At 70.6% G+C, this 114,124-nt stretch carries 105 protein-coding genes and 1 tRNA gene (2 of these 106 cut by a window edge); 45 read left to right on the top strand and 61 right to left on the bottom strand.

Features of this window, described 5'->3' with window-relative positions:
- Positions 1–142, bottom strand: partial view of an acyltransferase domain-containing protein gene (locus tag ACIRP7_RS13440; protein WP_403657551.1) — the 5' portion only. It extends 758 nt beyond the left edge of the window; only the first 142 of its 900 coding nucleotides appear in the window; it begins with the start codon at positions 140–142; its stop codon lies off the left edge, out of view.
- A gap of 75 nt (positions 143–217) precedes the next feature.
- Here ACIRP7_RS13440 and ACIRP7_RS13435 point away from each other — a divergent pair, with 75 nt between their 5' ends.
- The gene (locus tag ACIRP7_RS13435; RefSeq protein WP_403658414.1) at positions 218–484 is read left to right on the top strand and encodes a DUF6343 family protein; all 267 of its coding nucleotides are present in this window, start codon (positions 218–220) and stop codon (positions 482–484) included.
- Between the two features lie 100 nt (positions 485–584).
- On the opposite strand, the gene ACIRP7_RS13430 is transcribed toward ACIRP7_RS13435, so the two are convergent.
- From ACIRP7_RS13430 to rpsA, 4 genes are all read right to left on the bottom strand, one after another.
- Positions 585–965: a tetratricopeptide repeat protein gene (locus ACIRP7_RS13430; RefSeq protein WP_403657548.1), complete on the bottom strand. Its 381-nt coding sequence runs from the start codon at positions 963–965 to the stop codon at positions 585–587.
- A gap of 50 nt (positions 966–1,015) precedes the next feature.
- Positions 1,016–1,633, bottom strand: coding sequence for a dephospho-CoA kinase (gene coaE, locus ACIRP7_RS13425; protein ID WP_403657545.1), 618 nt, complete (start codon positions 1,631–1,633; stop codon positions 1,016–1,018).
- A 28-nt stretch (positions 1,634–1,661) separates the two neighbouring features.
- Positions 1,662–2,600 carry a PAC2 family protein gene (locus ACIRP7_RS13420; RefSeq protein ID WP_352382700.1) on the bottom strand — a complete coding sequence of 313 codons (939 nt, stop codon included), beginning with the start codon at positions 2,598–2,600 and terminating at the stop codon, positions 1,662–1,664.
- 181 nt (positions 2,601–2,781) lie between these two features.
- A complete protein-coding gene (rpsA, locus tag ACIRP7_RS13415; RefSeq protein WP_403657541.1) occupies positions 2,782–4,290 on the bottom strand; it encodes a 30S ribosomal protein S1 in 1,509 nt (502 codons plus the stop codon).
- Between the two features lie 316 nt (positions 4,291–4,606).
- Here rpsA and ACIRP7_RS13410 point away from each other — a divergent pair, with 316 nt between their 5' ends.
- Positions 4,607–5,500 (top strand): class I SAM-dependent methyltransferase, encoded by an 894-nt coding sequence (locus tag ACIRP7_RS13410; protein ID WP_403657538.1) that lies wholly within the window; start codon positions 4,607–4,609, stop codon positions 5,498–5,500.
- A 31-nt stretch (positions 5,501–5,531) separates the two neighbouring features.
- A complete protein-coding gene (gene hrpB / locus ACIRP7_RS13405) occupies positions 5,532–8,006 on the top strand; it encodes an ATP-dependent helicase HrpB (RefSeq protein ID WP_403657535.1) in 2,475 nt (824 codons plus the stop codon).
- On the opposite strand, the gene ACIRP7_RS13400 is transcribed toward hrpB, so the two are convergent.
- The 3 genes from ACIRP7_RS13400 to ACIRP7_RS13390 form a co-directional block, all read right to left on the bottom strand.
- On the bottom strand, positions 7,996–8,982 hold the full coding sequence (locus ACIRP7_RS13400; protein ID WP_403657532.1) for a DUF3068 domain-containing protein: 987 nt from the start codon (positions 8,980–8,982) through the stop codon (positions 7,996–7,998). The two genes, hrpB and ACIRP7_RS13400, sit on opposite strands and share 11 nt — an antisense overlap.
- Before the next feature lie 20 nt (positions 8,983–9,002).
- Positions 9,003–9,137, bottom strand: a complete 135-nt coding sequence (locus tag ACIRP7_RS13395; RefSeq protein ID WP_352382709.1) for an SPW_0924 family protein — start codon at positions 9,135–9,137, stop codon at positions 9,003–9,005.
- 149 nt (positions 9,138–9,286) lie between these two features.
- The gene (locus ACIRP7_RS13390) at positions 9,287–11,035 is read right to left on the bottom strand and encodes a lytic transglycosylase domain-containing protein (protein WP_403657529.1); all 1,749 of its coding nucleotides are present in this window, start codon (positions 11,033–11,035) and stop codon (positions 9,287–9,289) included.
- Between the two features lie 308 nt (positions 11,036–11,343).
- On the opposite strand from ACIRP7_RS13390, the gene ACIRP7_RS13385 reads away from it, so the two are divergent.
- On the top strand, positions 11,344–12,189 hold the full coding sequence (locus tag ACIRP7_RS13385) for a DUF4184 family protein (protein WP_403657526.1): 846 nt from the start codon (positions 11,344–11,346) through the stop codon (positions 12,187–12,189).
- Here the strand turns inward: ACIRP7_RS13385 and ACIRP7_RS13380 are convergent.
- A complete protein-coding gene (locus tag ACIRP7_RS13380) occupies positions 12,122–12,544 on the bottom strand; it encodes a hypothetical protein (RefSeq protein WP_403657523.1) in 423 nt (140 codons plus the stop codon). The two genes, ACIRP7_RS13385 and ACIRP7_RS13380, sit on opposite strands and share 68 nt — an antisense overlap.
- Positions 12,545–13,207: 663 nt before the next feature.
- Entirely contained in the window at positions 13,208–15,937 is a 2,730-nt protein-coding gene (gene polA / locus ACIRP7_RS13375; RefSeq protein WP_403657520.1) for a DNA polymerase I, read from the bottom strand.
- Positions 15,938–16,105: 168 nt separating this feature from the next.
- Here polA and ACIRP7_RS13370 point away from each other — a divergent pair, with 168 nt between their 5' ends.
- The 8 genes from ACIRP7_RS13370 to ACIRP7_RS13335 all read left to right on the top strand — a co-directional run bounded on the left by ACIRP7_RS13370 (position 16,106) and on the right by ACIRP7_RS13335 (position 25,452).
- On the top strand, positions 16,106–18,385 hold the full coding sequence (locus ACIRP7_RS13370) for an FdhF/YdeP family oxidoreductase (protein ID WP_403657517.1): 2,280 nt from the start codon (positions 16,106–16,108) through the stop codon (positions 18,383–18,385).
- Positions 18,386–18,438: 53 nt separating this feature from the next.
- Positions 18,439–18,900: a hotdog fold thioesterase gene (locus ACIRP7_RS13365; RefSeq protein WP_352382721.1), complete on the top strand. Its 462-nt coding sequence runs from the start codon at positions 18,439–18,441 to the stop codon at positions 18,898–18,900.
- 67 nt (positions 18,901–18,967) lie between these two features.
- Positions 18,968–19,240, top strand: coding sequence for a hypothetical protein (locus ACIRP7_RS13360; RefSeq protein ID WP_403657514.1), 273 nt, complete (start codon positions 18,968–18,970; stop codon positions 19,238–19,240).
- Between the two features lie 604 nt (positions 19,241–19,844).
- The gene (locus ACIRP7_RS13355) at positions 19,845–21,071 is read left to right on the top strand and encodes a branched-chain amino acid ABC transporter substrate-binding protein (RefSeq protein WP_403658411.1); all 1,227 of its coding nucleotides are present in this window, start codon (positions 19,845–19,847) and stop codon (positions 21,069–21,071) included.
- A 133-nt stretch (positions 21,072–21,204) separates the two neighbouring features.
- Complete coding sequence (locus ACIRP7_RS13350; protein WP_403657511.1) at positions 21,205–22,134, top strand: branched-chain amino acid ABC transporter permease; 930 nt, start codon at positions 21,205–21,207, stop codon at positions 22,132–22,134.
- 5 nt (positions 22,135–22,139) lie between these two features.
- Complete coding sequence (locus ACIRP7_RS13345; protein WP_403657508.1) at positions 22,140–23,909, top strand: branched-chain amino acid ABC transporter permease; 1,770 nt, start codon at positions 22,140–22,142, stop codon at positions 23,907–23,909.
- A gap of 5 nt (positions 23,910–23,914) precedes the next feature.
- On the top strand, positions 23,915–24,739 hold the full coding sequence (locus ACIRP7_RS13340) for an ABC transporter ATP-binding protein (RefSeq protein ID WP_403657505.1): 825 nt from the start codon (positions 23,915–23,917) through the stop codon (positions 24,737–24,739).
- Positions 24,736–25,452 (top strand): ABC transporter ATP-binding protein, encoded by a 717-nt coding sequence (locus ACIRP7_RS13335; RefSeq protein ID WP_352382729.1) that lies wholly within the window; start codon positions 24,736–24,738, stop codon positions 25,450–25,452. Before ACIRP7_RS13340 ends, ACIRP7_RS13335 begins: the two co-directional genes overlap by 4 nt.
- Positions 25,453–25,520: 68 nt before the next feature.
- On the opposite strand, the gene ACIRP7_RS13330 is transcribed toward ACIRP7_RS13335, so the two are convergent.
- Positions 25,521–26,177 carry an ANTAR domain-containing response regulator gene (locus ACIRP7_RS13330; protein WP_031041938.1) on the bottom strand — a complete coding sequence of 219 codons (657 nt, stop codon included), beginning with the start codon at positions 26,175–26,177 and terminating at the stop codon, positions 25,521–25,523.
- A 101-nt stretch (positions 26,178–26,278) separates the two neighbouring features.
- Between ACIRP7_RS13330 and ACIRP7_RS13325 the strand changes: the two genes are divergently transcribed.
- Together ACIRP7_RS13325 and ACIRP7_RS13320 are read left to right on the top strand one after the other, a co-directional pair.
- Positions 26,279–26,351, top strand: a tRNA-Leu gene (locus ACIRP7_RS13325).
- A 106-nt stretch (positions 26,352–26,457) separates the two neighbouring features.
- The gene (locus ACIRP7_RS13320; protein WP_403657500.1) at positions 26,458–27,204 is read left to right on the top strand and encodes a helix-turn-helix domain-containing protein; all 747 of its coding nucleotides are present in this window, start codon (positions 26,458–26,460) and stop codon (positions 27,202–27,204) included.
- 6 nt (positions 27,205–27,210) lie between these two features.
- On the opposite strand, the gene pyk is transcribed toward ACIRP7_RS13320, so the two are convergent.
- Entirely contained in the window at positions 27,211–28,647 is a 1,437-nt protein-coding gene (pyk, locus tag ACIRP7_RS13315) for a pyruvate kinase (protein ID WP_403657497.1), read from the bottom strand.
- Between the two features lie 145 nt (positions 28,648–28,792).
- Positions 28,793–29,488: an SIMPL domain-containing protein gene (locus ACIRP7_RS13310; protein WP_403657494.1), complete on the bottom strand. Its 696-nt coding sequence runs from the start codon at positions 29,486–29,488 to the stop codon at positions 28,793–28,795.
- A 127-nt stretch (positions 29,489–29,615) separates the two neighbouring features.
- On the opposite strand from ACIRP7_RS13310, the gene ACIRP7_RS13305 reads away from it, so the two are divergent.
- Together ACIRP7_RS13305 and ACIRP7_RS13300 are read left to right on the top strand one after the other, a co-directional pair.
- Positions 29,616–31,415: a bifunctional metallophosphatase/5'-nucleotidase gene (locus ACIRP7_RS13305; RefSeq protein WP_403657491.1), complete on the top strand. Its 1,800-nt coding sequence runs from the start codon at positions 29,616–29,618 to the stop codon at positions 31,413–31,415.
- 376 nt (positions 31,416–31,791) lie between these two features.
- On the top strand, positions 31,792–32,220 hold the full coding sequence (locus tag ACIRP7_RS13300; protein WP_403657488.1) for a VOC family protein: 429 nt from the start codon (positions 31,792–31,794) through the stop codon (positions 32,218–32,220).
- A 117-nt stretch (positions 32,221–32,337) separates the two neighbouring features.
- Here the strand turns inward: ACIRP7_RS13300 and ACIRP7_RS13295 are convergent, their stop codons facing one another.
- Both ACIRP7_RS13295 and ACIRP7_RS13290 read right to left on the bottom strand, forming a co-directional pair.
- On the bottom strand, positions 32,338–33,117 hold the full coding sequence (locus ACIRP7_RS13295) for a hypothetical protein (RefSeq protein WP_403657485.1): 780 nt from the start codon (positions 33,115–33,117) through the stop codon (positions 32,338–32,340).
- Between the two features lie 1,092 nt (positions 33,118–34,209).
- Complete coding sequence (locus ACIRP7_RS13290; protein ID WP_403657482.1) at positions 34,210–34,749, bottom strand: hypothetical protein; 540 nt, start codon at positions 34,747–34,749, stop codon at positions 34,210–34,212.
- A 476-nt stretch (positions 34,750–35,225) separates the two neighbouring features.
- Here ACIRP7_RS13290 and ACIRP7_RS13285 point away from each other — a divergent pair, with 476 nt between their 5' ends.
- Together ACIRP7_RS13285 and ACIRP7_RS13280 are read left to right on the top strand one after the other, a co-directional pair.
- The gene (locus tag ACIRP7_RS13285; protein ID WP_403657479.1) at positions 35,226–35,564 is read left to right on the top strand and encodes a hypothetical protein; all 339 of its coding nucleotides are present in this window, start codon (positions 35,226–35,228) and stop codon (positions 35,562–35,564) included.
- Positions 35,565–35,837: 273 nt separating this feature from the next.
- Positions 35,838–36,122 (top strand): hypothetical protein, encoded by a 285-nt coding sequence (locus ACIRP7_RS13280; RefSeq protein WP_403657476.1) that lies wholly within the window; start codon positions 35,838–35,840, stop codon positions 36,120–36,122.
- Between the two features lie 160 nt (positions 36,123–36,282).
- Here ACIRP7_RS13280 and ACIRP7_RS13275 read toward each other — a convergent pair whose 3' ends face one another.
- The 7 genes from ACIRP7_RS13275 to ACIRP7_RS13245 all read right to left on the bottom strand — a co-directional run bounded on the left by ACIRP7_RS13275 (position 36,283) and on the right by ACIRP7_RS13245 (position 45,043).
- Complete coding sequence (locus ACIRP7_RS13275) at positions 36,283–37,431, bottom strand: GDSL-type esterase/lipase family protein (protein WP_403657473.1); 1,149 nt, start codon at positions 37,429–37,431, stop codon at positions 36,283–36,285.
- Positions 37,432–37,482: 51 nt separating this feature from the next.
- Positions 37,483–38,907: a lysine N(6)-hydroxylase/L-ornithine N(5)-oxygenase family protein gene (locus ACIRP7_RS13270; RefSeq protein ID WP_403657470.1), complete on the bottom strand. Its 1,425-nt coding sequence runs from the start codon at positions 38,905–38,907 to the stop codon at positions 37,483–37,485.
- Entirely contained in the window at positions 38,904–40,322 is a 1,419-nt protein-coding gene (locus ACIRP7_RS13265; protein WP_403657467.1) for a pyridoxal phosphate-dependent decarboxylase family protein, read from the bottom strand. The genes ACIRP7_RS13270 and ACIRP7_RS13265 overlap by 4 nt, the downstream gene beginning before the upstream one ends.
- 116 nt (positions 40,323–40,438) lie before the next feature.
- Positions 40,439–42,925: an aminopeptidase N gene (gene pepN, locus ACIRP7_RS13260; protein WP_403657464.1), complete on the bottom strand. Its 2,487-nt coding sequence runs from the start codon at positions 42,923–42,925 to the stop codon at positions 40,439–40,441.
- A 56-nt stretch (positions 42,926–42,981) separates the two neighbouring features.
- Entirely contained in the window at positions 42,982–43,536 is a 555-nt protein-coding gene (locus ACIRP7_RS13255; RefSeq protein ID WP_403657461.1) for a two-component system response regulator, read from the bottom strand.
- A 138-nt stretch (positions 43,537–43,674) separates the two neighbouring features.
- Entirely contained in the window at positions 43,675–44,025 is a 351-nt protein-coding gene (locus tag ACIRP7_RS13250) for a chorismate mutase (RefSeq protein ID WP_403657459.1), read from the bottom strand.
- Between the two features lie 145 nt (positions 44,026–44,170).
- A complete protein-coding gene (locus tag ACIRP7_RS13245) occupies positions 44,171–45,043 on the bottom strand; it encodes a helix-turn-helix domain-containing protein (RefSeq protein WP_403657456.1) in 873 nt (290 codons plus the stop codon).
- Positions 45,044–45,127: 84 nt separating this feature from the next.
- Here ACIRP7_RS13245 and ACIRP7_RS13240 point away from each other — a divergent pair, with 84 nt between their 5' ends.
- Together ACIRP7_RS13240 and ACIRP7_RS13235 are read left to right on the top strand one after the other, a co-directional pair.
- On the top strand, positions 45,128–46,897 hold the full coding sequence (locus ACIRP7_RS13240) for a beta-galactosidase family protein (protein ID WP_403657453.1): 1,770 nt from the start codon (positions 45,128–45,130) through the stop codon (positions 46,895–46,897).
- 37 nt (positions 46,898–46,934) lie between these two features.
- Entirely contained in the window at positions 46,935–47,816 is an 882-nt protein-coding gene (locus tag ACIRP7_RS13235; RefSeq protein ID WP_403657450.1) for a hypothetical protein, read from the top strand.
- Positions 47,817–47,823: 7 nt separating this feature from the next.
- Here the strand turns inward: ACIRP7_RS13235 and ACIRP7_RS13230 are convergent, their stop codons facing one another.
- Positions 47,824–48,729: an SDR family oxidoreductase gene (locus ACIRP7_RS13230; protein ID WP_403657447.1), complete on the bottom strand. Its 906-nt coding sequence runs from the start codon at positions 48,727–48,729 to the stop codon at positions 47,824–47,826.
- 1 nt (position 48,730) lies between these two features.
- Complete coding sequence (locus tag ACIRP7_RS13225; RefSeq protein ID WP_403657444.1) at positions 48,731–49,480, bottom strand: SDR family oxidoreductase; 750 nt, start codon at positions 49,478–49,480, stop codon at positions 48,731–48,733.
- A gap of 54 nt (positions 49,481–49,534) precedes the next feature.
- On the opposite strand from ACIRP7_RS13225, the gene ACIRP7_RS13220 reads away from it, so the two are divergent.
- Genes ACIRP7_RS13220 through ACIRP7_RS13205 form a run of 4 tightly spaced genes read left to right on the top strand, consistent with a single transcriptional unit; the run spans position 49,535 to position 52,842 of the window.
- A complete protein-coding gene (locus ACIRP7_RS13220; RefSeq protein WP_403657441.1) occupies positions 49,535–50,278 on the top strand; it encodes an enoyl-CoA hydratase family protein in 744 nt (247 codons plus the stop codon).
- The gene (locus tag ACIRP7_RS13215) at positions 50,275–51,096 is read left to right on the top strand and encodes a CoA transferase subunit A (RefSeq protein ID WP_403657438.1); all 822 of its coding nucleotides are present in this window, start codon (positions 50,275–50,277) and stop codon (positions 51,094–51,096) included. The genes ACIRP7_RS13220 and ACIRP7_RS13215 overlap by 4 nt, the downstream gene beginning before the upstream one ends.
- Entirely contained in the window at positions 51,077–51,793 is a 717-nt protein-coding gene (locus tag ACIRP7_RS13210; protein WP_403657435.1) for a CoA-transferase subunit beta, read from the top strand. Before ACIRP7_RS13215 ends, ACIRP7_RS13210 begins: the two co-directional genes overlap by 20 nt.
- Positions 51,793–52,842: an NAD(P)H-dependent flavin oxidoreductase gene (locus tag ACIRP7_RS13205; protein WP_403657432.1), complete on the top strand. Its 1,050-nt coding sequence runs from the start codon at positions 51,793–51,795 to the stop codon at positions 52,840–52,842. Before ACIRP7_RS13210 ends, ACIRP7_RS13205 begins: the two co-directional genes overlap by 1 nt.
- A gap of 248 nt (positions 52,843–53,090) precedes the next feature.
- On the opposite strand, the gene ACIRP7_RS13200 is transcribed toward ACIRP7_RS13205, so the two are convergent.
- From ACIRP7_RS13200 to ACIRP7_RS13190, 3 genes are read right to left on the bottom strand one after another with little or no spacing between them, the layout of a single operon-like run.
- On the bottom strand, positions 53,091–54,248 hold the full coding sequence (locus ACIRP7_RS13200) for an acetyl-CoA C-acetyltransferase (RefSeq protein ID WP_403657429.1): 1,158 nt from the start codon (positions 54,246–54,248) through the stop codon (positions 53,091–53,093).
- Positions 54,249–54,265: 17 nt separating this feature from the next.
- Positions 54,266–54,889 carry a TetR/AcrR family transcriptional regulator gene (locus ACIRP7_RS13195; RefSeq protein ID WP_365642972.1) on the bottom strand — a complete coding sequence of 208 codons (624 nt, stop codon included), beginning with the start codon at positions 54,887–54,889 and terminating at the stop codon, positions 54,266–54,268.
- A 15-nt stretch (positions 54,890–54,904) separates the two neighbouring features.
- The gene (locus ACIRP7_RS13190; protein WP_403657426.1) at positions 54,905–55,690 is read right to left on the bottom strand and encodes an SDR family oxidoreductase; all 786 of its coding nucleotides are present in this window, start codon (positions 55,688–55,690) and stop codon (positions 54,905–54,907) included.
- Positions 55,691–55,738: 48 nt separating this feature from the next.
- Here ACIRP7_RS13190 and ACIRP7_RS13185 point away from each other — a divergent pair, with 48 nt between their 5' ends.
- The 4 genes from ACIRP7_RS13185 (at position 55,739) to ACIRP7_RS13170 (ending at position 59,851) form a co-directional block, all read left to right on the top strand.
- On the top strand, positions 55,739–56,878 hold the full coding sequence (locus ACIRP7_RS13185; protein ID WP_403657423.1) for an acyl-CoA dehydrogenase family protein: 1,140 nt from the start codon (positions 55,739–55,741) through the stop codon (positions 56,876–56,878).
- Complete coding sequence (locus ACIRP7_RS13180) at positions 56,878–57,843, top strand: acyl-CoA dehydrogenase family protein (RefSeq protein WP_403657420.1); 966 nt, start codon at positions 56,878–56,880, stop codon at positions 57,841–57,843. The genes ACIRP7_RS13185 and ACIRP7_RS13180 overlap by 1 nt, the downstream gene beginning before the upstream one ends.
- A gap of 146 nt (positions 57,844–57,989) precedes the next feature.
- On the top strand, positions 57,990–58,907 hold the full coding sequence (locus ACIRP7_RS13175) for a rhomboid family intramembrane serine protease (protein WP_403657417.1): 918 nt from the start codon (positions 57,990–57,992) through the stop codon (positions 58,905–58,907).
- Positions 58,904–59,851, top strand: a complete 948-nt coding sequence (locus tag ACIRP7_RS13170; protein WP_403657414.1) for a chitosanase — start codon at positions 58,904–58,906, stop codon at positions 59,849–59,851. The genes ACIRP7_RS13175 and ACIRP7_RS13170 overlap by 4 nt, the downstream gene beginning before the upstream one ends.
- 104 nt (positions 59,852–59,955) lie before the next feature.
- Here the strand turns inward: ACIRP7_RS13170 and ACIRP7_RS13165 are convergent, their stop codons facing one another.
- From ACIRP7_RS13165 to ACIRP7_RS13155, 3 genes are all read right to left on the bottom strand, one after another.
- Positions 59,956–61,416, bottom strand: a complete 1,461-nt coding sequence (locus ACIRP7_RS13165; RefSeq protein ID WP_403657411.1) for a glutamate synthase subunit beta — start codon at positions 61,414–61,416, stop codon at positions 59,956–59,958.
- Complete coding sequence (gltB, locus tag ACIRP7_RS13160; protein ID WP_403657408.1) at positions 61,409–66,025, bottom strand: glutamate synthase large subunit; 4,617 nt, start codon at positions 66,023–66,025, stop codon at positions 61,409–61,411. Before gltB ends, ACIRP7_RS13165 begins: the two co-directional genes overlap by 8 nt.
- Positions 66,026–66,404: 379 nt before the next feature.
- Positions 66,405–67,136 carry a VIT1/CCC1 transporter family protein gene (locus tag ACIRP7_RS13155; protein WP_403657405.1) on the bottom strand — a complete coding sequence of 244 codons (732 nt, stop codon included), beginning with the start codon at positions 67,134–67,136 and terminating at the stop codon, positions 66,405–66,407.
- A gap of 284 nt (positions 67,137–67,420) precedes the next feature.
- Between ACIRP7_RS13155 and ACIRP7_RS13150 the strand changes: the two genes are divergently transcribed.
- Genes ACIRP7_RS13150 through ACIRP7_RS13125 form a run of 6 tightly spaced genes read left to right on the top strand, consistent with a single transcriptional unit; the run spans position 67,421 to position 74,335 of the window.
- Positions 67,421–68,518 carry an ADP-ribosylglycohydrolase family protein gene (locus tag ACIRP7_RS13150; protein ID WP_403657403.1) on the top strand — a complete coding sequence of 366 codons (1,098 nt, stop codon included), beginning with the start codon at positions 67,421–67,423 and terminating at the stop codon, positions 68,516–68,518.
- A 35-nt stretch (positions 68,519–68,553) separates the two neighbouring features.
- A complete protein-coding gene (locus tag ACIRP7_RS13145; RefSeq protein ID WP_403657400.1) occupies positions 68,554–69,789 on the top strand; it encodes an ADP-ribosylglycohydrolase family protein in 1,236 nt (411 codons plus the stop codon).
- A gap of 7 nt (positions 69,790–69,796) precedes the next feature.
- Positions 69,797–70,963: an ADP-ribosylglycohydrolase family protein gene (locus ACIRP7_RS13140; RefSeq protein ID WP_403657397.1), complete on the top strand. Its 1,167-nt coding sequence runs from the start codon at positions 69,797–69,799 to the stop codon at positions 70,961–70,963.
- Positions 70,951–72,309: an ADP-ribosylglycohydrolase family protein gene (locus ACIRP7_RS13135; RefSeq protein WP_403657394.1), complete on the top strand. Its 1,359-nt coding sequence runs from the start codon at positions 70,951–70,953 to the stop codon at positions 72,307–72,309. Before ACIRP7_RS13140 ends, ACIRP7_RS13135 begins: the two co-directional genes overlap by 13 nt.
- An 8-nt stretch (positions 72,310–72,317) precedes the next feature.
- Complete coding sequence (locus ACIRP7_RS13130; RefSeq protein ID WP_403657391.1) at positions 72,318–73,508, top strand: CaiB/BaiF CoA transferase family protein; 1,191 nt, start codon at positions 72,318–72,320, stop codon at positions 73,506–73,508.
- Positions 73,505–74,335, top strand: coding sequence for an HpcH/HpaI aldolase/citrate lyase family protein (locus ACIRP7_RS13125; protein WP_403657388.1), 831 nt, complete (start codon positions 73,505–73,507; stop codon positions 74,333–74,335). The genes ACIRP7_RS13130 and ACIRP7_RS13125 overlap by 4 nt, the downstream gene beginning before the upstream one ends.
- A gap of 57 nt (positions 74,336–74,392) precedes the next feature.
- On the opposite strand, the gene lgt is transcribed toward ACIRP7_RS13125, so the two are convergent.
- From lgt to hisI, 11 genes are all read right to left on the bottom strand, one after another.
- Positions 74,393–75,346, bottom strand: a complete 954-nt coding sequence (lgt, locus tag ACIRP7_RS13120) for a prolipoprotein diacylglyceryl transferase (RefSeq protein ID WP_403657385.1) — start codon at positions 75,344–75,346, stop codon at positions 74,393–74,395.
- Positions 75,347–75,428: 82 nt separating this feature from the next.
- Positions 75,429–76,205, bottom strand: a complete 777-nt coding sequence (locus tag ACIRP7_RS13115; protein WP_403657382.1) for a DsbA family protein — start codon at positions 76,203–76,205, stop codon at positions 75,429–75,431.
- Between the two features lie 104 nt (positions 76,206–76,309).
- Complete coding sequence (gene trpA, locus ACIRP7_RS13110) at positions 76,310–77,134, bottom strand: tryptophan synthase subunit alpha (RefSeq protein ID WP_403657379.1); 825 nt, start codon at positions 77,132–77,134, stop codon at positions 76,310–76,312.
- Entirely contained in the window at positions 77,131–78,417 is a 1,287-nt protein-coding gene (trpB, locus tag ACIRP7_RS13105; protein WP_403657376.1) for a tryptophan synthase subunit beta, read from the bottom strand. The genes trpA and trpB overlap by 4 nt, the downstream gene beginning before the upstream one ends.
- Positions 78,418–78,471: 54 nt before the next feature.
- Complete coding sequence (gene trpM / locus ACIRP7_RS13100; RefSeq protein WP_403658408.1) at positions 78,472–78,669, bottom strand: tryptophan biosynthesis modulator TrpM; 198 nt, start codon at positions 78,667–78,669, stop codon at positions 78,472–78,474.
- Between the two features lie 43 nt (positions 78,670–78,712).
- Positions 78,713–79,522, bottom strand: coding sequence for an indole-3-glycerol phosphate synthase TrpC (gene trpC / locus ACIRP7_RS13095; protein WP_403657373.1), 810 nt, complete (start codon positions 79,520–79,522; stop codon positions 78,713–78,715).
- 138 nt (positions 79,523–79,660) lie between these two features.
- Positions 79,661–80,089, bottom strand: a complete 429-nt coding sequence (locus tag ACIRP7_RS13090) for a DUF2752 domain-containing protein (RefSeq protein WP_403657370.1) — start codon at positions 80,087–80,089, stop codon at positions 79,661–79,663.
- Positions 80,090–80,172: 83 nt separating this feature from the next.
- Positions 80,173–80,430 carry an HGxxPAAW family protein gene (locus ACIRP7_RS13085; RefSeq protein ID WP_352382810.1) on the bottom strand — a complete coding sequence of 86 codons (258 nt, stop codon included), beginning with the start codon at positions 80,428–80,430 and terminating at the stop codon, positions 80,173–80,175.
- 106 nt (positions 80,431–80,536) lie between these two features.
- Positions 80,537–81,178, bottom strand: coding sequence for a TIGR02234 family membrane protein (locus tag ACIRP7_RS13080; RefSeq protein WP_352382811.1), 642 nt, complete (start codon positions 81,176–81,178; stop codon positions 80,537–80,539).
- A gap of 71 nt (positions 81,179–81,249) precedes the next feature.
- A complete protein-coding gene (locus tag ACIRP7_RS13075; RefSeq protein WP_403657366.1) occupies positions 81,250–82,728 on the bottom strand; it encodes an anthranilate synthase component I in 1,479 nt (492 codons plus the stop codon).
- Between the two features lie 11 nt (positions 82,729–82,739).
- Positions 82,740–83,135, bottom strand: a complete 396-nt coding sequence (gene hisI, locus ACIRP7_RS13070) for a phosphoribosyl-AMP cyclohydrolase (RefSeq protein ID WP_403657363.1) — start codon at positions 83,133–83,135, stop codon at positions 82,740–82,742.
- Between the two features lie 82 nt (positions 83,136–83,217).
- Here hisI and ACIRP7_RS13065 point away from each other — a divergent pair, with 82 nt between their 5' ends.
- On the top strand, positions 83,218–83,853 hold the full coding sequence (locus ACIRP7_RS13065) for a TIGR03085 family metal-binding protein (RefSeq protein WP_352382817.1): 636 nt from the start codon (positions 83,218–83,220) through the stop codon (positions 83,851–83,853).
- A gap of 376 nt (positions 83,854–84,229) precedes the next feature.
- Here the strand turns inward: ACIRP7_RS13065 and hisF are convergent, their stop codons facing one another.
- The 8 genes from hisF to hisD are packed head-to-tail and all read right to left on the bottom strand — an operon-like array spanning position 84,230 to position 89,949.
- Positions 84,230–84,985, bottom strand: coding sequence for an imidazole glycerol phosphate synthase subunit HisF (gene hisF / locus ACIRP7_RS13060; protein WP_403657361.1), 756 nt, complete (start codon positions 84,983–84,985; stop codon positions 84,230–84,232).
- On the bottom strand, positions 84,982–85,380 hold the full coding sequence (locus tag ACIRP7_RS13055; protein WP_007381379.1) for a RidA family protein: 399 nt from the start codon (positions 85,378–85,380) through the stop codon (positions 84,982–84,984). The genes hisF and ACIRP7_RS13055 overlap by 4 nt, the downstream gene beginning before the upstream one ends.
- Positions 85,377–86,105 carry a bifunctional 1-(5-phosphoribosyl)-5-((5-phosphoribosylamino)methylideneamino)imidazole-4-carboxamide isomerase/phosphoribosylanthranilate isomerase PriA gene (priA, locus tag ACIRP7_RS13050; RefSeq protein ID WP_403657358.1) on the bottom strand — a complete coding sequence of 243 codons (729 nt, stop codon included), beginning with the start codon at positions 86,103–86,105 and terminating at the stop codon, positions 85,377–85,379. The genes ACIRP7_RS13055 and priA overlap by 4 nt, the downstream gene beginning before the upstream one ends.
- Positions 86,105–86,752: an imidazole glycerol phosphate synthase subunit HisH gene (hisH, locus tag ACIRP7_RS13045; RefSeq protein ID WP_403657355.1), complete on the bottom strand. Its 648-nt coding sequence runs from the start codon at positions 86,750–86,752 to the stop codon at positions 86,105–86,107. The genes priA and hisH overlap by 1 nt, the downstream gene beginning before the upstream one ends.
- Positions 86,749–86,913 carry a hypothetical protein gene (locus ACIRP7_RS13040; protein ID WP_007381382.1) on the bottom strand — a complete coding sequence of 55 codons (165 nt, stop codon included), beginning with the start codon at positions 86,911–86,913 and terminating at the stop codon, positions 86,749–86,751. Before ACIRP7_RS13040 ends, hisH begins: the two co-directional genes overlap by 4 nt.
- Positions 86,910–87,512 carry an imidazoleglycerol-phosphate dehydratase HisB gene (gene hisB / locus ACIRP7_RS13035; protein WP_393599138.1) on the bottom strand — a complete coding sequence of 201 codons (603 nt, stop codon included), beginning with the start codon at positions 87,510–87,512 and terminating at the stop codon, positions 86,910–86,912. The genes ACIRP7_RS13040 and hisB overlap by 4 nt, the downstream gene beginning before the upstream one ends.
- Positions 87,509–88,627 (bottom strand): histidinol-phosphate transaminase, encoded by a 1,119-nt coding sequence (locus tag ACIRP7_RS13030; protein WP_403657352.1) that lies wholly within the window; start codon positions 88,625–88,627, stop codon positions 87,509–87,511. The genes hisB and ACIRP7_RS13030 overlap by 4 nt, the downstream gene beginning before the upstream one ends.
- Positions 88,624–89,949 (bottom strand): histidinol dehydrogenase, encoded by a 1,326-nt coding sequence (hisD, locus tag ACIRP7_RS13025; protein ID WP_403657349.1) that lies wholly within the window; start codon positions 89,947–89,949, stop codon positions 88,624–88,626. Before hisD ends, ACIRP7_RS13030 begins: the two co-directional genes overlap by 4 nt.
- Before the next feature lie 156 nt (positions 89,950–90,105).
- Between hisD and ACIRP7_RS13020 the strand changes: the two genes are divergently transcribed.
- From ACIRP7_RS13020 to ybaK, 4 genes are all read left to right on the top strand, one after another.
- Positions 90,106–91,683 carry an oxidoreductase gene (locus ACIRP7_RS13020; RefSeq protein ID WP_403657346.1) on the top strand — a complete coding sequence of 526 codons (1,578 nt, stop codon included), beginning with the start codon at positions 90,106–90,108 and terminating at the stop codon, positions 91,681–91,683.
- Between the two features lie 163 nt (positions 91,684–91,846).
- On the top strand, positions 91,847–92,857 hold the full coding sequence (locus tag ACIRP7_RS13015) for a hypothetical protein (RefSeq protein WP_403657343.1): 1,011 nt from the start codon (positions 91,847–91,849) through the stop codon (positions 92,855–92,857).
- 11 nt (positions 92,858–92,868) lie between these two features.
- Entirely contained in the window at positions 92,869–93,609 is a 741-nt protein-coding gene (locus ACIRP7_RS13010; protein ID WP_403657340.1) for an LON peptidase substrate-binding domain-containing protein, read from the top strand.
- A gap of 16 nt (positions 93,610–93,625) precedes the next feature.
- Positions 93,626–94,126, top strand: coding sequence for a Cys-tRNA(Pro) deacylase (gene ybaK, locus ACIRP7_RS13005; RefSeq protein ID WP_403657337.1), 501 nt, complete (start codon positions 93,626–93,628; stop codon positions 94,124–94,126).
- Between the two features lie 183 nt (positions 94,127–94,309).
- On the opposite strand, the gene ACIRP7_RS13000 is transcribed toward ybaK, so the two are convergent.
- From ACIRP7_RS13000 to ACIRP7_RS12985, 4 genes are all read right to left on the bottom strand, one after another.
- On the bottom strand, positions 94,310–94,987 hold the full coding sequence (locus tag ACIRP7_RS13000; protein ID WP_403657334.1) for an AAA family ATPase: 678 nt from the start codon (positions 94,985–94,987) through the stop codon (positions 94,310–94,312).
- A 34-nt stretch (positions 94,988–95,021) separates the two neighbouring features.
- Complete coding sequence (locus tag ACIRP7_RS12995; protein ID WP_403657331.1) at positions 95,022–95,846, bottom strand: ABC transporter permease; 825 nt, start codon at positions 95,844–95,846, stop codon at positions 95,022–95,024.
- Between the two features lie 73 nt (positions 95,847–95,919).
- Positions 95,920–96,894 (bottom strand): ABC transporter ATP-binding protein, encoded by a 975-nt coding sequence (locus ACIRP7_RS12990; RefSeq protein WP_403657328.1) that lies wholly within the window; start codon positions 96,892–96,894, stop codon positions 95,920–95,922.
- Positions 96,895–97,000: 106 nt separating this feature from the next.
- A complete protein-coding gene (locus tag ACIRP7_RS12985) occupies positions 97,001–98,212 on the bottom strand; it encodes an NYN domain-containing protein (RefSeq protein WP_403657325.1) in 1,212 nt (403 codons plus the stop codon).
- Positions 98,213–98,433: 221 nt separating this feature from the next.
- Here ACIRP7_RS12985 and ACIRP7_RS12980 point away from each other — a divergent pair, with 221 nt between their 5' ends.
- A complete protein-coding gene (locus ACIRP7_RS12980) occupies positions 98,434–98,598 on the top strand; it encodes a hypothetical protein (RefSeq protein WP_352382843.1) in 165 nt (54 codons plus the stop codon).
- A gap of 91 nt (positions 98,599–98,689) precedes the next feature.
- Here the strand turns inward: ACIRP7_RS12980 and dnaE are convergent, their stop codons facing one another.
- Complete coding sequence (gene dnaE / locus ACIRP7_RS12975; protein WP_403657321.1) at positions 98,690–102,229, bottom strand: DNA polymerase III subunit alpha; 3,540 nt, start codon at positions 102,227–102,229, stop codon at positions 98,690–98,692.
- Positions 102,230–102,432: 203 nt separating this feature from the next.
- On the opposite strand from dnaE, the gene ACIRP7_RS12970 reads away from it, so the two are divergent.
- The 4 genes from ACIRP7_RS12970 (at position 102,433) to ACIRP7_RS12955 (ending at position 107,202) form a co-directional block, all read left to right on the top strand.
- A complete protein-coding gene (locus ACIRP7_RS12970) occupies positions 102,433–103,773 on the top strand; it encodes a DUF2252 domain-containing protein (RefSeq protein WP_403657318.1) in 1,341 nt (446 codons plus the stop codon).
- A gap of 90 nt (positions 103,774–103,863) precedes the next feature.
- Positions 103,864–104,556, top strand: a complete 693-nt coding sequence (locus ACIRP7_RS12965; RefSeq protein WP_403657315.1) for a hypothetical protein — start codon at positions 103,864–103,866, stop codon at positions 104,554–104,556.
- 87 nt (positions 104,557–104,643) lie between these two features.
- Positions 104,644–105,459, top strand: a complete 816-nt coding sequence (locus ACIRP7_RS12960) for a thioredoxin domain-containing protein (RefSeq protein WP_403657312.1) — start codon at positions 104,644–104,646, stop codon at positions 105,457–105,459.
- 81 nt (positions 105,460–105,540) lie between these two features.
- Entirely contained in the window at positions 105,541–107,202 is a 1,662-nt protein-coding gene (locus tag ACIRP7_RS12955; protein ID WP_403657309.1) for an alkaline phosphatase D family protein, read from the top strand.
- A gap of 7 nt (positions 107,203–107,209) precedes the next feature.
- Here ACIRP7_RS12955 and ACIRP7_RS12950 read toward each other — a convergent pair whose 3' ends face one another.
- The gene (locus ACIRP7_RS12950) at positions 107,210–107,779 is read right to left on the bottom strand and encodes a dienelactone hydrolase family protein (protein ID WP_403657306.1); all 570 of its coding nucleotides are present in this window, start codon (positions 107,777–107,779) and stop codon (positions 107,210–107,212) included.
- Positions 107,780–107,896: 117 nt separating this feature from the next.
- Here ACIRP7_RS12950 and ACIRP7_RS12945 point away from each other — a divergent pair, with 117 nt between their 5' ends.
- A complete protein-coding gene (locus tag ACIRP7_RS12945) occupies positions 107,897–109,018 on the top strand; it encodes a mechanosensitive ion channel family protein (protein ID WP_403657303.1) in 1,122 nt (373 codons plus the stop codon).
- 40 nt (positions 109,019–109,058) lie between these two features.
- Here the strand turns inward: ACIRP7_RS12945 and ACIRP7_RS12940 are convergent, their stop codons facing one another.
- From ACIRP7_RS12940 to ACIRP7_RS12915, 6 genes are all read right to left on the bottom strand, one after another.
- Positions 109,059–109,799: an SDR family NAD(P)-dependent oxidoreductase gene (locus ACIRP7_RS12940; protein WP_403657301.1), complete on the bottom strand. Its 741-nt coding sequence runs from the start codon at positions 109,797–109,799 to the stop codon at positions 109,059–109,061.
- A 52-nt stretch (positions 109,800–109,851) separates the two neighbouring features.
- Positions 109,852–111,426, bottom strand: a complete 1,575-nt coding sequence (locus tag ACIRP7_RS12935; RefSeq protein WP_403657298.1) for a Na+/H+ antiporter — start codon at positions 111,424–111,426, stop codon at positions 109,852–109,854.
- Between the two features lie 91 nt (positions 111,427–111,517).
- Entirely contained in the window at positions 111,518–111,988 is a 471-nt protein-coding gene (locus tag ACIRP7_RS12930; RefSeq protein ID WP_403657295.1) for a GNAT family N-acetyltransferase, read from the bottom strand.
- Positions 111,985–112,929: an RluA family pseudouridine synthase gene (locus tag ACIRP7_RS12925; protein ID WP_403657292.1), complete on the bottom strand. Its 945-nt coding sequence runs from the start codon at positions 112,927–112,929 to the stop codon at positions 111,985–111,987. Before ACIRP7_RS12925 ends, ACIRP7_RS12930 begins: the two co-directional genes overlap by 4 nt.
- A gap of 43 nt (positions 112,930–112,972) precedes the next feature.
- Entirely contained in the window at positions 112,973–113,548 is a 576-nt protein-coding gene (gene lspA, locus ACIRP7_RS12920; protein WP_403657289.1) for a signal peptidase II, read from the bottom strand.
- Between the two features lie 61 nt (positions 113,549–113,609).
- Positions 113,610–114,124: the 3' end of a TraR/DksA C4-type zinc finger protein gene (locus ACIRP7_RS12915; protein WP_403657286.1), read on the bottom strand. It continues 1,540 nt past the right edge of the window; the window shows 515 of its 2,055 coding nt (coding positions 1,541–2,055); the start codon falls outside the window, past its right edge; it ends in the stop codon at positions 113,610–113,612.

Genomic DNA, 114,124 nt, shown 5'->3' with positions numbered 1-114,124 from the left:
CGTCGACGGAGTGTTCGAGAAATCGCCGTAGCTCCGGGTCGTCCATGACCCGTCGGCCCATCCGTACGAGTTCGTTGACGTCCTCATGCGGCACGGCGAGTTCCACCAGCACCTCGGCGAGTTCGTCGGCGTCCGGAAGCATGCGGTGACCCCTCTTCGGCCCTTTGGTCAACGTCCGTTCCGAAGAGTACGTTGCAAAGGAGGAGTGGTGATCTCGATGCGTACGGGCAGTGAGCCGACGACCGCGCGCAGTGCACTGCGGGCGCGGTTCTGGCTGAGCGTGTGGGGGCTGGTCTGGGCGGTCTTCGGCACCGTCGCGTTCGCGCTGGCGGGCCGCCCCGGGTGGGCCATCGCCTGCGGAGTGCTCTGGCTGGTGATCACCGTCGACACGACGATGATCCTCCGGCACATCCGTCAGGGCCCGCACTACCAACCGGGCCCCGACATCCCGCCGTACCGGCCTCCGGAGAACCGCCGCCGCTAGGGCCCTTCTGACGGATCTCCGCGCCGTCGCGACGCCCGGCACGCACGCTCACCGCACGGAACGCCGGACAGCGGCCGAGCCGGCACGTCACGGCAGCCGATCAGGAGTCGAAGCGTGCCGCCTTCAGGAACTCCGGATTCGGGTCCAGGGCGGCCGCCAGCCGGAAGTGCCGCCTGGCCTGGTCGGGCCGTCCCTGCCGCTCATAGGTGCGGGCGAGCGCGAAGTGGGCGAAGGCGTTGTCCGGCTCGCGCTCCAGGACGATGGCGAACTCCAGCTCGGCGGGTCGCAGTTGCGCGGCGGCGAAGAAGGCCCGCGCGCGCAGCAGCCGGGCCGCGGTGTTCTCCGGGTGGGCGGCGATGACGGAGTCGAGCAGCTTCACCGCGCCCCGCGGGTCCCGCGCGGAGAGCAACTGCTCGGCTGCGCGGTAGTCGATGACATGCGTCTCCGGAGTACGTCCGGTCGATCCGCTGGTCTCGGGCACGGCACAGTCCTTCCCTCACTGGAAGGGTTCAACGCCCGCGGCGGGGGACGCTATTCCTGAGACGTCCGGGAGGCGCGAGCCCGGCGCAGGAGATCGCCCCACACCTCCTGCACGCGTCGGCGCAGCTCTTCCAGGGGTACGTCGTTGTCGATCACGACGTCCGCGATCTCCAGGCGCTTCTCGCGGGTCGCCTGGGCGGCCATACGCGCGCGTGCGTCCTGTTCGGTCATGCCGCGCAGCCCGACGAGCCGGTGGAGCTGGGTCTCGGGGCTCGCGTCGACGACGACGACGAGGTCATACAGGGGCGCGAGGGCGTTCTCCGTGAGGAGCGGGACGTCGTGGACAACGACGGCGTCCTGGGCGGCGGCTGATTCGAGCTCGCGGGAGCGGGCGCCCACCAGGGGATGCACGATCGAGTTCAGCACGGCGAGCCGGTCCGGGTCGGCGAAGACGATGGAGCCCAGCCTGGGGCGGTCGAGGCTGCCGTCCTCGGCGAGTACGTCCTCGCCGAAGGCCTGCACGACCGCGGCGAGGCCGGGCGTGCCCGGCGCGACGACCTCGCGCGCGATGCGGTCCGCGTCGATCAGGACGGCGCCGTGCTCCACGAGGAGCTTCGACACCTCACTCTTGCCGGCGCCGATACCGCCGGTCAGGCCCACCTTCAGCATGACCGGAAGCCTAGACGTTCCCCGCGCGTCAGTTGTCGCCTTCGCGTTCCGCCAGGAAGCGCTCGAACTCGAGCCCGATCTCGTCCGCCGACGGAATGTCCACGGGCTCGGCGAGCATGTTGCCCCTGGTCTCCGCGCCGGCCGCCGCGTCGTACTGGTGCTCCAGGCCCTGGACGAGGGCCACGAGGTCCTCGTCGCCCTCCTGGATCTGGCGCTCGATCTCGGTCTGGGTGCGGTGGGCGTCGGTGCGCAGGGCGTGGGCGATGCCGGGCAGGACCATGCCGGTGGCGGCCGTGATGGCCTCCAGGACGGTCAGGGCCGCGTCCGGGTAGGTCGACCGCGCGATGTAGTGCGGGACGTGCGCCGCGACGCCCAGGACGTCGTGGCCGGCCTCCATGAGCCGGTACTCGACCAGGGCCTCGGCGCTGCCGGGCACCTGGGCCTCCTCGAAGGGGCTGCGGTGGCCGGGGACGAGGTCGTGACGGTTGCCGTGCGGGGTGAGGCCCACGGGGCGGGTGTGCGGGACGCCCATGGGGATGCCGTGGAAGTTCACCGACAGCCGGACGCCGAGCCGTTCCACGATCTGCTGGACGGCCGCGGCGAAGCGCTCCCACTCCACGTCCGGCTCCGGGCCCGACAGCAGCAGGAAGGGCGCTCCGGTGGCGTCCTGGACGAGCCGCACGTCGATCGTGGGCTCCTCGTAGTCCGTCCAGCGGTCGCGCTTGAAGGTGAGCAGCGGACGGCGGGCGCGGTAGTCGACGAGCCGATCGTGGTCGAACCGGGCCACGACCTGGTTCGGCAGCGTGTCGAGCAGCCGGTCCACGATCTGGTCGCCGGTCTCGCCCGCGTCGATGTATCCGTCGAAGTGGTAGAGCATGACCAAGCCGGCCGACTCCTGGGCGAGCGCCATGTCTACGACGGCGAGGCCCTTGGGCTCCCATGCGTACAAACCCTGCGGATCAAGCACTGTGACCGCTCCTCCTCGTGTTCATACGCTTCAACGCGCCCTGGAACAGCGGCATTCCCACCCGAGCGCTTGATCAGGCCATCTCTTACGCCCTTTTCATGACAGGCCGTCGGACAAACACTGAGGGACCGTACCCCGAAAGGTACGGCCCCTCAGTCAAGAGCTACTGCTCAGTGGGCGTTCAGCTCTGCCCACCCGCCAGCTTCTCGCGGAGCGCGGCGAGCGCCTCGTCCGAAGCCAGCGCGCCGGAGGTGTCCGCACCCTCGGAGGAGTACGAACCGCCACCGCCACCGCCACCGGCGGCCGGAACCGCACCCGCGGCGTCCCCGCCCTCGGCCGCAGCAGCGGCGTCGGCCTCGCGGGACTTGATGACCTGCTGCTGGTGCTGCTCGAAGCGGGTCTGCGCCTCGGCGTACTGGTGCTCCCACGCCTCGCGCTGGGTCTCGTAGCCCTCGAGCCAGTCGTTGGTCTCGGGGTCGAAGCCCTCGGGGTAGATGTAGTTGCCCTGGTCGTCGTACGACGCGGCCATGCCGTACAGGGTCGGGTCGAACTCGACCGACGCCGGGTCCGAACCAAAGGCCTCGTTGGCCTGCTTCAGCGAGAGGCTGATGCGACGGCGCTCGAGGTCGATGTCGATGACCTTGACGAAGATCTCGTCGTTGACCTGGACGACCTGCTCCGGGATCTCCACGTGGCGCTCGGCCAGCTCGGAGATGTGGACCAGACCCTCGATGCCCTCGTCCACGCGGACGAACGCACCGAACGGAACCAGCTTCGTGACCTTGCCGGGCACGACCTGGCCGATCTGGTGGGTGCGGGCGAACTGCTGCCACGGGTCTTCCTGGGTCGCCTTCAGCGACAGGGAGACACGCTCGCGGTCCATGTCGACGTCGAGAACCTCGACGGTGACTTCCTGGCCGACCTCGACAACCTCGGAGGGATGGTCGATGTGCTTCCAGGAGAGCTCGGAGACGTGAACCAGACCGTCGACGCCACCGAGGTCCACGAACGCACCGAAGTTGACGATCGAGGAGACGACGCCGGAGCGGACCTGGCCCTTCTGCAGGGTCGTGAGGAACGTCTGGCGAACCTCGGACTGGGTCTGCTCGAGCCAGGCACGGCGGGACAGGACCACGTTGTTGCGGTTCTTGTCCAGCTCGATGATCTTGGCCTCGAGCTCCTTGCCCACGTAAGGCTGGAGGTCGCGAACGCGGCGCATCTCGACGAGGGACGCCGGCAGGAAGCCACGGAGGCCGATGTCGAGGATGAGACCACCCTTGACGACCTCGATGACGGTACCGGTGACGATGCCGTCCTCTTCCTTGATCTTCTCGATGGTGCCCCAGGCGCGCTCGTACTGGGCGCGCTTCTTCGAGAGGATCAGGCGGCCTTCCTTGTCCTCCTTCTGGAGAACAAGGGCTTCGATCTCGTCACCGACGGCGACGACCTCATTGGGGTCGACGTCGTGCTTGATCGAGAGCTCACGGCTCGGGATGACACCTTCGGTCTTGTAACCGATGTCGAGGAGAACTTCGTCCCGGTCAACCTTGACGATGACGCCGTCGACGATGTCACCATCGTTGAAGTACTTGATCGTCTCGTCGATAGCGGCGAGGAATGCTTCCTCGTCACCGATGTCGTTGACCGCAACCTGCGGGGTGGTGGCGGTGGTCTCGGTGCTGCTCGTCATGTGGGAAAGGGCTCCGGTACGGACAGAGAGTCGTAGGTACTGCTACGCCGGGAGCCCGTGTCGCTCTGAAGAAGCCGGACAGCCAAGGAAGCGCCACTTTGGAAAATCCGGTGGCGCCTCGAAAACCGAGGGGACATACAACAGATGCGAGCGCAGCCTGCTACGTCTGAGGAGCGCAGGCCCGCAGCGCAACTTGTAGCATACGGGGGCAGCCAGGCAGGGTCAATGCGCGAAGGCGCACACCCGGGGCGGATCGCCGCATACCCGGCACAAAACCTGTCTCACGAGGCCACGCACGCGTGACGGCGCCCCATTTATGACGGCCGTCACGACGGGTCGGCCGGAAGAGCCGCAGACTAATACGAGGGAGCCGATCATCCAAGAGCCCGCATCACACCTGCAGGAGTCCGGCCCGGACGCCGAGTCGCAGGCCACCCGCCGCGACGCGGACATCACCGAGAGTGTCCGGGCCAACCGGGGCTGGTGGGACCGCAACGCCGACGACTATCAAGTCGAGCACGGCACGTTCCTCGGCGACGACCGTTTCGTGTGGGGCCCCGAGGGCCTCGACGAGGTGGAGGCCGAGCTGCTGGGCCCGCCCGAGGACCTCAAGGGCAGGGACGTCCTGGAGATCGGCGCCGGCGCCGCCCAGTGCGCGCGCTGGCTGGCCGAGCAGGGTGCTCGCCCGGTCGCCCTCGACATCTCCCACCGCCAGCTCCAGCACGCCCTGCGCATCGGTACGTCCTTCCCCCTGGTGTGCGCCGACGCCGGCGCGCTGCCCTTCGCGGACGGCTCCTTCGACCTGGCGTGCTCGGCGTACGGCGCGCTGCCGTTCGTCGCCGACCCGGTTCTGGTCCTGAAGGAGGTGCGCCGCGTCCTGCGCCCGGGCGGCCGCTTCGTCTTCTCGGTGACCCACCCCATCCGCTGGGCCTTCCCGGACGAGCCCGGCCCCGAGGGCCTGTCCGTCTCCGCCTCCTACTTCGACCGCACGCCCTACGTCGAACAGGACGAGGAGGGCCGCGCGGTCTACGTCGAGCACCACCGCACGATCGGCGACCGGGTCCGTGACGTGGTGGCCGGCGGCTTCCGCCTGGTCGACCTCGTGGAGCCGGAGTGGCCGGTCTGGAACACCTCGGAGTGGGGCGGCTGGTCCCCGTTGCGCGGGAACCTGATCCCCGGGACCGCGATCTTCGTGTGCGAGCGCGACTGAGGCACTCCGGCAGTCGTACGACACTGGGGACGTGATCCGTTACGACGCCCTGGACTCCCTTCCCGTACGCGGCGCCCTGCCGGCGCTGGGCGACGCCCTGGAAGGACACGGCACGGCCGTCCTCGTCGCCCCGCCCGGCACCGGCAAGACGACCCTCGTCCCGCTGGTCCTCGCGGGTCTGCTGGACTCCGGCGCGCCCGCGCGGAAGGTCGTCGTCGCCGAACCCCGCCGTATCGCCGCCCGCGCGGCCGCCCGGCGGATGGCGTGGCTGCTGGGCGAGAAGGTCGGCGAGAGCGTCGGCTACACCGTGCGCGGCGAGCGGGTGGTCGGGCCGCACGCGCGCGTGGAGGTCGTCACGACGGGTGTGCTGCTCCAGCGGCTCCAGCGCGACCAGGAGCTGACGGGTGTCGACGTGGTGGTGCTCGACGAGTGCCACGAGCGGCACCTGGACGCGGACACCACGGCGGCCTTCCTGTGGGACGTACGGCAGGCCCTGCGGCCGGAGCTGCGGCTGGTGGCCGCGTCCGCGACGACCGACGCGCAGGGGTGGGCGCGGTTGCTGGGCGACGCGCCCGTGGTCGAGGCGGCGGGTGTCGCGCATCCGGTGGAGGTCGTGTGGGCGCCGCCGGCACGTCCCGTACGCCCGCCGCACGGCATGCGGGTCGATCCGGCGCTGCTCACGCACGTGGCGTCGGTGGTACGGCGGGCGCTCTCGGAGCGGGCGGGGGATGTGCTGTGCTTCCTGCCGGGCGTGGGCGAGATCGCGCGCGTGGCCGGGCAGCTGGGCGGTCTCGGTGACGTGGAGGTGCTCCAGGTGCACGGGCGGGCGCCGGCGGCCGTACAGGACGCGGTGCTGGCGGGCGGGGAGCGGCGCCGGGTGGTGCTGGCGACCGCCGTGGCCGAGTCGTCCCTGACCGTGCCCGGGGTGCGGGTGGTCGTCGACTCGGGGCTCGCGCGGGAGCCGCGTGTCGACCACGCGCGCGGGTTGAGCGCGCTCGCGACCGTGCGGGCCTCACAGGCTGCCGGGCGGCAGCGGGCGGGGCGGGCCGGACGAGAGGCGCCGGGTGCGGTGTACCGGTGCTGGGCGGAGGCCGAGGACGCCCGGCTGCCGCGTTTCCCGTCGCCGGAGATCAAGGTCGCCGACCTGACGGCGTTCGCCCTGCAGGTGGCCTGCTGGGGCGATCCGGACGCGTCCGGGCTCGCCCTGCTGGATCCGCCGCCGGGCGGGGCGATGGCGGCCGCGCGGGACGTGCTGACGGCCGTGGGAGCCGTGGACGCGGACGGCCGGGCGACCGAGCGGGGGGCGCGGCTGACCCGCCTGGGCCTGCATCCCCGGCTGGGACGGGCGCTGCTGGACACCTCCGGCGCGGGCGCCGAGGCGGTCGCACTGCTGTCGGAGGAGCCGCCCAGGGAGTACGGCGACGACCTGGCGGTCGCCGTGCGGACCGCTCGGCGGGGCGGCGACGCCTACGCGGGACGGTGGCGGGCGGAGGTACGGCGGCTGCGGTCCGCCTCCACGCGGTTCACCGGGGCGGACACCGGCGGCGAGGGTCTCGTCGCCGCGCTCGCCTTCCCCGAGCGGGTCGCCAGGGCCGACTCGGGCTCCTACCTCATGGCCTCCGGCACCCGCGCCGAACTCGCCGACGGCTCCCCGCTCCGGGGCTCGCCCTGGATCGCGGTGGCCGTGGCGGACCGGCCCCTGGGAAAGGGGCACGCGCGTGTGCGGCTCGCCGCCGTGATCGACGAGGACACGGCCCGGACGGCCGCCGCGTCCCTGTACTCCGAGCGCCAGGAGGTGCACTGGGCGGACGGGGACGTCGTGGCACGCCGGGTGGAGCGGCTCGGCGCGATCGAGCTCGCGGTACGGCCACTGAGGGACGCGGACCCCGCCCTCGTACGCGGAGCCCTCCTCGACGGGCTCCGCCAGGAAGGGCTACGGCTGCTGCGGTGGACGCCAGACGCGGACGTCCTGCGGCAGCGGCTGGCGTTTTTGCGCCATCACCTCGGCGACCCGTGGCCCGACGTCTCCGCTGACGCGCTCCACGCGCGCGTGGACGAATGGCTGGAGCCCGAGCTGAGCCGCGCCCGCCGACGGGCCGACCTGGCGCGCATCGACGCCGGACAGGCGCTGCATAGGCTCCTGCCCTGGGCCTCCGGCGAGGCCACGCGCCTCGACGAGCTGGCGCCCGAACGGATCGCCGTACCGAGCGGGTCCAGAATCCGGATCGACTACGGCACGCCCGAACAACCCGTCCTGGCGGTGAAGTTGCAGGAGATGTTCGGGCTGCAGGAGTCGCCCCGGATCGCGGGGGTGCCGCTTCTGGTCCATCTCCTGTCCCCCGCCGGGCGCCCCGCCGCGGTCACCGCCGACCTCGCCTCCTTCTGGAAGGACGGCTACAAGGGCGTACGGGCGGAGCTGCGCGGCCGGTATCCGAAGCATCCGTGGCCGGAGGACCCGGCGGGCGCCGAGCCGACCCGGTACACCAGCGCGCGGCTCAGGCGGTGACCGGTTCGGGTTCGTCGACCTTGGCGGGGGCCGGGCGGCGGCCGCGGGCTTCGAGCAGCAGCGCGAACGCCAGCAGCAGGACGCCCAGGAGCAGGAAGCCCCACGGCAGGTACGAGGTCATGAGGAGGACGAGGGTGCGGTTCGACTTGACCAGGTCGACCGTGTGCCTGATGTAGTCCTCGCGCATCTTCACGTCGCCGGCGAAGACCGTCACCTTGTCGCGGCCGCCGAGCAGGGTGCCGCCGCGCAGTTCCTCCTTGTGGAGTTCCTCGCCGTAGACGGGAGCGCCGGTGAGGGGTTCCACCCAGAACTTGCGGACCGTGGTGTACCAGCGCGTGGTGCCGGTCTTGGCGAGGGACTGGGGGGTGATGCCCTGGACCGGCATGGTCTTGGGGAAGGGCACCTTGGTCCAGGGGATGGTCTGCTCGAAGTAGTAGACGTCGACGCCGCGGAAGTTCTGGGTGCCCTTGTAGTGGATGGGGGCCGTGGTGCGGGCCTGGGCGTCGAAGTACTGGTAGTCCCGTTTCTCGGTGAGGAAGGGCCACTTGAACTCGATGCCCTCGCGCTTGACGGGGTCGCCGTCGACCGACTCGCCGGTGGCGTGGACGGGGTCCTGGGTGTGGGCGTCGAAGATGTAGCGCTCGGGGACCTTGGAGACCATCTTGCCGTCGGGCCCGACGACGTAGGACAGGCCGTCCCAGACGACGACGTCCTTCCCGGCCGTCTTCTCGATCTTCTCCGAGGCCTCCACGTTGCCCTTGAGGGTCTGCACGATGGTGACCTTGGGGACCTTCTTCGCCTTCATTCCGTCGTTGTAGTCGATGAGGGTCGCGTCCTTGGCCTCCAGGACCATGTCCTGGTACTGGTTCGCGGGGACCTTGGCGAGGCGCGGGAAGGCGTACCAGCGCAGCAGCGGGGACAGCGCCGCGAAGAACACGGCGAGGGCGAGCAGGACCAGGCTGGTCTTGCGGCGCATCTCGGCCTCCCGGCGGATGGTTACGGGTGTGCGGGCACCGTGGTCAGCAGCGGCTTGGGGGATGTCCCGCCGGCAGGCGTGCCCAGCGCGGTGATCGTGAGGACCAGCGCGAACGCGAGGGCGAGGCCGGTCACGGCGGCGATCAGGGCGCGCATGTCTGCCTCCCGGCGGGCGGGAACTGATACATCGTCAGGTCCGGCACCGTAGCAACGCCCGGGCGAGATGAGAACAGCTCGTACACGCACGGAGGGCGCCTTGTCCGCCGTAGCGGAGAAGACGCCCTCCGGGGTGTGGGTCTCGCGCCCTACGAACTGGCGCCGGGGCTCGGCGAGGGGCTCGCGGAGGTCTCCGTGGCCGCCGCCACGGTCAGCGTCACGTCGAGCGTGGCGCCGCCCGCGGTGGTGATGCGGAGCACGAAGGTGCCGGTGGTGTCGTCGGCGTAGAGCTGCGGCAGCTTCAGCAGGCCGTTGGCGTCCGTGGTGAGGGCCGTCAGGGTGCGAACGGTCTTGCCGTCGGCGTCCTTGAAGTAGGGACCCTTGTCGTTCTCGGTCGCGTCGTCGGCCGACTTGATCAGGGTGGCGGTGGCGGCGACCTTGTCGGCGACGGCGTCCTTGTAGGTGGCCTTGACCTGGACCGCGTCGGCGAACTGGCCGCCGGGGACGCAGGTGAGGGCGGTGTCGGCGGTGCGCACGAGGGTGTCGGCGACGCGCTGGGTGACGGTGGCCGGGTAGTCCGGGCCGGTGACGGTACGGCCGATGAGGGCGGCGCGGACCGTGAAGGTGCCGGTGGTCTCGCCCGCCTGTAGCGCGGGCGCGGTGGCCACGCCGGAGCTGCTCGTCAGCGCGGTGGCGACCTTCTCGCCGCCGGTGAAGGTGGCGTCGGTGTCACCGACGATCGTGAAGCGGATCCGGACCTTGGCGACGCCGTTGCCGGCGGCGTTCTCCGCCTTGGTGCTGATCTGCTCGGCGAACGCGTCGCCCGCCATGGCGGTGAGCTTCGCGGTGCCCGAGTCCTCCAGGTGGTCCACGGACTGGGTGGGGGTGACCGGGGTCGTCGGGGGCGGAGTGGTGGGGTTCCCCGGCGGGGGCGGGGTCGTGGACGGCGGGGTGGTCGACGGCGGGGTCGGGCTCGGCGAGCCGGGCGTGCTCGGCTTCGACGGGTGCGGCGTCGAGGGCGACGACGGCGAGGAGTACGAACCCCCGCTGCCGCCGTTGCCGCTGCTGCGGCTGTCCGGGATCGTGCCGGTGCCGTCGGGGACCTCGTAGGTGCCCTTGCGGTAGTACTCCAGCCACGACCGGACGGTGTTCAGGTAGGCCTGCGACTTGTTGTAGCTGAGGATCGCCTTGTTGAGGTCACCGTCGGTCGACAGGTCCCAGCCGTTGCGGCACAGGTAGTGACCGGCGGCGAGAGCGGCGTCGTAGACGTTGTTCGGGTCCTTCACGCCGTCGCCGTTGCCGTCACGGCCGGCCCACGCCCAGGTGGACGGGATGAACTGCATGGGCCCGACAGCCGAGTCGTAGGCGCTGTCACCGTCGTAGGCACCGTTGTCGGTGTCCTTGATGAGCGCGAAGCCGTTGCCGTCGAGCTGCGGGCCGAGGATCTTGGAGGTCGTGGTGCCGTCGGCGTCGACGCGGCCGCCGCGGGCCTGGCCCGACTCGACCTGCCCGATGGCGGCGAGGAGTTGCCAGGGCAGGTTGCAGCCGGGCTTGGACTCCTGGAGTTCGGCCGCGGCCCTCTTGTAGGCGTCGAGGACGGTCGCGGGTATGCCCGCCTCGGACTCCACCGGAGAGAGGGTCGGGGCGGTGCCGTCGGTCGGCGCGGGGCTCGGGGTGTTCAGCGGCGGCAGGTCCGTGTAGTACGGCGAGTTGCCGGTGGCACCGCCGTCACCGGTGGCCGCGTCCGGAGAGGGCTGGGCGTCGGCGGCGGTCGATCTGCCGTTGTCGTCGACGGTGGCCCCCGGGGCCTGGGAGGCGGACAGTGCCGCGACCGCGGCCGCGGCCACGGCGGTGGTCACCGCTCCCTTGCGCAGCCTCCTGCCGAATTGCGCCGCCATAAAGTGAACCCCTCCTGTGGACGCCCGAGCGCCCTTGTCCGTCTGTCGCTCTCGTCCGGTTGAGACAGTCGAGCCACCCTGGAGGTTGCCCCTGTGACGCACGGCAATTCCTGATTCGCACGTTCGGCCGGGCTCCCCAGCACGGTGACCCGTGTGACCCTACGACAACTTCCTTTTCGCGGACACCGGTTCGTGCCCGGTATTCACCGGTTGGCCATGTTCGATCGGTGCGGGTCCGCGTCGCTCATACTGGACGGGACCGACCACCCGGGCGACCGCCCGCCCAACAGCCGCCGCGAGGAGCCCCGTTGCCGTTCACCCTGAGCCATGCGGCGGCGGTACTGCCCGCGGTGCGCACCGACGGAACGGGCCGGGGCCGACTGGTCCCGGCCGTGCTCGTGGCCGGATCCTTCTCGCCCGACATGACCTATTACGCGGCAAGTGTCGTGCCGGGAGCGATGGAGTTCGGCTCCGTCACACACTCCTTCCCGGGCGTCTTCACGATCGATGTGCTCGTCGCCTGGGCACTGGTGGGCCTGTGGCTGCTCCTGCGGGAGCCGCTGGTGGCTCTGCTGCCCCGAAGGCGACAGGGCAGCGTGGCGACACTGCTGCGCTGCGGGGTGCCACGCGCGCGCGTGAGTACGGGTCTGGTCGCACGGTGGTACGTCTCCGCCGCACTGGGGGCCCTGACCCATGTCGTGTGGGACGCGTTCACGCATCACGACCGCTGGGGGATGCGGCTGTTCCCGGTCCTCGGCCGGGAGCTGGCCGGGTCCCCTCTGTACTGGTATCTGCAGTACGGCGGTTCGGCGCTGGCCGCGGTGGGGATCGCCGCGTTCTGCGTGCACGCGCTGCGCCGGGCGCCCTGGGTGACCGAGACACCCGGTGTCCCCGTGCTGTCGGTGCGGGACAGGTGGTGGGCCGTGGCCGTGATCGGCGGATGCGTGACGGTGGGCGCGCTGCGGCGGGCCTCGCGGTGGTGGGCGTACTGGGGCTCCACCGCGAAGCCCTGGGAACTGATCCCGACCCTCTGCTTCGGCGCGGGCGCCGGCCTGGTGCTCGGAATAGTGCTCTACGCCGCGGGGGTCAGGCTGTGGCGCCCGGCCCGGGCGTCCGACGCCCGGGAAGAGGCCGGTCTCCCGCTCGCTCGCTGACGGCGTCCACGGCCGCGATGAACACCGTCATGGGGGGCATCGGACGGGACCGGGGCAGCAGGGTGAGGGCGAGAGCGAGATAACTGAGGGCCAGCTCGGCCCACAGCGCGGCGTCCCGCTCTCGGCGGTCGACGCGGTGCCGCAGTTCTGTGGCGGCGTGACGCAGGGTGGTGAGGCGGACCCTGCCTCGCGTCCGGCGCAGGAGCGTCACCAGGTCGAAGGGAATGCGGGCGGTGCTCGCGGCGGTCGCGTGGGCCGGAACCGGGGATCGTCGCCCGGACGGGGCCCTGTCGGCGTGCGCCTGTGCCTGCGTCCGTCCGGGACCCGCCCGGCGGTGAAGCATGCGTATACCCATGACGGCATCCTGGCCGGGGGTCGGGGCGGGGGCGCGGTTGCGGGGGCCACGCGAGTGACGAACGCTGCGCTGGGCTCGGGCGGGGCGCCTAGGGGGGTGCCGGGTCAGGTTGTCGGGCGAGTGCGGGTGCGTTGTGGCTGGTCGCGCAGTTCCCCGCGGTGCCGCTGCGCTGGGCTCGGGCGGGGCACCTAGGGGGCTGCCGGGTCAGGATGTCGGGCGAGTGCGGGTGCGTTGTGGCTGGTCGCGCAGTTCCCCGCGGTGCCGCTGCGCTGGGCTCGGGCGGGGCGCCTAGGGGGGTGCCGGGTCAGGTTGTCGGGCGAGTGCGGGTGCGGGTGCGTTGTGGCTGGTCGCGTCCCCGCGGTGCCGCTGCGCTGGGCCTGGGCGGGGCGCCTAGGGGGCTGCCGGGTCAGGATGTCGGGCGAGTGCGGGTGCGTTGTGGCTGGTCGCGCAGTTCCCCGCGCCCCTAGGGGGGTGCAGTCACCTGCGTCAGGACGGAACCGCTCGCCCCCCACCACCGAACTCCATGCGCTACCCAAACCCCCACCGGACCGGAACAGGCCGCCGCAGGCATTCAGGGGCGCGGGGAACTGCGCACAACGCCCGCCCCCACCGAACCCGCAGCCGAACCCGACCCCGACCCCGACCCCGTCCAACCGCCGGAGGCTAGTGCGCTGCGGACTCCCAGTCCGCACCGGAGCCCACCGAAACCCCCAGCGGCACGCTCAGACGTACCGCGTCGGACATCTCCCGTCGGACGATCTCCTCCGCGGCCTCCCGCTCCCCCGGCGCGATCTCCAGCACGATTTCGTCGTGGACCTGGAGCAGCATGCGGGACGCGAGACCGGCATCCCGCAGCGCGCCGTCCACCTTGAGCATCGCGATCTTGACGATGTCCGCCGCCGTCCCCTGGATCGGCGCGTTGAGAGCCATCCGCTCGGCCGCCTCGCGCCGCAGACGGTTGTCGCTGTTGAGGTCGGGCAGATACCGCCGGCGCCCGAAGAGCGTCGCCGTGTACCCCGTGGCCCGCGCCTCGTCGACCGCGCGCCGCAGATAGTCCCGCACCCCGCCGAACCGCTCGAAGTACGCGTCCATGAGGGCCCGCGCCTCCCCCGCCTCGATGTTCAGCTGCTGCGAGAGCCCGAACGCGGACAACCCGTACGCCAGCCCGTACGACATCGCCTTGATCTTCCGCCGCATCTCCGCGTCGACCGCACCGGGCTCCACGGCGAACACCTGCGACGCGGCGGTCGTGTGCAGGTCCTCCCCCGAGGTGAACGCCTCGATGAGCCCCTCGTCCTCGGAGAGGTGGGCCATCACCCGCAGTTCGATCTGGCTGTAGTCCGCGGTCATGAGGGACTCGAAGCCGTCCCCCACCACGAACCCGCGCCGGATCGCCCGCCCCTCGTCCGTACGGACCGGGATGTTCTGGAGGTTCGGGTCCGTCGACGACAGCCGGCCCGTCGCCGCCACCGTCTGGTTGAACGTCGTGTGGATACGGCCGTCCGCGGCGATCGTCTTGATCAGCCCCTCGACGGTCACCCGCAGCTTGGCCTGCTCACGGTGCCGGAGCATGATCACCGGCAGTTCGTTGTCCGTCTGCGTCGCCAGCCACGCCAGCGCGTCGGCGTCCGTGGTGTAGCCGGTCTTCGTCTTCTTCGTCTTCGGCAGGCCCAGCTCGCCGAAGAGGACTTCCTGGAGCTGCTTGGGCGAGCCGAGGTTGAACTCGTGCCCGGCCGCCGCGTGCGCCTCCTTCACGGCCTGCTGGACCGCCCCGGCGAACATCTGCTCCATGGCCTCCAGGTGTGCCCGGTCGGCCGCGATGCCGTGCCGCTCCATGCGGGCCAGCAGGGCGGAGGTGGGCAGCTCCATGTCCCGCAGCAGATCCGCGGACCCGACCTCCTCCAGGCGGCCCTCGAACGCCACGCCCAGATCGAGCACGGCCCGCGCCTGGATCATCAGCGCCTCCGCCTCGGCCCCGTCGTCCGCGCCGAAGGCGAGCTGCCCGTCGGCCGCGGCGGCGGGCGCCAGCTCCCGGCCCAGGTACTCGAGGGACAGCGCGTCCAGGTCGAAGGACCGGCGCCCCGGCTTGACGAGGTACGCGGCGAGCGCGGTGTCCATGGTGACGCCGGCGACGCTCCAGCCGTGCTCGGCGAAGACCCGCATGGCGCCCTTGGCGTTGTGGAGCACCTTGGGCCGGCCGGCGTCGGCGAGCCAGGCCACCCAGGCACTCTCGTCGGCCTCGTCCAGCTCGGACGGGTCGAACCAGGCGGCGGCCCCGCCGGACGCGGCGAGCGCGACCTCGGCGACCGAGCCGGTACCGAGTGCCCAGGTGTCGACGGTGGCCAGGCCCAGGGGCTGCTGTGCGCCGTGCTCGGCGAGCCAGCCGGCCAGCTCGCCGGTGCCGAGCACCGTCCCGTCCAGCTCCACGCCCGGCGCGACGACCGGAGTCCCCTCGGCCTCCTCGGCACCCGGGTCGACGGCCAGGAGCCGCTCCCGCAGGGAGGGGTTCCTGATCTCCAGGGTGTCGAGGATCATCGCGAGCGTCTTGCGGTCGTACGGCAGCCGCTCCAGGTCGGTGACCGACTTCGGCAGCTCCACCGTGCGCACCATCTCGGTGAGGCGGCGGTTGAGCTTGACGGCCTCCAGGTGGTCGCGGAGGTTCTGCCCGGCCTTGCCCTTGACCTCGTCGACGCGCTCGACCAGCTCCGCGAACGAACCGAACTGGTTGATCCACTTCGCGGCGGTCTTCTCGCCGACGCCGGGAATGCCGGGAAGGTTGTCGGACGGGTCGCCGCGCAGGGCCGCGAAGTCGGGGTACTGGGCGGGCGTCAGGCCGTACTTCTCGAAGACCTTCTCCGGGGTGAACCGGGTCAGCTCCGAGACGCCCTTCGTCGGGTACAGCACGGTGGTGCGCTCGCTGACCAGCTGGAAGGAGTCGCGGTCGCCGGTGACGATCAGCACGTCGAAGCCCTCGGCCTCGGCCTGCGTGGCGAGCGTGGCGATGACGTCGTCGGCCTCGAAGCCGTCGATCGCGAAGCGCGAGACGTGCATCGCGTCGAGGAGCTCGCCGATCAGCTCGACCTGGCCCTTGAACTCGTCCGGGGTCTTGGAGCGGTTGGCCTTGTACTCCGTGAACTCCTCGGAGCGCCACGTCTTGCGGGACACGTCGAAGGCCACCGCGAAGTGGGTGGGGGCCTCGTCGCGCAGGGTGTTGGCCAGCATCGACGCGAAGCCGTAGATCGCGTTCGTCGGCTGGCCGGTCGCGGTGGTGAAGTTCTCCGCGGGCAGCGCGAAGAACGCGCGATAGGCCAGCGAGTGCCCGTCCATGAGCATCAGACGCGGGCGGCTGCCGCCGGGGCTGTTGTCGGTCTTCTTCGCTGCTGTCTCTGCCACGCCCCCGATCCTGCCACGCCCCACTGACACTCAGCCCCGCTCGCCGCCGGCGGCACCGAAGGGGCAAGCTCTGCCGCCGCTTCCCGCGGGCCCGGCAAACCCCGTTGTCACCGGCGCGTGCGAGGATCGGAGACCTACCTCACAGGTGTGTGCGAAGGAGAGAGTCCGATGGCCACGAAGCCGCCCAAGGGTGATCCGGTTCAGGACGCTCCGCAGGTCACCGAACCGAAGCACGCGGCGGCCGGCCTCCCGGCCATCGGCCACACCCTGCGGATCGCCCAGCAGCAGATGGGCGTCAAGCGCACCGCGCTCACACTGCTGCGCGTCAACCAGAAGGACGGCTTCGACTGCCCCGGCTGCGCCTGGCCCGAGCCCGAGCACCGGCACGCGGCGGAGTTCTGCGAGAACGGCGCGAAGGCGGTCGCCGAGGAAGCCACCCTGCGCCGGATCACCCCCGAGTTCTTCGCCGCGCACCCCGTCGCCGACCTCGCGACCAGGAGCGGCTACTGGCTCGGCCAGCAGGGGCGGCTGACCCACCCCATGTACGTCCCCGAGGGCGGCACCCACTACGAACCGGTGACTTGGGAGCGCGCCTTCGACATCATCGCCGAGGAGATCGCGGCCCTCGGCTCCCCCGACGAGGCCGTCTTCTACACCTCGGGCCGCACCAGCAACGAGGCCGCGTTCCTCTACCAGCTCTTCGCCCGCGAGCTCGGCACGAACAACCTGCCGGACTGCTCCAACATGTGCCACGAGTCGTCCGGTTCGGCGCTCAGCGAGACCATCGGCATCGGCAAGGGCAGCGTCCTGCTCGACGACCTCTACCAGGCCGACCTGATCATCGTCGCCGGCCAGAACCCGGGCACCAACCACCCCCGCATGCTCTCCGCCCTGGAGAAGGCCAAGGCGAACGGCGCGCGGATCATCAGCGTCAACCCGCTGCCCGAGGCCGGCCTGGAGCGCTTCAAGAACCCGCAGACCCCCCAGGGCATGGTCAAGGGCGCCGCGCTCACCGACCTCTTCCTCCAGATCCGCATCGGCGGCGACCAGGCCCTGTTCCGCCTCCTCAACAAACTGATCCTGGAGACGCAAGGGGCCGTCGACGAAGCCTTCGTCCGCGAACACACCCACGGCTACGAGGAGTTCGCCGAGGCGGCCCGAGCCGCCGACTGGGACGAGACGCTCACCGCGACCGGCCTGTCCCGCGAGGAGATCGAGGAAGCCCTCTCCATGGTCCTCGCCTCCGAGCGGACCATCGTCTGCTGGGCCATGGGCCTCACCCAGCACAAGCACTCCGTGCCAACCATCCGCGAGGTCGTCAACTTCCTCCTGCTGCGCGGCAACATCGGCCGCCCCGGCGCCGGCGTCTGCCCGGTCCGCGGCCACTCCAACGTCCAGGGCGACCGCACCATGGGCATCTTCGAGCGCCCCGCACCCGCCTTCCTGGACGCCCTGGAGAAGGAGTTCGGCTTCGCCCCGCCGCGCGAGCACGGCTTCGACGTCGTGCGCGCCATCCGCGCCCTGCGCGACGGCGAGGCCAAGGTGTTCTTCGCCATGGGCGGCAACTTCGTCTCCGCCTCCCCCGACACCGACGTCACCGAGGCCGCCATGCGGCGCGCCCGGCTCACCGTGCACGTGTCGACCAAGCTCAACCGCTCGCACGCGGTCACGGGCGCGCGTGCCCTGATCCTGCCCACCCTGGGCCGCACCGAGCGGGACCTGCAGGGCAGTGGCGAGCAGTTCGTGACCGTGGAGGACTCCATGGGGATGGTGCACGCGTCCCGCGGCCGCCTGGAGCCCGCGAGCGGACAACTGCTGTCCGAGCCCGCCATCGTGTGCCGCCTGGCCCGCCGGGTGCTCGGCGAGAAGAGCCGGGTGCCGTGGGAGGAGTTCGAGAAGGACTACGCCACCATCCGCGACCGCATCGCCCGCGTGATCCCCGGCTTCGAGGACTTCAACGCGCGCGTGGCCCGCCCCGGCGGCTTCACCCTGCCGCACGCCCCGCGCGACGAGCGCCGCTTCCCCACCGCCACCGGCAAGGCCAACTTCACCGCCGCGCCCGTCGAGTACCCCGAACTGCCCGAGGGCCGGCTGCTGCTGCAGACACTGCGCTCGCACGACCAGTACAACACCACGATCTACGGCCTCGACGACCGCTACCGGGGCATCAGGAACGGCCGCCGGGTCGTCCTGGTCAACCCCGAGGACGCCGACCGGCTCCGGCTCGCCGACGGGTCCTACGTCGACCTCGTCAGCGAGTGGAGGGACGGCGTGGAGCGGCGGGCCCCGGGATTCCGGGTCGTGCACTACCCGACCGCCCGGGGATGCGCGGCCGCCTACTACCCCGAGACCAACGTCCTGGTGCCGCTGGACGCCACCGCCGACACCAGCAACACCCCGGCCAGCAAGTCCGTCGTCGTCCGTCTGGAACAATCGGCAACCGACTGAGCGTTTGCTCAGCGCAGGCAGTCGTAGCGACCAGGACGAACGGAGCCCGCCCCATGGGTGAGCAGCAGCACGCCACGTTTCCCCAAGAGGTCATCGACGAGTACGCGGCGCTCGGCGTCGACCTCGTCGCGATGTTCTCGGCCGGCCACCTGGGCACCCGCATGGGCGTGCAGATCGTCGAGGCCTCGGCGGACCGCGTGGTCGGGACCATGCCCGTCGAGGGCAACACCCAGCCGTACGGGCTGCTGCACGGAGGCGCCTCGGCCGTGCTCGCCGAGACCCTGGGCTCCGTCGGCTCCATGCTGCACGCCGGAAGCTCCAAGATCGCGGTCGGCGTGGACCTGAACTGCACACACCACCGCGGAGCGCGCTCGGGGCTGGTGACCGGAGTGGCCACACCGGTGCACCGCGGGCGGTCCACCGCGACGTACGAGATCGTGATCAGCGACGAGGAAGGCCGACGCGTCTGCACCGCCCGGCTCACCTGCCTGCTGCGGGACGCCCCCGGCCGCTAGGGCCCTGGGCCCGTCCCAGGGCGCACGCCGACTGGGCACGAGCCCCCGCCACCCCTACCGTTCTCTCATGACCGGCATCGGCCCCGCCGAACCCGTCAACTCACCCGAGACGGGGCAGAGTCACGACGTCATCGGCGCCGATCGGGCACGCCTGACGGACCGCTGGGCAGCGCGGTGGCAGAGGCTTTCGCCCCGCGCCCGCCGGACGGCTCTGGGCACGGCCGCGCTCACCCTGCTCGCGGCCGGAATCCTCCTGCCCCGCGTCCTGGCCGACGAGCACCGCGCCGAACTCCCCGACGCCCCCGTCCCCTGGCCCGCCAACGTCACCACCTGGCGCTAGGTGGGGCCCGCCGGACTCCCCCAACCCTCCGGCACCCACCCCACCAGCGCCCGCTTCCGCTTCACCGTCGACGTCCACAGCGGGCCCCCCGTCACCCTCCAGGTCACAGGCGCCGCCTTCACCGTGCACCCCGGCACGACCCGCCGCGTCACCGTGGAGATAGCGGTTTCCGACTGTTCGGGTCTGCCCCTGAATGCCGACCTACCCTTTCTTGACGTAACGCTCCGTAACACGCGCGCAATACAGCATCACAGTTTCATCTGCGGCCGGGCATACTCCCACGACCTTTTCCGGCTTCTCCGGGGCGTCTGCGCCACGACACCGGCGCCACAGCCCGGACGGCCAACCGGAAGTGCAGGTTCTCAAAATGCGGACCGAGGGGATAACGCGCCAAACCGGCTGAGAGTCCCCTCGGCGGAAGCCCGGCATCCATCACGTCATAACAAGAAAGTCACAAGCCCGCACACAGCGATGCCCCTGCCTGCAAACCGGGCTTAGAGTCACGGCCAGTCACCGCTCCATCGGGAGTTCGGTAAAGCGCGGGCACCAGCCGCACCCATCAGGGCGCGCGAGCCTGCGGAAAGGAATGATTGTGCGACGTTCCATGGTGATCCTGACCTCCGTCATGGCGACGGGGGCTCTCACACTCACCGCCTGCGGCTCCCGTGACAGCAAGGGCGGCGACAGCAACAACGGGGGTGGCACCACCCTCACCATCGGCGTGGACGCCCCGCTCTCCGGTGAGAACTCCACCACCGGTCTCGGCATCCAGTACGGCGCCCAGATCGCCGTCGACGACGCGAACAAGAACAAGCTCGTCCCCGGCGTCACCTTCAAACTGAAGGCCTACGACGACAAGGCGCAGCCGGCCACCGGCCAGTCGAACGCCACCACCATCACCGGCGACAAGACCGCCGTCGGCGCCGTCGGCCCGCTGAACTCCGGCGTCGCCCAGACGATGCAGCAGGTGTTCGCCTCGGCCAACATGGTCCAGATCTCCCCCTCGAACACCAACCCCGAGCTGACCCAGGGCAAGAACTGGCAGACGGACAAGAAGCGGCCGTACAAGACGTACTTCCGCACCGCCACCACCGACGAGCTCCAGGGCAGCTTCGCCGCCGACTACGCGTACAACGGCCTCAAGAAGAAGAAGGTCTTCGTCGTCGACGACAAGCAGACCTACGGCGCCGGCCTCGCGAAGATCTTCAACGAGCAGTTCAAGAAGCTCGGCGGCACCGTCGTCGGCACCGACCACATCAACACCGGCGACAAGGACTTCGGCTCCCTCGTCACCAAGGTCAAGAACGCCAAGGCCGACCTGCTCTACTACGGCGGCCAGTACGACGAGTCCTCGCTGATCACCAAGCAGCTCAAGGGCGCCGGCGTCAAGATCCCGCTGTTCGGCGGCGACGGCATGTTCGCCTCCACCTACATCGAGACCGCGGGCGCGGCCTCCGAGGGCGACCTCGCCACGGCCGTCGGTGTCCCCGCCGACACCCTGCCCGCCGCCAAGACGTTCATCGAGACGTACAAGTCCAAGGGCTACAAGGGTGACTACGGCGCCTACGGCGCGTACTCCTACGACGCCACCACCGCCATCATCAAGGCCGTGAAGGCCGCCATCGACGCCAACGGCGGCAAGGTCCCCAGCGACGTCAACGCCCTGCGCTCCTCCGTCGTCGACGGCGTCCAGAAGTCCGACTTCGAAGGCATCTCCGGCAAGGTCGCCTTCGACCAGTACGGCGACACCACCAACAAGCAGCTCACCGTCTACCAGGTCACCAAGGGCGCGTGGAAGGCTGTGAAGACCGGCACCGCCGACCTCGGCTAGTCCAGGCCCCAGCAGCACACAGCACCACCACACGGGCCGCGCGGGAGGGGACCCCGACCGCGCGGCCCTTGCCACACCCCACCCCAGCACGCCAAACGTGCACACGACCACCAGCGACAATGGAGGCCACGCGGTGAACACCCTGCCGCAGCAGCTGGCCAACGGGCTGCTTCTAGGCTCGATGTACGGGCTCATCGCCATCGGCTACACGATGGTGTACGGCATCGTCCAGCTCATCAACTTCGCGCACGGCGAGATCTTCATGACGGGCGCCTTCGGCGCCTTCACGGTCTACTTCTACATCCTGCCCGACGGCACCTCGATGGCCCTCGCAGTGCCCCTGATGCTGATCGGCGGCGGCATCGTCGCGATCCTCATCGCCGTCGGAGCGGAACGGTTCGCCTACCGGCCCCTGCGCGGAGCCCCACGGCTCGCACCGCTCATCACCGCGATCGGTCTCTCCCTGGCCCTCCAGGAAGTCGTCCGCAACTTCTACCCCCACGCCGACCGCGCCGTCGCCTTCCCCGGCCTCGACGCCACCCACGACATCGGCTCCGTCACCATCAAGGACTCCGACATCTTCCTCGTCGGGGCGGCCATCGTCTGCATGTCCGCGCTCGCCTTCTTCGTGCGCAAGTCCCGCACCGGCCGCGCCATGCAGGCCACCGCGCAGGACCCGGACACCGCGCAGCTCATGGGCATCGACACCAACCGCATCATCGTGATCGCCTTCGCCATCGGCGGCTTCTTCGCCGCCGTCGCCGCCGTCGCCTACGGCATGAAATACGGCAGCATCGACTACCGCATGGGCTTCCTGATGGGCCTCAAGGCCTTCACCGCCGCCGTCCTCGGCGGTATCGGCAACATCTACGGCGCGATGCTCGGCGGCCTCGTCCTCGGCGTCGCCGAGACCCTCGCCTCCGCCTACATCGACGACATCCCCGGCATGCACCTCTTCGGCGGCGGCTCCTGGAAGGACGTCTGGGCCTTCTGCCTGCTCATCCTCGTCCTCCTCGTCAGGCCACAAGGCCTGCTCGGCGAACGCGTAGCGGACAGGGCGTGATCACGATGACCGACACCACCACTCGCGGCCTCGTCCCCCTGCCCCTCGCCGCGGCCCGCGCACTCCTCCTCGCCGGAGGCATCGCCACCGCCGCCTCCGCCTTCCTCGCCTGGACCTGGACCAGCGAGTTCCCCGGCGACCTCACCATCAGCGGCTACCCCGGCGGCCTCCAGTGGCTGACCTTCATCGCCGGCCTCCTCATCACGGTGTTCGCGCTCGCGGCGTACGACATCCGCGGCCTCCGCGGGCTGATCCCCGCCCGCAACAACGCCCCCCTGGTGCTCACCGCCCTCGGCGGCTTCGGCGTCACCTGGTACACGATCGTCTCGATCGCCGTCGAACTCGGCGGACTCGCCAACCTCGAACCGGGCGGCTGGGTCGCGGCCATCGCCTCCCTCCTCCCCGTCATCGGCGCCCTCGCCCTGCCCGAACCCCGCACCGCGAGCGCCAAGGGCAACCTCAAGGCCTACATCGCCAAGCCCGACGCCATCCCCGCACCCGCACCCATCAGCCCCTGGGTCGAGCGCGCGATCATCACCCTCGTCACCATCGTCGGCCTGGCCGTCTTCACCTACGGCATCGACACCGAGTACGGCGAACTCTTCGTCGGCTTCCTCATCGTCGTCGTCTTCGCCGTCTGGGCCCTGCACACCGCCGGCCTCAACGACCGCTTCTCCCGCATCGTCGCCCGCAACCGCAGCTTCACGCTCGCCATGGGCTTCGCCGCCGCCATCGCATTCCCCTTCACCCAGACCAACGACCACTACGCCAACATCGGCGTCAACATCCTGATCTTCGGGACCGTCGCCCTGGGCCTCAACATCGTCGTCGGCCTCGCCGGCCTCCTCGACCTCGGATACGTCGCCTTCCTCGGCGTCGGCGCCTACACCGCCGCCCTCGTCTCCGGCTCCGAGTTCTCCCGCTTCTCCGGCGTCCACTTCCCCTTCTGGGCCGCCGCCCTCACCGGCGCCGCCGCATCGCTCGTCTTCGGCGTCCTCATCGGCGCCCCCACCCTGCGACTGCGCGGCGACTACCTCGCCATCGTCACCCTCGGCTTCGGAGAGATCTTCCGCATCTCCGTCAACAACATGGACGGCCAGTCCGGCCCCGACATCACCAACGGGCCCAACGGCATCCCCGCCATCCCCGACCTCAACCTCCTCGGGTTCAACCTCGGCCAAGCGCACGACATCGCCGGCTTCACCCTCGGCCGCTTCGCCAACTACTACCTCCTCATGGTGCTGATCATGGCCATCGTGGTCCTGGTCTACACCCGCGCCGCCGACTCCCGCATCGGCCGCTCCTGGATCGCCATCCGCGAGGACGAGACCGCCGCCACCGCCATGGGCATCAACGGCTTCCGCGTCAAACTCATCGCCTTCGCCCTCGGCGCCACCCTCGCCGGCCTCGCCGGCACCGTCAGCGCCCACGTCACCTACAGCGTCGTCCCGACGCCGTACCAGTTCGCGGGCTCGACACCCCCCAACTCCGCCTTCCTCCTCGCCGCGGTCGTCCTCGGCGGCATGGGCACGGTCGCGGGCCCCATCCTCGGCGCGGCACTCCTGTACCTCCTCCCGGAGAAGCTCGTCTTCCTCCAGGACAAGTCACTGCTCGCCTTCGGCATCGCCCTCATCCTGCTGATGCGCTTCCGCCCCGAAGGCATCATCGCCAACCGCCGCCGCCAGCTCGAATTCCACGAGACCGGCCAACTCGACGTACCAGAAACCACAACCCTGACCGGCGAACCCGCCGCCGTCACCAAGACGGGGGCCTGAGCACCATGACGACACCTGTACTCGAAGCCCGCAACGTCACCATGCGCTTCGGCGGCCTCACCGCCGTCCGCTCGGTCGACTTCACCGTCAACGCCGGCGAGATCGTCGGCCTCATCGGCCCCAACGGCGCCGGCAAGACCACCTTCTTCAACTGCCTCACCGGCCTCTACGTCCCCACCGAAGGCTCGGTCTCCTACAAGGGGACCGTCCTTCCCCCCAAGCCCCACCTGGTGACCAAGGCCGGCATCGCCCGCACCTTCCAGAACATCCGCCTCTTCGCCAACATGACGGTCCTCGAGAACGTCCTCGTAGGCGGCCACACGCGGACAAAGGAAGGCCTCTGGTCGGCACTGCTGCGCGGTCCCGGCTTCAAGAGGGCGGAGAAGGCCAGCGAGGAACGCGCCATGGAACTCCTGGAGTTCATCGGCCTCGCCGGCAAGCGCGACCACCTCGCCCGCAACCTCCCCTACGGCGAACAGCGCAAGCTGGAGATCGCGCGAGCCCTGGCCTCCGAGCCCGGCCTGCTCCTCCTCGACGAACCCACGGCCGGCATGAACCCCCAGGAGACGCGAGCCACCGAAGAGCTCGTCTTCGCCATCCGCGACATGGGCGTCGCCGTCCTCCTCATCGAGCACGACATGCGCTTCGTCTTCAACCTCTCCGACCGCGTCGCCGTCCTCGTCCAAGGCGAGAAACTCGTCGAAGGCACCTCCGAAGTCGTCCAGGCCGACGAACGCGTCATCGCCGCCTACCTCGGCGAACCCTTCGACGGCGACCCCGGCGCGGCCGAAGCGCAGAGCACCACCAGCACCAAGGGAGAAGGCCAGTGACCGCACTCCTCGAAGTCGAGGACCTCCGGGTCTCCTACGGCAAGATCGAAGCCGTCAAAGGCATCTCCTTCAGCGTCGAAGCCGGCCAGGTCGTCACCCTCATCGGCACCAACGGCGCCGGCAAGACGACCACCCTCAGGACACTCTCCGGTCTCCTGAAGCCCACCTCCGGCAAGGTCCTCTTCGACGGCAAACCCCTCAGCGGCGTCCCCGCCCACAAGATCGTCTCCTTCGGACTCGCCCACTCCCCCGAAGGCCGGCACATCTTCCCCCGCCTGACGATCTTCGAGAACCTCCAGCTCGGAGCCTTCCTCAGGAAGGACAAAGAGGGCATCGAAAAGGACATACAGCGCGCCTACGAGCTCTTCCCGATCCTCGGCGAACGCCGCAACCAGGCGGCAGGCACCCTGTCCGGCGGCGAACAGCAGATGCTCGCGATGGGCCGCGCACTCATGTCCCAGCCGAAGCTCCTCATGCTGGACGAGCCCTCGATGGGGCTGTCGCCGATCATGATGCAGAAGATCATGTCGACCATCGTCGAGCTGAAGTCCCAGGGCACGACGATCCTTCTGGTCGAGCAGAACGCGCAGGCCGCCCTGTCGCTGGCCGACCAGGGACACGTCATGGAGGTCGGCAACATCGTCCTGTCCGGCACCGGCCAGGACCTGCTGCACGACGAGTCCGTCCGCAAGGCGTACCTCGGCGAAGACTGATCTCCGGCTCTACGACAAGGCCCGCGCCCCCTGCTGGGGACGCGGGCCTTCGTCTGTGCCGAACGAGGTCAGCCCTTGTTGGCCTTCTTCTCGTCCGCGTCCTGAATGACAGCCTCGGCGACCTGCTGCATCGACATGCGCCGGTCCATCGACGTCTTCTGAATCCACCGGAACGCGGCGGGCTCAGTCAACCCGTACGACGTCTGCAGGATCGACTTCGCACGGTCGACCAGCTTGCGGGTCTCCAGGCGCAGGGTGAGGTCCGCGACCTCGTTCTCCAGCTCCCTCAGCTCCGTGAACCGCGAGACGGCCATCTCGATCGCCGGCACGACATCACTCTTGCTGAACGGCTTCACGAGGTACGCCATCGCACCGGCGTCCCTCGCCCGCTCGACGAGGTCCCGCTGCGAGAAGGCGGTGAGCATCAGCACCGGGGCGATCCGCTCCTCGGCGATCTTCTCGGCCGCGGAGATACCGTCCAGCTTGGGCATCTTCACGTCGAGGATGACCAGGTCCGGCTTGTGCTCACGGGCGAGTTCGACGGCCTGCTCACCGTCACCGGCCTCGCCTACGACGCTGTAGCCCTCTTCCTCCAGCATCTCTTTGAGGTCGAGCCGGATCAGGGCCTCGTCCTCGGCAATGACGACACGGGTCGTCAGCGGAGGCACGTGCGACTTGTCGTCGTCGGGCGCGTCTACGGGCTGGGGCGACTCGGGGGCGGTCACGGGGGCTCCTCGTTCAGGGCAGGGGTGCTGCTCCCAAGAGCGTACCTAGCTGCGGTATGGTGGGGGCAAGGCGGGTGACCGCCGACCTTCGTATCGAAGGGGCCCCGGTAGCCCAGCGGTAGAGGCCATGGATTCAAAACCCATCCAGCGTCGGTTCGAATCCGACTCGGGGCACTTTTCCTTAGATTCCAAGGTCGCCACTCAAAAGCGGATGTCCACGTTCTCGTGAACATCCGCTTTTTGCTGCGTGTCTTCGCGATCACTCGCACAGAGTGGCCGCATGTACGACGTCAGCACACGCAAGCGAGCCCTCGCGCTGATTGCACAGGGGCGCAGCCTCAACTCGGTCAGTCGGCAAACAGGCATCTCCCGCGCTGCAATCCGGTCCTGGCAGCAGCGCCTTGAGCCCTCACCCCGTATGGCAACCCCGGATCCTGGGCCGCCTGCTGATGACCATGCCTACGCCTACCTGCTGGGCCCCTACCTGGGCGACGGCTGTATCAGCGCGCACCCGCGCGGCAGCGGCTACTACCTCCGCATCGCGTGCGCCGACGCCTGGCCGGGCCTCATCCAGGAGTGCCGAGAAGCGATCACCAAAGTGTGCCCGGGTATCGGTGTCTACGCCGTGCAAAATGACGGCTACAGGATGGTGACCAGCTATTCCCCACACTGGCCAAGCCTGTTCCCCCAGCACGGCCCCGGCAAGAAACATGAGCGCACCATCGCACTCGCGTCCTGGCAGCAGGACATCGTCGACGCTCACCCTTGGGATTTCATCCGCGGCCTCATCCACTCCGACGGGTGCCGCATCACCAACTGGACGACGCGCCTCGTGGCCGGTGAACAGAAGCGCTACGAATACCCCCGGTACTTCTTCACCAACCTGTCGGGCGACATCATCCGGCTCTTCACCGACACCCTCGACAAGGTGGGCGTCGACTGGAAGCAGTCGAACAAGCACAACATCTCGATCGCCCGCAAAGCCTCAGTAGCCCTCATGGACACCCACGTAGGCCCCAAGCACTGACCACGACTACTTCGGACTGTCGTCCTCGCCGATGTGGTGCACCCGGACCAGGTTCGTCGACCCTGACACCCCGGGCGGCGAGCCGGCCGTGATCACGACCACGTCGCCCTTCTCGCAGCGGCCGTACCGCAGCAACAGCTCGTCCACCTGGTCCACCATCGCGTCCGTGGACTCGACATGCGGGCCGAGGAACGTCTCCACGCCCCACGTCAGGCTCAGCTGAGACCGAGTCGCCGGTTCCGGGGTGAAGGCGAGCAGTGGGATCGGGGACCGGTACCGCGACAACCGCCGAACCGTGTCGCCGCTCTGCGTGAACGCGACCAGGAACTTCGCGCCCAGGAAGTCGCCCATCTCCGCCGCCGCCCGGGCGACAGCGCCCCCTTGCGTCCGCGGCTTGTTCCGTTCCGTCAGCGGCGGCAGCCCCTTCGCGAGGATGTCCTCCTCCGCCGCAGCGACGATCTTCGCCATCGTCCGAACCGTCTCGACCGCGTACTTGCCGACGCTCGTCTCGCCCGACAGCATCACCGCGTCCGTGCCGTCGATGATCGCGTTCGCGACGTCCGATGCCTCAGCCCTCGTCGGACGGGAGTTCTCGATCATCGAGTCGAGCATCTGAGTGGCCACGATCACCGGCTTGGCGTTCCGCTTGGCCAGTTTGATCGCTCGCTTCTGGACGAGGGGGACCTGCTCCAGCGGCATCTCGACGCCCAGGTCGCCGCGGGCGACCATGATGCCGTCGAAGGCAGCCACGATGTCGTCGATGGCGTCGACCGCCTGCGGTTTCTCCACCTTGGCGATGACCGGGAGCCGGCGTCCCGACTCGTCCATGATCCGGTGGACGCCCACGATGTCACGGCCCGACCGGACGAAGGACAAAGCGATCACGTCGAAGCCCATGCGCAGGGCCCAGCGGAGGTCTTCCTGGTCCTTCTCCGACAGCGCCGGGACCGAGACCGCGACGCCGGGGAGGTTCAGGCCCTTGTGGTCGGAGACCATGCCGCCCTCGATCACCCTGGTGTGGACGCGGGGGCCTTCCACGGACGTGACTTCCAGGCAGACCTTGCCGTCGTCGACGAGGATGCGTTCACCCACAGTGACATCCGCGGCGAGCCCGCTGTACGTCGTCCCGCAGGACCGCTGGTCTCCCTGCGCGCCCTCTTCCACCGTGATGGTGAAGGTATCGCCGCGTTCGAGGAGTACGGGGCCTTCGGTGAAGTGGCCGAGCCGGATCTTCGGGCCTTGAAGGTCGGCGAGCAGGCCGACGCTGCGGCCGGTTTCGTCGGAGGCCTTGCGGACGTGGTGGTACCGCTCCTCGTGTTCGGCGTAGCTGCCGTGGCTGAGGTTGAAGCGGGCTACGTCCATTCCGGCGTCGACCAGGGCTTTGATCTGGTCGTACGAGTGGGTGGCGGGTCCCAGGGTGCAGACGATTTTTGCTCGGCGCATGTTTCGACCCTAGACCTTACCGGCGGGTAGGGAATTGGGGAGGAATGTCGGCTCAACATCCTTTGGGTGAAGGGCTGTTGACAAGTGTTGAAGTGTGCGCCACCCCGCTCTGATGAGCATTTCGTCTGCGCATGCCGGCGGTCGTTCACAGTCTCGGTGGTGCCATGGTGAAGCGTGCGGTGACCTGGGCGCGGACGTGCTGGCGCTGGGGTTCGAGGTCGAGCGGGGCGGCGGAGGTGTCCCCCGCGGCCTCGTAGGCCATGGAGCGGGCGCGGCTCGCCTTGCCCACGAAGCGTGGTTCGGGGTCCTCGGCGCCGGTGTCGGCCAGTTCGACCAGGGCGGCCAGTGTGGTGCCCAGGGCCTCCGCGTACTCCCTGGCCCGCTGGACCGCTTCCCGTACCGCCTGCTGGCGGGCCTCCCGGTGGGCCGGCGAGTCGCGCCGCAGGGCCCACCAGGGGCCGTCGACCGTCGTCAAGTCGAGGTCGGCCAGCCGGGTCGTCAGTTCGCCCAGTGCGGTGAAGTCGGTGAGTTCCGCGGTGATGTGGACGTGGCCGTGGTAGGCGTGGACGCGTTCGCTGCGGCCGTGTTCCTTGAGTTCCGGGGTGACCGAGAAGGAGCCGGTTTCCAGGTGTTCGACTGCGTCTCCGTAGCTCTTCAGCAGGTCGAGGACGTTCGCGTTGCGGCGGGTGAGGTCGTCGAGGGCGGTGCGGCGGTCCTTGCCGCGGGCGGCGACGGTGATGCCGAGGCGGGCGATCTCGGGGTCGACTTCGAGGTGGGCTTCGCCGCGGACGGCGATGCGGGGTGCGTCGGGGGTGCCGTAGGGGACGGAGTCGGTGGCCATAACGCCCCACTGTGTCAGTTTTCACGGGTGGGGTCATCAGATCGAAACCTGTGGGGTCTGTTGCCGTTCGGCATGGCCGGGTCAGAATCTACGCGCGTTGTTGACCGTTCCCCGAGGAGATCAAGAGATGGCCTTGAACCGCAGGAAGTTCCTGGAGAAGTCCGCCGTGACCGGTGCGGGGGTCGCCCTGGCCGGTGCCGTGGGCGCTCCGGCCGCCCAGGCCGCGGAGGCCGGGAAGGGGCGTGTGAAGCGGTACTCGCTGACGGTGATGGGCACCACCGATCTGCATGGTCATGTCTTCAACTGGGACTACTTCAAGGACGCGGAGTACAAGGACGCGGCGGGCAACGCGCAGGGTCTGTCGCGGATCTCGACGCTGGTGAACCAGGTCCGTGCGGAGAAGGGCCGCTGCAACACGCTGCTGCTGGACGCGGGCGACACGATCCAGGGAACGCCGCTGACGTATTACTACGCGAAGGTCGACCCGATCACCGCGAAGGGTGGTCCCGTCCATCCGATGGCCGCGGCCATGAACGCGATCGGGTACGACGCGGTGGCGCTGGGCAACCACGAGTTCAACTACGGCATCGAGACGCTGCGGAAGTTCGAGGAGCAGTGCGACTTTCCGCTCCTTGGCGCGAACGCGCTGGACGCGAAGACGCTGAAGCCGGCTTTCCCGCCGTACTTCATCAAGAAGTTCCACGTGAAGGGTGCGCCGCCGGTGAAGGTCGCGGTGCTCGGGCTGACGAACCCGGGTATCGCGATCTGGGACAAGGCTTACGTCCAGGGGAAGTTGACGTTCCCGGGGCTTGAGGAGCAGGCGGCGAAGTGGGTGCCGAAGCTGCGGTCGATGGGTGCGGACGTGGTGGTCGTGTCGGCGCACTCGGGTTCGTCGGGGACGTCGTCGTACGGTGATCAGCTGCCGTACGTGGAGAACTCGGCGGCGTTGGTGGCGCAGCAGGTGCCGGGGATCGACGCGATTCTGGTGGGGCATGCGCATGTGGAGATTCCGGAGCTGAAGGTCACCAACGCGAAGACCGGGAAGACGGTCGTACTGTCGGAGCCGTTGGCGTATGCGGAGCGGCTGTCGTTGTTCGACATCGAGCTGGTCTTCGAGAAGGGGCGCTGGGCCGTCGAGTCGGTCTCGTCGAAGGTGCTCAACTCGAACTCGGTCGCGGACGATCCGAAGATCACCAAGCTGTTGAAGGCCGACCATGACGTGGTCGTGAAGTACGTCAACCAGGTGGTCGGTACGGCGACGCAGACGCTGACGACGGTCGAGGCGCGCTACAAGGACGCTCCGATCATCGACCTGATCACGAAGGTGCAGGAGGACGTGGTCAGGGCGGCGTTGGCGGGTACGGAGTACGCCTCGCTGCCCGTGATCGCGCAGGCGTCGCCGTTCTCGCGGACCTCGGAGATCCCGGCGGGCAAGGTGACGATCCGGGATCTGTCGAGTCTGTACGTGTACGACAACACGCTGGTGGCGAAGCTGCTGACGGGTGCGCAGCTCAGGGCGTACCTGGAGTACTCGGCGGAGTACTTCGTGCAGACGGCGGCGGGTGCGGTCGTGGACGTGGAGAAGCTGACGAACGCGGGCAATCGGCCGGACTACAACTACGACTACGTGTCGGGCCTCCAGTACGAGATCGACATCGCGCAGGCGGCTGGTTCGCGGATCAAGAACCTGACGTACAACGGTGCGGCGCTGGACGACGCTCAGAAGTTCGTGTTCGCGGTGAACAACTACCGGGCGAACGGCGGCGGGGCGTTCCCGCATGTGGCCTCCGCCACCGAGGTGTGGTCGGAGTCGACGGAGATCCGGACGCGGATCGCGGAGTGGGTGACCGCGAAGGGTGTGCTGGATCCGAAGGACTTCGCGTCGGTGGACTGGAGGCTCACGCGCGACGGTACGCCGGTGTTCTAGGGCGCGTATTGAGTCGTGATCAGCAGCGTCCTGCCGACCCGCTGTGACGAGGGCGGATGCGTATGCCTTGGTCCCCTCGCCGCCGCTGTCCTCGCTGTCTGCCTCCAATCGTGACCGTGCCGCGCCGGATTCGATCGGCGGCCCGGATTGCGGCCGGAGCGTGGCCGATGAATGGTGTTGTCCCCGCCTGCGGTGATCGCTAAGGTCGGTCGGGTGACTGCCGGGTCGGCCATGGGCCACGCACGAGTGAGGTTCCCGGCCTCGGCGTGAGCCCGAGGCGGGCAAGAGGCCCGCCCCCTTCTTCGAGTCTTCGCTCCCGGCGCCCGCATCCGGCGCCCTCGTTCCAGCGGATCCCAAGACCGGAGATACACCACTGATGTCCCATGACCAGCAGTACCCGCATGAATCCGAGCTGCCGACGGCTGTCGTCCAGCTGAACCACACTGCCGTCTACGCAAGCGACCGGTACCTGTCTGCCGAGTTCCTCTCCGTGGTCCTGGGCTTGAAGGTCGGCGCCCCGTTCGGGCCGTTCCTGCCCGTCGACCTCGGCAACGGCGTGACGCTCGACTACTGCGAGAAGAGGAACGAGCTGATCCAGTCACAGCACTACGCCTTCCTCATCCCTGACGAGCAGTTCGACACTGTAATCGCCCGGCTGGAGGCGGTCGGGGTCACCTACTACGCCGACCCCGGCCACACCGAGCCTGGCCGGATCAACGATCTGTTCGGTGGTCGCGGCGCCTACTTCGACGCCCCGGACGGCCACAACATGGAGGTCATGACTCGGTCTTACGCCCGCCCATAGGTCGTGACAGGGCAGTGATCAATAGGCGCCCCGGATGAGCGTCACGCAAGAAGATCTACCGGACCAGACCCGCCGCGAGAGCGAATCCCGCAGATTGAACACGACTCGATACGCGCCCTAGTCGATCCGCGCGGTGGCCGTTCCGCGCCCACGGCGTCGTCGGCGTCCCCGGTTGCGGCGACGGGTCGTGCGCAACCGTCCTGCACGCAGCCGGGCTGCGGCCTCCGGGGCCTTCTCGGACAGTTCCACGAGAGCTGGATGCAGGGCGGGCGGGACGTAGGGTTCGGAGGCCGCGACGCGGCGGCTGTCCGCGCCGGGCCTGCCGCCGTAGCGCCCCAGGAAGCCGAACTGTGCCAGCGAGGCGAGGCCGGTGGCCGCGGTCGCGGCCCACTGCGCGGGCCCCTGGGGCAGGCGGTCGACCAGCGCCGCGCCCACAAATGCGAGCTCCCCGGTGAGAAGCAGCACCCCGATGGCCGCCAGACAACTCCGGGTGGTGCGTGCCCGGCGGGCGCGCACCACCCCGTGGAACTCGGCGTGGGCGGCGCGGAAGACGGGGTCGTGGAAGGCGATGATGCCGAGCGTCGTGGAGGCGGAACGTCGGCGCAGCGCAGCGAGCAGGGCGTCTGGCAGGGGGTGCCCGGCGGTACGCGCCACGTCCGCGCCGGACTCGGTCAGTGCCAGATTGCCGCGATGGTTGATGGTGACCAGGCCGTCCAGCAGGAGCTGGGCGGCGGCCGCCTGGATGTCGTCCTCCGTCAACCAGCGACCGGCGGCCGCACGGTAGGGGTCGACGGGTGCGGCAGGGAGCCGCGCACGCAGGTGGTCGCGCACGACGGGCGCCCCGTACAGCAGGACCGTGACGGAGACGACGGCACAGGCGAGCGCGAGGGGATCCACGCGCCGAGCCTAGGCCGTGTTCGCCCTGTCAGGACAGCCGCCCACCAGGCCCACCACGACTGATCGTGTTGGCATTGACGGTCAGCAGTGCCACCTAGAGGCCACCGGGCCCGCAGACACCGCCCTGAGCACCACTCTCCCACGCCGCCGACGCCGGTCAGCCGTATCACCGATCGGTGTCACCCCTCCACCCCGGGAGAGGCCGCTTCATCCGAGAGCAGACCGCGGACGTCGATAGCCCCCGGCCTTCGAAGGGGGAAGACCAGGGGCCACCCGCCATGCCAGGACGGCCATCGGAACATGACCACCGCGGTTCCCAACCCCACGCCAGCGAGAACTGGGACCGCGCGACCTTCCAATGCACGCGTGTCACCTGGCCCACCACGCAGAATCCAGCGCGGTCACGCGTCGTCAACCCACACTCAGCAAGGCGATTCAGGCCGTCTCCCAGCCCCCGAGGTTCAGTCAGATATCCGTCAAAGCGGATCAAGCCCACCGCCAACATCACCCCCCGCCCGACCGAGACGAGTGACTGTAGCCCGTCTGATCGACGGCCACCGGCAGCGCCTGACTCGATACCGCGCTCCTGGCCCGCGCCGCGTACGCGGTGCACGAATCCCTCGGACTGCAACGCGCCCGGGTACGCACCCTCGCGCTGCGCGCCGACGCCCCTGCAGCCCGCGGCCAACGCCACCCGGCAGCTCACCCTCGCCAACGCGGACGACAAGCCCCTTGCGATCGAAGCCGTCGCCGACCGCGCCCGCTTCGGTCACTGCGTGCTCTACCCGGCATCCCCCGCGACCACAGCACGCACACTGCCGAGCGTGGGCGAAGATCCGGGCATCCACGGGCCGCAGCAGACAGGAGGCGGCAGGTGACATACCGCGTCAGGGTTCAGTTCACGCATGACGGCCCGGCGGTGACTGGGGAGTGGAGCATCTCCGATCCCCCGACCAGTCACGCAAGAGCCAACGAACCAGTGGGCGGCATGGGTACCGTCAGCACCTGCGATGCCACCACGCCAATTCCGGTTCTGCCATCGGCTCGTGATGCGTTCGCCTGAGGAGCACCACGAGGACTCCGCACAAGCCGTTACGTCGGTCGCCTCTCGAGCAGCTCGTTGAGGACCGACATCTTGTCGGGCCGTGCCTCCAGCAGGATGAGGCCGAGCACGGCAACCGGGTCGAGCGCGGGATCGCTGCGGGTGACGTATGTGTGGACAGTGCGGTCGGGCCGGGACGTCTCCCTGACATCAAGGATGGTTCGTTCTTCGGATGTTACGGAGAAGTGCAGCTTTCTGCGGAATCGAGCACGGCGGATGCGGTACTCCGCTTCCCACAGCAGCACGGTGTTCCCATGACGCTCTCCCACCAGCTGTCCATGTGCCGACAGCAGAGGCTGCCCCTCATTGAAGTCGACGAGCAGACGCGGGTCGTCGCCGACTCGGTCCGTGCTGCCCAGCACATGCTGACGACCAGGGCCGGCCTGCGCCGCGAACGCTCCGACGGGTTCACCGTCCAGTTGGAAGAACGAACTGAACGTCCACATCATCGACTGGCCCGGTCGAAGCCCACCGCTCGTCGTCACCGGCGCCTCACCCAGTTCCCGAAAAAGCACATCGTCGTTTCGCACATGGTCGCTGAGCCCCCATCGGCTGCTGGGACATGACATTCACCAACGGAGACGTGAGCATTCCCGACGCGGTTCTTCATGTTGCTGCTGTGCCTCCCGCGGAGCAGGGCGGGGGTGCTGGCCGAGCAACTCGCGTCGTCTACTGCGGTGGCCCTAGACATCGTCAGTCGAGTGAACGCCAGCGTTCCTCTCAGAACAAACGGCGCGGGTCTGCGTCCATGACCTGTCCTCCGGCGCCCTCTGCGGTCACCTCAGTCAGCGTCTGCCCGACCATGCCGAGTGGAACTTGGCCGACGGCGCCAGGAAATGTCTACTCCCTTGACCTGGGTTGATCAACAACTCCTGGGTCCGAAGATTGGGCCGTGGCGCAGGAGACACGCCTGACCTCCTGCGCAAAAAGGATCACCCTGTGGCGCTCGTGTCCGTAGTTCGCGGCTCGAACGCCCGCCCTCCCTGCAGAGCCAGGAAAAAACAAGATGACATCCCGTAGTGCGATCAAGCAGGTCGGTATCGCCGCTGCGCTGGGCCTGGCTTCGGTGCTGACGTGCGTCTCGCCCGCGAGCGCCGCAACCGACATCATGAAGGCCGAGTCGTTCAACGCCAACAAGCTGATGTTGTCGATCTGCAATGGCCGCACAACTACCTCGTACTGGCGGCTCAACGTCCAGACCGGTGAGCTCGTGAAGCTCACGCCGACGCGGTGGAGCCTCCTGTTCAACGTCGGCTCCACCACGTTGAAGCAGCCCTGGGAGGCTTTCCAGGGCCACTGCTCCTACCCCCAGTCGTCCAGCTGGACCTGGAACGGCCGGCCCTGAGAAGCAGATCAGCGACACTCTGGTGAACTGCAGCTACAGAAGCACACACTGAGCCTTTTCAGCCTGACCCTACAGCCAGCGCGGGTAGGCATCGCCGCCGGTGGAGATCCGACGTTCCTGTGATCTCGGCGGCGACCGCAGGGGTGTCGGCCCGGCCGAAGTCCGGGCGCAGGTCGCAGGTGGCGTGCCGGTCGCCGGTCGGCACGACGGGGCGGGTGATGGCTGCGGTCCTCGTCTGCATCCTCTTGACGAACTCTGCTTTATGCTCGGGCGATGGCCGATGTCTCGAGGATGAAGACCTTTTTTGCCGGCTGCATGGACAACGCGGCGAAGGTCGGCTTCAGCCTTGTCGACGGTCGCGAGTTTCTCGGCTGGATCGCTGAGGTCGCGGACGATCGGGTATCGGTCGCTTGGGCACCCAGCCCGATCTTCATGCAAGCCACGGGCGGCGAGAAGTGGAATCCGGACGATGAGTGGATACCGTTCAGCGCGATACTGGCCGGGACACTCGTGTGGTACGACACGTCTGCCAGGCGGTGGGTGACGTACCCGCATTGAGCTTCTTCAGCGTTGCCGCCATGTCCCTGGCCGGATCCCGGGGTTTTCGTCTTCCTCAACCCCAGCACCAGCCGCGGGCCTCGATGATCTGGATCCAAGAGCTCATCCGGAACAGCCATTGATCACAATCCGATACGCGCCCTAGAGGTCCACCTGAGTTCTAGAGATCCAGCAGGGTGACGTCCACGGCGTCGGCGATGGCTTTCGCGCCGGCGTCGTTGACGTGCAGGCCGTCGCCGGCGTTGAACTCGGGGCGGATCCGGTCGGGTTGGCCGGGGTCCGCGACGGCGGCGGCCACGTCGACGATCGCGTCGAAGGGGTGGTCGCCGCCGAGGAGCCAGGCGTTGACCTCGGCGCGGACGGCCTGGCCGTGCTCGGTGTCGTAGCCGGCGTGGACGGTGCCCTGGTAGGGGCCGATGGTGGAGCCGATGACGGTGAGTCCGGCGGTGTGGAGGCGGTCGGCGAGGGTGGTGAGGCCGGCCTTGAACTCGGCTGCGGTGGGGCCTTCGGCGGGGTCGGGGTGGGCGAAGTGGCCGGGCAGACCGAGGTCGTTGAGGCCGATGTGGACGATGACGTGGCTGACGCCGGGGACGGCGAGGACGTCGTGGTCGATGCGGGCCAGGAGGTGTTCGCCGATCTCGTCGGTGAGGAGCCGGTTGCCGGAGATGCCCGCGTTGACGATCCAGCCGTGCTGGAGGCGGCGGCTGAGCTGTCCGGGGAAGCTGTTGTCGGTGCCGGGGGTGGTGGCGGCGCCTTCGATCCAGGAGTCGCCGAAGGCGACGGCGATGCGGGTGCCGGCCGGGGCGAGGACGTCGGCGCCGGCGAGGAGGTGGCCGGTGGCGAACTCCTCGGGGTCTTCGAGGACGGGGGCGGACAGGTGGTTGCCGGGGACGGCGTGTCCGGTGTCGTAGGGCATGGCGGTGAAGGTGGTGAGTCCGGTGTCGCCCGGCAGGTAGAGGCTCACCGAGAGTTCTTCTCCCGCGGTCACCGGTAGTGCGACGGGGTCGCTGATGATCTCCTCGCCGGCGGGGATGGTGACGGTGGGTGCGCCGGAGAAGTGGAGCGGGGTGTCGCTGCCGGGGTCGATGCCGCTGCCCTTGGTGCGCAGGGCGAGGTGGGCGCCGCCGATCTCCAGGGGCTGCCGGCCGTAACGGTTGGTGAGTCGTATGCGGACCGCTTCGCCGCCGCCTGCCAGGCGCAGGGACTGGCGGACGGTCTGGTCGGTGAAGCCGCGGGACTCGAAGAGGGCGAGGTTCTCGTGGGGGCTGATGGCGGCGGCGTGGTGGGCGGCGGTCCAGGTGGTCGTCATGTGGGAGCCAACCGGCCCGGTGCCCGGGTTTCTTCCGCCGCCGCAGGTTCTTTACCGTCCTTCGACGAGGGGGGTCAGGACGGGGGCGGTGCGGGCGGGTGGGATCTGTGGCAGCCGGTCTTCGAGGCCGAAGGTGGTGAAGGCGGTGCGGGTGGGGAGGGGGTAGGTGTTCTTGCCGGTGAGGGTGTTGAGGATGGTGGCGCTGCGCCAGGCGGCGAGGCCGAGGTCGGGGGTGCCGATGCCGTGGGTGTGGCGTTCGGCGTTCTGGACGTAGACGTGGCAGTCGCCGCCGGTGACGGAGGGGTCGAGGACGAGGCGGAAGTGTTCGTCGACGCGGGGGCGTTCGCGGCTGTCGCGGCGCATGTAGGGGTCGAGTCCGGCGAGGATGCGGTCGAGGGGGCGTTCGCGGTGGCCGGTGGCGAGGACGACGGCGTCGGTGGTGAGGCGGGAGCGGGTGCCCTGCTGGATGTGTTCGAGGTGGAGTTCGATCTTCGTGGTGGCGATTCTGCCGGCGGTGCGGACGCGGACGCCTGGGGTGAGGACGGTGTCGGGCCAGCCGCCGTGCTGGGTGCGGCGGTAGAGCTCGTCGTGGATGGCGGCGATGGTGTCGGCGTCGATGCCGCGGTGGAGCTGCCACTGGGTGGTGGTGAGGCGGTCGCGGACGCTTTCGGTCAGGGCGTGGAAGTAGCGGGTGTAGTCGGGGGTGAAGTGTTCGAGGCCGAGCTTGGAGTACTCCATGGGTGCGAAGGCTTCGGTGCGGCCGAGCCAGTGGAGTCCTTCGCGGCCGGTGGGGCGGTTGCGGAGGAGGTCGAGGAAGACCTCGGCGCCGGACTGTCCTGAGCCGACGACGGTGACGTGGTCGGCGGCGAGGAGGGTCTGGCGGTGGTCGAGGTAGTCGGTGGCGTGGATGACGGGCACGCCGGGGGCCTCGACGAGGGGCTTGAGGGGTTCGGGTACGTAGGGCTGGGTGCCGATGCCGAGGACGATGTTCTTGGTGTAGGTGCGGCCCAGTGCTTCGGCTTCGCCGTCGGTGTCGAGCTGGGTGAAGTCGACCTCGAAGACGTCGCGTTCGGGGTTGAAGCGGACGGCGTCGACCTGGTGGCTGAAGTGGAGTCCGGGGAGGTTCTCGGCGACCCAGCGGCAGTAGGCGTCGTATTCGGTGCGCTGGATGTGGAAGCGCTCGGAGAAGTAGAAGGGGAAGAGGCGCTCGCGGGCCTTGAGGTAGTTGAGGAAGGTCCAGTGGCTGGCGGGGTCGGCGAGGGTCACCAGGTCGGCGAGGAAGGGGACTTGGATGGTGGCGCCGTCGATGAGGAGCCCGGGGTGCCAGCCGAAGGCGGGGCGCTGTTCGTAGAAGACGGCGTCGAGTGAGGTGAGGGGCTGGGCGAGGGCGGCGAGGGAGAGGTTGAAGGGTCCGATGCCGATGCCGACGACGTCGCGGGGTGCGTCGGGCTCGAGGTGTGGGGGGTGGGGGGTCATCGGGGGGTGGTTCCTTCCACGAGGTGCAGGAGCCCGGCGAGGTGGGCCGGCCGGGTGGTGGGGTTGAGGAGGGTGGCCTTGAGCCAGAGCCGGTTCGCCGCGCGGGCTCGTCCGAGGACGGCGCGGCCGTCGGTGAGGAGTTTTCGGCGTACGGCGGCTACGGCGTCGTCGGTTGCGTTCGCCGGTCGGAACAGGACCGTGCTGATGGTGGGCGGTTCGTGGAGTTCGAACCCGGGGTGCTGGTCGATGAGTTCCGCGAACTGCCGTGCCTGATCGCAGACTTGGTCGACGAGAGCGCCGAGTCCTGTCCGTCCCAGGGTTTTCAGGGTGACGGCGATCTTGAGGATGTCGGGGCGGCGGGTGGTGCGCAGGGAGCGGCCGAGGAGGTCGGGGAGGCCGGCTTCGGTGTCGTCGTCGGCGTTGAGGTAGTCGGCGCGCTGGTTCAGGGCGGTGAGGTCGTTGCTGTCGCGGACGGCGAGGAGTCCTGCGGCGACGGGCTGCCAGCCGAGTTTGTGGAGGTCGAGGGTGACGGTGTCGGCGGCGGTGAGTCCGTCGAGCTTGCCTCGGTGCCGGTCGCTGAAGAGGAGTCCTCCGCCGTAGGCCGCGTCGATGTGCAGCCGTGCCCCGCGCTGCGCGCACAGGGCGGCGATCTCGGGGAGGGGGTCGATGTGGCCGGTGTCCGTGGTGCCCGCGGTCGCGGCGATGACCGACGGTCCGTGCAGGGCCTTGTCGAGGGCTGCGGGGTCGAGGGTGCCGTTGGGAGTGGGGACGATGAGCGGGGCCGGCAGGCCCAGGAGCCAGGCGGCGCGTGGGAGCGAGTGGTGGGCGTTTTCGCCGCAGACCAGTCGGACACCTGGGCCTTGGGTCTCGCGGGCCAGGAGGAGGGCGAGTTGATTTGATTCCGTGCCACCGGTAGTCACCAAAGCATCGGGCCGGTGGGGGCTTGTCGCGCCCCGCGGCGGAGCCGCATATCGATACAGCCCCGCGCCCCTGACTGTCTCGGAGTACGCCTCTCTCGCCAGTCGCCGTGTCACCAGTGCCTCAAGTTCCGAGGCTGCCGGGGCCTGGTCCCACGAGTCCATCGACGGGTTCAAAACGCTCACGGCAAGGTCGGCTGCTGCGGCCACCGCGAGGGGCGGGCAGTGGAGGTGGGCTGCGCACAGGGGGTCGGCCGGGTCCGCGGAGCCTTCCGCCAGGGCCTGCACCAGGTGTCGTAGGGCCTCCGGATCACCCTCGTCCGGGAGTACGTCGCCCAGTGCGGCCCGCGCTCGCGCCGCCACCTCGGCCGGGCCGCCCGCCGGAAGTGGTCCCCGGCGCGCCCGTGCCCCCTCCCCCAGCGCCTCCAGGACCGAGTCGAGCAGTGGGCGCAGCGAGGTGGGGCCTTCGGGGCCCGAGGCCAGGGGCGGCGTGTGCATCGTCGACCTCCGGGGGCGCTGGTGGCTTCCAGCTTGGACGCGGTTGCTTGGGCGCGCCCGGAGAGTTCAACGATTCTGACCCGAAAGGGGGTACTCCCGTACGGGGAAAATCCGCTCTACGCCTGCCTCACCCGCAACGCCCGTCCCAGGTCGTCGAGTTGGTCGACGAGTTTGCGGCGCAGGGCGGGGATGGGGTCGGCGTCGCGCAGGCAGGTCTCGCCGAGTCGCAGGGTGTCCTCGTCGATGGCGTAGCCGGGGAACGCCCAGCGGCCGGCGGCGTCGGCGATCGCGGGGCCCCGGCGGGCGGCGAGGGCGACGGCGTCCTGGTAGTAGCGGGGCACGTACTGCCGTACGAGGTCGGTCTGTTCAGGTTGCCAGAAGCCCTGTGCGGTGGCGGTGAACAGGTAGTTGGAGAGGTCGTCGCGGGTGAACATCGCTTCCCATGCCTGTGCTTTGGCCTCTTCGGTGGGGAGGGCGGCGCGGCAGCGGGCGGCGCCTTCCTGGCCGGCGGCGGAGGGGTCGCGTTCGAGTTCGCCGGCGATGGCGGTCTCGTCGGTGGCGCCGAGGACGGCGAGGCGGGCGAGGACGCGCCAGCGCAGTTCGGGGTCGAGTTCGGGGCCGCCGGGGACGGTGCCGTCGGCGAGCCAGGCGGCGATGGTGTCGGGGTGGGCCGCGACGTCGATGCAGTGGCGGACGGCGATCAGGCGCAGGCCGGGGTGGTCGCCGTCCTCGGTGCGGCGGATGAGGTCGCGGCACAGGGAGGAGAGGGTGGTGAGGGCGGCGGGGCGCTGTTCGGGGGTGACGTAGCGGTCGGCGACGTAGGCGGAGGCGAAGGCGAGGACGCCCTGGACGAGGGCGAGGTCGGTCTCGTGCGGGAGGTGGGCGCGGGCCGCGTCCAGGTAGGCGGTGGGCGCCAGTTCGCCGTCGCGGACGGCGTCGCGCAGGGCGTTCCAGACGACCGCGCGGGTCAGGGGTGAGGGCAGGCCCGAGAGGCTCTCGGTGACCGCTTCGAAGGAGTCGGGGTCGAAGCGGACCTTGGCGTAGGTGAGGTCGCCGTCGTTGAGGAGGAGGAGGGTGGGGCGCTTGCCGATGGGCTGCGGGGTGCTCTGCGGGACGTCGAGGTCGAGGCGGTCGCGCAGGACGAGGTGGCGGCCCTCGTCGGCGACGTCCTGGTCGTAGAGGCCGACGGCGATGCGGTGCGGGCGGCTGCCCTTGTGCTCGACCTGGAGGGTGTACGTGCCTTCCTCGCCGCGGGTGACCACGGGCCGCAGGGTGTCGACGCCGGTGGTGCGCAGCCAGGTGTCGGCCCAGGCGTGGACGTCGCGTTCGGTGGCGGAGGCGAGGGAGTCGATGAAGTCGGCGAGGGCGGCGTTGGCGAACTTGTGGCGGGCGAAGTGGGTGTTGATGCCGGCGAGGAAGTCCTTCTCGCCGAGCCAGGTCACCAGCTGTCGTAGGGCGGAGGCGCCCTTGGCGTAGGAGATGCCGTCGAAGTTCAGGAGGGCCGATGCCGTGTCGTCGACGGCTTCGGGGGCGACGGGGTGGGTGGAGGGGCGCTGGTCGGCGTCGTAGCCCCAGCCCTTGCGTACGACGCCGAAGTCGACCCAGGTGTCGGTGAAGCGGGTGGCTTCGGTGAGGGTCTGGTAGCCCATGTACTCGGCGAAGGACTCGTTCAGCCAGATGTCGTCCCACCAGCGCAGGGTGACGAGGTCGCCGAACCACATGTGGGCCATCTCGTGGGCGATGACCATGGCGCGGGTCTGGCGTTCGGTGTCGGTGACGGCGGAGCGGTAGACGAACTCGTCGCGGAAGGTGACGAGGCCGGGGTTCTCCATGGCGCCGGCGTTGAACTCGGGGACGAACGCCTGGTCGTAGGAGTCGAAGGGGTAGGGCTCCTCGAACTTCTCGTGGTAGCGGTCGTAGCACTGCTTGGTGATCTCGAAGAGTTCGTCGGCGTCCGTGTCGAGGTGGGGCGCGAGGGAACGGCGGCAGTGGATGCCGAAGGGCAGGCCGCGGTGTTCGGTGCGGACGGAGTGCCAGGGGCCGGCGGCGACGGCGACGAGGTAGGTGGAGATCAGGGGGGTGGGGGCGGCCTGCCAGAGGCCCTCGCCGAGGTCGGTGGTGATGCTGTTGGCGAGGACGGTCCAGTTCTCGGGGGCCTTGACGGAAAGGTCGAAGACGGCCTTGAGGTCGGGTTGGTCGAAGGCGGCGAAGACGCGTTGGACGTCGTCCATGAACAGCTGGGTGTAGGCGTAGGTCTCGCCGTCGGTGGGGTCGGTGAAGTGGTGCATGCCCTCGCCGGTGCGGGAGTACCGCATGACGGCGTCGATGCGCAGTTCGTGCTCGCCGGCGGTCAGGCCCGTAAGGGGCAGCCGGTTCTCCTCGAGGGTCTCCGGGTCGAGGGGGCGGCCGTCGAGGGTGGCCTCCCTCAGTTCGGCCGGCTTGAGTTCGACAAAGGTGTCCGCCTCGGTGCGCGCGGTGAACCGGATGACGGTCTGTGACGCGAAGGTCTCGTCGCCGGTGGTGAGGTCGAGCGCGATGGTGTAGCGGTGGACGTCGAGGAGCTTGGCACGGGTCTGCGCTTCGTCGCGCGTCAGTACGGACATGCAGGACATGCTGCCTGATGGCCGGGGCAACTCACAGAGGCGGATCGGTACACGCCTTATGTCCGGTCCTGTTCGAGCTCCCCGGTGTGCGCCCCGTTGGCGCGCTGCACCGGTACCCGGGCGTCCGGGTGGGACAGGGCCCCGTGGGGGGCGCTGTCCTTGCCGTTGTCGCCGTGGTCCTTGACGAGGGCGCGTAACTCCCGCACCTCGTGTTCGAGGGCGAGGTGGCGGCGGTGGGTCTCGAAGAGGTAGCGGACCTTGGTGCGCAGGGCCCAGGGGTCGATGGGTTTCATCACGAGGTCGGCGACGCCGAGGGCGAAGGCGGCGGAGGTGAGTTCGTGGTCGGGGCCGAAGCCGGTGAGCAGGATGACGGGGATGTGCTGGGTCTGTTCCAGGCGCCGCATGTAGCGGACCACGTCGAGGCCGCTGACGCCGGGCATCCGTACGTCGAGGAGCAGGAGGCCGACCTGGCCCCGGAGCACCTGCTTGAGGGCCTCGTCACCGCTGGTGGCGCGGCTGAGCCGGTAGCCCAGGGGGGCCAGGGCGCTCTCCAGGGCGTAGAGCGTGTCCTCGTGGTCGTCGACGATCAGGATCTTGGCATCCGAAGGCATGGCCCGACGTACCTCCCTCGCGGACAGCCAGCCTACGCCCGTGCGCTGACACGCAGTGCTCGTGGGCTGACAAGGAGTGCACAGCGCAGCATGCCGGGTGCGGGCGGCCGTGTCACCTCCCCGCGGGGTCGGCCGAGGTCAATCGGCCAGGGGGGCGGAGCCGTTGACGGTGTCCTCGGCGATGCGCTCGTGGTGCCTGATCACTTCGGCGATGATGAAGTTCAGGAACTTCTCAGCGAAGGCCGGGTCGAGTTTGGCGTTCTCGGCGAGGGTGCGCAGCCGCTCGATCTGGCGGGCCTCTCGGGCCGGGTCGGCGGGCGGCAGCTGGTGGCGGGCCTTGAGGTGGCCGACCTGCTGGGTGGCCTTGAACCGCTCGGCGAGCATGTGGACGACGGCCGCGTCGATGTTGTCGATACTGTCGCGCAGCCGGCTCAGCTCTTCGCGGACAGCGGGGTCGACGTCACCGGATCCGGTGTTGCTGGTGGTCATGGGCGACAACCCTAAGGGGAGCGCGGTCAGCGGGTCGTAGGCGGATCAGCCCGATCGGGAACTCGGGCGCTCGGACCCTCTGCGGATCGGCGGAAACACGGACACGCAGACCTTCCTGGATCAGGCCCACCGGAAACACGCCCCCTCAAACCCTCGGCGGATCCCCCGGATCAGGCACCCGGTTGCTCCAGCCGCCCGGTACCGTCCGGCTTTCCTGGGCTCGGAAGCGGATCGGGGGCATGCCCACTCGGCGGGTGAAGAGGCGGGAGAAGTAGGCGGGGTCGTCGTAGCCGACGCGGCGGGCGATGGAGGCGACGGGGAGTTCGGTGGTGGCGAGGAGTTCCTTGGCGCGGTCGAGGCGGATGCCGAGGAGGTAGTCCTTGGGGCTGCAGCCGGCGCCGCGGCGGACGGCGGTGCGCAGTTCGGCGAGGGTCATGCCGTGCCGGGTGGCGTGGTCGGCGACCGACAGCGGGGTGAAGGCGTCGCGGGCGAGGGCCTTGAGGACGGGGTCGCCGTCGGGGGCGAGGTCGGCACGGGCGCGGCGCAGGGCGACGAGGAGTTCGTGGACGGCGGCGCCGGTCTCCACTTCGAGGAGGGGGTTGTCGCGGCGGGCGGCCCGTGCGATGCGGGCGATCACCGCGCGTGCGCCGGTGGCGTCGGACAGGGGCACGACGGGGCGGTCGGGTTCGATGTAGCCGAGTTCGGTGTAGGTGGCGGTGGCGGGGCCGGTGAAGCCGGCGAACCCCTCGTCCCAGCCGTCCCCCGGGTCGGGCGCGTAGTGGTGGGGGATGCCGGGGGTGAGCCACAGCAGTGAGGGCGCGGTGACCGTCGTACGGCGGCCGTCGGGGGTCTCGTACCACCCGGTGCCGGTGCTGATGACGACGGCGACGTGGCTGTCGAGGGTGCGGGGACCGACGGTGGGCAGTTCGCCGTACTGGAGTCCGACGCCGAGGCAGACCAGGCCCAGGCGGTGATGGACGGGGCTGGGCGTGAGGAACCGCATCCAGGTGTGGTACATCGCGCTCCTTGCCTGCGCTTCGGTCCAAGCAGCGACGATCTTTGTCCATGGACCTGGCCGTCGCCAGTGGTGAGGGTGGAGCCTATGAGCGAGTTCACGGTGGGTGAAACCGATTTCCTGCTGGACGGCCGGCCGGTGCGGCTGCTGTCCGGCGCGCTGCACTACTTCCGGGTGCACGAGGCCCAGTGGGGACACCGGCTGGCGATGCTGCGGGCGATGGGTCTCAACTGCGTGGAGACGTACGTGCCGTGGAACCTGCACGAGCCGCACCCGGGTGAGTTCCGGGACGTGGAGGCGCTGGGCCGGTTCCTGGACGCGGCCCGGGAGGCGGGGCTGTGGGCGATCGTCCGCCCGGGCCCCTACATTTGCGCGGAGTGGGAGAACGGCGGTCTGCCGCACTGGCTGAAGGGTCACGCGCGCACGAGCGACGGCGTGTACCTGGGGCAGGTGGAGCGCTGGTTCCGGCGGCTGCTGCCGCAGGTCGTGGCGCGGCAGATCGACCGCGGCGGCCCGGTGATCATGGTGCAGGTAGAGAACGAGTACGGCAGCTACGGTTCGGACGCCGCGTATCTGCGGCGGTTGGCGGACCTGCTGCGAGCCGTGGGCGTCACTGTCCCGCTGTTCACCTCGGACGGCCCCGAGGACCACATGCTCACCGGCGGCTCGATCCCGGGCGTTCTCGCCACCGTCAACTTCGGTTCCGGCGCGCGGACGGCCTTCGAGACGCTGCGCCGCTACCGGCCGGACGGTCCGCTGATGTGCATGGAGTTCTGGTGCGGCTGGTTCGAGCACTGGGGCGGCGAGCATGTCGTACGGGACGCCGAAGACGCGGCCGCGGCGCTGCGGGAGATCCTTGAGTGCGGTGCCTCGGTGAACCTGTACATGGCGCACGGGGGCACGAACTTCGCGGGCTGGGCGGGTGCCAACCGGGGCGGGGGCGCCCTGCACGACGGTCCGCTGGAGCCGGACGTGACGTCGTACGACTACGACGCGCCGATCGACGAGTACGGCAGGCCGACCGAGAAGTTCTGGCGTTTCCGTGAGGTGCTGGCCGAGTACGGTCCGGTGGCCGACCTGCCGCCCGCGCCCGCGGCGCTGGAAGCGGACGGTGAGGTGGACCTGTCCGGGTGGGCCTCCCTGTCCGCCGCGCTGGAGGAGCGCGGCGGTCCGCTCCACGAGGGGCCCGTGCCGCCGGCTTTCGAGGAGGTGGACGTCGACCGGGGGCTCGTGCGGTACGAGGTGACCGTGCCGGGGCCGCGGCAGCCGTATCCGCTGATCGCGCGGGGCCTCAGGGATCTCGCGGTGGTGTACGTCGACGGGGAGCGGGCCGGGGTGCTCACCGAGGAGGACGTGCAGCTCAAGGAGCCGGTGGCGGGGTACGCGCGCGTGGAGCTGTGGGTGGAGTCGCTGGGGCGGGTCAACTACGGGCCCAGGAGCGGGGAGGCCAAGGGGATCACCGGGGGGCTGCTGCACGAGCGGCAGTTCCTGCACGGGGTGCGGGCGCGGGGGCTGCGCCTGGACGCGCTGGACTCGGTGACGGGGATCGGCTTCGGGGCGGTCCCCGGGGACGGCTCTCCGGGGCTGTACCGGGGTGAGGTGAGCGTGCGGGGCGCCGGGGACGCGGTGCTGGAGCTGCCGGGCTGGGTCCGGGGGTTCGTGTGGGTCAACGGCTTCAACCTCGGCCGGTACTGGTCGGCGGGCCCCCAGCGGTCGCTGTACGTGCCGGGTCCGGTGTTGCGGGAGGGCGGCAACGAGGTCTGGGTGCTGGAGCTGGAGGAGGCACCGGACCGGGCGACCGGGCTCAGGCTCCGTGCCCCGGATCCGGCCCACGAGAATCCGCCCGCGACCTCGTAGAGTGGAATCGGGTTCAGGGCGTCTTGGGGGTACGGGCGTGACGAACGACGGACCGGTCCAGCACGGCTACCCGCACCTGGAGACGGTGCGGGCCTCGATCAACGCGCTCTACAAGCGGCTCTCCTACGACACCGTGCAGGCGTTCGCGACGAGTGTGGCCCCGGTGGACGTGGCGTTCTGTGACACGGACGATCTCTATCTCGGCGCGCAGCGGGTGGCGCGGGAGCTGGTGCGGCACTACCGGCTGCCGGACGCCCGGTTCGTGGTGAGCTTCCGGGAGATGACCCACGCGGCGAACGTCGAACTCACCGCGGGCCCCGAGTACTTCGTCGAGCTGAACGACCGGTTCCGTACGCATCGGCGGGACATCGGCGCGGCGCTGGCCCACGAGGTCATGCACGTGTATCTGCACCGGCTGGATCTCTCCTTTCCCGGGGTGCGGGAGAACGAGATCCTCACGGACACGGCGGCGACGTATCTGGGGGCGGGGTGGCTGCTGCTGGACGCGTACCGGGAGGACGCGGCGTCGTCGCAGAAGCTGGGGTATCTCACGCCGGAGGAGTTCGGGTACGTGCTGGCGAAGCGGTCGCTGGTGTTCGGGGAGGATCCCTCGGTGTGGTTCACCAGCGCGCAGGCGTACACGGCGTATGTGAAGGGGATGACGCTGGCCCGGGAGGACTCCGAGCAGCCGCCCCTCACGGCGGCGGGCTGGGTGGGCCGGCGCCGCTACGCACGGGACCGCCGCCACGTCCCCGGCCCGCAGCCGGGAGTCCCTTACACCTTCACCCCGGACGGCCCCGGCCGGCTGCGGGTCTCCTTCCCGTGCCCCACCTGCCACCAGCGGATCCGGGTCCCTGTGCGGGGGCGGGTGCGGGCGCGGTGCGCGTTGTGCCGGACGGTGCTGGAGTGCGACACCTAGGATGCGCTCAGGTGCCGTACACCGGTCTGGGGGTCCCGGCCTCCTCCACCAGTTTGCGTGCTGTCTCTCCGGCCTCCGCCGGCGTCCACCTCGCGCCCCTGTCGGCCGTCGGGCCCGGCCGCCAGCCCTCCATCACGGTGATCCGGCCGCCTTCCGCCTCGAAGACCCGGCCCGTCACCCCCGTGCTCGCTTCGGAGCCCAGCCAGACCACCAGCGGTGACACGTTCTCCGGGGCCATGGCGTCGAAGCCGTCGGCCGGGGTGGCCATCGTGTCGGCGAACGTCTGCTCCGTCATCCTCGTCCGGGCCGCGGGGGCGATCGCGTTGACCTGAACGCCGTAGCGGGCGAGTTCGGCCGCCGCGACCAGGGTGAGGCCCACGATCCCCGCCTTCGCGGCGCTGTAGTTGCCCTGCCCGACCGAGCCCAGCAGTCCTGCTCCGCTGGAGGTGTTGACGATCCTGGCCACCGGCGTACGGCCCGCCTTCGTCTCCGCCCGCCAATGTGCCGCCGCGTGTTTCAGGGGCAGGAAGTGCCCCTTCAGGTGTACGCGCAGCACCGCGTCCCAGTCGTCCTCTTCGAGGTTGACCAGCATCCGGTCGCGCAGGAACCCGGCGTTGTTGACGAGGGTGTCGAGGCGGCCGTACGTCTCCAGGGCGGCCTGGACGAGGGAGGCGGCACCGTGGGGTGTCGCGATGTCGCCGCCGTGGGCGACCGCCTGGCCGCCGGCCGCGCGGATCTCCTCGGCGACGAGGAAGGCGGGGCTGTCGGGGCCCGGTGTGCCGTCGAGGCCGACGCCGAGGTCGTTGACGACGACCCGTGCTCCCTCGGCGGCGAAGGCGAGCGCGTGGGCGCGGCCCAGTCCGCGGCCCGCGCCGGTGACGACGACGACCCGGCCGTCGCAGATTCCGGTCAACTCACGTCTCCTTGTCGACAGTTCCGGCATTGGCGGCGTCGAGGAAGGCGGGCCGCTCCCCGCCGCCGTGCACCAGCAGCGAGGCCCCGCTGATGTAGGCGGCGGCGTCGGAGGCGAGGAACACGGCTGCCGCGCCCACGTCCGAGGGCTCGGCGAGGCGCCCGAGGGGGACCGTGCCGGAGACGGCGGCGATGCCCTGTTCGTCGCCGTAGTGCAGATGCGACTGCTCGGTGCGGACCATGCCGACGACCAGGGTGTTCACGCGGACGTCCGGCGCCCACTCCACGGCCATCGAGCGGGCGAGGTTCTCCAGGCCCGCCTTGGCCGCCCCGTACGCGGCCGTGCCGGGCGAGGGCCGGCCGCCGCTGACGCTCCCGATCATGACGATCGAGCCGCGGGTCCGCCTCAGCTGCTCGTACGCGGCCAGCGACACCGTCAGCGGGGCGAGGAGGTTCAACTCCAGGACACGGACGTGCCGTTCGGGGCTCGCGTCGGCGAGAAGGCGGTAGGGCGTCCCGCCCGCGTTGTTGACCAGCACGTCCAGGCGCGGCAGCTCGGCGAAGAAGTGCCGTACGGCATCGGCGTCCCGGACATCCAGCCTCGCGAACCGGGCCTTCGGCAAAGGGACTTCGGGCGGCCTGCGCGCACAGACGACGACGTCCGCCCCCGCCTGTGCGAAGGAGCGGGCGATCCCGGCGCCCACTCCCCGCGTCCCGCCGGTGACGACCACGGCCCTCCCGCTCAGCTCCATTCACCGCTACCCTTCACCTAACAAACGTTTGGTGGAAAGGTAGCTGATGCGGCCATGGGTGTCTCCACCTCGTCCCCGGAAAAGGGGATCGTCCTGGTCGGGGTCGACTTCCCGCCGGTGAACGCCCTTCCGGCGGACGGCTGGTTCGCCCTGGCCGACGCCGTGCGCGCGGCGGGCCGTGATCCGGAGGTCAGGTGCGTGGTCCTGGCGGCCGAGGGGCGGGGCTTCAACGCGGGCGTGGACATCAAGGAGATCCAGACGCGCGGCTCCGCCGCCCTCGTGGGTGCCAACCGCGGTTGCTTCGAGGCCTTTTCCGCGGTGTACGACTGCGAGGTGCCCGTAGTGGCGGCCGTGCAGGGATTCTGCCTGGGCGGGGGCATCGGCCTGGTGGGCAACGCGGATGTGATCGTGGCGAGCGAGGACGCCACCTTCGGCCTGCCCGAACTCGACCGCGGGGCGCTCGGCGCGGCCACGCACCTGGCCCGCCTGGTCCCCCAGCACCTCATGCGCGCCCTGTACTTCACCTCCCGCACGGTCACCGCCGCCGAACTGCACCGGCACGGAGCGGTGTGGAAGGTCGTGCCGAGGGAGGAACTCGCCGCCACGGCCCTGGAGTCGGCCCGTGAGATCGCCGCCAAGGACGGCGAACTGCTGCGCCTCGCCAAGGCCGCGATCAACGGCATCGACCCGGTCGACGTCCGCCGCAGCTACCGCTACGAGCAGGGCTTCACCTACGAGGCGAGCGTCAGCGGGGTCGCCGACCGGGTCCGTGACAGGTTCGGCAGGGAGGCCGAGTGAGCGACAAGACCATGACGGCCGACGAGGTCGTCTCCCGGCTGCACAGCGGCATGACGCTCGGCATCGGCGGCTGGGGCTCCCGCCGCAAGCCGATGACCCTGGTCAGGGCGTTGCTGCGGTCGCGGATCACCGACCTCACGATCGTCTCGTACGGCGGCCCCGACGTCGGCATGCTCGCCGCCGCCGGACGCATCCGCAAGCTCGTCACCGCCTTCGTCACCCTCGACTCGATCCCCCTGGAGCCGCACTACCGGGCGGCCCGCGAGGCCGGCGCCTTCGAGCTCATGGAGATCGACGAGGCGATGTTCATGTGGGGCCTGCACGCGGCCGCGAACCGGCTGCCGTTCCTGCCGGTGCGGGCCGGCATCGGGTCGGACGTCATGCGGGTCAACCCCGGTCTGCGGACGGTGACCTCGCCGTACGACGACCAGGAGACGTTCGTGGCCATGCCCGCGCTCGGCATGGATGCCGCCCTGGTGCACGTGAACCGCGCCGACCGGCTGGGCAACGGCCAGTGTCTGGGCCCCGACCCGTACTTCGACGACCTGTTCTGCGAGGCGGCCGACGCCGCTTACGTCTCCTGCGAACGGATCGTGGACACCGCGGAGTTGACGAAGGGGGCACCGCCTCAGTCGCTGCTGCTCAAACGGCACACGGTCACCGGCGTGGTCGAGGCCCCGGGAGGCGCGCACTTCACCTCCTGCGTCCCCGACTACGGCCGGGACGAGGCCGTACAGCGGGAGTACGCGACCACGCCCTGGCCGGAGTTCGCCGCACGCTATCTCGGGGGAGGACTTGATGAGCGCGACCCGGAGTGAGTACTGCGTGATCGCCTGCGCCGAGGCCTGGCGGGACGCGGGCGAGATCCTGGCGAGCCCCATGGGCCTGATCCCCTCGGTCGGTGCCCGCCTCGCCCGCCTCACCTTCTCCCCCGACCTGCTGCTGACCGACGGCGAGGCCCTGCTGGTCCGCCCGGACGGGACGCCCGAGGGCTGGCTGCCCTACCGCCAGCACCTGACCCTGGTCACGAGTGGCCGACGGCACGTGATGATGGGGGCGAGCCAGATCGACCGCCACGGCAACCAGAACATCTCGTGCATCGGCGACTGGGCGCGGCCGAGGCGACAGCTGCTCGGGGTGCGGGGAGCACCGGTCAACACCCTCAACAACCCGACCAGTTACTGGGTGCCGAGGCACTCCCGGCGGGTCTTCGTCGAGAAGGTCGACATGGTGTGCGGCGTGGGGTACGACCACGCGGACGGCGCTCCCCATCACCGTATCCCCCGGGTCGTCTCCGACCTGGGCGTCTTCGACTTCGGGACGCCGGACCACTCGATGCGGCTGGCGTCGCTGCATCCGGGGGTCACCGTGGCACAGGTGCGGGAGGCCACCGGGTTCGAGCTGGTGGTGTCCGACGAGGTGCCGTACACGCGCGAACCGACTGTGCGGGAGCTCGAGTTGATCCGCGAGGTGATCGATCCGCAGGGGTCCCGGTCAAGGGAGGTCGGCGGCTGATGGAGACCGCGCTCACCCGGCTGGTCGGGGTCCGGCATCCGATCGTGCAGACCGGGATGGGGTGGGTGGCGGGGCCCCGCCTGGTCTCCGCCACGGCGAACGCGGGCGCGCTCGGTGTCCTGGCCTCCGCGACCATGACCGTCGACCAGCTCCGGGATGCCGTACGGGAGGTGAGGTCCCGTACCGACGCGCCCTTCGGGGTGAATCTGCGGGCGGATGCCGCGGACGCCGGTGACCGGGTGCGCGTGATCATCGACGAGGGGGTGCGGGTGGCGTCCTTCGCCCTCGCGCCCTCCGCCGAGCTGATCGGCGCGCTCAAGGAGGCGGGGGTGGTCGTCGTCCCGTCCGTCGGGGCCCGGCGGCACGCCGAGAAGGTCGCGGCCTGGGGCGCGGACGCGGTGATCGTGCAGGGCGGCGAGGGCGGCGGGCACACCGGGGAGGTGGCGACGACGGTCCTGCTGCCGCAGGTGGTCGACGCGGTGGACATCCCGGTCGTGGCGGCGGGGGGCTTCTTCGACGGGCGGGGTCTGGTCGCGGCGCTGGCGTACGGGGCGGCGGGCGTCGCCATGGGGACCCGTTTCCTGCTCACCTCGGACTCGACGGTGCCGGACGCGGTGAAGGCGCGCTATCTGGCGGCGACGGTGAAGGACGTGACGGTGACCCGGGCGGTGGACGGCCTCCCGCACCGCATGCTCCGCACGGACCTGGTGGACTCCCTGGAGCGCGCGGGCCGTACCCGCGCCCTGCTGCGGGCCGCCCGGCACGCCGCCGCCTTCCGCGGGCTCTCCGGCCTGACCTGGCGGCAGTTGGTCCACGACGGCCTCGCGACCCGCCACGGCAAGGACCTCACCTGGAGCCAGGTCCTGCTCGCCGCCAACACCCCCATGCTGCTCAGATCGGCGATGGTGGACGGCCGTACGGATCTCGGCGTCATGGCCTCCGGGCAGGTCGCCGGAGTGATCGACGACCTGCCGTCGTGCGCGGAACTGGTGGAGCGGATCATGAAGGAGGCGGAGGGGGCCCTGGAGGGCCTCAAAAACGTTCGATGACCGTCACGTTCGCCTGCCCGCCGCCCTCGCACATCGGCACCATCCCCGACGGCCCGACTCCGTCCGCCGGAGCGGGTGGCCTGCCGTCGTCACAGCCTCTCGATGATCGTCACGTTCGCCTGCCCCCCGCCCTCGCACATCGGCACCATCCCCGACGGCCCCCTCGCACCGCTCGGCCCCCGGGGGGCCTCACGGGCTTCGGGAGCCTGCGTCGGACTCCGTCCGCCGACTCGGGTGTCCCGCCGTCGTCACAGCCTCTCGATGATCGTCACGTTCGCCTGCCCCCCGCCCTCGCACATCGTCTGGAGGCCGAACCGCCCGCCCGTGCGCTCCAGTTCGTGCAGCAGGGTCGTCATCAGTTTCACTCCCGTCGCCCCCAGCGGATGCCCGAGGGCGATCGCGCCGCCGTTGACGTTGACCTTCTCCGGGTCCGCGCCGGTCTCCTTCAGCCAGGCCAGGACGACCGGGGCGAAGGCCTCGTTGATCTCGACGAGGTCGATGTCGTCGATGGTGAGGCCGGTCTTCTTCAGGGCGTGCGCGGTGGCCGGGATGGGCGCGGTGAGCATACGGATGGGATCCTCGCCGCGCACGGAGAGGTGGTGCACGCGTGCGCGTGGCGTGAGGCCGTGTTCGCGCACCGCCCGCTCCGAGGCCAGCAGCATGGCCGCCGCCCCGTCGGAGACCTGCGAGGAGCAGGCCGCGGTGATGGTGCCGCCCTCGATCACCGGCTTCAGACCGGCCATCTTCTCCAACGAGGTGTCCCGGCGCGGGCCCTCGTCGACCGCGACCGGGCCGTGGGCCACCGTCTCGCGCTCGAAGCGGCCCTCGTCGATGGCGCGCAGGGCCCGCCGGTGGGACCGGAGTGCGAACTCCTCCTGGTCCTCGCGGCTGATCCCCCACTTCCCGGCGATCATCTCGGCGCCGGCGAACTGGTTCACCGCCCGGTCCCCGTACCGCGCCCGCCACCCCTCGCTGCCCGCGAAGGGCCCCTGGGTCAGCCCCAGGGGCTCGGCGGCCTGCCGGGTCGCGAAGGCGATCGGGATCATCGACATGTTCTGCACCCCGCCGGCGACCACCAGGTCCTGTGTCCCGGACAGCACGCCCTGCGCGGCGAAGTGCACGGCCTGCTGCGAGGACCCGCACTGCCGGTCCACGGTCACCCCGGGCACCTCCTCCGGCAGCCCGGCCGCGAGCCACGAGGTCCGCGCGATGTCCCCGGCCTGCGGCCCGACCGCGTCCAGGCAGCCGAAGACGACGTCCTCCACGGCGGCCGGATCGACCCCCGCCCGCTCCACCAGCGCGACCAGCACCCGCGCGCCCAGATCGGCCGGATGGACGGCGCTCAGTCCTCCCCCGCGCCGCCCGACGGGCGTACGGACCGCTTCGACGATGTAGGCCTCGGCCATGGCAACTCCCCAGTGAGTTACGTACGTACGGCGATCCCGTCCAGCACCATCGACAGGTACTGCCGGGCGATCTCCTCCGGGCTGTGCTGTCCGCCGGGCCGGTACCAGGACGCGGCGACCCACACGGTGTCGCGCACGAACCGGTAGGTCAGCCGTACGTCGAGGTCGGCCCGGAACACCTCGGCCGCGACCCCGCGCTCCAGCGTGGACAGCCAGGCCTTCTCGAACCTGCGCTGCGACTCGGCGAGGAACGCGAACCGCTCCTGCGCCACCAGTTGCCTGCTCTCCTTCTGGTAGATCGCGACGGCCGCGCGGTGCCGGTCGATCTCCCGGAACGACTCGGTGACCAGGGCCTCCAGCGTCTCGCGCGGACCGAGTTCGGCGCCCAGGACGGCGTCGTAGCCGCCCCAGAGCTCGTCGAGGAAGGTCCGCAGGATCTCCTCCAGCATCGATTCCTTGGAGTCGAAGTGGTAGTAGAGGCTGCCCGCGAGCATGCCCGCGTGGTCCGCGATCTTGCGTACGGTCGTGGCGTTGTAGCCCTGTTCGGCGAAGACCTCGGCGGCGGTGTCGAGGAGTTCACGGCGGCGTGCGGGCGCGGCGGCGCTCACCTGGGGCTTCTTCTTGGTCGGCTTGGTCGGCACGAAGTCATTGTCGTCCTATGCGTGCTGGCTGCTGACGGCGACGACCTCGCCGGTCATGTACGAGGAGTAGCCGGACGCCAGGAACACGATCACGTTGGCCACCTCCCAGGGTTCGGCGTACCGCCCGAAGGCCTCCCGCGCGGTCAGTTCCTCCAGCAGCTCGGCCGAGGTCACCTTCACCAGGTGCGGGTGCATGGCGAGGCTCGGGGAGACCGCGTTGACGCGTACGCCGTACTCGGCGGCCTCCACTGCCGCGCACCGGGTCAGGGCCATGACTCCCGCCTTCGCGGCGGCGTAGTGCGCCTGTCCGGCCTGGGCGCGCCAGCCGACGACGGAGGCGTTGTTGACGATCACGCCCGCGCGCGCGTCCCGCATCAGCCGCAGGGCAGCCCTGGTGCACCGGAAGGTGCCGTTCAACGTGACGTCCAGGACGCGGGTCCACTGCTCGTCGGTCATGTCGGCGAGGGATGAAGTGCCGCCGAGACCCGCGTTGTTGACGACGACGTCCAGCCGGCCGTGCTCTTCCACGGCCGCGTCGAACAACGCGCGCACCTGTGCCTCGTCGGTGACGTCACACGGTACGGCGGTCACCGCTCCCGGGAACTCCCGCCCCAGCTCGGCCTCGTGCTCCTTCAGCCGCCTCGCGTGCGCGTCGCTGATCAGGACGCGCGCGCCCTCCTCCAGGAAGCGGCGCGCGGTGGCCCCGCCGATGCCCGCGCCGGCAGCGGCGGTGATGACGGCGGTGCGTCCCTTCAGCAGCCCGTGCCCCGGTTCGTACACCGGACTCTCGACGCCTGTCATAGCGCCACGCTAACCTACCAAACACTTGTTAGGGAAGGACGGGTGTCCATGGATCTGGCGTTCACGCAGGAGGAAGAGGCCTTCCGCGCCGAGGCCCGCGCGTGGCTGCGCGCGCATGTGCCCGGCTGTCCGCTGCCCTCCCTGGAGACCCGGGAGGGCTTCGCGGCCCATCGCGCGTGGGAGGCGGAGCTCGCCGCGGACCGCTGGTCGGTGGTCAACTGGCCCGTCCGGTACGGCGGCCGGGACTCCGGGCTGATCCGCTGGCTGGTCTTCGAGGAGGAGTACTACGCGGCCGGGGCGCCCGGACGCGTGGGCCAGAACGGCGTCAGTCTGCTCGCCCCGACCCTCTTCGACCACGGCACGCCGGAGCAACGCGCGCGCGTGCTGCCGCCGATGGCCACCGGTGAGGTGGTCTGGGCGCAGGCATGGTCGGAGCCGGAGGCGGGCTCGGACCTGGCGTCCCTGAAGTCCCGGGGGGTGCGCACGGACGGGGGCTGGCTGCTCAGCGGCCAGAAGACCTGGTCCTCCCGGGCCGCCTTCGCGGACCGTGCCTTCGGGCTCTTCCGCACCGACCCGGACACCCCGAGACCCCACCAGGGCCTGACCTACCTGATGTTCGACCTGCGCGCCCCCGGTGTCACCGTCCGCCCGGTCCGCCGCCTCGACGGGAAGCCGGCCTTCGCCGAGCTCTTCCTGGACGAGGTGTTCGTGCCGGACGAGGACGTCATCGGCGAGCCCGGCCAGGGCTGGCGGATCGCGATGTCGGCGGCGGGCAACGAACGGGGTCTGATGCTGCGCTCACCGGGGCGTTTCCTGGCGGCCGCCGACCGGCTGTGCGCGCTGTGGCGGGCGCAGGGCAGTCCCCCTGCGGCCCGGACCCGCGTGGCGGACGCCCTCATCGGTGCCCGCGCCTACCAGCTCTTCACCTACGCGGCCGCCGCCCGCTGCCTGGCCGGTGAGACGCTCGGCCCCGAGTCCAGCCTGAACAAGGTCTTCTGGTCCGAGTACGACATCGCGCTCACCGAGACGGCCCTGGATCTCCTGGGCGAGGAGAGCGAACGGGCGGACACGGACTGGTCGGAGCGCTATGTCTTCGCCCTGGCCGGCCCCGTCTACGCCGGCACGAACGAGATCCAGCGCGACATCATCGCCGAACGCCTGCTGGGCCTCCCGAAGGGCCGCCGCTGATGGACTTCCTCCTCGACACCGAGCAGCGCGACTTCGCCGCCTCCCTGCACGCGATGCTGACCGCAGCGGACACCCCGTCGGTCGTACGGGACTGGAGCCGGGGGGACCACGCGAGCGGGCGCGCGCTGTGGAGCCGTATAGCCGAGGCGGGGGTGTTCGCGCTTGTGGTACCGGAGGCGTACGAGGGGTTGGGTCCCCGTCCCTTGGAACTCGCTCTGGCCTTCGTCGAGTTGGGGCGGCATGCGGTACCGGGCCCGTTGGTGGAGACGGTGACGGCGGCGACACTGCTCACCTCACTGGACGACACGGGCCCGGCGAAGCGGCTGCTCCCGGCGCTGGCCGCGGGCGAGACGATGGCCACGGTCGCCCGCGATCACGGGTACGCCCTGGACGGCGAGGTGGCCGGCATCCGTCTCTCCCTGACGGCCGAGGGACTGCGTCTGGCCCCCGGCCACGGCCCCGTGCGCCCCTCGCTGGATCCCGCCCGCCGTCTCACCCCGCTGGACCCCGGCGGCGAACTGCTCACCGCGCACCCTCCGACGGCGGCCGCCCTGACCATCGCCCGCCTCACCACCGCCGCCCAGGCCCTCGGCACAGGCCTCGCCCTCCTCGACAGAACCGTCTCCTACGTCAAGCAGCGCACCCAGTTCGGCGCCCCCATAGGCTCCTTCCAGGCGGTCAAACACCAACTCGCCGACGCGACGATCGCGTTGGAGTTCGCGCGCCCCCTGGTCTTCGGCGCCGCCCTGACGATGACCGAGGAAGACGTCGCCGCCGCCAAGGTCACCGCGTGCGAGGCGGCGTACCGGACGGCCCGAACCGCGCTCCAGCTCCACGGTGCGATCGGGTACACGGCGGAGTACGACCTGTCTCTGTGGCTCACCAAGGCCCGTGCCCTGCGCACCGCCTGGGGCAGCCCCGACGAGTGCCGCGACACCGTCCTCAGTGGTGGTCGCCGCTGGTGAACTCCCGGTACTCCGTGATGCCAACGGGGTGTGCGCCCACCTGAATCCGGCCCCTCCGCTCCTCTCCCTCACCGGCGTTCGATATTTTGTTCGCCGCCGTCCCCACCGGCTCACGATCACCCCTGTCACTCCGAGGAGAGCCGGCCGTGGAACCCGAGTCCGCCGTCACCACCTGCTATCGCCATCCCAAGGTGGAGTCCCACGTCCGCTGCACCCGCTGCGAGCGGTACATCTGCCCCGACTGCATGCGGGAGGCGGCCGTCGGCCACCAGTGCCCCGAGTGCGTGCGGGAGGGGGCACGGTCGGTCCGCCAGGCCCGGACCGCGTTCGGCGGGCGGATCACGACGGTCCCCCTGGTGACGTACATCCTGATCGGCCTCAACGTGCTCGCGTACGTCGGCGAGCTCGTGCGTCCGGCGATCGTGGACCGCTTCGAGATGCTGGGCGTCGGCCTGCGGGGCCCGGACGGCGGCCACTACGAGTGGCAGGACATCTACCCCTCCGGCTTCCACGCCGAGGGTGTCGTCGACGGCGAGTGGTACCGGCTGCTGACCGGCGCGTTCCTCCATCTGCCGCCCACCGAGGGCACGTTCGGGATCCTGCACATCGTGATGAACATGGTGTCGCTGTGGAACATCGGCCGGGTGGTGGAGGTCCAGCTCGGCCGCCTCAGGTACGTCGTCCTCTATCTGCTCTCGGCGCTCGGCGGCTCGGTCCTCGTCCTGCTGGTCGCGCCCACCCAGCCCACGCTCGGCGCGTCCGGCGCGATCTTCGGACTCGGCGCGGCGTACTACGTGATGGCCCGCCGCCTCGGCGCCGACATGGCTCAGGTGAACCGCTTCATGGCGGGCCTGCTGCTGTGGCTGGTGATGTCGGCGTGGCTGACGTCCTGGCAGGGCCACCTCGGCGGCCTGCTCGCCGGGGCCCTCGTCACCGTCGCCTACGCGTACGCCCCCCGGGACAACCGTCGCGCCCTGGTGCAGGCGGGAGCGTGCGCCGTACTGCTGGCGGTGCTCCTGGTGTGTACTTGGACCAAGGTCACCGAACTGACGGGAGTTCAGTGAAACGGGCCCGCGCGCTGCTCCTCGCGGCCGTCCCCGTGCTCGTCACGGCGTCGGTCTACCTCCTCGCGCCCGAGGACTCCGGGGCACCGGGGGCGGGCCCCGACCTCTCCGCCGCCTACCGGTCGCAGGCGGCCCGGGACGCCAGGGATGCCGAGGGCGCCAAGACCTGGGCTGAGCGGCCCGAGGGGTCCGGGGGCGCGGACGCCCAAGGGGTCCTCGCCGGCCTGCCGGCAGGGCTCGACGCCCCCGCCGAGAAGGAACTCGCGCAGCGGCTCGTGGCGAGCGCCGAGAACTCCACCCTCGACTGGCGCAGCGCCTACTCCTACATCGAGGACATCGGTGACGGCCAGGGTTACACGGCGGGCATCATCGGCTTCTGCACCGGCACCAGCGACCTGCTCACCATCGTCGAGGACTACACCAAGGCCCACCCGGACAACGGCCTCGCGACCTACCTCCCCGCCCTGCGCGCGGTCGACGGCACGGACTCCCACGAGGGCCTGGACCCGGGTTTCACCGCCGCTTGGAGAGCGGAAGCCGAGGTCCCGGCCTTCCAGAGGGCCCAGGACACGGCCCGCGACCGCGTCTACTTCGACCCCGCGGTCCGGCTCGCCAAACTCGACGGACTCGGCCCGCTCGGCCAGTTCGTCTACTACGACGCCATGGTCTTCCACGGCCCCGGCACCGGCCCCACCGGCTTCTACGGCCTGCGCGAACGCGCCCTCGAGAAGTCCGGCAGCCCGACGGAGGGCGGCTCGGAGAAGGCCTACCTGGACACCTTCCTCGACATCCGCGAGGACGCCATGCGCAGGAAGCACCCGGGCATCGACACCTCCCGCGTCGACACGGCTCAGCGGCGCTTCCTGGACGACGGGAACCTGGACCTGAGGACACCGCTGGAGTGGCAGGTGTACGGGGAGACGTACAAGGTGCCGGTGCCGTAGGACGACATGCGACGGCGCCTGCCATCCGGTCCGGTCGGGGACGTGGAGGGCAGGCGCCGTCAGCGTTCCGTACGCCGTTGTACGGGACGTCTATTCGGGTGTGATCACACCATCAGCGAACGGTCCGTCGGCCGGATCGGCGCGGGCAGTTCGCTCGCACCGGTCAGGAAGCGGTCGCAACCGCGGGCGGCCGAGCGGCCCTCGGCGATCGCCCACACGATGAGCGACTGGCCACGGCCCGCGTCACCGGCGACGAAGACACCCGGCACGTTGGTCTGGAAGTCGGCGTCACGGGCGATGTTGCCGCGCTCGTCGAGCTCCAGGCCGAACTGCTCGACCAGGCCGTTCTCCCGGTCGGTGCCGGTGAAGCCCATCGCGAGGGTGACCAGCTGGGCGGGGATCTTGCGCTCCGTGCCCGGCTTCGGGGTCAGCTTGCCGTCGACGAACTCGACCTCGGTGAGGTGCAGCCACTGGACGTTGCCGTCCTCGTCGCCCTCGAAGTGGGTGGTGTTGACGGAGTAGACCCGCTCACCGCCCTCCTCGTGCGCGGACGTGACCTTGTAGAGCATCGGGAAGGTCGGCCACGGCTGGTGCGGGGCTCGGTCCTCGCCGGGCCTCGGCATGATCTCCAGCTGGGTGACCGAGGCCGCGCCCTGGCGGTGGGCGGTGCCCACGCAGTCGGCGCCGGTGTCGCCACCGCCGATGACGATGACGTGCTTGCCCTCGGCCGTGATGGGGGGCGCCACGTAGTCGCCCTCCTGCACCTTGTTGGCCAGCGGCAGGTACTCCATGGCCTGGTGGATGCCCTTGAGCTCGCGGCCGGGGACCGGCAGGTCACGGGCGGTCGTGGCACCGGCGGCGATGACGATCGCGTCGTACCGCTTCTTCAGGTCGGTCGCCCTGAGGTCGCGGCCGATCTCGATGCCGGTACGGAAGCGGGTGCCTTCCGCGCGCATCTGCTCGATACGGCGGTTGATGTGCCGCTTCTCCATCTTGAACTCGGGGATGCCGTAGCGGAGGAGGCCTCCGATGCGGTCCGCGCGCTCGTAGACGGCGACGGTGTGACCGGCCCGGGTGAGCTGCTGCGCGGCGGCGAGACCCGCGGGGCCGGACCCGATGACCGCGACGGTCTTGCCGGACAGGCGCTCGGGGGCCTGCGGCGCGACATCGCCGCTGTCCCACGCCTTGTCGATGATCGAGACCTCGACGTTCTTGATGGTGACCGGCGGCTGGTTGATGCCGAGCACACACGCCGACTCGCAGGGAGCGGGGCACAGACGACCGGTGAACTCCGGGAAGTTGTTGGTCGCGTGCAGCCGCTCGGAGGCGGCGGACCAGTCCTCGCGGTAGGCGAAGTCGTTCCACTCGGGGATGAGGTTCCCGAGCGGACAGCCGTTGTGACAGAACGGGATGCCGCAGTCCATGCAGCGGCTGGCCTGCTTGCTGATGATCGGCAGCAGGGAGCCGGGGACGTAGACCTCGTTCCAGTCCTTCAGACGTACGTCGACCGGGCGGGACTTGGCGACCTCACGGCCGTGGTTCAGGAAGCCCTTCGGGTCAGCCATTGATCGCCGCCTCCATCATCTTCTCGGTGATCTCGGACTCGGAGAGTCCCGCCTGCTCGGCGGCGTCCTTGGCGGCGAGCACTGCCTTGTACGTGCTGGGGATGATCTTGCTGAAGCGCTCGACCCCTCCTCCAGGGGTATCCCACTCAGCCAGGAGCTTCTCGGCGACCGTGGACGCGGTCTCCTCCTGGTGGCGGCGCACCACGTCGTGCAGCCACTGCTTGTCGGCGTCGTCCAGCGCCTCCACGGCGTTCACGTTGCCGACGTTGACGTTGTCCCGGTCGAGGTCGATCACGTAGGCGACACCGCCGGACATGCCGGCCGCGAAGTTGCGGCCCGTCTCGCCGAGGACCACCGCGTGACCGCCGGTCATGTACTCGCAGCCGTGGTCGCCCACACCCTCGGAGACGACCAGCGCGCCGGAGTTGCGGACACAGAACCGCTCGCCCGTACGACCGCGCAGGAACAGCTCGCCGCCGGTCGCGCCGTAGGCGATGGTGTTGCCGGCGATCGTCGAGAACTCGGCGAGGTGGTCGGCGCCCCGGTCCGGACGGACGATCACGCGGCCGCCGGAGAGGCCCTTGCCGACGTAGTCGTTGGCGTCGCCCTCCAGGCGCAGCGTGACACCGCGCGGCAGGAAGGCGCCGAAGGACTGGCCGGCCGAGCCGGTGAAGGTGATGTCGATGGTGTCGTCGGGCAGGCCCGCACCGCCGAACTTCTTCGTCACCTCGTGGCCGAGCATGGTGCCGACCGTGCGGTTGATGTTGCGGATGGCGACCTGGGCGCGCACCGGCTGGGCGTCGGTCGCCGAGTCGGCGGCCAGGGCGTCGGCGGCGAGCTTGATGAGCTCGTTGTCGAGCGCCTTCTCCAGGCCGTGGTCCTGCTCGATGACCTGGTGCAGCGGAGTGCCCTCGGGCAGCTCGGGCACGTAGAAGAGCGGGGACAGGTCCAGGCCCTGCGCCTTCCAGTGGTTGACGGCCCGCTCGACGTCGAGCGTCTCGGCGTGGCCGACAGCCTCCTCGATGGAGCGGAAGCCCAGCTCGGCGAGGATCTCGCGGACCTCTTCGGCGATGAACTTGAAGAAGTTCACGACGTACTCGGCCTTGCCCGTGAACCGGTCCCGGAGCACCGGGTTCTGGGTGGCGATGCCGACCGGGCAGGTGTCCAGGTGGCAGACGCGCATCATGACGCAGCCGGAGACGACGAGCGGTGCGGTCGCGAAACCGAACTCCTCGGCGCCGAGCAGCGCGGCGATGACGACGTCACGGCCGGTCTTGAGCTGACCGTCGGTCTGGACGACGATCCGGTCGCGCAGGCCGTTGAGCAGCAGGGTCTGCTGGGTCTCGGCGAGACCCAGCTCCCAGGGACCGCCCGCGTGCTTGAGGGAGGTCAGCGGGGAGGCACCGGTGCCACCGTCGTGACCCGAGATGAGCACGACGTCCGCGTGGGCCTTGGACACACCCGCCGCGACCGTGCCGACGCCGACCTCGGAGACCAGCTTCACGTGGATCCGCGCCTGCGGGTTCGCGTTCTTCAGGTCGTGGATCAGCTGGGCCAGGTCCTCGATCGAGTAGATGTCGTGGTGCGGCGGCGGGGAGATCAGACCGACACCCGGGGTCGAGTGCCGGGTCTTGGCGACCCACGGGTAGACCTTGTGGCCGGGCAGCTGGCCGCCCTCGCCGGGCTTGGCGCCCTGGGCCATCTTGATCTGGATGTCGTCCGCGTTGACCAGGTACTCGGAGGTCACGCCGAAGCGGCCGGAGGCGACCTGCTTGATCGACGAACGCCGCGCCGGGTCGTACAGCCGGTCCGCGTCCTCGCCGCCCTCACCGGTGTTGGACTTGCCGCCCAGCTGGTTCATGGCGATGGCGAGGGTCTCGTGCGCCTCCTTGGAGATGGAGCCGTACGACATGGCGCCGGTGGAGAAGCGCTTGACGATCTCGGAGACCGGCTCGACCTCGTCGACGGAGATCGGCTGGCGGTCCGACTTGAAGCCGAACAGGCCGCGCAGCGTCATCAGGCGCTCGGACTGCTCGTTCACGCGGTCGGTGTACTTCTTGAAGATGTCGTAGCGGTTCGCGCGCGTCGAGTGCTGGAGGCGGAAGACCGTCTCCGGGTCGAACAGGTGCGGCTCGCCCTCGCGGCGCCACTGGTACTCGCCGCCTATCTCCAGGGCACGGTGGGCCGGCGCGATGCCGCTCGCCGGGTACGCCTTGGCGTGCCGGGCGGCGACCTCCTTGGCGATGACGTCGATGCCGACGCCGCCGATCTTGGAGGCCGTACCGCTGAAGTACTTCTGGACGAAGCCCTCTTCGAGACCGACGGCCTCGAAGACCTGGGCGCCCCGGTAGGAGGCGACGGTCGAGATGCCCATCTTCGACATGACCTTGAGGACGCCCTTGCCCAGGGCGTAGATCAGGTTGCGGATGGCCTGCTCGGGCTCCAGACCGTTCAGGAAGGTGCCCGCGCGCAGAAGGTCCTCGACGGACTCCATGGCGAGGTACGGGTTCACGGCCGCGGCGCCGAAGCCGATCAGCAGGGCGACGTGGTGGACCTCGCGGACGTCACCGGCCTCGACCAGCAGGCCCACCTGGGTGCGCTGCTTGGTGCGGATGAGGTGGTGGTGGACGGCCGCGGTGAGCAGCAGCGACGGGATCGGCGCGTGCTCGGCGTCCGAGTGCCGGTCGGAGAGGACGATCAGCCGGGCGCCGTTGGCGATGGCGGCGTCTGCCTCGGCGCAGATCTCCTCGATGCGCGCGGCGAGGGAGTCGCCGCCGCCGGAGACCCGGTACAGGCCGGAGAGGGTCGCGGCCTTGAAGCCGGGCATGTCGCCGTCGGCGTTGATGTGGATGAGCTTGGCCAGCTCGTCGTTGTCGATCACCGGGAAGGGCAGCACGACGGAGCGGCAGGAGGCGGCGCTCGGGTCGAGCAGGTTGCCCTGCGGGCCGAGGGCCGAGCGCAGCGAGGTGACGAGCTCCTCGCGGATCGCGTCCAGCGGCGGGTTGGTGACCTGCGCGAACAGCTGGGTGAAGTAGTCGAAGAGCAGACGCGGACGCTCGCTCAGCGCGGCGATCGGCGAGTCGGTGCCCATCGAACCGATCGGCTCGGCAGCGGCCTTGGCCATCGGCGCGAGGAGGACGCGCAGCTCTTCCTCGGTGTAGCCGAAGGTCTGCTGGCGGCGGGTGACCGAGGCGTGGGTGTGCACGATGTGCTCGCGCTCGGGCAGGTCGCCGAGCTCGATCTCGCCGGCCTCCAGCCACTCCGCGTACGGCTGCTCGGTGGCCAGGCCGGCCTTGATCTCGTCGTCCTCGATGATGCGGTGCTCGACGGTGTCGACGAGGAACATCCGGCCGGGCTGCAGGCGGCCCTTGCGGACCACCTTGGCGGGGTCGATGTCGAGGACACCGACCTCGGAGCCGAGGACGACGAGGCCGTCGTCGGTGACCCAGTAGCGGCCGGGGCGAAGGCCGTTGCGGTCGAGGACCGCGCCGACCTGCTTGCCGTCGGTGAAGGTGACACAGGCCGGACCGTCCCAGGGCTCCATCAGGTTGGAGTGGAACTGGTAGAAGGCGCGGCGGGCCGGCTCCATGGAGTCGTGGTTCTCCCACGCCTCCGGGATCATCATCAGCACGGAGTGCGGCAGCGAACGGCCGCCCAGGTGGAGGAGTTCGAGGACCTCGTCGAAGGACGCCGAGTCGGAGGCGTCCGGCGTACAGATCGGGAAGACGCGCTCGAGGGCCTTGGCGTCGTTGCCGAACAGGTCGGAGACCAGCTGCGATTCGCGGGCCGCCATCCAGTTGCGGTTGCCCTTGACGGTGTTGATCTCACCGTTGTGCGCGACGAAGCGGTACGGGTGTGCGAGCGGCCACGAGGGGAAGGTGTTCGTGGAGAACCGGGAGTGCACGAGCGCGATCGCGGAGGCGAAGCGGCGGTCGGACAGGTCCGGGAAGAAGGGCTCCAGCTGACCGGTGGTCAGCATGCCCTTGTAGACGATGGTCCGCGCGGACAGCGAGGGGAAGTAGACGTCGACCTCACGCTCGGCGCGCTTGCGCAGCACGAAGGCCTTGCGGTCGAGGTCGATACCCGTAGAAGGCACTGCGGCGCCGTCGGTCACGAAGACCTGGCGGAAGGCGGGCATCGTCGAGCGGGCGGTGGCGCCGAGCAGCCCGGGGGCGACCGGGACCTCGCGCCAGCCGAGAACGGTGAGGCCCTCCTCGGCGGCGATCGTCTCGATCTTCGAGACGGCGTCCTCGATACCGTCCTCCGGCAGGAAGGCGGTACCCACGGCGTACCCACCGGCCGTCGGCAGCTCGAAGCCGACGACCTCACGGAAGAAGGCGTCCGGAACCTGGGACAGGATGCCCGCGCCGTCACCCGAGTCGGGCTCGGCGCCGGTGGCACCGCGGTGCTCCAGGTTGCGCAGAACCGTGAGCGCCTGCTCGACCAGCGCATGGCTCGCCTCGCCGGTGAGGGTGGCCACGAAGCCGACGCCGCAGGCGTCGCGCTCGTTGCGGGGGTCGTACATACCCTGCGCAGCAGGGCGAGCATCCATGAAGGACCACTTCTGGCCATTCGTGGAGTGCTGGGACGGCTGGCGCGGCGTACGCATCGGCTCTCCCGTCGTCGTCATATGGCATATGCAGATTGCCGAGGGACGACGTTGGCCCTCTGCGTGAGTGCAAAATTTCGTGCAGGTTACATGATGGAGCGGATCTCGGGAACCGGATACTCCGTTCCAACATGCGGACGCCACGCGGTGCGAGGGGGGTGTCGCACACGTGGCTTGAAGTATGTGGGGACCGATCCGGACTGATCGGTCAGATCATCGTCCGTCGGCCCAGGGGGCGGCGAAGGCGTCGTCGCCGACCCCGCGAGTGCGCCGCAAGCATCGTTGCCCGCAGTGCTTACGGCTCATGCCCAGTGGTTAAGCACTCGAAACCAGCGAGTAACGACTACTTATGCGACCCGCCGCATAAGTAGCAGCCGAGCTATCCTACGGCCGTTCCGAACAAACTGCCCAGGGCGTACGTCACACCGGCCGCCGCACCTCCCAGAGCGAGCTGCCGGAGCCCGCTGTACCACCAGGTCCGCGCGGTCACCCTGGCCACGACCGCACCGCACGCGAAGAGTCCGACAAGAGCGAGCAGCAGAGCGGGCCACAGCGTGGTCGCACCGAGCAGGAACGGCAGTACGGGGAGCAGGGCCCCCAGGGCGAAGGACCCGAAGCTGGACACGGCGGCGACCAGCGGCGAGGGCAGGTCGCCGGGGTCGATACCCAGTTCCTCGCGGGCGTGGATCTCCAGGGCCTGCTCGGGATCCTTCGACAGCTGCCGGGCGACCTCCCTGGCCAGCTCGGGTTCGACACCCCGCCCCTCGTACAGGGCGGCGAGCTCGGCCTCCTCGTCCTGCGGATGCTTGCGCAACTCCCGGCGCTCCACATCCAGCTCGGCCTCGACCAGCTCCCGCTGGGAGGCGACGGAGGTGTACTCGCCGGCGGCCATGGAGAAGGCGCCGGCGGCGAGCCCCGCCAGCCCGGTGATCACGATGGTGTGCTGACCGACGGCCCCACCCGCCACGCCGGACATCAGGGCGAGATTGGAGACCAGCCCGTCCATGGCACCGAAGACGGCGGGCCTGAGCCAGCCGCCGTTCACATCCCGGTGCGTGTGGTTGTCGCGGTGCGCCTCGTGCAGGGGCGCTTCGATGTCGAGGATGGCCATTCCGGTCCCCCAGGAAGCTAAGCCAAAGCTAACTTTGGACACGTTCTAATTCTTAACAACGAACACAGTACGTCGGGTCATTCCCCTCCGCCAGCAAGGAAAGGCTCCGCTAACCTGCGGGTTTACCGTCGGATGCGCAGACGATCATGAGCCCGCTCAGATGTCGACCGGGTGACGTTGAGGGCAGGGAGGCTGAGGTCAACCGCCGATGGTGGGACATATACGGCAAAAGGTTCCGCGCCTCGCGCGAACCTCCTCTGCTCCTTGTTGTGGAGAGGCCGGCTATGACATCGATCGCCCGCGTTTCCTCGGTCCCGGCACCCCAGCACGCCGCCGAACTCCGTGAGCGGGCCCGCGGCGCCCTGCTGGGCCTGGCGGTCGGGGACGCCCTCGGAGCCCCCGCCGAGAACCTGAAACCGTCGCAGATCCGTGCCCGCTGGGGCCGTATCAAGGGCTATGTCGTGGACGAGCCGGCCGGCACGGACGACACGGAGTACGCGATCTTCTCGGGTCTGCTCCTCGCCCGTCACGGCTCGGCCCTCACCCCCTCCCATGTGGAGACGGCCTGGCACACGTGGATCGCGGACCGCGACGAGGGCCCGTTCCGGGGCGCCGGTTTCAGCGAACGCGGCACGCTGGAGAACCTCCGTCGAGGTCTGGCGGCCCCCATCTCGGCCCAGCACCGCCATGCCTGGAGCGACGGCCTGGCCATGCGGGCGGCCCCCTTCGGCGTCTTCGCGGCGGGCCGCCCCGCGGAGGCGGCCCGCCTGGTGGCCGTCGACGGCTCGGTGAGCCACGACGGCGAGGGCATCTACGGCGGCCAGGCGGTCGCGGCGGGAGTGGCGGCGGCCATGGCGGGCGCCCCGACGATCGCCGTCGTCGCCTCCGCGCTGGCGGTGATCCCGGACGACAGCTGGACGGCCCGCTCCCTGCGCCGCGCCGTGGCGGTGGCCCACCGGGGCGAAAGAGCGGTCCGCTCCGCGGTGGTGATCGGCGGCTATCCGTGGACCGACCTGGCCCCGGAGGCGGTGGCCCTCGCCTTCGGCGCGTACGCGGCGGCGGACGGTGACTTCCGTGAGGCGGTCCTGACGGCGGTGAACATGGGGAGAGACGCGGACACGACGGCGGCGGTGGCGGGGGCGCTGGCCGGCGCGACGCGGGGAGCGTCGGCGATCCCGGCCGAGTGGGCATCGGCGATCGGCCCGGCGAGGGGCAGTTGCCTGCCCTCCATGGCGGGCCATCACGTACTGGACGTGGCGGAGTTGCTGGTGACGGGGGAGGACGGCAAGTGGGCCACGACCGGACTCACCCGGGAATGGCCCCCACCCGACCTGGACGCCTTCACACTGGCGGCGGGCGATGAGTCGGGAACGGACAGGTGAGGCCGCCGGGACCGTGGGGCGAGACCACGCCGGGCATGCCGACGCCGCTCGAACCCGAGGCCGCCGACAGTGAGTTCGCCCCGCAGGGACCACCAGCGCCCGACGGCGAAAGCCGCACGGGCGGTGCGGGTGAGAACACAAAAGCCGAAGCCGAGGCCGGACAGAGAGTCCAGGGCCTCCTCCTCGGCCTCGCCGCAGGCGACGCCGCCGGCTGGCCCTCCGCCCGTCACAGAGCCGCCCGCATGCCCGAATGGACCCGCCGCCTCACCCGCGAACTGGACACCTTCGCCGAACAGAACGCCACCACCACCCTCCCCGTCCCCATCGCCCTCAACCAACCCCCCGAGCCCCTCCGCCTCGGCCCGTCCGACGACGCCGAATGGGCGGCCTTCACCGCGGAAGCCCTCCTGCGCGCAGGCGACGACACCGCCCTGGGCGACCTGACCCGGGAGCGCCGTACCAGAGCCGCCATCGACCTCACCTGGAACGCCCTGGCCGCCGAGGTGGCCGCCGCCGCAGACAAGGCCCCGGAGATCGAGTCCGCCGACATCCCCCTCCGCGCCCGCATCTCCGTCAGAGCGGGACTCGGCAACCTCGCCACCGGCCTGCGCCCACCCGCCACGGGCCACGACAACCCGCACTACTTCGACGACGCGGCCTGCGTCCGGGCCTGCGTCCTGGCGGTCGCCCACCCCGGTGCCCCCCGCCCCGCCGCGGATCTCGCCGAGTTCGACGCCCGCTACACCCAGGACGGAGACGGCGTGCACGGAGCGAGAGCGATGGCCGCGGCCGTCTCCCTCGCCCTGACCGGCGCCCCCGTCGAAGCCTGCGTGACAGCGGCGCTCACCGAGCTGCCCGAGGACACGGAGATCGGCCGCAACGCCCGCCACGCCCTGCGTCTCGCCGAGGCCGCCGGAAACGCCTTCGCGCTGATCCCCGCCCTGGAACACGAGATCGTCGACCACGTCTACAGCTACGGCATCGCGGCCGCCGAAACGGTCCCGGTGGCCCTCGCTCTGGCCACCGCCGCGCAGGGCCGTATCGCGGAGGCGGTCCCCGCCGCGGCCTGTCTGTCCCGCGTCGCCGACTCGGCCCCCGCCCTGACCGGCGCACTGACCGGCGCACTGGGCGGCGCCACCGCGATCCCCGCCTCCTGGCGCGACACCTGCCGGACACTCTCCGGCTGCGCCCTCCCCCGCCTCACCGGCACGGACCTCGTGGAACTCGCCGAACTCCTGGTAGCCGCACAACCACCCCTCCCGGGAGGATGATTCCGGCATGACGCCCAAAAACTCTGAAAGCAGTCTTGAGGAGCGGATCACCGGGGCCCTCGTGGGCGCGGCGGTGGGCGACGCCCTCGGCGGTCCCGTCGAGGGCTACTCCCCCGACCAGATCCTCGAACGCCACGCCGGCCGCGTCCACGGCATCGTCGGCCCCTGGAACGGCGACGACTGGCGCACCGCCCGCCCCATCGCCCCCTACCACAAGGGCGACGGACACGTCACCGACGACACCTTGATGACCCACGCGCTGATCCGTGTCTACGACCGGGTCAGAGACCACCTCGACGCCTACGCGATCGCCGACCACCTGGTCCCCGACCTGATGACGAACCCGCGCTGGATCCCGGAACTGGAGGCCGAGGCCCTCCCCCTGCACCGCCTCTTCCTCGCGGAGAAATGGCTGGTCACCCGTCTCCACTACGGCCACATCGACCCCCGCGAAGCAGGAGTGGGCAACATCGTCAACTGTGGCGCGGCGATGTACATGGCCCCGGTCGGCCTGGTCAACGCGGCCAACCCGCGGGCCGCGTACACCGAGGCCCTGGACATCGCGGGCGCCCACCAGTCGTCGTACGGCCGGGAGGCGGCGGGAGTCTTCGCGGCGGCGGTGGCGGCGGCGTGCGAGCCGGGCGCGACCCCGGGCTCGGTCGTGACGGCCTGTCTGCGGCTGGCGAAGGACGGCACGCGAACGGCGATCGAGCAGGTCTGCGAAGTGGCCGCTCACCACACGGACGCCGAATCGGCACTACGACCCCTGCGGGACGCCGTCGCGGCCTACGACACGGTCGGCCCCGACTACCGCGCCCCCTCGCTCGGTGCCCGCCGCCCCTCCCGCCTCCACGCGATCGAGGAACTCCCCGTCGCCCTGGGCATGTTGCTCGTGTCCGCGGGCGACTACCGGCAAGCCGTTCTCGGCGCGGTGAACTACGGCAGGGACTGCGACTCGATCGCCACGATGGCCGGTGCCCTGTCCGGCGCCCTGGGCTTCCCGGTCCCGGACGACTGGTCGAAGACGGTCTCGGAGGCGAGCCGCCTGGACCTGTGGGAACCGGCGGCGACGCTGACCGCCGTGACCCGGGAGATCTTCGATCGGGACGTCACCCACCGCAGGACCCACGAGGCGGCGTTCGCGGAGCTGGGAGGCCCGAGATGCTCCGACTGACCTGGGTCCAGCCGGAGGACCTCATCGGCCACGAACTCCGCCAGGCGGCCCAGGACGGCAGGGAGCCGTCGGCGATCGCGGCGAGATGGCGAGCGGCGGGCGGCAAGGAGGCGCCGATGCGCGCGGGCGCCTCGGCGGAGCCCGCGTCCAGGTATCTGCGGCAGCTCGCGGACGACCTGCTGGACGAACTGGCGGATCTCCCGGGCGCGTTGGAGGACGACGAGCCCACCGACCTGGCGAGGATCAAGGCCCGCTGCCGGACGTGGCCTGCGCACGCCTCCACGGCACCTCTCACCCGGGCGGGCCTGGAAGCGGCCTGGCTGGGCCGGGCCGTGGGCTGTCTCCTGGGCAAACCCGTGGAGAAGCTTCCCCTCGAAGCCATCCGCAGCCTCGCCGCGGCCACCGGCAACTGGCCCCTGAACACCTACTTCACGGCAAAGGGCGTCCCCGCCGAAGTCCTCGCCGCCCACCCCTGGAACCGGCGCTCCGCCACCACCTCCCTCGCCGAGAACATCGACGGCATGCCCGAGGACGACGACCTCAACTACCCCTTGCTGAACCTCCTGTTGCTGCAACGCCATGGCAGGCACTTCACCACCACGGACGTGGCGAACCTCTGGCTCGACGAGCTCCCCGCCGGCCGCACCTTCACCGCCGAACGCATCGCCTACCGCAACCTCCTCCAGGGCCTGGAGCCCCCGAGGACCGCCCGCCATCGCAACCCCTTCCGCGAATGGATCGGTGCCCTGATCCGCGCGGACGTCCACGGCTGGACCAACCCCGGCGACCCGGCGGCCGCGGCCGAACAGACCCACCGGGACGCCACCCTCACCCACACGGCGAACGGCGTCTACGCGGCGATGTTCACGGCCGCCGTGATCGCCCAGGCGGCGGCGACCCCCGACATCCACACCTGCCTGCGCACCGGCCTCACCGTGATCCCCCCGAACTCCCGCCTCACCAAGGCCATCACCCACGCCGTCCAACTGGCTCGACAGTACGACGACTTCGACAAGGTCGTGGACGAACTCCACGCCACCCACGCCGCGACCCACCACTGGGTCCACGCCGTCCCCAACACCGCGCTGATCTGCGCCGCCCTCACCCACGCGGACGGCGACTTCACCGCCTCCGTCTGCAAAGCGGTGAGCGGCGGCTGGGACACCGACTCCAACGGCGCCACGGCGGGCAGCATCGCCGCCCTCCTGACCGGCGCCCCGGAAAACCTCCCCGACCGCTGGACCACCCCCCTCAAGAACCGCCTGACCACCACCGTCGCCGACTTCAACGGCAGCGGCTTCGACACCCTGGCCCACCTCACCCACCGGGAGGCTGCCCGCCCATGACCCACGTCATGACCGAGACCCCCCTGAAAGGGCTGCGCGTGCTCGACGCGGCCACCCTCTTCGCCGGCCCCCTCGCCGCCACCCTGCTCGGCGACTTCGGCGCGGACGTCGTCAAGATCGAGCACCCCACGAAACCGGACCCCTCCCGCGGCCACGGCCCCTCGAAGGACGGCATCGGCCTGTGGTGGAAGGTCCTGGGCCGCAACAAGCGCACGATCACCCTGGACCTGTCCAAGCCGGGCGGGCGCACCACCTTCCTGCGGCTGGCCGCCGCCGCGGACGTGGTCATCGAGAACTTCCGCCCCGGCACCCTGGAGAAGTGGGACCTCGGCTGGCCCGAACTCTCCGCCGCCAACCCCCGACTGGTCCTCACCCGCGTCACCGGCTTCGGCCAGTTCGGCCCCTACGCCCACCGCCCCGGCTTCGGCACCCTCGCCGAGGCGATGAGCGGCTTCGCGGCGATCACCGGCGAACCGGACGCACCCCCGGTGCTGCCGCCCTTCGGCCTGGCCGACTCCATCGCGGGCCTGGCCACGGCGTACGCGGTGATGACAGCACTCGCGGCCCGTGACCGCACGGGCGAGGGCCAGGTCGTCGACATGGCGCTCATCGAACCGATCCTGACGGTCCTCGGCCCCCAGCCGACCTGGTACGACCAGCTCGGTCACGTCCAGGAGCGCACCGGCAACCGCTCCGCCAACAACGCCCCGCGCAACACCTACCGCACGGCCGACGGCACCTGGGTCGCCGTCTCCACCTCGGCCCAGTCGATCGCGGAACGCGTGATGCACCTGGTGGGCCGCCCCGAGCTGATCGAGGAACCGTGGTTCGCGACCGGCGCCCAGCGGGCCGCCCACGCGGACGTCCTGGACGCGGCGGTCGGCGACTGGATCGCCACACGCACCCGCGCGGACGTCCTCGCGGCCTTCGAGAAGGCGGAGGCCGCGGTCGCCCCGATCCAGGACGTCCGGGACGTGATGGCCGACCCGCAGTACCAGGCCCTCGACACCGTCACCACGGTCGACGACCCCGAGCTCGGCCCGCTGCGCATGCAGAACGTCCTCTTCCGGCTCTCCTCGACCCCCGGAGCGATCCGCTGGGCGGGACGCCCGCACGGCGCGGACACGGACGAGATCCTGACGGAAGCGGGCCTGACCAAGGCCGAGTTGACGGCGCTGCGCGCGGAGGGCGCGCTATGAGGCCCTACCCTCTGACCTGGCTCTACGTCCCCGGCGACCGCCCCGAGACCGTCACCAAGGCCCTCGTGGCCGGCGCCGACGTCGTGGTCGTCGACCTGGAGGACGCGGTCGCCCCCGACCGCAAGCGCTACGCCCGCGAGGCCACCGCCGAACGTCTCGGCGACCCCCAGCCGGTCCCGGTCCACGTCCGGGTCAACGCCCTGGACAGCCCCCTGGCGGCAGCGGACCTGGCGGCGATCGCCCCCCTCCCGGGCGTCTGCGGACTGCGCCTGCCCAAGGTCACCGCCCCCGCCCAGATCACCCGCGTCGCGCAGACGACGGCCCGGGCCGAAGGAGGCGCCCCACCCCTGTACGCCCTCCTGGAATCGGCCCTGGGCATCGAGCACGCCTACGCCATCGCCACCGCCCACCCGAGCCTGCGAGGCATCGCACTCGGCGAGGCGGACCTGCGAGCCGACCTGGGCGTACGACACGACGGGGGGCTGGACTGGTCCCGCTCCCGAGTGGTCGTGGCGGCGAGAGCGGCGGCCCTGCCTCCCCCGTCCCAGTCGGTCCACCCCGACATCCGGGACCTGGAGGGACTGAGGGCCTCCTGCGCCCACGGCCGCGCCCTGGGCTTCCTGGGCCGGGCAGCTGTCCATCCCCGCCAACTCCCGGTGATCGAGCGGGCCTACCTGCCCACGGAGGAGGAGATCGAGCAGGCGGAGACGGTCCTCAAGGCGGCGGAGGCCCACCAGGGGGCGCAGGCCCTCCCGGACGGCACGTTCATCGACGCGGCGGTGGTGACCCAGGCCCACCGCACCCTCTCCCTCGTCGGCCGCGCCTGACATACGACGAGGGCGCCCCGACCACTCGGGGCGCCCTCGTCGACGTACAGCCGGCGGTCAGGTCTTCTTCGCGGACTCGGCCTCGTCGGCCGCCTCGCGGGAGTCGGCCTCGGACTCGCCGGAGTCGGAGTCGGCCTCGGCCTTCGCGTCAGTGCCGGACTTATCGGCCTCTTGCACCTCATCGTCTGCGGCATCCGCACCCGGCTCGACGACGTCCTCGCGTCCGGGCCGCTTCTTCGCCGACACCACGAGGTACGTCACCGCGAGCAGGAACACGATGATCGCGGTCCAGACGTTGAGCCGGACCCCCAGGATGTGATGGGCGTCGTCGATGCGCATGTACTCGATCCAGCCGCGTCCCGTGCAGTACGCGGCGACGTACAGCGCGAACGCCCGGCCGTGTCCCAGCTTGAAGCGGCGGTCGGCCCAGATGACGAGGAGGGCGACGCCGACGCACCACAGCGACTCGTAGAGGAACGTCGGGTGGTAGTAGCCCGGTACCCGGCCGTCCGTGGAGGACGTGATGTGCAGGGCCCACGGCAGGTCGGTCGGCTTGCCGTACAGCTCCTGGTTGAACCAGTTGCCCCAGCGGCCGATGGCCTGTGCGAGGGCGATACCGGGGGCGATGGCGTCGGCGTAGGCCGGCAGGGGGATGCCCCGGCGGCGGCAGCCGATCCACGCGCCCACCGCACCGAGCGCGATCGCGCCCCAGATGCCGAGGCCGCCTTCCCAGACCTTGAAGGCGTCGACCCAGTCACGGCCCTCGCTGAAGTACAGCTCGTAGTCCGTGATCACGTGGTAGAGGCGGCCGCCGAGCAGTCCGAACGGCACGGCCCAGACCGAGATGTCGGCCACCGTGCCGGCTCGCCCGCCACGGGCGATCCAGCGCTTGTTGCCGAGCCAGACGGCAACGAAGACGCCGATGATGATGCAGAACGCATAGCCACGCAGCGGGATGGGACCGAGGTGGATCACCCCGCGCGACGGGCTGGGAATGTAGGCAAGTTCCATGGCAGGGTCGACGCTACCCTGCCCGGCCGGACCCACGGCAGGCGGTCCGGCAACGGGTCCATAACAGGCGGGCCTGAAATCCTTACCCCTTGGCCGCTTCCTGTACCTGCTGCTTCAGCTTCGCAGGCGTCATCGTCCGGTCCTGGTAGATGTTCTTGCCGTTCAGCAAAACCGTCGGCGTCCCGCTGAAGCCGCCTTTGCGGAAGGCCGCTGCGGATTTCTCGACCCAGCTGTTGTGCGTGCCCTTCTCCACGCACGCACGGAAGGCGGGGGTGTCGAGCCCGTCGGTCTTCTTCGCCAGGTCGAGGAGCTTGCTGTTCTCGGCGAAGGCGTCGTCGGTCTCCTCGGGCTGCATCTCGTAGAGCACGTCGTGGTAGCCGGGGAACTTCCCGGCGTCCTGGGCGCAGGCCGCGGCATTGGCCGCGTTGCGGGAGCCGGTGCCGCCCATGTTGCCGTCGATGATCGTCGCCAGGTGGTACTCGACCTTGAGCTGCCCGGATTCGGTGAGCTCGTGGACGACCGGGCGGTACGCCGTCTCGAAGGCCTTGCAGGCCGGGCAGCGGAAGTCCTCCCAGACGACGAGCGTCGACTTGGCGCCCTCCTTGCCGACCGGGATGGCGAGACTGTCCTGGCCCTCGGCGCCCGAGGGCGCCACGACCGGGCCCGCGGAGTCCTTGCCCTTGTCCTTGCCGGCGTTGGCCGCGACGACGCCGATCACCGCCGCGAGACCGAGGACGCACACCACACTCGCGCCCACGATCAGCATCCTGCGCCGCCTGTCCGCGGTCTTCTGCTTCGCGCGCTCCTCCGCCAGCCGCTCCCGGGCGGTGCGCTTACCCTCACGGTTCTTCTCGCTCACACCCGCAGAACGAACCGGGGAGGCGCACCGCGCCTCCCCGGCCCCAGGTCCACCCGTTCGAGTGACCGCGTTTCCCGTCACGCCGTGAAGGCGCACCGCCGGACCTACGCCTGTCGGCGCACGCCCTTCGCCAGCTCGCCGGCGAGCTCGCGGACGCCCTCGACGCCGGCCTTGTCGTCCGGCGCGTCCAGCATCCGCTTCACGAACGCCGAGCCGACGATCACGCCGTCGGCGAAGCCGGCCACTTCGGCGGCCTGTGCGGCGTTGGAGACGCCGAGCCCGACACAGACGGGCAGACCGGCCCCGGCATCGGAGGCCCGGGTGCGCTCAACCAGGTCCTGGGCCTGCGCCCCGACCGACTCACGCGTGCCCGTGACGCCCATCAGCGAGGCGGCGTACACGAATCCGCTGCCGGCCGCGGTGATCTCGGCGAGCCGCGCGTCCTTGCTGCTGGGCGCGACCACGAAGACCGTGGCGAGCCCGTGCTTGTGCGCGTGCTCCCTCCACAGCGCCGACTCCTGCACCGGCAGGTCGGGCAGGATGCAGCCCGCGCCGCCCGCCTCGGCGAGCTCGGCGGTGAAGCGCTCGACGCCGTAGCGGTCGATGGGGTTCCAGTACGTCATCACGAGCACCGGCTTCCCGGTGGCCTCGTAGGTCTCCTTGACCGTCCGCATGACGTCCGCGATCTTGACGCCGCCGCGCAGGGCGATGTCGTCGGCGGTCTGGATGACGGGGCCGTCGAGGACGGGGTCACTGTGCGGCAGACCCACCTCGACGACATCGGCACCGCCGTCGAAGGCGGCCTTGATCGCCTCGATGCCGCCGTCCACGGTCGGGAACCCGGCCGGGAGGTAGGCGATGAGCGCGGCACGGCCCTCGGCCTTGGCGCCGGCGAGGGTGTCCGACAGCAGCTGAATGTTCCCGCTCACTTCGCGTCCCCCTCGATCTCGGCGCCGGTACCGGCCTCGTCCGCCGCGACGGCGGCGTCGGTGTCGTACAGGCCGAAGTAGCGTGCGGCCGTGTCCATGTCCTTGTCGCCGCGGCCGGACAGGTTGACGACGATCAGCCCGTCCTTGCCGAGCTCCCTGCCGACCTCCAGGGCGCCGGCCAGCGCGTGGGCGCTCTCGATGGCCGGGATGATGCCCTCGGTGCGCGACAGCAGGCGCAGGGCCTGCATGGCCGCGTCGTCGGTGACCGCGCGGTACTCGCCGCGGCCGGAGTCCTTGAGGTAGGAGTGCTCGGGGCCGATGCCCGGGTAGTCCAGGCCGGCCGAGATGGAGTACGGCTCGGTGATCTGGCCCTCCTCGTCCTGGAGGACGTAGGAGCGGGAGCCGTGCAGGATGCCGGGCTCGCCCGCGGTGAGGGTGGCCGCGTGCTCGCCGGTCTCCACACCGTGCCCGGCGGGTTCGCAGCCGATGAGGCGTACGCCGGTGTCCGGGATGAAGGCGTGGAACAGGCCGATGGCGTTCGAACCGCCGCCGACGCAGGCGATGGCCGCGTCGGGCAGCCGGCCGGCCCGCTCCAGGAGCTGGCGGCGGGCCTCGACGCCGATGACCCGGTGGAAGTCGCGGACCATGGCCGGGAAGGGGTGCGGTCCCGCTACCGTGCCGAAGAGGTAGTGCGTGCGGTCGACGTTGGCGACCCAGTCGCGGAAGGCCTCGTTGATGGCGTCCTTCAGCGTGCGGCTGCCGGACTTCACGGCGATGACCTCGGCGCCGAGCATCCGCATCCGGGCCACGTTGAGTGCCTGGCGCTGGGTGTCGATCTCGCCCATGTAGATGGTGCACTCAAGACCGAAGAGCGCGCAGGCGGTGGCGGTGGCGACGCCGTGCTGGCCGGCGCCCGTCTCCGCGATCACCCGGGTCTTGCCCATGCGCTTGGTGAGCAGGGCCTGACCGAGGACGTTGTTGATCTTGTGGGAGCCGGTGTGGTTGAGGTCTTCCCGCTTCAGGAAGATCGTGGCGCCACCCGCTTCGGCGGCGAAACGGGGGACCTCGGTGAGTGAACTGGGACGGCCGGTGTAGTGGACCAGCAGGTCGTCGAGCTCACGGGCGAACTCGGGGTCGTGCTTGGCCTTGTCGTACTCGACGGCGACCTCGTCCACGGCGGCGACGAGGGCCTCCGGGATGAACTTGCCGCCGAACGCGCCGAAGTAGCCTTCGGCACTGGGGATTTGACCCTCGGGGTCGGGAATGAAGAACTCGCTGGGCATGACTGAACCTCACGGTGAGTTTGTGTTGGGCACCAATCGCCGTGGGGGCAGGGATTATCCGTTGGCTGCGGGACCTTTGTGGCTGGTCGCGCAGTTCCCCGCGCCCCTGACGGGGCGCTGCCATCGCATGCCGTTCACCTGGCCGGGTTCGTCACCGATCACATACCGGACCCGACGGCCGTGCACCCTGCGTGCGGGCGCGCGGCAACCACGGGGGCGGCAGCCGCGCGCGAGGCGGGCGTACCTGTCCATGGCTGTCGTCGTGAGGGTCATCGGGGCCGATCCTATCGGGTGATCAGCCGCGGCCGTGTCGCAGTGCCGGGTGTTCGCCCGCCGCGACCAGGTCGGAGACCGCCGTCTTCGGGTCCTTGCCCGTCACCAGGGACTCGCCCACCAGGACCGCGTCGGCGCCGGCGTTGGCGTAGGCGATCAGGTCGTGCGGGCCGCGGACGCCGGACTCGGCGACCTTGACCAGGTGGGCGGGGATCTCGGGGGCGATGCGCTCGAACGTGCCGCGGTCGACCTCGAGGGTCTTGAGGTTGCGCGCGTTGACGCCGATGATCTTCGCTCCGGCGTCCACCGCGCGCTCGACCTCGTCCTCGTCGTGGACCTCGACGAGCGGGGTGAGGCCGATGGACTCGGCGCGCTCGATCAGGGACTCCAGGGCGGGCTGCTCCAGGGCCGCGACGATGAGCAGCGCGAGGTCGGCGCCGTAGGCCCGGGCCTCCCACAGCTGGTACGACGTGACGATGAAGTCCTTGCGCAGGATCGGGATGTCCACCCGCGCGCGGACGGCCTCCAGGTCGGCCAGCGAGCCGCCGAAGCGACGCTGTTCGGTGAGGACGGAGATGACGGCGGCACCGCCCGCCTCGTAGTCGGCGGCGAGGCCCGCCGGGTCGGCGATCGCGGCCAGCGCGCCCTTGGATGGGCTGGAGCGCTTGACCTCGCAGATGACCTTGACGCCGTCGCCGCGCAGTGCGGCCACGCCGTCCTTGGCCGCGGGAGCCTTCGCCGCGCGCTCCTTGAGCTCGTCGAGGCTGACGCGCGCCTGCCGTTCCGCGAGGTCGGCACGGACTCCGTCGATGATCTCGTCGAGCACACTCACGCGAGCGGCCCCCTTCCAGACGGTTGACAGTTCCAGCGACCGATGAAAACAGGTGGTCACTGCGATGGTATCCGCAGGAGGGCGTAGCCCTCGCATCCGGTTGACGCCGGTCCCACTACCTGGACGTTCATCAGTTGATCAAGGATGAAGCCAGCCACCGAACGGCAGGTTCCGGACAACCGTGAAGACCAGCAGCAATGTCCCCGCCGTCCACAGGTGCACCGGCCCGAGACCGAGCTTCAGCGGCCGACCGCGCGCGGTGCGGACCACCCAGACGGTCCACAGCACGGCGAAGGCCAGATAGCCCAGCACAGCCGGCGCGTTGTCCTGGAGCGCGGCCAGGAAGTCGCCGTGGACGAACGCGTGCGCGCTGCGCAGTCCGCCGCAGCCGGGGCAGTACAGGCCGGTGATCCGGTAGAGCGGACAGACGGGGTAGTGCCCGGGCTGGTTGGGGTCCACGGTCCCCACGTACGCGAAGGCCCCGGCGACGGCCGCGAGGACTCCGGCCGGGACGGCGAGCCCGGTGAGCCGGGGGGCGCGCTGGGTGTCGGCGTTCACGCCTCGCATTGTGCCCTGCGGGGTCCCACGCACGCGTGAGGGGCGGCCCCGGCGCTCTCGCCGGGCCGCCCCTCCACGAAGTTCTGCGCGCGTCAGCTCTTGGCCTCGGCCGTCTCGACCTCAGGCTGCTGCGAGGTGGCGAGCGGCTTGTGGGCGTCCTTGGGCATGCCCATCCCCATCGCGCTCATGATCCAGCCGACGACACCGCCGACGACCACGATCGCCATACCGGCCCAGAAGCCCGCCGGCTGGGCCATCACCATGAAGGCGCCCGCGACGCAGAAACCGATGAAGGCGATAGTGACACCGGTCCAGGCGGCCGGGGTGTGACCGTGGCTGCTGCCCGCCATTGCTTGCTCCTAGGTGCTGAAGTACGTGTCTGAGCCGGACGCTCGAAGTCATTGTCCCGCACGCGAGGTGACGAAGTGATCCGGGGTCGCGCTTCACGGGCGACCGCTACGCCCCCGTCGGGTCTTCTCCTCGGTCGAGCGCCTTCCAGATGTCCTCGGGTCGGTCGGGATCCACCACAGCGGCCTTACGGCGGACCCGGGGCGCCCCGTCCCGCTCGTAGCGCCCGGACATCGCGGGCCACAGCCGCCCGTACCGCAGGGCGAGCAGCCCGGCGAGAAGGATCAGCGCGCCCCCGACCACGGCGACGTACGGCCAGGGGGTGTGCGAGAGGGAGGCGACCGTCGCCGAGGTGTCGCCGGAGGCCTGGGCGGCCTGCTCGTCCAGCGCGGACGAATCGCTCGCCCCGACCAGCGCGGCGGCGACGATTCCCGCGCCGGAGAGCGCGAGCAGCGCGGCGACCAGGAAGCGCCCGGCCTTGCGCACGGCGAAGACGGCGACGAGCGCGGCGAGGCCCACTATGGCCAGGGCGGCGGGGACGCCGGTGACGTCACTGCCCTTGGCGGTCAGGGGAAAGGCGCCGCCTGCCACGGTCGCGGTGCCCTCGGACCACCTCTGGCGGGTGGCCAGCAACGCCACGGCGGCGCCGAGCGCGCCGCACAGCAGGGCGACGGCGAGACTCAGACGTCCGGCCCTGGCGGGTCCGGCGGCTTCGGAACGGGGGTGCGGTACAGCAGTCACGTACCCCACTATCACCCGAACCCCGGGCGAACGGTGACCCGGGGTTCCGTGAGAAGCGCCCCATTCCTCGGTGAAGGCCCTTACTTGCCGAGCCGGTTCGCCGTGTGGACCGCCCGCAGGACCGCCGCCGCCTTGTTGCGGCACTCCGTGTCCTCGGCGACCGGATCGGAGTCGGCGACGACGCCGGCGCCTGCCTGGACGTAGGCCGTGCCGTCGCGGAGGAGGGCCGTGCGGATGGCGATCGCGGTGTCGGAGTCGCCCGCGAAGTCGAGGTAGCCGACGCAGCCGCCGTACAACCCGCGCCGGGACGGCTCCAGTTCGTCGATGATCTGCATCGCGCGGGGCTTGGGGGCGCCGGAGAGGGTGCCCGCGGGAAAGCAGGCGGTCAGGACGTCGAAGGCGGTACGGCCCTGCGCGACCTTGCCGGTGACGGTCGACACGATGTGCATCACGTGGGAGTACCGCTCGACGGACATGAAGTCGACGACCTCGACGGAGCCGGGCTCGCAGACGCGCCCCAGGTCGTTGCGGCCGAGGTCCACCAGCATCAGGTGTTCGGCGCGCTCCTTCGGGTCGGCGAGCAGTTCGTCGGCGAGGGCCTGGTCCTCCTGCGGGGTCGCCCCGCGCCACCGGGTGCCGGCGATGGGGTGGACCATGGCGTGCCCGTCCTCGACCTTGACGAGGGCCTCCGGGGACGAGCCCACGACGTCGAAGCCGTCGAAGCGGAACAGGTACATGTACGGGGAGGGGTTGGTGGCCCTCAGGACCCGGTAGACGTCCAACGCGCTTGCCGTGCACGGCGTCTCGAAGCGCTGGGAGGGGACGACCTGGAAGGCCTCCCCGGCCCGGATGCGCTCCTTGATGTCCTCGACGGCCTCCTGGAAGTCGGGGCCGCCCCAGAGCGCGGTGTACTCGGGCAGCTCGGAGGGCGGGAGGACCGCCGGGGGCTGGGCCACCGCGCGGGACAGATCCGCTTCCATGGCGTCCAGGCGGGCCACCGCGTCCGCGTGGGCCTCGTCGACGCCGGTGTCGAGGTCGTTGTGGTTGATCGCGTTGGCGATCAGCAGGACCGAGCCCTCCCAGTGGTCCATGACGGCGAGGTCGCTGGTCAGGAGCATGGTCAGCTCGGGGAGCTTCAGGTCGTCGCGCTCGCCGGGGCCGATCTTCTCCAGGCGGCGGACGATGTCGTAGCCGAGGTAGCCGACCATGCCGCCGGTGAAGGGCGGCAGGCCCTCCTGGTGCGGCGTGTGCAGGGTCTCGACGGTGGCGCGCAGGGCGGCGAGCGGGTCGCCGTCGACGGGGACGCCGACCGGTGCGGTGCCGAGCCAGTGCGCCTGGCCGTCACGTGCCGTCAGGGTCGCGGACGAGCGCACGCCCACGAAGGAGTAGCGGGACCAGGAGCGGCCGTTCTCCGCGGACTCCAGCAGGAAGGTGCCGGGGCGCTCGGCGGCGAGCTTGCGGTAGAGGGCGACCGGGGTGTCGCCGTCGGCCAGGAGCTTGCGCGTGACGGGGATGACACGGCGGTCGGTGGCCAGCTTGCGGAAGGTCTCGAGGTCCATGGCGGCTGACCTTACTGATCCGAGGCGGCGGCACCGGAATCAGCGCCGTCCTTGAGGAGCACGTCCGCGTCGAAGCAGGTCCGCGCGCCGGTGTGGCAGGCGGCGCCGACCTGGTCCACCTTGACCAGCACGGTGTCGGCGTCGCAGTCCAGGGCGACGGACTTGACCCACTGGAAGTGGCCGGAGGTGTCGCCCTTGACCCAGTACTCCCGGCGGCTGCGCGACCAGTAGGTGCAGCGGCCGGTGGTCAGCGTGCGGTGCAGGGCCTCGTCGTCCATCCAGCCGAGCATGAGCACCTCACCGGTGTCGTACTGCTGGGCGATGGCGGGGAGGAGCCCGTCGGCGCTGCGCTTGAGACGCGCGGCGATCTCCGGGTCGAGGCTGCTGGGCTGGGGCGTGCTGGTCATGTGGCCATTGTGCCGCGCGCCACTGACAAGCCCGGCGCGGTGTCCACTGTGCGGACCCGGGCGGCGGTCGTAGGCTGACTGCATGTCGACTTTCGCCAAGCGTGAACGACTTCTGCTCGCCGATCTGTTGGAGGCCGAGGGCCCGGAGGCCCCCACCCTCTGCGACGGCTGGCTCACCCGCGACCTCGCCGCCCACGTGGTGGTGCGCGAGCGCCGGCCCGACGCCGCCGGCGGTCTGCTGATCAAGCAGCTCGCGTCCCGCCTGGACCGGGTGATGACCGAGTTCTCCGAGAAGCCCTACGAGGAACTGATCCAGCTCATCCGCACCGGCCCGCCGCGCTTCTCGCCGTTCCAGCTCAAGCAGGTCGAGGAGCTGTCGAACACGGTGGAGTTCTACGTCCACACCGAGGACGTGCGCCGGGCCCGCCCCGACTGGACGCCGCGCGAGCTGGACTCCGTCTTCCAGGACGCCCTGTGGTCCCGTCTGGAGCGCACTGCCCGGCTGATGGGGCGCAGCGCCCCCACCGGCCTGGTGCTGCGCCGACCGGACGGCCAGACGGCGGTCGCGCACCGGGGCACACCGGTCGTGACGGTGACCGGCGAGCCGTCGGAGCTCCTGCTGTTCCTGTACGGCCGGCAGAGCGCGGCCAAGGTGGAGCTGGACGGCGACAAGGAGGCGATCGCCAAGCTGCACGAGGCGAAGGAGCTCGGGATCTGACGGACCCGGTGGTCACACGGCCCAGGCGGACGAGATCGGCCTGGGCCTACGGCGCGCGCCGCGCAGGGCGCCACTGAGCCCGGCGAGCAGTCCGGCCAGCGGGCGACCCCGACGTCTCCGGACGGGCCGTTCGTGGCGGTGGCGGCGGTACACGTCGGCGCGCTGCTCGTGGCAGAGCCGGGTGGCCGCCAGACGCGCGGCCGCCCACGCGCGTCCCGGAAGTCCCCGTCGCGGATGCTCACCCCCTGCGACGAGGGCTGCTCGGCCGGCTGACCCCGGCCCGCTCAAGGCCCTCCCCCTACGGATGCAGCTCTACCGGGGGGGTGCGCATGGCGCCGGGGTTTGTGGCTGGCGGGGTTGCGCCGGGGCCGGCGGTTCAGCGGACCGGGTGCCCCGCACCCCGCAGCGTCTCCTTCACCTCGCCGATCCGCAGATCGCCGAAGTGGAACACCGAGGCAGCCAGCACCGCGTCCGCGCCCGCCGCGACGGCCAGCGGGAAGTGGTCGAGCTTCCCCGCGCCGCCGGAGGCGATCAGCGGGACGGCCACGTGCTTGCGGACGGCCTCGATCATCTCCAGGTCGTAGCCGTCCTTGGTGCCGTCCGCGTCCATCGAGTTGAGCAGGATCTCACCGGCGCCCAGCTCGGCGGCCCGGTGCGCCCACTCGACGGCGTCGATGCCGGTACCGCGACGGCCCCCGTGGGTGGTGACCTCGAAGGTGCCCGCCAAAGTGCGCCGCGCGTCCACCGACAGCACCAGCACCTGCCGGCCGAACCGCTCGGCGATCTCGCGGATCAGGTCGGGACGGGCGATGGCCGCGGTGTTCACGCCCACCTTGTCCGCCCCGGCCCGCAGCAGCTTGTCCACGTCCTCGGCCGTGCGGACACCGCCGCCGACCGTCAGCGGGATGAAGACCTGTTCGGCGGTGCGGCGCACCACGTCGTAGGTCGTCTCGCGGTTGCCGGAGGAGGCGGTGATGTCCAGGAACGTCAGCTCGTCGGCGCCCTCGGCGTCGTACACCTTGGCCATCTCGACGGGGTCGCCCGCGTCGCGCAGGTTCTGGAAGTTGACGCCCTTGACGACCCGGCCGTTGTCCACGTCCAGGCAGGGGATGACTCGTACGGCGAGGGTCATGCTGCGGTGTCTCCTCGGAACGCCTCCACCTCGACCTCGACGACCAGACTGGGGTCCACGAAGCCGGAGACGATGATCATGGATGCGGCGGGCCGGACGGCGTCGAAGAGCTCCTTGTGAGCGCGTCCGACCTCCTCGACGTCCCGGGCGTGGGTGATGTACAGGCGCGTGCGCACCACATCGTCCCGGCCGAGCCCCAGCTCCTTCAGCGCCGCGAACGCGACGTTGAAGGAGTTGACCGTCTGCTCGTACGGGTCGCCCGCGACGATCTCACCGTCCACCACCGAGGTGCAGCCGGAGACCAGCACCAGGCCGTTGGGCAGCTCCACCGCCCGGGAGTACCCGAAGGTGTCCTCCCAGGGCGCACCGGTCGTGACGCGTCGCAGATCGCTCACTGAGCCACCGCCTCCAAAGCCTCTTCCAGGGTGAACGCCTTCGCGTACAGCGCCTTCCCGACGATGGAGCCCTCGACACCGAGGGGAACCAGCTCGGCGATGGCCCGCAGGTCGTCCAGGGAGGACACCCCGCCCGAGGCCACCACCGGGCGGTCCGTCGCCGCGCACACATTGCGCAGCAGCTCCAGGTTCGGGCCCTGGAGCGTGCCGTCCTTGGCGATGTCGGTGACGACGTACCGGGCGCAGCCCTCCTTGTCGAGCCGCTCCAGCGCCTCGTACAGGTCCCCGCCCTCGCTGGTCCAGCCGCGGCCCTTGAGGGTCGTGCCGCGCACGTCCAGGCCCACCGCGATCCTGTCGCCGTGCTCGGCGATGACCTTGGCGACCCACTCCGGGCTCTCCAGGGCGGCGGTGCCGAGATTGACCCGGGTGCAGCCGGTGGCGAGGGCGGCGGCCAGCGAGGCGTCGTCGCGGATGCCGCCGGACAGCTCCACCTTGATGTCCATCGCCTCGGTGACCTGCCGGACCAGCTCCCGGTTGTCGCCGGTGCCGAACGCCGCGTCCAGGTCGACCAGGTGCAGCCACCCGGCGCCCGCCCGCTGCCAGGACAGGGCGGCCTCCAGGGGGGAGCCGTACGAGGTCTCGGTCCCGGACTCGCCGTGCACGAGGCGGACGGCCTGGCCGTCGCGGACGTCCACGGCGGGGAGGAGTTCGAGCTTGGTGGGCATCAGAGGGTTCCGATCCAGTTGTTCAGCAGCTGCGCACCGGCGTCGCCGGACTTCTCGGGGTGGAACTGGGTGGCCCACAGGGCGCCGTTCTCCACGGCGGCCACGAAGGGCTCACCGTGGGTCGACCAGGTGACCTTGGGCGCGGTCATCGCCTTGTTGTGCGTCTCCAGCGACCAGTCCTGGACGGCGTAGGAGTGCACGAAGTAGAAGCGGGCGTCGGCGTCCAGGCCGGCGAACAGCCGGGAGCCGGCCGGCGCGTCGACGGTGTTCCAGCCCATGTGGGGCACGATGTCGGCCTTGAGCGGCTCGACCGAGCCGGGCCACTCGTCGAGGCCCTCGGACTCCACGCCGTGCTCGATGCCGCGCGCGAAGAGGATCTGCATGCCGACGCAGATGCCCATGACCGGGCGCCCGCCGGACAGCCGGCGGTCGATGATCCAGTCGCCGCGGGCCTCGCGCAGGCCCTTCATGCAGGCGGCGAAGGCGCCCACGCCGGGCACCAGCAGGCCGTCGGCGTTCATGGCCTTGTCGTAGTCGCGTGTTATCTCGACCTCGGCGCCCGCGCGCGCGAGGGCGCGCTCGGCGGACCTCACATTGCCGAAGCCGTAGTCGAAGACGACGACCTTCTTCGCAGACGGAGCACTCAATTCCACACCTCCAGCCTCATGACACCGGCGACGAGACACATCCCCGCGGCGATGGACAGCAGCACGATCAGGCCCTTGGGCATCTGCTGCTTGACGAAGGAGTAGATGCCGCCGGCCAGGAAGAGGCCGACGACGATCAGGAGGGTCGAGAGGCCGGTCACAGCGCGCCCTTCGTGGAGGGGAGGATGCCCGCCGCGCGCGGGTCACGCTCGGAGGCGTAGCGCAGGGCCCGGGCCAGCGCCTTGAACTGGCACTCCACGATGTGGTGGGCGTTGCGCCCGTAGGGCACGTGCACGTGCAGGGCGATCTGCGCCTGGGCCACGAAGGACTCCAGGATGTGCCGGGTCATGGTGGTGTCGTACTCGCCGATCATCGGCGCCATGTTCTCGGGCTCGGTGTGCACGAGGTAGGGACGGCCACTGAGATCCACCGTGACCTGGGCCAGGGACTCGTCCAGGGGGACCGTGCAGTTGCCGAAGCGGTAGATGCCCACCTTGTCGCCGAGCGCCTGCTTGAAGGCGGCGCCGAGCGCGAGGGCGGTGTCCTCGATGGTGTGGTGCGAGTCGATGTGCAGGTCGCCCTCGGTCTTGACCGTGAGGTCGAACAGACCGTGCCGGCCGAGCTGGTCGAGCATGTGGTCGTAGAAGCCGACGCCCGTCGACACCTCGACCTTGCCGGACCCGTCGAGATCGATCTCGACCAGGACCGAGGTCTCCTTGGTCACTCGTTCGACCCTGCCAACGCGCCCATCGCGAGTCATGCGCTCTGCTCCTTCTTCAGTTCACGTACCGCGTCGAGGAACGCGTCGTTCTCGTCGGGGGTTCCGGCGGACACCCGCAGCCACCCCGGAATGCCGTTGTCCCGGACCAGGACACCCTGGTCGAGGATCTTCTGCCAGGCCGCGTGCGAGCCCCCCGGGCCGTCGAAGAGCCCGAACTGCACGAAGTTCGCGTCCGACTCCACGACCTGGAAGCCGATCGTGCGCAGCTCGCTCACCAGCCGGTCCCGCTCGGCCTTCAGCTGCTCGACGTACTTGAGCAGCGTGTCGGTGTGCTCCAGGGCGGCCAGCGCGGTCGCCTGCGTGACGGCCGACAGGTGGTAGGGCAGCCGCACGAGCTGGACGGCGTCCACGACCGCCGGATGCGCGGCGAGGTAGCCGAGGCGCAGGCCCGCCGCCCCGAACGCCTTGGACATCGTCCGCGAGACGACGAGCTGAGGCCGCCCCTCGATGAGCGGCAGCAGCGAGTGGCCGTGGCTGAACTCGATGTACGCCTCGTCGACCACGACCATGGACGGCTTCGCCGCCTGCGCGGCCTCGTACAGCGCGAGGACCGTCTCGGGCGGGACCGCGTTGCCGGTGGGGTTGTTGGGGGTGGTGATGAAGACGACGTCCGGCTTCCGCTCGGCGATCGCCTGCACGGCCGCCTCGACGTCGATGGTGAAGTCCTCGTTGCGGGGACCCGAGATCCAGCCCGTGCCGGTGCCCCGCGCGATCAGGCCGTGCATCGAGTACGACGGCTCGAAGCCGATCGCGGTACGGCCCGGTCCTCCGAAGGTCTGCAGCAGCTGCTGGATGACCTCGTTGGAGCCGTTCGCCGCCCAGACGTTGGCGAGGCCGACCTCGTGGTCCGAGGTGTCGGTCAGGTACTTGGCGAGCTGAGTGCGCAGCTCGACCGCGTCCCGGTCCGGGTAGCGGTTGAGGTCGCGGGCGGCCTCGCGGACGCGCTCGGCGATGCGCTCGACCAGCTCATCGGGGAGCGGGTAGGGGTTCTCGTTGGTGTTCAGCCGTACGGGGACGTCCAACTGGGGCGCCCCGTAGGGGGACTTGCCGCGCAGCTCGTCCCGTACGGGGAGATCGTCGATTCCGAAGTTCACTTGCCCGCCGGTACCTTCCACCCGAACCTCGCCTTGATCGCCGCGCCGTGCGCGGGCAGATCCTCCGCCTCCGCCAGCGTCACCACATGGTGCGCGACCTCGGCCAGTGCTTCCTTCGTGTAGTCGACGATGTGGATGCCCCTCAGGAAGGACTGCACGGACAGTCCGGAGGAGTGGCAGGCACACCCGCCGGTCGGGAGCACGTGGTTGGACCCGGCGGCGTAGTCACCGAGGGACACCGGCGCCCAGGGCCCGATGAAGACCGCGCCCGCGTTGCGGACCCGGTCGGCCACCGCGGCGGCGTCGGCCGTCTGGATCTCCAGGTGCTCGGCGCCGTACGCGTCGACGACCCTGAGGCCCTCGTCGATGCCGTCGACGAGGACGATCGCGGACTGACGGCCCTTCAGGGCGGGCACGATCCGGTCCTCGATGTGCCTGGTGGCCGCGACCTGCGGCTCCAGCTCCTTCTCGACGGCGTCCGCGAGTTCGACGGAGTCGGTGACCAGGACGGCCGCGGCCAGCGGGTCGTGCTCGGCCTGGCTGATCAGGTCCGACGCCACGTGCACGGGATCGGCGGAGGAGTCCGCGAGGACCGCGATCTCGGTCGGGCCCGCCTCGGCGTCGATGCCGATCCTGCCGGTGAAATAGCGCTTGGCGGCGGCGACCCAGATGTTGCCGGGGCCGGTGACCATGTTGGCGGGCGGGCAGGACTCGGTGCCGTACGCGAACATCGCGACGGCGGTCGCGCCACCGGCGGCGTAGACCTCGTCGACGCCGAGCAGGGCGCACGCGGCGAGGATCGTCGGGTGCGGGAGGCCACCGAACTCGGCCTGGGCCGGCGAGGCGAGGGCGATCGACTCGACGCCGGCCTCCTGCGCGGGCACCACGTTCATGATCACGGAGGACGGGTAGACCGACCGGCCACCCGGCGCGTACAGCCCGACCCGGTCGACCGGCACCCACTTCTCGGTGACGGAACCGCCGGGCACGACCTGGGTCGTGCGGTCCGTGCGCCGCTGTTCGCGGTGGACGATACGGGCGCGGCGGATGGACTCCTCGAGGGCCGCGCGGACCTCCGGGTCGAGCTCCTCCAACGCGCGCGCGAGGGCCTTCGCGGGCACCCGCACCTGCTCCAGCCGCACGCCGTCGAACTTCTCGGCGAAGTCGATCAGCGCCGCGTCGCCCCGATGATGCACGGCCTCGCAGATCGGACGCACCTTCTCCAGGGCGGCCGAGACGTCGAAGTCGGCTCGGGGCAGCAGGTCGCGCAGGGCGGGGCCCTCGGGGAGGGCGTCGCCGCGCAGATCGATTCGGGAGATCACTCGTCAATTCTCTCAGACCCGCATCAGGGCCCGTCCGCGCATTCCAATGGCTGATACGCAACCCCGAAGATCCCCTTCACGTCTAGCGTTCGAGGGGTTACTCAGCGGGCATGAACGGTTGTACGAATCCCACGAGCCGCAAGGAGCTGGAAGAACGTGACCGAGGGGGCCGGCATCCGCAGCGGGGACCTGCCGGACGATCTGACCGCCGCCGAGGCCGGCATGTGGCAGGCCTTCCGCAACGGCACCGTGTACGACCTGAGCAGCGGCGACACCGTCGTCGACGATCCGCACGGCGGGCACCCCTGGGGCCCCGAGCGGACGGTACGCGCGCGGATCGTGTGCTGGCTGCTCCTGGACGGTCCGCCCGCGCTCGCGGGCCGGGTCTCGTCCCTGAAGCTCACCGGCGTGCAGATCAGCGGCACCCTGGACCTCGCGGGCGGCACGGTGGTGCCGTATGTGGAGATGAAGGGCTGCCGCTTCGAGCGGGAGATCCTGCTGCCGGAGGCCCGCTTCACCACCGCGCGGTTCGTGGACTGCTCGGTGCCGCGCCTGGAGGCGGCCCGGGTGCACACGGAGGGCGATCTCCATCTGCCGCGCTGCCGCTTCCACAACGGCGTACGGCTGACCGACGCGCACATCGGCACCGACCTGCTGATGAACCAGGCGATCGTCTACCGCGACCGCAGCGGCCGTTCGATCGCCGCCGACGGCATGACCGTGGGCCAGGACCTGCAGGCCGAGCTGCTGGAGTCGCACGGTGAGCTGAGCCTGCGCAGCGCGACGATCGGCGTCTCGCTGAGCCTGCGCGGCGCCCGGCTGAACAACCCGTACACCCGGCTCGCGCTCAACGCCCCCCAGCTGACCGTCGAGCGCACCCTGTACCTGACCCCCGCGGGCGTCGGCGCCGCCATGCTGAGCGGGGCGACTCCCGCGCGCGGGACGCGGATCCAGCGCTTCGAGTGCCAGGGCGGGGTGCGGCTGGACGACGGGCGGTTCGGGGACGCCGTCGACCTGGAGCGGGCCCGCTTCACCTTCACCGACGAGCAGGAACTGTCGCTGCGCCGCATCCAGGCGCCCGAGCTGCGCTTCCTCGGTGAGAAGCCGCAGCGCGGCAAGGTGGTGCTGTCGGGCGCGCGCGTGGGCAATCTCGTGGACCGGGCGAGCGCCTGGCCGGGGCCCGGCAATCTGCACATGGGCGGCTTCGTCTACGAGAACCTCGTGCCGCACGGCCCCTTCCCGCTGGCCGAGCGGCTGGAGTGGGTGGCGGCGGCGACCGCCGAGTACAACCCGGAGCCGTACGAGAGGCTCGCCGCCGTGCTGCGGGCCGGCGGCGAGGACGAGGACGCGCGTGAGGTGCTGCTCGCCAAGCAGCGCCGGCGCCGCGAGAGCCTGCCGCCGGCCGCCAAGCTGTGGGGATACGCGCAGGACTGGACGGTCGCCTACGGGTACCGGCCGGGGCGGGCCGCCGTATGGATGGCGGTGCTGTGGGCCGCGAGCTCGTTGGCGTTCGCACACGCGAGCCATCCGCCGCTCAAGGGCGGCGACCATCCGGCCTGGAATCCCGCGCTGTTCGCTCTCGACCTGCTGCTTCCGGTGATCGATCTGGGGCAGGTGGGTTTCTGGCAGTTGCGCGGCGGCTGGCAGTGGCTGGCGGCGGCGATGGTCCTCCTCGGCTGGATCCTGGCGACCACCGTGGCGGCGGGGGCCTCGAGGCTGCTGCGGCGGAGCTGACGGGGCCTGTGAAGAAATCGGCAGGGCGCCGGGAGGGACTGGTGAGACCGCTGGTCAGAAGGTTGTTCAACGGTCACCTTTTTAATCTCCCTTGACCCTGGGGCGTACAACTTTCCATGAGTTGCACGTTCGCACTGGCGCAGCCTCGGCCTGCCGACCTTCAATGGTCGACACCATGGCTCTGCTGCCCCCCTTCATCCGCGCGTCACGGATGCCCGCGTACCTCACCGGCGGGCTGCCCCCCGACGACGAGGTCCTGCTCGACGTACCCGACGACCGGCTCGGCCCCGCCCTGGTCGCCGCCGGACAGGGCGGATACGGGCGCGCGGCCGAGCTGCTCTCCGCGACCCGTGAGGACGCCGCCTGGGAGCTGCGCGACCGGTACGTCCGGAGGCTCTCCGCCTTCGCCCGCTCGCGCTCCGAGTGGTACGACGCCTGGCGTGCCGAAGCCCCGCACGACCCGGACCAACTGCTCCTGGGCGCCCAGCTCGCGGTGGACCGCGCGTGGGACTCACCGGCCCGTACCGAGCTGTTGCGCGAGGTGAGCCCGCTGATCACGGCCGCGGCGCGCGGCGAGGACCGCGACCCGGTGCCGTGGCGGATCGCGCTGGACCACGCACGCGGCTCGCAGGCCGGGCCCACCTACTTCGGTGAGCTGTGGGAGGCCGCCCTCAGGCGCGCCCCGCTCCACTACGGCTGCCATGTCGCCGCCCTGCGCTATCTGGCGGCCTCCTGGCGCGGCTCGTACCGCGAGTGCTTCGACTTCGCCGAGCGGGCCGCGCAGGACGCTCCGGCCGGCTCCCTCATCCAGGCGCTGCCCGCGCGGGCGGCGCTGGCCTGGCTGACCGGGCCCGGCGGCGACGCGGTGCCGCGCGAGCGGCTGGACGCGGCGGCCGACCGGGCGATCGAGCTGTCCGCCACGTTCGCGGCGGCCGACCCCTGGCCGGCCGAGATCCGCAACAAGCTGGTGTTCGTCCTGGTCCGCCTGGGCCGCTGGACGGACGCCCTGGAGCAGCTGCGCATGCTCGGCCCGTACGCGACCTCGTTCCCGTGGAGCCGGGAGTCCGAGGACCCGCTGGGCCGCTTCCTGGAGGTCCGTGAGGAGGTCCGGCGGCATGCCTTGATCCATCCACGGAGTGAGCACCGGGGACGTGTGCGCTCCGGGGGCCATTAGGCTTTGGCGCCGTGACCACCGTGCGGCTCCCGCTCTTCCCCCTGAACTCCGTACTGTTCCCGGGGCTCGTGCTTCCTCTGAACGTCTTCGAGGAGCGCTATCGCGCCATGATGCGCGAACTGCTGAAGACCCCCGAGGAGGAACCGCGCCGGTTCGCCGTCGTGGCGATCCGCGACGGCCACGAAGTGGCGCCCAGCGCCCTCGGCCTGCCGGACCGGACGGCCGTGCCCGACGGCGGCCCCGCGGCCGGCTTCGGTGACGATCCGCTCAAGGCGTTCCACGCGGTCGGCTGCGTGGCGGACGCGGCGACCGTACGAGAGCGGGCGGACGGCACGTTCGAGGTCCTGGCGACGGGCACGAGCCGGGTTCGCCTGGTGTCCGTCGACGCGTCGGGCCCGTATCTGACGGCCGAGCTGGAGGAGCTGCCGGAGGAGGCGGGCGACGAGTCGGGGCCGCTGGCGGAAGGGGTCCTGCGGGCCTTCCTCCAGTACCAGAAGCGCCTGGCGGGGGCCAGGGAACGCTCCCTGTCGTCCGGCACGGAACTCCCGGACGAACCGTCCGTGGTCTCGTACCTCGTGGCCGCCGCGATGATGCTGGACACCCCCACCAAGCAGCGCCTGCTCCAGGCCCCCGACACCGCGTCCCGGCTCCGCGACGAACTGAAACTCCTGCGCGCGGAGACGGCGATCATCCGTAATCTTCCGTCGTTGCCGGCGTCGGACCTGACGCGCGGCCCGACGAGTCTGAACTGAGGCCGGAACCCGTCAGATGGCGAAGAAGTCGAAGAAGCAGCAGCCGGGCGGCACCCCCGCGACCGTGGCCCTGACCACAGCGGACGTGCCCTTCACGGTGCACGCCTACGACCACGACCCCTCCCACCCCTCCTACGGCGAGGAGGCGGCCGAGGCGATGGGAGTCTCCCCGGACCGCGTCTTCAAGACACTGGTCGCGGACGTGGACGGCACGCTGACGGTGGCGGTGGTCCCGGTGGCGGGCTCCCTGGACCTGAAGGCCCTGGCCACGGCCGCGGGCGGCAAACGGGCGGCGATGGCGGACCCGACGCTCGCCGAACGCACCACGGGCTATGTCCGGGGCGGCATCTCCCCCCTGGGCCAGCGCAAAAGGCTCCCCACGGTGCTCGACGCATCCGCCGTCGCCCACGACACGATCTGCGTCTCGGCCGGCCGCCGGGGCCTGGAGGTGGAACTCGCGCCGAAGGACCTGGCCCGCCTCACGAACGCGGTCCTGGCGCCCATCGCCCGCGCGTGACCCCTCGACGGGTGCCCCTTCCTGGACTAAGCAGAAGGGGCATGTCGAAGAGAACACGCAAGCGCAGGTGGCGCATGAAGAAGGGCCGCTCGAACCACGGCAGGCGCCCGGCCTAGGGGCCGTTCGCAGGCACGGTCACCAAGGGGCTTCGGGGGGCATCCCTATGGCACGGGTGCCCCGGACCTACGGCGCGGGTGCCCCGTACCCGTCCCCCGGAGCCGCCGCCCCGTACACCGGCTCGGGATCCCGGGGCCCGAACAACGCCGTGAGCCCCAGGTGCACGACCAGGCCGGCCAACGACCAGGCGAGCAACGCCCCCTTGGCCCCCAGCTTCAGCGGCGCGGAGAAGGTGACTCCCTTGCCCACGGCCTTCGCGTGGGCGATCACATCGGACGAAGGTCCGAGCCACATCCCCACCCGCCACGCGAGGAAGGATCCCAGCACTCCCCCGACGGCCAGCCCCACCACCAGCGGTACCCCGCCCCGGCGCCGCCACAGGAACACCACCAGCGCGCTGACGAAACCGAAGGCCAGGGCCAGCAGAGTGAGCGTTCCGTCCACGCCCACCGCCTGCTCGCCCTCGGTGTCCTTGAGATAGACGACCCAGTTCCCCTGTCCGTCCACATCCCCGACCAGCGGCACATGCGGCGCCAGCCACCACCACAGGACCCCGAGCAGCGCCCCGCCGAGCGTCACGGCGATCATGATCACCAAGCCCTCCAGCAGCTCGGTCTTCATCCCGGGCCCGCCCTGCCCGTACCGGACTTCGGCAGGGGCCGCGTAGCCGGCATCAGGGGTCTGCCACGCATCGTGCGGGGACGGTTCGTGCGGCGGAGGAGGAGGCGTCAACGGAGCGGTCACCCTGACATCGTGCCAGGCCCGCCTGTGCGGCGCGTCACCGGACGGCCGCCCGGCGATAGGCCCAGGTGGCGACAGCCAGCGAGACCACTCCCACGCACCCGCACACGGCGAGGTCGCCGAGCACGAAGGCCCAGTCGGGATGCGGCCGGAAGGTCCGGGCGAAGGCCTCGACGCCGTAGGTCGAGGGCAGCAGATCCCGGGCGAACCGCACCGCCTCGGGCATCCGGTCGGCGGGCAGCACCCCCAGCAGCAGCGCGGCCGACATGCCGAGCTGTCCCAGCAGGGTGGCCAGTTCCGGCCGGGGTGCGAGCAGCCCGAGGGCCGCGCCGAGCCCCGCCAGAGCGGCTCCCGCCAGCGGAATCACCGCAACCAGCACCCACAGGTGCGCCAGCGGCAGCCCGAACAGCACGCATCCGAAGACCGCGGTCACCACGGTCCCGGGCACGGTGAAGGAGGCGTACGCCCCCGCGGCGCCCAGCACCACGGCGGCCGGCGGCACGGGCAGGGTGGCGTAGTGGTCGAGTCCGCCGCTCGCCCGCAGCTGCCCGAAGTACTGCGCGAGCAGATTGAGCGCGACGAAGGCCACGACCAGCACGGACGCCCCGGCGACCACGGACTGCGCCTCGTCCCCGCCGTCCACGACCCCCCGCATCAGGACCATGATCCCGATCGACTGGAAGGTGGCGACGAACAGCAGCGGGATGCGCGCGACCCGCGCGCGGGACAGCTGCGCCCGGTAGACGGCCGCCAGCGACGGCCACAGCCGCGCGCGCGGCCCGAGCTCGGCGGCCGCCTCCCGGTCCGTCTCCTCGACGGCCAGGGCACCGCCCGGCAGAGCCCCGGCGGGTACGACACTCACGTGGCTCTGCTCCTCTTCGCTCCGGCGGTCGCCCTGTGACGTACGGACACGGCCGCCCGGGTGCTCAACGTGCTCACGCCTTCACCAGTCCCTGCTGCGCGGCCCCGCCCAGCGCGAGGTACACGTCCTCCAGGCTGGGCGTGGCGAGCGTGAAGTCGTCCAGCGCGGCGAACGCGGCCCCGCCGGTGACGGTGGCCACGACCGCGCGGGCCTCCTCGGGGGCGAGCCGCAGCGTCCAGCGGCGCCCGGCGGCCACGGCGCGGTCCTGGAGCGCGGCCACCTCGGGGACGTGCAGCGGGGCCGTCTCTCGCCACACGAGGTCGACGCGGACCTCGCCCGCCACCTGTTCCTTGAGGCCGGACGGCGTGTCACAGGCGATCACCCGGCCCCGGTCGAGGACGGCGACCCGGTCCAGGACCGTCTCCGCCTCGATGACGTTGTGGGTGACGAGCAGCACGGTCGTACCGCGTTCGGCCCGCCGCCGGTCCACGGCGGACCACACCGCGCGCCGCGCCACGGGGTCCATCGCGGTGGTCGGCTCGTCGAGCACCAGCAGCGGCCGCTCCCCCACGAGCGCCGACGCCAGGCACGCGAGCCGCCGCTGCCCGCCGGACAGCTTCCTCAGCGGCCGCCCGGCGATCGGCGTGAGCCCCAGCTCGTCGAGTACGGCGTCCCGCTCGGCCCGCGCCTTCCTGGCCTCCAGGCCGCGCAGCCGGCCGGTGGTCTCGGCGGCGAGGGAGACGGTGAGGTCGTCGAGGGCGGTGGACTCCTGGCCGAGGTAGGCGAGGATCCGCGAGGCCCGGTCCGGGTGGCGCACGATGTCGTGCCCGAGGATCTCGACACTGCCGCGGTCGGGCCGCATCAGCCCGGTGAGCTGCCGCACGAGCGTGGTCTTGCCGGCGCCGTTCGGGCCGAGCAGCCCGAAGATCTCACCGCGCCGGATGTCCAGCCGTACGTCGTCGGTGGCCCGCACCTCGGGCGTGGCCGGAGTCCCGCGCCGCCCGCGCACCGCGGGGTAGGTCTTGGTCAGCCCGCGCACCGCACACACGACATCCCCACGGTGTCGAAGTGCCGGTGCAGCGCGCGTACTCACAAGGTACGAGCCTACGGGGTCGGGGAGCTCTGCTCGCCCCTGGGGCGGGGTATGTGCCCTCTCACTCCCCGGCGGGGGCGTGCTCCGCCGCCGTCCGCACGTCGATCTCCCGCCAGAACCCGGCCCGGATCGCATAGCGGTCGTGCTCGTCGATCTGGTCGTCCTTGTGCGCGAGCAGCCCGAACCGGGCCGCGTACCTGAGCAGCTCCCCGTCGATCCGGTGCGGCACCCGCGGGTACATCCCGGCCAGCCGCTGCAGATGCGCCTGGTCCCCCAGCCGCTCCATCCACCGCCGCGCGAAGACCTGCCCCACCTCGAAGGGGTCCCCGCCGACCGTGGTGATGTCCTCCTCCCGGTCGGCCCACCGCTGCTCGGCGGTGGTCAGCTGGGCGAGCGTCGGCATGGAGGCGACCTCGGGCGGCTCGGCGGCACCACTGGGCCGGTCGACCCAGCCCTTGTCGGAGGACCACCGCAGGGTCGCGCTCGCGGGGGGCTGGGCGGCCTGCGCACCGGGGGCCCGCAGTGCGGCGAGGTCCTTGGGCGTGGGCACTCCCTTCGGCGCCGGCACCCGCTCCTGCGTGCCGTTCTCCGAGGCGGCCACCGGGGCGTGCTCGGCCTCCTGCGCGGTCCGCTCGGCGGCGGGCGCGGACTCGGGCAGCGGTGCCGAGAGGATCGCGGCGATCTCGGGCCGCGGCGCGGGTGGCGGCGCGCAGACCCCGCCGAGCTCCTTCGCGCGGACGGCCTTGGTGATCCACGCGCGGTCCAGCACCCGCCGCTCGTCCGCCTCGGCGACCAGGTCCTCGGACTGGTTGTAGTCCCCGTCGGCGGCCTGCACGGCCCACAGGTGTACGGCGACCCCGTGCTCCTTGGCGGCCATCATGCCCGGCAGCAGATCCCCGTCGCCGGTGACGAGCACGACGTCGGAGCAGGCGCGGTTGCGGGCCAGTTCGGTGAGCTCGGCGTGCATGGCGGCGTCCACGCCCTTCTGGGCCCAGCGTCCGTCGCTGCGGGTCAGGGCGCCGAGCCGGACGGTGACCCGGGGCATCACCCGCAGTCTGCGGTGCTCGGGCTGCGGGACGCGGTCGGGGGCGCCGTCGAACCAGTAGATGCGCAGCAGGGGCCGTTCGGTGTCGGACTCGGCCCGGTCACGCAATCCCTGGACGAGGGCGGCGTGGTCGACGGTGATACGGGAACGGGAGGGCTCCCCGGCAAGGAGACTGGCGGCGGCCCCCAGCAGATACCCGGCGTCCACCAGGACGATGCAGCGGTCCACGCGATCCACCCTCTTTCCGGGAGGTTTGCTTCGGGCTTCCTTCGAGTCTGCCCGACCACGAGAGGGTTAACGGCCCGAACTCGATCTTCGGCGTGGCGTTTCGGGACATTGCGCGGCGACATTCCCTGTCACACACGGTAATTATCCGAAATGCGCCCGCTGTCAGCCTATGTGAATCTGGTCCCGGCCCTGGCCCCTAGATCCCCACAGGAGGCACCACCATGGCCAAGAACAAGAAGCAGAACCGTAAGCCGTCGCAGACCGAGCGTGCTGGGCAGGAGCCCCAGCCCTCCTCGATGGAGCCGCAGACCGAGCAGCATGCCCCGCAGGTGACACCCGGCGACGTCGCCCGCAAGGGGCGGCAGAAAAGCTTCGGCCACAACTGACATGTGCATAAAGGGTTGTTGAGACCCGGGCATACAAAGGGGCGCACCCCGTCAGGAGTGCGCCCCTTCGCAAGTCCGTGCCGCCGGTCGCTCAGCCCGCCAGGCAGGACGGTCCGAGCAGCACCTTGAGGTCACCGAAGAGCGCCGGGTCCGGCTTCACCCGGTGCCGGTCCAGCCGGAGGACCGTCGTCCTGCTCGGTCCCTGGAGCCTGATGCGGACCTCGCTCTCCCCCTTGTGATGGCTGAGGATCTCCCCGAGCCGGCTGACCATCGGCGGGGTGACCTTCAGCGCCGGGATGGTGAGGATCACGGGTGCGTTGGTGCCCGCGTTGGACAGGTCGGGCACCTGGAGCTCCATCGCGACGAGGCGGGGCACGTCCTCGCGCTTGTCGAGGCGGCCCTTGACGAACACCACGGCGTCCTCGACGAGTTGGGTCGACACCAGCTGGTAGGTCGCCGGGAAGAACATGCACTCGATGGAACCGGCGAGGTCCTCGACGGTGGCGATCGCCCAGGCGTTGCCCTGCTTGGTCATCTTGCGCTGCAGGCCCGAGATGATGCCGCCGATGGTGACCACCGCGCCGTCGGCGTGCTCACCGCCGGTGAGCTGGGCGATGCCCGCGTCGGCCTTGTCGGACAGCACGTGCTCCAGGCCGAAGAGCGGGTGGTCGGAGACGTACAGACCGAGCATCTCCCGCTCCTGGGCGAGCAGATAGGTCTTGTCCCACTCCTCGGTGGTGAACTCCACGTCCAGTCCGAAACCGGGCTCGCTGTTGTCCTCCTCGCCCATCCCGCCGAAGAGGTCGAACTGGCCCTCGGCCTCCTTGCGCTTGACCGCGACCACGTTGTCGATCATCGGTTCGTACTGCGCGGTGAGGCCCTTGCGGGTGTGCCCCAGGGTGTCGAAGGCGCCCGCCTTGATCAGCGACTCCGTGGTGCGCTTGTTGCAGGCGACCGCCTCGACCTTGTCGAGGTAGTCGGGGAAGGAGGCGTACTTCCCCTTGGCCTTGCGGCTCTTGATGATCGACTCGACCACGTTGGTGCCGACGTTGCGCACGGCTTCCAGGCCGAACAGGATCACGTCGTCGCCCTGCGCGGCGAAGTTGTGCACCGACTCATTGACGTTGGGCGGGAGCACCTTGATGCCCATGCGGCGGCACTCGTTGAGGTAGACCGCCGACTTGTCCTTGTCGTCCTTGACCGAGGTCAGCAGGGCGGCCATGTACTCCGCCGGGTAGTTGGCCTTCAGATAGGCGGTCCAGTACGACACCAGTCCGTACGCGGCGGAGTGCGCCTTGTTGAACGCGTATCCGGCGAAGGGGACCAGCACGTCCCACAGGGCCTTGATGGCCTCTTCGCTGTACCCGTTCTTCTGGGCGCCGGCCTGGAAGATGGTGAAGTTCTTCGCCAGTTCGTCGGGCTTCTTCTTGCCCATCACGCGGCGCAGGATGTCGGCCTCGCCGAGCGAGTAGCCGGCGATGATCTGGGCGGCCTTCTGCACCTGCTCCTGGTAGACGATCAGGCCGTAGGTGACGTCCAGGACCTCCCTGAGGGGCTCTTCGAGCTCCGGGTGGATGGGGGTGATCTCCTGGAGCTTGTTCTTGCGCAGCGCGTAGTTGGTGTGCGAGTCCATGCCCATCGGGCCGGGACGGTAGAGCGCGGAGACGGCGGAGATGTCCTCGAAGTTGTCGGGCTTCATCAGGCGCAGCAGCGAGCGCATGGGGCCGCCGTCGAACTGGAAGACGCCGAGGGTCTCACCGCGCTGGAGCAGTTCGAAGGTCTTGGGGTCGTCGAGCGGCAGGGACAGCAGGTCGAGGTCGGTGCCCTTGTTGGACTTCACCATCTTGACGGCGTCGTCCATGATCGTCAGGTTGCGCAGGCCGAGGAAGTCCATCTTCAGCAGGCCGAGCGACTCGCACTGCGGGTAGTCCCACTGCGTGATGGTCACGCCGTCCGTGTGCCGCACCCAGATCGGGGCGTGGTCGACGATGGGCTCGCTGGACATGATGACGCCGGCCGCGTGCACACCCATCTGCCGGACCAGGCCCTCGACGCCCTTGGCGGTGTCGATGACCTTCTTGACATCGGGTTCGTTCTCGTACATCGCGCGGATCTCGCCGGCCTCGCTGTAGCGCGGGTGCGAGGGGTCGGTGATGCCGTTGAGGTCGATGCCCTTGCCGAGGACGTCGGCGGGCATGGCCTTGGTGAGGCGGTCGCCCATCGCGTACGGGTAGCCCAGCACGCGCGCGGAGTCCTTGATGGCGTTCTTCGCCTTGATCTTGCCGTAGGTGCCGATCATGGCGACCTTGTCGGCGCCGTACTTCTCCGTCACGTACCGGATCACCTCGACGCGCCGGCGTTCGTCGAAGTCGATGTCGACATCGGGCATGGAGACGCGCTCGGGGTTGAGGAACCGCTCGAAGATCAGGCCGTGCGGGATCGGGTCGAGGTCGGTGATGCCCATGGCGTAGGCGACGATCGAGCCGGCCGCGGAGCCTCGGCCGGGGCCGACCGCGATGCCGTTCTTCTTGGCCCACATGATGAAGTCGGCGACCACGAGGAAGTAGCCCGGGAACCCCATCTGGATGATGACGTCCATCTCGTACTCGACCTGGCGCTGCCGGTCGTCGGGGACGCCGTCCGGGAAGCGGCGGTCCATGCCCCGGCGGACCTCCTCCTTGAACCAGGAGACCTCGGTGTAGCCCTCGGGGATGTCGAACTTCGGCATGAGGTTCTTCGCCTCGAACATGCCGGCGGTGTCGACCATCTCGGCGATCAGGAGGGTGTTGGCGCAGCCCTCCTGCCAGGCGTCCGAGGAGTCGATGGCGTACATCTCGTCCGTGGACTTCAGGTAGTAGCCGGTGCCGTCGAACTTGAAGCGGTCCGGGTCGGAGAGGTTCTTGCCGGTCTGGATGCACAGCAGGGCGTCGTGGGCGGTCGCCTCGTGCGCGTACGTGTAGTGCGAGTCGTTGGTGACCAACGGGGGGATGCCGAGCTTCTTGCCGATCTCCAGGAGGCCGTCGCGGACCCGGTGCTCGATCTCGATGCCGTGGTCCATCAGCTCCAGGAAGTAGCGGTCCTTGCCGAAGATGTCCTGGTAGTCGGCGGCCGCCTTCAGTGCCTCGTCGTACTGGCCGAGGCGCAGCCGGGTCTGGAGTTCACCGGAGGGGCAGCCGGTGGAGGCGACGATCCCCTCGGACCACTGGGAGATCGTCTCCTTGTCCATGCGGGGCCACTTCTGGAGCCAGCCCTCGGCGTAGGCGTCCGAGGAGAGCCGGAAGAGGTTGTGCAGGCCGGTCGAGTTCACGGCCCACATCGTCTTGTGGGTGTAACCACCGGAACCGGAGACGTCGTCCCGCTTCTGGTGCGGCTGGCCCCACTGGATCTTGCGTTTGTTGCGCCGGGACTCGGGCGCGACATACGCCTCGATCCCGATGATCGGGGTGACCCCGGCCTTCTTCGCCGAGTGGAAGAAGTCGTACGCCCCGTGCAGGTTGCCGTGGTCGGACATGGCGATATGGGTCATGCCCATCTCGTTGCACGCGTCGAACATGTCCTTGAGCCGCGCGGCACCGTCCAGCAGGGAGTACTGGGTGTGGACGTGCAGGTGCGTGAACGGCGGCTTTGACACGGCGTGGCCTCCATGGAAAACACTCGACGACAGGCGGACGGACAGTGTGGGGGTCAGCGCCGAAGTCTATGCCTCGGCACTGACACTCAGGGGGCCGCCCCGCGTACCTTCACAACGAGGGTCGCGGGCACTTTCACCCGGGCCCGCCCGTTGGAGAGACGACAGAAACGCTGTCGTACACATGTACCAGGAGGCACCCCGCGATGTCGGTTCCGCAGCTCAACGACGAGCACCGCGGCGAGGAGATTCTCGCTGTCTTCGACACCGCCTTCGGCGAGCTCCTGGCCGCCGATCCGGCAGCGTTCCGCGTGAAGTTCCGGAAGATGGCGGCGTCCGCGTTCGCGTTCTACCGGGGTACGGCGTGCCTCTTCTACCACGACCTGACGGCAAACAATGGTTTTGGCTCGAAGCGGGGCGGCCCGTACCTGGACGAGCGCACCTCGCGCGTGTGGATCCACGGCGACCTGCACGCGGAGAACTTCGGCACCTACCTGGACGCCAACGGCCGGCTGATCTTCAACGTCAACGACTTCGACGAGGCCTACGTCGGCCCCTTCACCTGGGACCTCAAGCGCTTCGCCGCCTCCGTCGCGCTGATCGGGTACGCCAAGGCGCTCGGCGACGAGCAGATCACCGAGCTGGTGGAGGTGTACGCGGGCGCGTACCGCGAGCGGATCCACGCCCTGGCCACCGGCGCCAAGAGCGACGAGGTGCCCCCCTTCACCCTGGACACCGCCCAGGGCCCCCTCCTGGACGCACTGCGCGACGCCCGCTCCCTGACCCGCTTCGGCCTCCTGGAGTCGATGACGGAGATCCGCGACTTCGAGCGCCGCTTCGCGCCGGGCGGTGGCTCCATCGAGCTGGACGCGGCCACCCGCTACAAGGTGCTCGCGGCCTTCGACGGCTATCTGGAGACCCTCCCGGAGGCCTCCCTGGACCGCCCGGACTCCTACCGCGTCAAGGACGTCGTCGGCCGCCGCGGCATCGGCATCGGCTCGGCCGGGCTGCCCTCGTACAACATCCTGCTCGAGGGGCACACCGACGCCCTGGAGAACGACGTCGTGATCTACATCAAGCAGGCCCAGACCCCGGCCGTCTCCCGCCACCTCACCGACCCGGCGATCCGCGACTACTTCCAGCACGAGGGCCACCGCACGGTCATCTCCCAGCGCGCCCTCCAGCAGCACGCCGACCCGTGGCTGGGGTGGACCGAGCTGGGCGGCGCGGGCCAGCTGGTCGCCGAGATCTCGCCGTACGCCGTCGACCTGGACTGGGGTGACATCGACGACCCGGAGGAGATCGCGGGGGTCGTCGCCGATCTCGGCCGGGCCACGGCCACCATGCACGCGGCGGCGGACGACACCTCGGGCGAGTCCCTGGTGCCCTTCTCCACCGAGCGGGCCATCGACGCGGCGATCGCGGCCGACGAGGACGGTTTCGCGGGGCTCCTGGTCGACTTCGCGCACAGCTACGGCGCACGCGCCCGTGCCGACCACCAGACCTTCGTGGACCTGTTCCGCAACGGCCGGATCCCGGGTCTGTGACCGGCCCCTGCCACCCCTCATAACGATAGGGCCGCTCACAGGGATCCTTTAGGGGTCCCTTACCGGCCCACGTGACACACTCTCCACGCTATGGACATATCCGGGACCCAGCTACGAGCGCTCCGCGCGGCGCTGTTCACGGCACTCGTCGTGACGCTCAGCACCGCGTCGCACGTGCTGCTGTCCCGGGCTCCCCTGCCGCTCAACACGGTGGCGGTGGTCGCCGTCGCCGTGTTCGCGCTCACCTTCGCGCTGGCCGGCCGGGAGCGCGGCTTCGGACGGATCGCCGCCGTGCTGATCCCGCTGGAGCTCGCCGCCGACACCGTCTTCACCACCGGGCAGCACGTCTGCTACGGCGCCGCGGGCGGCCCGGTGGCCGGCCCGCTGCGCTCGGTCGGCTGGGACGTGTTCTGCGGTGACGGCACCAGCGTCGGCTCGCCGCTGGCCCGTATGACGGGCACCGACCCCGGCCGGCTCGGCGGCCTGCTCGCCCACGCCGACCCGCGGACCGCCTGGCTGCTGCTGGGCGCCCATGTCTGCGTCGGCCTGCTCGCGGCCGCCTGGCTGCGCCGCGGCGAGCGGGCCCTGGCCCAGCTGCTGCGGGCCGTGGCCGCCACGACCTTTGGGCCGCTGCTCGTCGCGACCGCCGCGCTGACCGTGCGGTCGGCGCCGGAACCGGCCCGTCCGGTGCGCCCCGGCCGCCGCAGGGCCGTCGTGCTCGACGAGTTCCTCGTGCACTCCCTGGGACGGCGTGGACCGCCGTGCTCGACCGCTGTCGCCTGAGCCCGGACAGCACCTGAGCACCACCAGTCCCGACCTACGTATCCCCGCACACGACGTGTGCGCGTCCCCTTGATGGAGAACACCACCATGAGCAAGCGGAACAGCCAGGCCTCCAAGAACGCCGCCCGTGAGCGGCTGCGGCAGGAGCGCGAGCGCCAGGCCAAGCGCGACAAGGTCAAGCGGCAGGTCATCGTGGCCTGCTCCGTCGTCGGCGTCCTGGCGATAGCCGGCGGCATCGGCTACGCGGTCGTCCAGAGCAACAAGCCCAGCTACTGGGAAGAGGCCAAGAACGACAAGCTCGTCAAGCCGGCCAACAGCACGGGCACCAACGGCACGACGGTCGTCATCGGCAAGAGCACCGCCAAGAAGACCCTGGTCATGTACGAGGACCCGCGCTGCCCCATCTGCGCCCAGTTCGAGCAGACCGTCGGCTCGACCGTCGACAAGGACGTCGAGGACGGCAAGTTCAAGCTCCAGTACGTCGGCGCCACCTTCCTCGACGGCAACCTCGGCGGCGAGGGCTCCAAGAACGGCCTCAGCGCCCTCGGCGCCGCGCTGAACGTCAGCACCGACGCGTTCCTGAAGTACAAGACCGCGATGTACTCCACGAAGTGGCACCCCGCGGAGGACGGCCCCGACAAGTTCAAGGACGACGCCTACCTCATCAAGATCGCGCAGACCGTCCCGGAGCTGAAGGACAACAAGACCTTCCAGAACGCCGTGAAGAACGGCACCTACGACAAGTGGGCCCTGGACATGTCCGACAAGTTCAACAAGGACGGCGTGACCGGCACCCCGACCCTGAAGATGAACGGCAAGACGCTGACCGGTTCCGACGGCAAGAGCGCGCCGATGACGGTCGCCGACTTCAACACGGCGCTGGAGGCGGCGCTGAAGGGCTGATCCCGACCTTCAGTCAAAAAGCGGGCGAACTTTTGCGAGTTCGCCCGCTCGCGTTCATACCGATCAGTAACCTGATCGGCCGTGACCAGTCGATACAGAGCATCCGAGCACTCCAACTCCCTGTCACCGCGCCGCCGTACGGTCGTCAAGGCCGCGGCGGCCGGCGCCGTCCTGGCCGGACCGCTCGCCGCCGCCCTGCCGGCCCGGGCCGCCGACGAGACCCCCGCGTTCCTGCACGGCGTGGCCTCCGGCGACCCGCTCCCGGACGGCATCCTGCTGTGGACCCGGGTGACCCCGACCGCCGAGGCCGTACCCGGTTCCGGGCTCGGCCCGGACACCGAGGTCGGCTGGGTCGTCGCCCGCGACAAGGCCTTCACGACCGTCGTCGCCAAGGGTTCCGTGACCGCGACGGTCGCCTCCGACCACACCGTCAAGGCGGACGTGCGCGGCCTCGCGCCCGCGACCGACTACTGGTTCCGCTTCTCGGCCGGCGGCACCGACTCCCCGGCGGCGCGCACCCGCACCGCGCCGGCGGCGGACGCGGCCGTCACGGGCCTCCGCTTCGGCGTGGTCTCCTGCGCCAACTGGGAGGCCGGCTACTTCTCGTCGTACCGCCATCTCGCGGCCCGCGGCGACCTGGACGCCTGGCTGCACCTGGGCGACTACATCTACGAGTACGGAACCGGCGAGTACGGCACGCGCGGCACCGTCGTACGGCAGCACGCGCCGACCCACGAGATACTCACCCTCGCCGACTACCGGATCCGGCACGGCAAGTACAAGACCGACCCCGACCTCCAGGCCCTGCACGCCGTCGCCCCGGTCGTCGCGATCTGGGACGACCACGAGTTCGCCAACGACGCCTGGTCGGGCGGCGCCGAGAACCACACCGAGGGCGCGGAGGGCGCCTGGTCGGCCCGTCAGTCCGCCGCCAGGCGGGCCTACTTCGAGTGGATGCCGGTGCGCCCGGCGATCGCGGGCACCACCTACCGCCGGCTGCGCTTCGGCAAGCTCGCCGACCTGTCGCTGCTCGACCTGCGGTCCTTCCGCTCGCAGCAGGTCGCCGTGGGCAACGGCTCGGTCGACGACCCGGACCGCACGATCACGGGCCGGGCCCAACTCGACTGGCTTAAGGCGGGGCTGAAGTCCTCCGACACGACCTGGCGGCTGGTCGGCAACTCCGTGATGATCTCTCCGTTCGCGATCGGCTCGCTCTCCGCCGACCTGCTGAGGCCGCTCGCGGAGCTGCTGGGCCTGCCGAAGGAGGGCCTCGCCCTCAACTCCGACCAGTGGGACGGCTACACGGACGATCGCCGCGAACTCCTCGCCCACCTGCGCGCGAACGCGATCCGCAACACCGTCTTCCTGACCGGCGACATCCACATGGCGTGGGCCAACGACGTGCCGGTGGACGCCGGCACCTATCCGCTGTCGACCTCGGCCGCCACGGAGTTCGTCGTCACCTCGGTGACCTCCGACAACCTCGACGACCTCCTGAAGGTCCCCGAGGGCACGGTCACCGCGCTCGCGGCGCCGGTCATCCAGGTCGCCAACCGGCACGTCCACTGGGTCGACACCGACCGCCACGGTTACGGCGTCCTGGACATCACCGCCGACCGGGCACAGATGGACTACTACGTGCTGTCCGACAAGACGAAGCAGAACGCGACCTCCAAGTGGGCGCGTTCGTACCGCACGCGGACCGGCACGCAGAAGGTGGAGCGGACGTACACGCCGGTATAGAGCCGCTCTAGAGGCTGTCGAGGAAGCCGAGGGCCACTCGCCAGGTGGCCTCGGCGGCCTCTTCGTCGTAGTCCGGCAGGCCGGGGTCGGTGTAGAGGTGACCGGCCCCGGCATATCGGTAGATCTCGACGTCGGCGCCGGTGCGGCCCATCTGGAGATACCAGGCGCTCAGCCAGTCGTCGGTCTCGAAGGGGTCGGGCTCCGCCACGTGCAGCTGGACCGGCAGCTCGTCCGCGGTCACGTTCGGCGCGATGTCCGACGTGCCGTGCAGGAGCAGCAGTCCGCGGGCCTTCTCGTCGCCGAGGGCGAGGGTCTGCGCGACCGAGGCGCCGAGCGAGAAGCCGGCGTAGACGAGGCCGCGCTCGGAGTAGGGGGCTGCGGCCAGGACGGCCCGCTTGAGCAACTCGTCCTTGCCGATCTCCTCGTTGAAGGCCATGCCCTCCTCGACCGTCTCGAACGTGCGCCCCTCGAAGAGGTCCGGCGTCCACACCTCGTGCCCGGCCTCCCGCAGCCGGTCGGCGGCCTGACGGACGGCGGGCCTGAGGCCGTAGGTCGAGTGAAAGAGCATGATGTTCATGAGGCCATGGTGCCAGCCCGCTCCGACCGTGCCGTTCCACACATGGCGGCGGCCGTACCCAGTTCGCGGCAGAAGTCACATGTTCATGCCCGACCCGGGCCGGTTAGGTTCGGGGTCATGGAAGACGTACTCCGCCCACTGATCGTGGTCGGCGGCTCGGTGCTGCTCACTCTGCTGATCGGGTGGGCCACCGACCGTCTGCTGCGCAAGGCCGACGACCGCCACAGCGAGACGCCGCTGTGGGGTCTGCTGCGCCGTGGCCGCATCCCCTACATGCTCGTGCTGTGCGCGGCCATGCTGAGAGGGGCCTACGACGAGGCGCGGCTGGCGCAGCGGCACAGCGCCTCCATCGGGCAGATGCTGACGCTGATCCTCATCGGGGCGACCGCCTGGCTGGTGATCCGGATCGCCGCCGCCATCGTGGAGACGACCTACACCCGCTATGCGCGCGCCCACCACGACGCCGCCCGGGTCCGCCGGGTGCGCACCCAGGTGACGCTGATCACACGGGTGGTCGCCGCGGTCGTCGGCGTGATGGCGGTGGCCGCGATGCTGCTGACGTTCCCGGCGATGCGCGCGGCCGGTGCCTCGCTGCTGGCCTCGGCCGGAATCCTCGGCATCGTCGCCGGTGTAGCCGCCCAGTCGACGCTCAGCAACATGTTCGCGGGGCTGCAGATCGCCTTCGGCGACATGGTGCGCATAGGCGACACCGTGGTGGTGGACGGCGAGTGGGGCACCATCGAGGAGATCACGCTGACCTTCCTGACGGTACGGACCTGGGACGAGCGCCGGATCACCATGCCGGTGTCGTACTTCACCTCGAAGCCGTTCGAGAACTGGTCGCGCGGCACCCCGCAGATGACCGGCATCGTCTACTGGCACGTCGATCACACGGCCCCGGTGGACCTGATGCGCGAGCGGCTGCGGGACATCCTGCGCGAGTGCCCCGCCTGGGACGGCCGCGACTACGGCCTCGCCGTCACCGACACCACCCCGAACACCATGCAGGTGCGTGCCCTGGTGACCGCGAAGGACGCCGACGACATCTGGACGGTACGGGTGACGGTCCGCGAACAGATGCTCAGCTGGCTCACCGACAACCACCCGTACGCCCTGCCCCGGGTCAACACGGCGGACGCGACCCTGGCCCCGGGATTCCGGTCGAGGAACGGTCACCGGCCGGAGAGCAGCAACTCCGACGGCGCGGAAGCCCCGCGCATCGGCCGCGGCCGCGGGTAGGCCTGTCGCGGGCGCCCGCCCTGGGAGTTTCGGCCTCCTGTCACCTGCCGCGCTCGGCCCCACCGTTGACCTGCACGATCTGCGACGTCACGTGCCCGGCGCCCGGGGAGGCCAGCCAGTGCAAGGTGGCCGCGACATCCCCGGGCGTCCCCGCCCGCCCCGTCGACGTGTCACCGATGAGCCGCTCCCGCCGCGCGGGGTCGATCGCGGCGCCGAAGAACTCCGTGTCCTCGACATACCCCGGCGCGACCACGTTCGCGGTGATCCCCCGCGGCCCCAACTCCCGCGCCAGATCATGGGCGTAGGGGTGCAGCCCCGCCTTCGCCGCTCCGTACGCCCCGCTGCCGGATCCCCGGTACGCGGCGATGGAGCTGACGAACAGCACCCGCCCGCCCGGTGAGGCGAGTCGGTCCCGAAGTCCCTCGGTGAGGAGCGCGGCGGTCAGCAGGTTGAGCCGGAAGTTCACGGTCCAGTCGTGCGCGACGGCGTCGAGCCGATCGGCGCCGGCGGCGGGCGGTTCGAGCTGCCCGGTGCCCCCGGCACTGTGGATCAGCACGTCCACGGCCCCGAGTTCACGCTCCACGAAAGCGACGACCCCGCGCACCTGGTCGACGTCACCGAGATCGGCGGCGTAGGTCAGCGCCCCGGGCACCCCGGCCTTCTCCAGTACCTCGGCGCGCCGCCCCAGCAGCAGCACCCGGTCCCCTTCCGCGGCGAACACCTGTGCCGCCGCGCGTCCGATTCCCGTACCGCCACCGCTGATCACTACGTTGCGAGCCATAACCGCAGCCTACAAAGGCGTACTTGGGGAGGTCATTCCGGTTTCCGCGGACTCACCGCAGACTGCGGACGTCCAGATGCCGCAGCACCCGGTCCACGACCTCGGGGTCGGCCCCCGGTTCACTCCGCGCCGCCAGCACCTCGTGCCGCGCCGCGCTCAGCAGCTCGCCCTGGATGCGCCGCATCCGCTTGAGCCGCCGCCGGGCCTCGCGTCGCTCCTCGTCCCCCATCTCGGGATGGATCCGCACGCCGATCTCGAACGCCCGCCGCAGCATCTGCTCGGACAGGTCCTCCGGCAGCTCCTCCACGGTCTCGATCTCCCGCAGCCGCCGCTTGGCCGCCTTCGCCGCCCGGACGGCGAGGGCCTTCTCGAACTCCTTCTCCCGCTCGCTGTCGGCCCGCACCCCCAGCCGCTTCACCAGCCACGGCAGGGTCAGCCCCTGGAGCACCAGCGTGGCCATGATCACCCCGAACGCGATGAAGACGATCTCGTCCCGGTCCGGAAAGCCCGCCCCCGAGTCGGTCTCCAGCGGAATGGCCAGCGCCAGCGCCACCGACGCCACGCCCCGCATCCCGGACCACCACATGATGACGGTCTCCCGCCAACTGGTCGGGATCTCCTCGTCGTAGTCGCGCTTCGCGTGCATCCGCTTGGTGAGCCAGGTGGCCGGCATCAGCCACGCCAGCCGTACGAGGACGACCACGGCCACGATCGCCGCGGCCCAGCCGAGCATCTCGCCCCAGCGCCCGGACGCGGTCCGGATCGCGTTGTGCAGTTCGAGCCCGATCAGCCCGAAGGCCACACCGGTGACGAGCGTGTCGACGATGTCCCAGAAGGTGTGCCCGGCCAGCCGGGTCATCACGTCGTCGGCGTCGGAGCCGTACTCGGCGAGGAACAGGGCGGTGGTCAGCACGGCGAGCACGCCGGAGCCGTGGAGCTCCTCGGCGAGCACATAGGAGGCGTACGGCACCAGCACCGTCAGCCCGATCTGGAGGGTGGCGTCACCCAGCAGATCCATCAGCTTGTTGGCGCCCCAGCCCAGCACGAGCCCCACCACGACGGCGACCACGGCGGAGAGCACCAGCTCGAAGACGGCCTCGCCGGGCTTGAAGGAGCCGCTCACAGCGGCGGCGACGGCCACGTGGTAGAGCACGATCGCCGTCACGTCGTTGAAGAGTCCCTCGCCCTCCAGGATGGACACCAGCCTGCGGGGCAGCCCCAGTTGGCCCGCGACGGCGGTCGCGGCGACCGGGTCGGGCGGGGCGACCAGTGCGCCGAGCGCGACAGCGGCGGCGATCGGCAGCCCCGGCACGATCGTGTGGGCGACGACGGCGACGCACAGGGTCGTCACGAACACGAGCGCGACGGCGAGCAGGAAGATCGGCCGCTTGTTGGCCGCGAACTGGCGCCAGGACGTGCGCCGCACCGCCGCGTAGAGCAGGGGCGGCAACAGGATGGGCAGGATCAGCTCGGGCGGGATCTCGACATTCGGTACGAAGTCCAGCACCGCGAGCACTATGCCGAGCAGGGTCATCAGCACCGGCGCCGGCAACCCGAACCGGTCCCCCACCGGGACACTGATCAGAGCCCCCAGCAACAACACGAACAACAGGGCCAGCTGATCCACGGTCAGAACTCCGGGCAGATCGACAAACAACGGTCACTTCAGTCTGCCCGCAAAACGCCCGGACCCTCTCGACCGCCGCTCCCGCCGAGCGTCAGAGAACGCGCCGCATGGCCCGGTGCGGTATCCCCGCGTCCGGGAACTCCGGCCCGTACGCCACGTACCCGAGCCGCTCGTAGAACCCCAGCGCATGCGTCTGGGCGTGCAGGTCCACAGCGATCAGCCCCCGCGCGCGTGCCGCCTCCTCGACGGCCCGTACGAGCGCGGCCCCCACCCCGAGCCCGCGCGCCTCCCGGGTCACGGCGAGCCGCCCCAGCGACCCCACCGACGCGTCACCGCCGGTCTTCCCGGCCGCCGCCTCGCCGAACAGCAGCCGCCCGGTCCCGAGCGGCACGCCGTCCTCGCGCACGGCCAGCACATGCACGGCTACGGCGTCGTAGGCGTCGTACTCGATGTCCTCGGGCACGCCCTGCTCGCCGACGAAGACCACCTTGCGCACCGCGAAGCAGGCCTCACGGTCCGCGGGGTCCTCGGCGACCCGCACCGCGTACGCGTGCGAGCTCACCCGTAGGTCTCCTCGCGCACCAGGTCCAGGGCCTGCTGGAGGTCCTCCGGATAGTCGCTGGCGAACTCCACCCACTGGCCGTCCCCGGGGTGCTCGAAGCCGAGCCGCACCGCGTGCAGCCACTGCCGGGTCAGCCGCAGCCGCTTGGCGAGCGTCGGGTCGGCGCCGTACGTCAGGTCGCCGACGCACGGGTGGCGGTGGGCCGCCATGTGGACGCGGATCTGGTGGGTGCGCCCGGTCTCCAGCTTCACATCCAGCAGGGAGGCCGCGCGGAACGCCTCGATGAGGTCGTAGTGCGTGACGGACGGCTTGCCCTCGGCGGTGACGGCCCACTTGTAGTCGTGCTGGGGGTGGCGGCCGATGGGCGCGTCGATGGTGCCGCTGGTCGGGTCCGGGTGGCCCTGGACGAGCGTGTGGTACCGCTTGTCGACCGTGCGCTCCTTGAACTGCCGCTTGAGGGAGGTGTAGGCCCGCTCCGACTTGGCCACGACCATCAGCCCCGAGGTGCCCACGTCGAGCCGGTGCACGATGCCCTGGCGCTCGGCGGCACCGGAGGTCGAGATGCGGTACCCGGCGGCGGCGAGCCCCCCGATCACGGTCGTCCCGGTCCAGCCCGGCGACGGGTGCGCGGCCACTCCGACCGGCTTGACGATCACGACGATGTCGTCGTCGTCATGGACGATCTCCATGCCCTCGACCGGCTCGGCGACGAGCTGCACGGGCGCTGGCGCCTGCGGCATCTCGACCTCCATCCAGGCCCCGCCGTGCACCCGCTCGGACTTCCCGACCACCGACCCGTCGACCGTGACCTTCCCCGAGGCGGCGAGCTCGGCCGCCTTGGTACGGGAGAAGCCGAACATGCGGGAGATGGCGGCGTCGACGCGCTCGCCCTCCAGGCCGTCGGGCACGGGCAGGGTGCGGATCTCGGGAATGGTGCTCACCCGTCGAGTATGCCGGACGGGTGAGACAGCCCCGACCGCGCGCTCAGTCCTTGTGGACGGTCCCGTCCGGGTCGAGGCCCTTGAAGGACAGCAGCACGATCAGGATGCCGCCGCACACGATCGCCGAGTCGGCGAGGTTGAAGACCGCGAAGTGCTTGGGCGCGATGAAGTCGACGACCGCGCCCTCGAAGACCCCGGGCGAGCGGAAGAGGCGGTCGGTGAGGTTGCCGAGCGCGCCGCCCAGCAGCAGCCCGAGCGCGATCGCCCAGGGCAGGCTGTAGAGCTTGCGGGCGAGCCGGGCGATGACCACGATCACGGCCGCCGCGATCACCGTGAAGATCACGGTGAAGGCCTCGCCGAAGCCGAAGGCCGCGCCCGCGTTGCGGATCGCCTCGAACTTCAGCCAGTCACCGATGATCTCGACCGGCTCGTGGTGCTCCAGCCTGGCGACCACGATCATCTTGCTGACCAGGTCGAGGGCGTACGCGAAGGCGGCCACCGTGAACAGCACGGCGATACGGCGCCTGCCCCCGGGCCGCGCCGTCTGGTGCTGCTCCGGCTCGGCCCCCGCCGCCTCCGGGGTGTCCGGCGTACCGATGATGCGCTCCGCCTCTGCCACGTGAGTCCCTCGACCTAGATACCTGACTGAGGACGAGGGTACGACACGCCTCCAAGGACCCTCAGTACCGGCGTTCCTGCTTCTGCTTGCACTCCACGCACAGGGTTGCCCGTGGGAAGGCCTGCATGCGTGCCTTGCCGATGGGATTGCCGCAGTTCTCGCACAGGCCGTAGGTGCCGGCGCCGAGACGCCCCAGGGCGCGCTCGGTCTGGAGGAGCATCTCGCGCGCGTTGGCCGCGAGGGCCATCTCGCTCTCGCGCGTGATGTTCTTCGTCCCGGTGTCGGCCTGGTCGTCGCCGGCGCCGTCCCCGGAGTCCCGCATGAGCCCCACCAGGGACTCCTCGGACGTGGAGATCTCGGTGCGCAGCCGCAGAGCCTCGGCCGTCAGCTCGGCGCGGGCCTCCTCGACCTCTTCGGGCGTCCACGGATCCTCACCGGGGCGCACCGCCAGTTCGCCGGGCTCCACCGCGGCGACACGCGCGTTGGGTAGGGCTGTCTTCGCCGCTGTGGCCGTGCCAGGGGTCTTCTTCGCAACCACTGTCGTGGCTCCCGTCTGCTTCGCGGTCTCCGCCGCGC

It is taken from the genome of Streptomyces sp. NPDC102270, from assembly GCF_044766405.1.
GTDB lineage: Bacteria > Actinomycetota > Actinomycetes > Streptomycetales > Streptomycetaceae > Streptomyces.
This window is presented reverse-complemented; position numbering and strand designations above follow the sequence as displayed.

Bases quoted from the DNA above. Each gene is read 5' to 3' on its own strand.
- ACIRP7_RS13370 (WP_403657517.1), top strand. From the start codon at position 16,106: ATGGCCACGAAGCCGCCCAAGGGTGATCCGGTTCAGGACGCTCCGCAG.
- ACIRP7_RS13255 (WP_403657461.1), bottom strand. From the start codon at position 43,536: ATGCCTTCGGATGCCAAGATCCTGATCGTCGACGACCACGAGGACACG.
- ACIRP7_RS13345 (WP_403657508.1), top strand. From the start codon at position 22,140: ATGACCGACACCACCACTCGCGGCCTCGTCCCCCTGCCCCTCGCCGCG.
- ACIRP7_RS13180 (WP_403657420.1), top strand. From the start codon at position 56,878: ATGGACTTCCTCCTCGACACCGAGCAGCGCGACTTCGCCGCCTCCCTG.
- hisF (WP_403657361.1), bottom strand. From the start codon at position 84,985: ATGACCCTCGCCGTACGAGTCATCCCCTGCCTGGACGTGGACAACGGC.
- ACIRP7_RS13075 (WP_403657366.1), bottom strand. From the start codon at position 82,728: ATGGACCTCGAGACCTTCCGCAAGCTGGCCACCGACCGCCGTGTCATC.
- ACIRP7_RS13130 (WP_403657391.1), top strand. From the start codon at position 72,318: ATGACCGAGACCCCCCTGAAAGGGCTGCGCGTGCTCGACGCGGCCACC.
- ACIRP7_RS13270 (WP_403657470.1), bottom strand. From the start codon at position 38,907: ATGACCCCCCACCCCCCACACCTCGAGCCCGACGCACCCCGCGACGTC.
- ACIRP7_RS13305 (WP_403657491.1), top strand. From the start codon at position 29,616: ATGGCCTTGAACCGCAGGAAGTTCCTGGAGAAGTCCGCCGTGACCGGT.
- ACIRP7_RS13200 (WP_403657429.1), bottom strand. From the start codon at position 54,248: ATGGCCGAGGCCTACATCGTCGAAGCGGTCCGTACGCCCGTCGGGCGG.
- ACIRP7_RS13140 (WP_403657397.1), top strand. From the start codon at position 69,797: ATGACGCCCAAAAACTCTGAAAGCAGTCTTGAGGAGCGGATCACCGGG.
- ACIRP7_RS13435 (WP_403658414.1), top strand. From the start codon at position 218: ATGCGTACGGGCAGTGAGCCGACGACCGCGCGCAGTGCACTGCGGGCG.
- ACIRP7_RS12980 (WP_352382843.1), top strand. From the start codon at position 98,434: ATGGCCAAGAACAAGAAGCAGAACCGTAAGCCGTCGCAGACCGAGCGT.
- ACIRP7_RS13280 (WP_403657476.1), top strand. From the start codon at position 35,838: ATGGCCGATGTCTCGAGGATGAAGACCTTTTTTGCCGGCTGCATGGAC.
- ACIRP7_RS13250 (WP_403657459.1), bottom strand. From the start codon at position 44,025: ATGACCACCAGCAACACCGGATCCGGTGACGTCGACCCCGCTGTCCGC.
- ACIRP7_RS12945 (WP_403657303.1), top strand. From the start codon at position 107,897: ATGGAAGACGTACTCCGCCCACTGATCGTGGTCGGCGGCTCGGTGCTG.
- ACIRP7_RS13205 (WP_403657432.1), top strand. From the start codon at position 51,793: ATGGAGACCGCGCTCACCCGGCTGGTCGGGGTCCGGCATCCGATCGTG.
- ACIRP7_RS13240 (WP_403657453.1), top strand. From the start codon at position 45,128: ATGAGCGAGTTCACGGTGGGTGAAACCGATTTCCTGCTGGACGGCCGG.
- ACIRP7_RS13310 (WP_403657494.1), bottom strand. From the start codon at position 29,488: ATGGCCACCGACTCCGTCCCCTACGGCACCCCCGACGCACCCCGCATC.
- coaE (WP_403657545.1), bottom strand. From the start codon at position 1,633: ATGCTGAAGGTGGGCCTGACCGGCGGTATCGGCGCCGGCAAGAGTGAG.
- ACIRP7_RS13285 (WP_403657479.1), top strand. From the start codon at position 35,226: ATGACATCCCGTAGTGCGATCAAGCAGGTCGGTATCGCCGCTGCGCTG.
- ACIRP7_RS13265 (WP_403657467.1), bottom strand. From the start codon at position 40,322: ATGCACACGCCGCCCCTGGCCTCGGGCCCCGAAGGCCCCACCTCGCTG.
- ACIRP7_RS13390 (WP_403657529.1), bottom strand. From the start codon at position 11,035: ATGGCGGCGCAATTCGGCAGGAGGCTGCGCAAGGGAGCGGTGACCACC.
- trpB (WP_403657376.1), bottom strand. From the start codon at position 78,417: ATGCCCAGCGAGTTCTTCATTCCCGACCCCGAGGGTCAAATCCCCAGT.
- ACIRP7_RS13185 (WP_403657423.1), top strand. From the start codon at position 55,739: ATGGATCTGGCGTTCACGCAGGAGGAAGAGGCCTTCCGCGCCGAGGCC.
- pepN (WP_403657464.1), bottom strand. From the start codon at position 42,925: ATGTCCGTACTGACGCGCGACGAAGCGCAGACCCGTGCCAAGCTCCTC.
- ACIRP7_RS13015 (WP_403657343.1), top strand. From the start codon at position 91,847: ATGGTCGACACCATGGCTCTGCTGCCCCCCTTCATCCGCGCGTCACGG.
- ACIRP7_RS13360 (WP_403657514.1), top strand. From the start codon at position 18,968: ATGACCGGCATCGGCCCCGCCGAACCCGTCAACTCACCCGAGACGGGG.
- ybaK (WP_403657337.1), top strand. From the start codon at position 93,626: ATGGCGAAGAAGTCGAAGAAGCAGCAGCCGGGCGGCACCCCCGCGACC.
- ACIRP7_RS12940 (WP_403657301.1), bottom strand. From the start codon at position 109,799: ATGGCTCGCAACGTAGTGATCAGCGGTGGCGGTACGGGAATCGGACGC.
- ACIRP7_RS13275 (WP_403657473.1), bottom strand. From the start codon at position 37,431: ATGACGACCACCTGGACCGCCGCCCACCACGCCGCCGCCATCAGCCCC.
- ACIRP7_RS13135 (WP_403657394.1), top strand. From the start codon at position 70,951: ATGCTCCGACTGACCTGGGTCCAGCCGGAGGACCTCATCGGCCACGAA.
- ACIRP7_RS13210 (WP_403657435.1), top strand. From the start codon at position 51,077: ATGAGCGCGACCCGGAGTGAGTACTGCGTGATCGCCTGCGCCGAGGCC.
- ACIRP7_RS13165 (WP_403657411.1), bottom strand. From the start codon at position 61,416: ATGGCTGACCCGAAGGGCTTCCTGAACCACGGCCGTGAGGTCGCCAAG.
- ACIRP7_RS13225 (WP_403657444.1), bottom strand. From the start codon at position 49,480: ATGGAGCTGAGCGGGAGGGCCGTGGTCGTCACCGGCGGGACGCGGGGA.
- ACIRP7_RS13320 (WP_403657500.1), top strand. From the start codon at position 26,458: ATGTACGACGTCAGCACACGCAAGCGAGCCCTCGCGCTGATTGCACAG.
- ACIRP7_RS13085 (WP_352382810.1), bottom strand. From the start codon at position 80,430: ATGGCGGGCAGCAGCCACGGTCACACCCCGGCCGCCTGGACCGGTGTC.
- ACIRP7_RS13365 (WP_352382721.1), top strand. From the start codon at position 18,439: ATGGGTGAGCAGCAGCACGCCACGTTTCCCCAAGAGGTCATCGACGAG.
- hisB (WP_393599138.1), bottom strand. From the start codon at position 87,512: ATGACTCGCGATGGGCGCGTTGGCAGGGTCGAACGAGTGACCAAGGAG.
- ACIRP7_RS13300 (WP_403657488.1), top strand. From the start codon at position 31,792: ATGTCCCATGACCAGCAGTACCCGCATGAATCCGAGCTGCCGACGGCT.
- ACIRP7_RS13090 (WP_403657370.1), bottom strand. From the start codon at position 80,089: ATGCGAGGCGTGAACGCCGACACCCAGCGCGCCCCCCGGCTCACCGGG.
- hisI (WP_403657363.1), bottom strand. From the start codon at position 83,135: ATGACCAGCACGCCCCAGCCCAGCAGCCTCGACCCGGAGATCGCCGCG.
- ACIRP7_RS12970 (WP_403657318.1), top strand. From the start codon at position 102,433: ATGTCGGTTCCGCAGCTCAACGACGAGCACCGCGGCGAGGAGATTCTC.
- gltB (WP_403657408.1), bottom strand. From the start codon at position 66,025: ATGCGTACGCCGCGCCAGCCGTCCCAGCACTCCACGAATGGCCAGAAG.
- ACIRP7_RS12960 (WP_403657312.1), top strand. From the start codon at position 104,644: ATGAGCAAGCGGAACAGCCAGGCCTCCAAGAACGCCGCCCGTGAGCGG.
- ACIRP7_RS13410 (WP_403657538.1), top strand. From the start codon at position 4,607: ATGACGGCCGTCACGACGGGTCGGCCGGAAGAGCCGCAGACTAATACG.
- ACIRP7_RS13355 (WP_403658411.1), top strand. From the start codon at position 19,845: ATGGTGATCCTGACCTCCGTCATGGCGACGGGGGCTCTCACACTCACC.
- priA (WP_403657358.1), bottom strand. From the start codon at position 86,105: ATGCCCACCAAGCTCGAACTCCTCCCCGCCGTGGACGTCCGCGACGGC.
- lgt (WP_403657385.1), bottom strand. From the start codon at position 75,346: ATGGAACTTGCCTACATTCCCAGCCCGTCGCGCGGGGTGATCCACCTC.
- ACIRP7_RS13155 (WP_403657405.1), bottom strand. From the start codon at position 67,136: ATGGCCATCCTCGACATCGAAGCGCCCCTGCACGAGGCGCACCGCGAC.
- ACIRP7_RS13150 (WP_403657403.1), top strand. From the start codon at position 67,421: ATGACATCGATCGCCCGCGTTTCCTCGGTCCCGGCACCCCAGCACGCC.
- ACIRP7_RS13220 (WP_403657441.1), top strand. From the start codon at position 49,535: ATGGGTGTCTCCACCTCGTCCCCGGAAAAGGGGATCGTCCTGGTCGGG.
- ACIRP7_RS13145 (WP_403657400.1), top strand. From the start codon at position 68,554: ATGCCGACGCCGCTCGAACCCGAGGCCGCCGACAGTGAGTTCGCCCCG.
- ACIRP7_RS13380 (WP_403657523.1), bottom strand. From the start codon at position 12,544: ATGGGTATACGCATGCTTCACCGCCGGGCGGGTCCCGGACGGACGCAG.
- ACIRP7_RS13395 (WP_352382709.1), bottom strand. From the start codon at position 9,137: ATGCGCGCCCTGATCGCCGCCGTGACCGGCCTCGCCCTCGCGTTCGCG.
- ACIRP7_RS13340 (WP_403657505.1), top strand. From the start codon at position 23,915: ATGACGACACCTGTACTCGAAGCCCGCAACGTCACCATGCGCTTCGGC.
- ACIRP7_RS13065 (WP_352382817.1), top strand. From the start codon at position 83,218: ATGTCGACTTTCGCCAAGCGTGAACGACTTCTGCTCGCCGATCTGTTG.
- ACIRP7_RS12950 (WP_403657306.1), bottom strand. From the start codon at position 107,779: ATGAACATCATGCTCTTTCACTCGACCTACGGCCTCAGGCCCGCCGTC.
- rpsA (WP_403657541.1), bottom strand. From the start codon at position 4,290: ATGACGAGCAGCACCGAGACCACCGCCACCACCCCGCAGGTTGCGGTC.
- ACIRP7_RS13400 (WP_403657532.1), bottom strand. From the start codon at position 8,982: ATGCGCCGCAAGACCAGCCTGGTCCTGCTCGCCCTCGCCGTGTTCTTC.
- trpM (WP_403658408.1), bottom strand. From the start codon at position 78,669: ATGGACAGGTACGCCCGCCTCGCGCGCGGCTGCCGCCCCCGTGGTTGC.
- ACIRP7_RS12965 (WP_403657315.1), top strand. From the start codon at position 103,864: ATGGACATATCCGGGACCCAGCTACGAGCGCTCCGCGCGGCGCTGTTC.
- ACIRP7_RS13125 (WP_403657388.1), top strand. From the start codon at position 73,505: ATGAGGCCCTACCCTCTGACCTGGCTCTACGTCCCCGGCGACCGCCCC.
- ACIRP7_RS13245 (WP_403657456.1), bottom strand. From the start codon at position 45,043: ATGTACCACACCTGGATGCGGTTCCTCACGCCCAGCCCCGTCCATCAC.
- pyk (WP_403657497.1), bottom strand. From the start codon at position 28,647: ATGCGCCGAGCAAAAATCGTCTGCACCCTGGGACCCGCCACCCACTCG.
- ACIRP7_RS13190 (WP_403657426.1), bottom strand. From the start codon at position 55,690: ATGACAGGCGTCGAGAGTCCGGTGTACGAACCGGGGCACGGGCTGCTG.